The sequence below is a fragment of the Ponticoccus litoralis genome, from assembly GCF_039769985.1.
In the GTDB taxonomy this organism is placed as follows: Bacteria; Pseudomonadota; Alphaproteobacteria; order Rhodobacterales; family Rhodobacteraceae; genus Ponticoccus; species Ponticoccus litoralis.
In genome coordinates, this window is sequence record NZ_JBDNCH010000004.1 from 286,690 (window position 1) to 401,712 (window position 115,023).

A 115,023-nucleotide genomic window follows, 5' to 3' on the forward strand; every position below is an offset into this window, starting at 1 on the left:
AAGGGCGCCACCGATCACCGTATAGGCGATAAAGGCGTTCTGCGAGAACAGCAGGGGGCCGGGGCTGAGATTGTGGATGACCATCGCGCCCAGCAGCACGGCGGTGATCACGGACCCCGGAATCCCCAGGGTGATCAGCGGCACAAGAGAACCCACGGTGCCCGCGTTATTGGCGGATTCCGCCGCGATGATTCCCTCTTCGGCGCCGGTACCGAAGCGTTCGGGCTGCTTCGAGACGGCCTTTTCCACGGAATAGGCGGCGATAGAGGCGGTGGTCCCGCCGACGCCCGGCAGGATGCCGATCCACGTCCCGATCAGCGAGGACCGGACATAGGTCCAGCCATAGTGAAACACGTCACGCAGCCGGATCGAGACGGCGGTGCCCTCGACCGAGGTCTTGCGCACCGGTTTCGGGCTGCCGCTGTCCTCCAGCAGCTGGCTGAGCACCAGCGTGCCAAGGATGACCGGCAGCAGGGTCAGGCCGTTGTCGAGCGCGGGCCAGCCGAAGGTCATGCGCAGCGAGCCCGACACCGGGTCGATACCCGGCAACGAGACCAGCGCCCCGAACGCCGCCGCCAGCAGGCCGTTCAGCAGGCTGCCCCGGGACACGGCGGCAATCAGGCTGAGCGCCACGACCACCATGGCGAAAATCTCGTAGGGGCCGAACTTGACCGCCACATGCGACAGCGGCGGGGACAGCACGGCAAGCACGACCCAGGCGAACATGCCGCCGACAAATGAGGCCGAGATGCCCAGCCCCAGCGCGCGCGCCGGATGGCCGCCCGCCGCCATGGGATAGCCGTCCAGCGTGGTCATGATGGCCGCTTCGGTGCCCGGCATGCGCATCAGGGTTGCGCTGATCAGCCCGCCGGTGGTCGCGCCGATATACATCGCGACAAGCAGCAGAAGCGCGTCCGCCCCGTCCATGAAATAGGTCATCGGCAGGGCCAGCGCGATGATCATTGCCCCCGACAGGCCGGGGATCGACCCGATGAAGATGCCCACCATGGTCCCAAGCACGACCCAAGGCATCCCGGCTGTCAGGACATGCAGAAAAGCGTCAGTCATTGCCGCCCCGTATTAGAGATTGATGAAGAAGAAGCGCGTGAAGATGGCAAACACCGCGGCGGCATAGCCTGCCGACAACAGGGCGAGGCCCGTCACCGCCTTCATGTCGCGCACCGGCGCCAGCAGCAGGAAGAACAGGAAGCAGAAAAGCGCCGTCGAGGCGACGTAATGCACGCCCCCCGAGGCAAGGACCGCCACATAGCCCGCCATCAGCACAAAGGTGGCCGGGATCCGCCAGGACAGGCCCGGCGCGCCCGGCCCGGCCCCATCGCCCCGCAGCAGCATCTCGATGGTCTTGAGCGCACCGAGGCCAAGGGCAAGCCCCCCAACACTGTGGGGAAGGCGCCTTTGCCAATGGCTTCCCAGGGTGAGGAGGGCATGGCGAGGCCCGCTTTCAGACTGGCCGCTCCGGCCAGCAAAACAAGCAGAAGAAAGGTCAGTTCAAACCCGTTGTTCCGCAATGACGATCCCGCCATGTCAATCCCTCTCCGATCCTGGTTATTAAGGGCAGCCTCAGCCGCCGGAGGTTTCGCGAACCACGTCGGCCACATCAAGGAACGACTGGTATTCCCTGGCGACCGCATCCCGCAGCTCTTCGCCCCGCAGGATCGCGCGCTCTTCGCCCGAAGACTCGATATGCGCCTGCACCTCGTCAGAGTTCAATGCCGCCTCGATCGCGTCCGCCAGCACCGCGATCACATCCTCGGGCGTGCCCTTGGGGGCCCAGTAGCGGCGGATGAGGCAGGCCTCGACGTCATGCCCCAGCTCTTTCAGCGTGGGCACATCCGGCAGGCTCTCGTACCGGTCGGGACCGGCGACGGCCAGCGCGCGCAGATCCTCGGCGCCCCGCTCGACCCAGGGCGGCGACAGCAGTGCGAAATCGCTAAACCCACCCTTCAGTGCCGCGAAACGCTTGGAGGTGCCGCCCGTCGGGACAATCGTCCAGCGCGTATCGGTGGACTGCATCAGCTGGGCAGAGGGGAAATGCGTCGCGCTGCCGATGGCATCCGCCTGCTTCAGGCCGCGTCCGCGCTCTTCGGCGGCGGCAATCAGGTCTTCCATCGACTGGAATTCCGACTCTTTCGGCACGGCGACGAACATGCAGGCCCGCGTCGCCTGGATCACCGGCTCGAAGTCCTCCGGCGAATATTCCACCCGCCCGATGGCCGAGACAGAGAACATCTCCTGGTGGATTTGCAGAATCGTGTGGCCGTCCGGCTCTGCCGACAGCACCGAACGCGAGCCGACCGTTCCGGCCGCGCCATCGGCATTCACGACGGCCACGGGCACCGGCAACAGGTCGTTCTTCTCGATCGAGGCCTGCACCGCGCGCGCCAGGGCATCGGTGCCGCCGCCTGCGGAAAAGGGAACGATCAACTGGACAGGCTTCTCGGGGAACTCCGCGAGGGCCGGCGTTGCCGCGTCCGCAAGCGCCAGTGCGGCGGTCGCCAGTCGTGTTTTCATGAGCATGAACTTTCCTCCTCATAGTCGGCGGACACAGGTCCGCGCCTCCGTAAAATGAGCATGGTTAGAGACCTTCTTGATGTCAACGGTTTTATGTGCCACCAATTTGAGACCATCAGGAGACGACCATGAATCTGACCATTTCCGAGATCAACGCGTACCCCGCATACATCCCGACCACACTCGACATCGGCCCCGCGCAGGCCGCCGCCTCATTGTCCTGCTGCGTGATCGAGGTGAAGACCGCAGACGGGGTGACCGGGTACGGCTACACCGCCATCACCGACGAAGAAGTGATCGTCTCGATCATCGACAACCTGCTGGCCCCCGACCTCAAGGGCATGTCCGCGCTCGACCGCGAAGCCATCGCCGAGCGAGATCTACTGGATGGTCTCGCCGCGCGGACAGACCGGCTATGGCAGCCACGCGGCCTCGGGGATCGACCTGGCGCTCTGGGACATTCTGGGCAAGGTCACCGGGCAACCCTGCTGGCGGCTGCTGGGCGGGGCCCGGTCCGAAGTGCCGCTTTACGTGACCTTCGGCTTCGGCTCTTTCGACCGCGAACAGCTGGCCGATGCCGCCCGCCACCTGCGGTCCGACGGAGTGCGCCGCCTGAAGATGGTCGTGGGCCATCACGCCCTGAAACGGGTGGCGGCGGGCGCAAGCATGTCCGACATCCTGAAGGAAGACATCGAGCGGGTGCGGGTCGTGCGCGAGGCGGCGGGTGACGATGCCGAGATCTACATCGATGCCAATTGCAGCCTCGATCCCGCCTCGGCGCAATGGCTGGACGACCGCCTGAAGGACCTCGACATCGCCTTCTTCGAAGAGCCTCTGCGCGGCAACGACACCCGCCAGCTTGCCAATCTGCGGGCGCGGGGCACCCGCATTGCCGCCGGCCAGAACGAGGGGCAGCTGTTCCGCTTCCGGGATCTGCTGACGTCCGGCGCCGTGGACGTGATCCAGCCCAACGTCGTGATCTGCGGCGGCCTGACCGTCGGGCAGAAGGTGGCGGCCATGGCCGACGCGCATCAGGTTCAGCTTGCGAACGGCGGGGCCTTCCCCTTCCACAACATGCACCTGCATGGCGGTCTGGCCAATGGCGGGCTTGTCGAATGGCACCTGATCTCGGTCGAGATGGGCCGGTCGCTCTTCACCGATCTGCCGGATCGCGACGGCGACGTCCTGCGCCTGCCCGAAACGCCGGGCCTCGGGCTTCGGCGCGAATCTGGACGCGCTGCGCGAGTTTGCGGCGGGGCCGCTGTCCAAGGGCCGGGGCAAGGGCTGATGGCCCCGGTCGTATCCTACCGGGACCTGCGAAAGCAGGCCCGGCGCAAGCTTCCGCGATTCGCCTTCGACTTCGTCGATGGCGGGGCGGGGGACGAGGCCGGTCTCGATCGCAACGAGGCCGCCTACCGCGCCCGGTGCCTTCAACCGCGCGTGTTGATCAACAGCGACCGCGCCCTGCCCCTGAAACGGCGCTTTCTGGGCCGCGACTGGGCCCTGCCCTTCGGAATTCCCCCATCGGGTTGGCGGGCATCGCCTGGCCCGAGATCGACCTGCTGCTGGCCGAAGCCGCCGAGCAAGCGGGCATTCCCTACGTCGCCTCGACACCGGCCACCGTCGCGCTGGAACGCCTCCGGCAACGGGCGCCCGAGTCCGCATGGTTCCAGCTTTATGTCGGGAAATCCGAGGAGATCACCGCCGATCTGCTTGCCCGGGCCAAGGCCGCGGGCTACCGGACGCTTGTGGTGACGGCGGATGTGCCGCGCCCCGGTCGCAGGCTGCGCGATCTCAGGAACGGCTTTGCGCTGCCCCTGAAACCCGGACCGCGCCTTGCCTTCGACCTGATGCGCCATCCCGGCTGGGCCCTGCGGACCGCCCGCCACGGCGCCCCCCGGTTCGCCAACCTCGAACCCTATGCGGAACGCGGCAGCAGCACGCAGTCGCTGGCGCAGCTCATGGCCGGGCAAAGCTCTGGCCGTCTGGACTGGGCGCTTCTGCGCGAGATCCGCGACGGCTGGTCCGGTCAGGTCATTCTCAAGGGTGTCAGCGCGCCGCAGGATGCGGTGAAGGCCGCCGAGACCGGCGTCGATGCCGTCTGGGTGTCCAACCATGGCGGGCGGCAGCTTTCCTCGGCGCCCGCCCCGCTGGACGCGCTGCCTGAGATCAGGCGCGCCCTGCCCGCAGGCTTCCCGCTGGCGCTGGACGGAGGCATCCGCAGCGGCGAGGACATGATCAAGGCCCTGGCCGCAGGGGCGGATTTCGTCTTTGCCGGGCGTCCGTTCCTCTATGCCATAGCCGCGCTTGGCCCGCGCGGCGCGTCGCGGCTGATCGCGCAATTCGCCAGCGAGCTGGAAAACACCATGGCCCAAATCGGGTGGAGCGATCTCGACCTGCAGGATGGCGCAGGCTAGGACTGGACATGACTTTTGCGAAATCGGAATTTTCGACCATGACAACATCAGAGCAGACCGATCCGGCGCCCCGGAAGGCCCGCGAGGGCGACCGCGAGCTGAACTACGGCTTTCTCCAGAATTTTGTCGGTCATTACCTGCGGCTGGCCTACGAGGCATCCTACGACGATTTCGCAAAGCGGTTGGGCGAGGATCAGCTGAAACCCGGCTATTTCAGCATGCTTGTCATCATCCGCAACAATCGCGGCATCACCCAGCGCGAACTGGGCGAGAGCATCGGCAGGGACAAGTCCAGCGTCGCCAAGGCGCTGCGCACCCTGGAGGATCGCGGCCTGATCTACCGCGAGCGGGTCGAGAACGACCGACGGAACTACGCCAGCTTCCTGACCGACAAGGGGCTTGAGACCTACGAGCGCATGGAGGTCAAAGCGCAGGAACACACCAAGCATCTGGACGCGGTCATCGGGCCGGAACGCCGCGACGCGGTCTTCGGCGCCCTGCGCGACCTCATCGACCTGCGACACGGCTCCTCCGACAGCTAGGCCAGCGGGCCGGGTCACCGCCAGCCGGTGATCCCGGCGCCGTCATCGGGGCGCTGGTGATGCGGCTGGCCCGGGGATCGGAGATCGGCCCGGAAGCCGCCACTTGGCAAGGCGCTCTTGATGGTCGCGACAGCCGGGAAGGTGCCGCTCCGGACCCTTCCCCGGCCGATCACCCGGCGACCCTGTCGGTCACGGTGCCGGTCTGCGCCCACCCGATCCGGGCGACGGGCCGGACCGGGCGATGGGTTGCCCGCACGGATGATGATTGACCAGCGCGGCGCAGGAGCCACTCCCTGCGCCCGCCAACCCGGCCCCGCAAAAGACGGGGCCGGGTCTTGTTTCAAAGCCGGGTTCTTATTCGGCCTCGCCCAGCAGGTAGCGGTGGAAGGCCGGATTGACCCAGACGTCGATGGTCTCGACACCGAAATCCGAACCTGCGGACCGGATCTGCTCTGCCCGGGTCGCGGCATTTTCCGGCAGGGAGGCCAGATCCGCCTGATAGCCGTCGATCGTCACGACGTTCTCGCTGATCCGCACGTAATCGTCATTCTCGACATAGGACCGGTAGAAGGGCTGCCACCAGGAGGCGTGGATCAGCCCGGGCTCGTCCTGCGCGTCCTTCTTCGCGTATGTGGTGATCAGCTCCATGAAGGCGTCGCGGCGTTCGGCATTCCGGAACTCGAGGTCCAGATTGTACTCTTTCACGACCGAGACCATCTTGCCGCTGTCGAAGGTGACGACGCTGGGGCCGGGCTCACCCCATTCCGGCAGGAAGACAAAGGCCGAGGATTTCGGAATGAACTGGACCTTGGGGTCGAAGCCCTCGCTCTTCATCAGGTAGATCAGCTGAACTGCATGCTGGATGTCGCCATGCCCGTAGCGCAGCATCAGATCGGGGTCGAAATTGGACGCATCCCCGGTGCTGACGACGTTGTAGCCGGTGGTATAGCCCTTATCGATCAGGCCGTTCAGGAAGGTCAGGACTTCGTCGTTCTGGATGACGGTCGCCGCTTCCCAGCTGTGGACCAGCCGCTCTGCGATGTTCCGGTCCGAGACGTTTCCGATGTAGCTTTCGGACACGTCCTGCTGGTCGACGACAAAGGCGCCCAGCTTTTCCGAGACGGTCGCGGGATCGCCCAGGTCCGCCGCAGAGAGGACGCCCATGTCGATCAGCAGGGCATCGGCCTGCGACTGGCTGGCGCCCCCGGTCGCCCGTTCGACCTTTTCCGCGCTATAGGTGGCGGCCAGTTCGGCCAGCTTCAGGGCCTCGACCGCCTGCTCGGTGGACATATCGACCGCGAAGGCCCGGCCCGCGATGGGCAAAAGCGCGGCGGCCAGCGCCCTGCGGATGATGGTGGTGGTCATGTATCCTCTCCTTGCGTGGTGTCGTGTGTCAGTCGTCGCCGTCAAGCGCCGCGCGGCAGGCCCGGATCGCGGCGCCGACCTCTTCCCCTTCGCGCAGCAAACTTCCGCCCAGCAGGTAGACGCAGTCAGACCCGTATTGCGCCCGCATGTCGGGCAGGCGGTCGGGTGACATGCCGCCGCCGGGGCTGGGCAGGATCGCGCGACCGATACCCGCCCCGGACCGGCAGGCCGAGGCGATCTCGGCGCATTCCTCCGGCGAGAAGCCGAACCGCCCGCCGTGATTGGGGAAGACCGAGATATCGGCGCCCGCAAGCCGCATCATCTGACCGAAGAGCATCCCGTGCCCATAGCCCTGATCGGGCGACAGCACATAGGGGCCAAGGTGGCTGGGATGGGCCATGACCGGCAGATCGAAATCGGCATCCTGTGCCAGACGGTTCATCGCATCGAAACCGAAGAGGCCCGGCATCAGCAGGACACCCCCGGCCCCGGCATCGCGGGCGTAGCAGGCCAGATCGCGGACCTGATCGCCATGCCCCCCAATGCTGGCGAAATAGAGCGCCCGCGTGCTGTCGCCCGCATCGGCACGTTCGGCATTGGCGCGCGCCACCGCCGCGGCGGCAATCGCCACCCGCTCTCGGAAGGGCGCCGCGTCCTGATTGGCCAGCCCGTGGTCTTCCTTGACGATATCCGCGCCCGCGCGGGCGGTGAGATAACAGAAGCGGGCCAGCGTTTCCGAGGACGATCCCTGCGGTTTGACCACCGGGCAGAGGTAGCCGCCGGTCTTGCGGCCGGTCAGGGCGCGCAGGCCCTCTGCGCCGAAGCGAGCGCCGGGGAAGCGCGCCCGCAGCTCCGCATCCGGCGCAAGGTCAATGGCCCTGACCCCCCGAAGGATCGAGGCATTGCCGAGGATCACATTGACCAACTGCGGCAGTTCCCGGCCAACCGCGTCGACATGGTAGCCGATCCGGGCATGCCAAACGCCGTCACCCACCTGCTCCAGCCCCAGCACACGGCCCAGCACCACGTCCTCGACATAGCCTGTCGGGACCACATCCCGGGGGATCTCGACCGTGTCTTCCAGCGCGATGGCCGCGGCCAGTTCTTCGGCCTCGGCGGGCGCGCCCGCGGCCAGCCGGTAGGTGACGGCGAAGCAGTCCATCACAGCGCCTCGGCCTTCACCAGCGAATGCACCTCGTCGACCCGGGCGGCGGCCAGATCGTCTTCGGTGATGTCGAACTGCGCCCCCATCAGCGTTTCGATCCCGCCGACCAGCGCCAGCGCGTCCAGACCGTAGTGCCGCATCAGATACCCCCGCGAGCCGCCATGGGCGTAGGTGTCCTTCAGCCCCAGCCGGACAAGGCGCTTGCCCACGCCCGCATCGGCCATGGTTTCGGCCACCAGACTGCCGATGCCGCCCTCGGTCACGTGGTTTTCAAGGGTGACGACGCCGTGGCGGACACTGCCGATATGATCCAGAAGCGCCTGCGCGTCGAAGGGCTTGATCGTGTGCAGATGAAGGTGACGGAAGCTGACCCCGACGCGCGCCAGCGCCGCGCGCGCGCGCATGGCCTCTTCGGTACTGATGCCCGAGGTGACGATCAGCACATCCTCGCCGCTGGCAAGCTCGCGCATCTCGCCCACCTTAATCGGCGTGTCGAACAGGCGCGGCACCGATCCGCGCAGGACGCGGCACCAGACCGGCCCGTCGATGCTGTCTGCGGCCTCGCAGATGCTTTCCACCTCGGTCGCATCGCCGGTTTCCAGGATGGTCATGTTGGGGATCGACCGCATGACAGAGACATCCTCGATGGCCTGATGCGTCATCCCGCCCGGCGTGGTGACGCCGGGAAGAAAGCCCATCATCCGCACCTTGCGGCGGGGATAGGCGATCGAGGCCATCAGCTGGTCGTAGGGGCGCCGGTACATGAAGACGCCGAAGGTATGGATGAAGGGGCGGAACCCGGCCAGCGCAAGACCGCCGGCAAAGCTCATCATGTTCTGCTCGGCCATGCCCAGCGACAGGAACTGGTCCGGGTGGCGGTCGCGGAACCCGTCGATCTCGCAGGACGAGGTCAGATCGGCGCTCAGGCAGAGGATGTCGGGATTTCCGGCGGCAAAGGACTCGAAGGCCTTGGCGTAGGGGCGGCTCACCATCTCAATCATGGTCTGAACTCCTCAATGGCTGTAGTCGATGGGCTCGACGCCAAGGTCGGCCGCAATCGAGTGGTTGAAGCGGGCGCGCTCGTCCTCGGATTTGAACCGGACGTAGTGCAGCCTCGGAAACCGCTCTTCGAGCACAGGCATCGTGTGGAACGGGTTGGTATGGGCGAGGATGATCAGGGGTTTTCCGTCATGCGGCTCGCGGACGGCATCGCGGATCGCCCCAAGATCGTGGCCATCGACATCGACGCAGGCGGCGCCGAACTCGATGAATTTCCGGCGGATGTCGCCGACCTCCATCACGCTGGACATGGCCCCGTCGCATTGCTGGTTGTTGACGTCCATGATCGCGTAGACGTTGTCGATGCCGTGGTGGGCACAGGCCTGCACCGCTTCCCAGGTCTGACCTTCCTGCACCTCGCCATCGGACATGAACACCCAGGTCCGGTACGGTGTCGCCGCGCAGCCTGCGCCCGTAGGCAAGACCCGCCGCGGTGGACAGGCCGATGCCAAGCGTGCCGTTGTGCACTTCCATGCCGGGGCTGTGCTCGGCCCCGATCATCTCAACCGAAGAGCCGTCCTTGTTGAACATCTCCAGCCCCTCGGGCGCCATGCGGCCCACCTCGATCAGCGTGGCATAGGCGACCAGCGCGTAATGCGCCGGAGCGATGAACAGGCGGTCGAACTGCGGCTCGAACGGGCCGTTGTAGCCCGCGCCGGTGTGATACCCGGGATTGGAGGCCGAGGGCACGCCCGCAAAGGGCTTGGGGATCATCGGCAGGGTCGGCTCGCCCAGGTTCAGCTCTTCATTGTAAAGCCAGGCCAGCTGCTCGGCGGCGGAACAGGCCTGCGAGAGGTAGCCGCCATTGTTGCGCATGGCGTGTTCGAACACGCGACGGCGGATGCCAAGGGCCACGTCTTCGGTGGGTTTTCGATTGTTCACGACACTTTTCCTTCGGACTGGAATTTTCGGATACGGACCAGGCATGTGTGCGCCGAACAGCCCTGCGACAGCCGCGAGGTTCCCTTGTCACGGGTCAGGACGTTCGGATTGCCGTTCCTGCACAGGTCCGGCGCATGCGGGTCGGGCGCGTACCAGGCCCCGGTGCTGACCTGAACGACACCCCGGCGCAGCCGGTCGTCGAGGACCGCGGCACAAAGGCAGCGGCCCCGCGCGTTGTAGAGCTCTACGAGGGCGCCATCGACAATCCCGCGCTCTGCGGCATCATCCGGGCCGATCCGCACCGGCTCGTATCCGTTGACCTTGGCGGACTGGCTGAACACCCCCTGATCCAGCTGCGAGTGCAGCTTGGTCGTCGGCTGGTTCGAGATCAGGTGCAGCTCGTCCGGCTGGCACTTGCCCAGCCACTCGAAGGGCTCCAGCCACGACGGATGCGGCGGGCAATCCTCGTAGGCGAAGGACGCGATCCGGTCGGACCATATCTCGATCCGGCCACTGGGCGTGGGCAGCGGGTTGGCCTTCGGGTCTGCCCGGAAGGCCTGCAAGAGAACCTGCGGTTTCTCCGGCGGATCGACCCGGTGCCAGCCCTGTTCGCGCAAGGAGTCGTAGTCCGGCAGGTCGATGCCCCGTTGCCCGTGCCGCCTCGCGCCCGGCCTCGTACATCCAGCGCTGCCAGTCCCCGGCGCTGCGGCCCTCGGTGAAGGCGGCCTCAAGACCCATGGCCCGGGCCATCCCCGCGAAGATGTCATAGTCGTCGCGCGCGCCTTCGGGCGGCTGCGCCACCTGCTCCATGGCGATGACAAAGGGATCGCGTCCGCCCATGCAAAGGTCACGGCGTTCCAGCGGCGTGGTGCAGGGCAGCACGATATCGGCATGCTGCGCCGTGGCCGTCCAGCACCAGTCGTTCACGATGACGGTGTCGGGCCTGCGCCATGCCGCGCGCAACCGCCCGAGGTCCTGGTGGTGGTGGAAGGGGTTGCCCCCGGCCCACCACACCAGCCTTGCGTCGGGGTAAGTCCGCGTTTCGCCGTCGTAGTCATAGGTCTCGCCCGGGCGCTCCAGCATCTCGGCGACGCGCGCGACGGGAATGAAATCCGTGACCGGATTCCGGCCCTGCGGCAAGGGCGGGAAATGCAGCCCGGTGTTTTCCAGCCCCATCGAGTTCACCGCCGAATAGCCCAGCCCAAAGCCGCCGCCGGGCAGGCCGATCTGCCCCAGCATCGAGGCCAGCGCGATCACCGCCCAGAACGGCTGTTCGCCGTGGTCCTGCCGGGTCAGCGACCAGCTGGCCGAGATCATCGTCCGGGTCGTGGCCATGCGGCGCGCCAGTTCCACGATGCGCTCCGCCGCGATATCACAGATCCCCGAGGCCCAGTCTGCGGATTTCACGACACCGTCGGCCCTGCCCGTCAGATAGTCGGCGAACCTGTCGAACCCGACCGTGTAGCGGTCGAGGAAGGCGCCATCGTGCAGCCCGTCCTGCAAGAGCGTGTGGCAAAGCCCCAGAACCAGCGCCGTATCCGTCGAGGGCCGGATCGGTAGCCAGTCGGCGGAAAGCTCCGCCAGCATATCGTCCCGCAGCGGCGACACGTTCACGAAATTTACGCCCTGGGCACTGGGCCTGCTGCATGGCCTCGCGCTGGCGATGCCGGCCACATCCCCCTGCGATATCTGGCCGTTCGTGACGCGCATCCCGCCGAAGGCCACCAGCGTCTCGCAATGCGCCACCAGCGTGCGCCAGTCTGTGGTGCCCCCGGCGGCTACATCGAAACCGCCGACTGCGTATTTGGTGATCACCTCTCCGGCGGCCAGGCTGTAGGTGTTCTTCGATCCCACATGACCGCCCAGAAGGTTGAGGAAACGGCGCAGATGGCCCTGCGGATGGTGAAACCGCCCGGCGCTGGCCCAGCCGTAGGACCCGGCATAGATGGCCCCGCATCCATGGGCCTGCCTGACCCGCAACAGCTCTTGCGCGACCAGCCGCTCGGCCTCGTCCCACGAGACCGCCACGAAGCTGTCCGCCCCGCGCCGCTCCCGGTCCCGGCCCTGCGGATCCTGCAACCAGCCCTGCCGCACCATCGGCGTCGTGATCCGGCTGTCAGCGTCCAGCGCGCCGATAAACCCCCCGGCAATCGGCGAGGGGTCGACATCCATCTCGAAGGGATGCAGGGCACAGAGGCGCCCGTCCCGCGTTTCGGCGCGGTAGGTGCCCCAATGCATCGCCGTCAGCGGCATCCGGGACCGGGCGTCGGTCATACGGGCGCCTTGCCAATCTCAGACCTGAGCGCGGCCAGGCTTTCGCCAAAGGGCGCGCGGGCAATGCCGTACTCGGTGATGATGCCCGAAATCAGCCGGTTCGGCGTGACATCGAAGGCCGGGTTGAAGGCGGGGGCGCCGGGCGGTGCGATCTCGCAATCCCCGATGCGGGTGATTTCCCCGGCGTCGCGCTCTTCGATCTCGATGTCGTCCCCCGAGGGCGTGTCGAAATCGATCGTCGACATCGGCGCGGCGACGTAGAACGGCACGCCATTGTCCTGCGCGGCCAGGGCCAGGTTGTAGGTCCCGATCTTGTTCGCGGTATCGCCATTGGCCGCGACCCGGTCACAGCCGACAATGGCCATATCGACCTTGCGGGTCCGCATGACATGAGCCGAAGCGCCGTCCACGACGATGGCATGGGGCACGCCGTATTGCATCAGCTCGAAGGAGGACAGCTTGGCCCCCTGCAACCGGGGGCGCGTCTCGTCGAGATAGGCCATGACCTTGTGACCCGCCTCATGCGCGCTGCGGATCACCCCCGGGGCGGTGCCCAGATCGACCGTCGCAAGCGAGCCGGTATTGCAGTGGTGGAAGAAGGTCACCTCTTGCGGACAGAGCGTCAGAGCATGTTTCGAGATCGCGCGGTTCACCGCCACGTCCTCGGCCTCGATCGCAAGCACTTCGGCCTCGATCTCGGGGCCGGTGGCCTCCGGCCTGTTCCAGACCGCCTTCAGCCGGTCCAGCGCCCAGAACAGGTTGACCGCCGTCGGGCGCGAGGCGCGCAGCAGCGCATCGGCGCTTTGCAGCGCGCGGCGCCGGTCGTCCCCCTCCCGGCCCCGGCTGACCATGAGGATGCCAAAGGCCGCCGCAACGCCGATGGCCGGCGCACCGCGCACGGTCATGTCGCGGATGGCCTCGGCGACCTCTTCGACGCGGGTCAGCTCCTGGTAGCGGGTCTCGCCCGGCAGGACCTTCTGGTCGATCAGCCGCAGGATCCCGGCCTCGGACCGCCATTCGATTGCACGAAAACTCATTACAGTGATCCTTTCCCTATTTCGGCGGCAAGGCGCCGGACCTGTTCCGCCAGCCCCGCCACGGGCGCGACCAGCCCGCCGTCGCGAACGACAGCCCGGCCCCGCGCGAAGACATGGGCGACGTCCTCTCGCCCGGCGCTGTAGACCAGCGCGGAATAGGGGTCGTAGACCGGCACCATATGCGGCGCATCGGTGCGCAGGACGACGACATCGGCGTGCTTTCCGACCTCCAGCGACCCCTGCCGCGCGGACAGGCCAAGCGCCTTCGCGCCGCCGATGGTGGCCATCGCGACGATATCCCGCGCCGAGAGCGTATCCGGCGCGCCGGTCCGCAGCGCATGCAGGTAGGCCGTCAGGCGCATCGCCTTGAACATGTCCAGATCGTTGCCCGTCGACGGGCCATCGGTGCCCAGAGACAGGGTGACACCGGCCTCCATCAGCGCCTTCACCGGCGCCATGCCGGAGGCAAGCTTTGCGTTGGAGGCCGGGCAATGCGCCACCGCGCTGCCCGCCTCTGCCAGCATCGCGATCTCGTCGTCGTCCAGATGGACCGCATGGGCCAACAGCAGCGGCCCGTCCAGCAATCCGGCCTCGGCCAGTGCCCGAACCGGACGCTGCCCGTAGGCCTTGGCCACCAGATCCAGCTCCCAGTGCCGCTTCGGAGGCATGGATGTGCACCGGCAGGGACAGCTCTGCCGACAGGGCGCGGACATCGCGAAGCTTCTCGGCATCCAGCGTGTAACACCCGTGCGGCACCAGCAGGACATCGACCATCGGGTTCGCCGCATGGCGCCCGGCGAAGTCGCGCACCACGTCCAGCCTGTCGCCCCAGTCGCCGCCCTCGGGCCCCGGCACGCCGATCATCGCAGGCCCGGCAGAGAGGCCCAGACCGACATCGCCCGCCGCCGCCACCGTCGCGTCGACATGCCAATACATGTCCAGAAAATGCGTCACCCCGCCCAGGGCCATCTCTACGGCGCTGAGCTTGGCACCCAGATAGGCGGTGTCCGGCGTGACATGCGCGCGCTCCGCCGCCCAGACCGTGTTCAGGAACTGCCCCAGGTCCACGTTGTCCGCCAGACCCCGAAACAGCGACATGGCCGCGTGACAATGGGTGTTGATAAAGCCGGGCAGGATCAGCCCGCCCTGCGCATCCACGGTCGTCCCGGCGGTCACGCCCTCGGGCAGCGGGCCGACATGGCTGATCACGCCGTCGGTGATCGCGACACAGCCCCCCTCGACGACACGAAAGCCGTCGTCCATCGTCAGGACGGTGCCGTTGGTCAGAAGCGTGTCGACCTTCACGAGGCCTCTCCGACCGCGGGCACCCTTGGCAGCAGGCGCTCCATCAGGGCCAGCAGTTTCGGCTGGACGATCTTGACCGCCTCCCAGACCTCGTCCTCGTTGGTGATATGGGACGAGGCGATATCGCCGACCGCCAGGTTCGTGACCGCCGAGATCGCCAGCACCTTCATGCCCGCATGGCGCGCCACGATCACCTCGGGGACCGTCGACATCCCCACCAGGCTGCACCCGGCGGCCTGCAACAGCCGGATCAGCGCCGGCGGCTCGAAGCTGGGGCCGACCACATGCGCATAGACGCCCGCCCGCATCGACGGATCGAGCGACCGCGCAAGCGACAGAAGCGCCGGATCGTAAGCCTGGTTCATCGACACGAAGCGCGCGCCCAGACTGTCGTCGTTCGGCCCGCGCAAGGGATCGCCGCCGCAGACGACGGGCAGCGAAAGGTGATCCTCGATCACCGCGAGGTCGCCCACCTCGAACCCGCCCCCGATGCCCCCGGCCGCGTTGGTGAAGACCGCCGTCCGCGCCCCCAGCGCCGCCATCAGGCGGATCGGAAAAGTGACTTCGGCGGCGGAATAGCCTTCGTACATGTGCACGCGCCCGCGCATCGCGACGACGCGCCGCCCGAAGAGCGTCCCCAGCAGAAGCACACCGTCATGGCCCGGCGCGGTCGACACGGGAAAATGCGGAATGTCGCGATAGGGAATCTCGACCCCCTCGATCGCATCCGCCAGCGGCCCAAGCCCCGAGCCAAGGACCAGCGCGATCTCTGGCGTGAGGTCGGACAGGGCCCGGACGGCAGCGACCGCCTCTGACAGATGCTCTTTCAACATGTCACACTCCATCCATTTGCCAGCAGGGTTGAGCCACCGGATAGGTCGATAATACGCAAATGTCAATTCATTTGACAATTGATGAACTAAACAGTACCGCTTGTGTCGGAGAGGGCGCGACCCCTATGCGTGGCCGCGACGATCAGAACAGGGAGTATCCGAAATGAAACATCTTGCCGCCGCTGCCGCCGCCGCGACTTTGGGCATGGCAGGCTTTGCCGCCCCCGCCCTGGCCGAAGGTGAGCAGATCATTTACGTGACGCCGAACCCGATCGGGAACAACGCCTTCCTGCGCCTTGGCCGCGAGGGCAGCGAGGCCGCCGCCGCCGCCATGAACGGCAGCATCGCCAGCTACGAAAGCGACTCGCCCCCGGCGATGCTGGAAAACCTCTACGCCGCCGTCGGCAACGGCGCCGACATCGTCGTGGCGGTCAGCTTTTCGGCGGTCGACGGGGTGCTGGAGGTCGCGCCGACGGCGCCGGATACGGACTTCCTGATCGTCGACGCCTGCCCGCAGGGCGATCGCCCCGCGAATATCCACTGCGCCGTTTTCCGCGAACACGAGGCCTCTTTCCTGATGGGCTTCATGGCGGCCAAGGCATCCGAGACCGGCAAGCTGGGCGTGGTCGGGCCGATCGACATTCCCTTCATGCACCGCTTTACCGACAGCTTCGCCGATGGCGCGCATCACCTGAACCCCGACATTGACGTTCAGGTGCGCTGGGTCGGCGGGCAGAACCCGTTCTCGGACCCGGTGCGCGCCAAGGAACAGGCGCTGGCCCTCGGCGCGCAGGGCGCCGACGTGATCTATGCCGCCGCCGCCGGTGGCAGCTTTGGCGTCTTCGAGGCGGCGGCAGAGGCAGGCTTCAAGGTCTTCGGCGTCGACACCAACCTTTGCGAATTCGCCGAGGGCCGCATGATCGACAGCGCGCTGAAACGGGTTGACGAAGCCATCCTGCAATCCCTCGAGGCCATCGCCGCGGGCGAGGACGCGGTCTTCGCCAGCTTTGGCCTGGCAGAGAAAGGCATGGGCGCCATCGCCATGGACGAGGCCGATGCCATCGCCGAAAGCGGCTGCCTGATCGCCGAGATGCCCGCCGTCGCCGAGGAAACGCGCGCGCTGGCCGCCCGGATCATCTCGGGCGACGTGACCGTGAACGACCCCCTGATGGCCGAGTGACGGGGGCCAGCGTGCCGACACCCGTTCCCGCCGACCGCGCGGTTTGCAGCCTGCGCAACGTTTCCCGGTCCTTTGGGCCGGTCAAGGCCCTGTCGGATGTCAGCTTCGACATCCGACAGGGAGAGTTCCTGGCCCTGATCGGCGAAAACGGCGCCGGAAAGTCCACGGCGATGGGCGTTCTGTTCGGCCTTGTCGACCCCGACACCGGCCATGTCGAGGTCGGCGGGACGCCGCGCCGCTTCGCCTCGGCACGCGATGCGATCGACGCCGGTTTCGGCATGGTGCACCAGCATTTCAAGCTGTACCCGGAACTCACCGTCATCGAGAACGTGCTGGTGGGCAACGAGGGCGGCGGCCCCTTGGCCCGCATCCCCTTCCGCGCCGCCGAAGCCCGGCTGCGCCAGATCATCGAGACCTATGACTTCCGCCTCGACCTGCAGGCGACCGTCGCGGACCTCAGCGTCGGGGAAAAGCAGCGCGTCGAGATACTCAAACTGCTGTTCCGCGATGCCCGGGTGATCTTTCTGGACGAACCGACGGCGGTCCTGACGCCGCAGGAATGCCTGTCCCTCTTCGACATGCTGCGGCGCCTTCAGAAAGAAGGGGCCTCCATCGTCCTGATTTCCCACAAGCTGGACGAAGTGATCGCAAATGCCGAGCGTATCCTGGTGATGCGGCGCGGCGCGCTGGTAGCAGAGCGCGCGGCAGAGGCGACGGACCGCGCGGAGCTGGCCGGGCTGATGGTCGGCGCGCAGATCGAGGCCCCGGCCAAGGTCAACGCGGCAACGGACAGAACCGTGCTCAGCATCCGCGACCTCACCGTCGCCGGACCCTCGGGCAAGCCGCGCGTCGACGCGGTGTCCTTCGACGTGGCGGAAGGCGAGATCTTCGGGATCGCCGGTGTGTCGGGCAATGGCCAGAAGGCGCTTGTGGACGTGCTGATGGGGCTTGAAACGCCAACCGGCGGAACGGTCCTGTTCCGGGGCGAGGAGATCACCGGGAAAAGCGTCGCAGAGCGCCGCGCCGCAGGCATCGGGTACATGTCCGAGGACCGCATGTCGGTTGGCCTTGCGGCGCAGGGCAGCATCACCGAGAACGCCGCCGCCGGGCGCGAGCATACCGCCGCCTTCTCGCGCCGCGGCTGGCTGCGCAAGCGCGCCATGACCCGCCATGCAGAGACACTTATCGAGGCATTCGACATCCGCACGCCCTCTGCGCAACTGCATGTGGGGAAACTGTCGGGCGGCAACCAGCAAAAGGTCGTGGTGGCGCGCGAGGTTTCGGCACAGCCCCGGCTGCTGCTTGTCGAAAACCCCTGCTGGGGCGTCGACGTGGGCGCCATGGCAACCATCCACGGCCAGCTTCTCGACCTGGCGAAATCGGGCTGCGCCATCGTCCTTGTCAGCAGCGACCTTGAAGAGCTGTTCGCCCTCAGCGACCGGGTCGGGGTGATCTACGAGGGCGCGATAGGGCGCATATTCCCGCGCGACGCCCTTGACACCTTTGCCATAGGCGCCGCGATGGCCGGCGGCGGGCACATCGGGGACAAGCACGCATGACGCATCTGTTCACAAGCCGGAGGCTGGTGCCCATCGGCGCCGGGCTGCTCGCCCTCGTGCTGTTTCCGCTTCTTGTCCCGGGCAGCGGCGAGATCGCCGCCAGCTTCTTCAACGGCGCCTTTGGCGGGCGCAACTTCTTCAACCTATACGCAACCCTCAGTCGCTACACGATCCTGCTTGGGATGGCGCTGGCCGTGCTCATCTCGTTCCGCGCGGGGCTGCTGAACATCGGCGGCGAAGGCCAGCTGGTGCTGGGCGGGCTGGTCGCGGCACTGGTGGGGGTCTACCTGCCCGCGCCGCCCCTTGTCGTCGCGCTGGTCGCGCTGCTGGCGGCCATGACGGCAGGCGCCTGCTGGGCCGTTCTGGCGGGGCTGCTGGAGCGTGGCACCGGGGTGCCGCTGCTGATCGGCTCGCTCCTGCTGAACTACCCGGCCTCTTTCCTTGCCTCCTATGCCGTGTCGCATCCCTTCCGCGACGTGGCCAGCGGCGCGACCCAGACCTTCCGCATCCTGCGCGAGGCCGGCCTGCCGCGTTTTCAGGGCACGATCCTGGATTACGGCATCTTCCTGATCGGCGCCGCCGCGCTGGCCTACGTCATCCTGGAACGGTTCACCGTCTTCGGCTACCGCAGCCGCCTGCGCGGCTGCAGCGCAGGGTTTGCCCAGGCCTCGGGCTTTCCCAACAGGCGGCTCTATTACAGGACCCTGATGCTCAGCGGCGCGGCGGCGGGCATGACCGGCTTTGTCGCCGTCTTCGGCAGCAGCCAGCGCTTTGTCGACGGGATGCTGACCACGCCGCTTTATGCATGGACCGGCATCGCCGCGGTCCTGCTGGCGGCGGTCCGCCCCGGCCTTGTGCCGCTGACGGCCTTTTTCTTCGCCATGCTGGCCACAGGATCCATCGGCATGGAGCGGACGGCAGGCATCCCGCGCGAGTTCGGTCAGGTCATCCAGGCCCTGATCGTTTTGACGCTGGCCGGGTTTGCCGGGAAACTGACAGCCATCTCCGGCGGCACGAGGTAACGCGATGCTCTTTGACGCAGCCCTGATCGATTCCGTTCCGCGCCTTGTCACCCCGGTGCTGCTGGCCGCCATTGGCGGCGCCCTGTGCGAGCGTTCGGGCGTCTTCAACATCTCTCTCGAAGGCATGATGCTGGTCGGCGCCTTCGCCGCCGTCGCGGGCACGTTCTACACCGGCTCCCCCTTGGGGGCCTTGCCGCGGCCCTTGTCGCGGGCGCCGTCTTCGGGCTGTTGTTCGCATTCTTCAGCGTCTGGCGGAAAGGCGACGACATCATCGTCAGCATCGGCATCAATATCCTCGCCGTTGGCCTGACCGCCCTGCTGCTGCGCAGCCTCTTCGGCGTGTCCGGCCAGTTCGACGACCCCGCCATCGCCGCATTGCCCAATATCGACCTTGGCCCGGTCGGGGATATTCCCGTCCTGGGCAGCTTCCTGTCGGGCCAGTCGGTACTGGTCTGGCTTGCGGTGGCGCTGGCCTTCGCCGTGCACCGCTTCCTGCACCACAACAACCTCGGGCTGCGGCTGCGGGCCGCCGGGCAGAATGCCGAGGCGCTGCGCACGGTCGGCATCTCGCCCGAGCGGATCAAGACAACGGCGCTGCTCGCCTGCGGCGCGCTCTGCGCCCTTGGCGGCGCGCAACTGTCGATCTCGAACGTGACGCTCTTTACCGAGGGCATGAGCGCCGGGCGCGGGTGGATCGCGCTGGTCATCGTGATGATGTGCCGGGGGCGCCTGCTCTGGATCCTGCTGGGCGCCCTGCTCTTCGGCTTTATCGACGCGATGAGCGTGCGCCTGCAGGGGCTTGGCCTGCCGCAACAGGTCACCGACGCCCTGCCCTACGTGCTGGCGCTTTTCGTGCTGGCCCTCAGCTACCGGCGGCGGACAAGGCGTGCCCATGCCGCGTGATCCGATACAGCAGCGCCAGCAGATCGAAGACCAGATCATCGAAGCGGCCTGGGCCTATTACCACGACGACCTCAACCAGTCCGAGATCGCCGAGAAGCTGGGGCTGTCGCGGGCGACGGTGGTCAACTACCTCGGCGAGGCGCGCAGACGCGAATACGTGCGGATCTCTCTCAGCCCCGACGTGTTCCGCGAGCGCCAGATCTCCAGCGAGCTGCGGGAAAAATTCGGACTGAAGGAATGTCTGGTGGTCCCCACCGGCGAAACCGGGGACCAGACCCTGTCACGCGTGGCCCGCGCGGCCTCGGACTGGTTGCCGCAGCTGCTGGTGCGCGGGGACCGGCTGGGTGTGTCCTGGGGCGAGACGATCTTCAAGGTCTCGCAATATGCGGAACGCCGCCCCATCCCCGAAATCGAGATCGTCCAGCTGGTCGGCTCGATGACAACCCCGCTGGGCTTCGCCGCCGAGACATGCTCGGCCAATCTTGCGCAGAAGTTCGACGCCACCTGCATCAACCTTCACGCACCGCTGCTGGTCGAACAACCCGGCCTTGCCGAGATGCTGCGCGCCGAACCCGTGATCGCACGCCAGCTGGACGCGGTGCGCACCTGCAACAAGGTGCTGTTCGCCGCCGGGTCCTGCGAGCCTGACAGCCACGTGGTCCGATGCGGCCTCGTGTCTCTCGACCTGCTGGAGGCCTATAAGGCCCGAGGCGCGCAGGCCGTCATTTCCGGGCGGTTCATAGATGCCGAGGGCAATGCAATCCTTGGCGAAATGGACAACCGTATCATCGGCGCGGACATCGCGCAGATGAAAGGCAAGGATGTCGCGCTGCTGGTATCCGCCGGGCTAGACCGGGTCGATCCGATACTGGCCACCATGCGAGCCGGCATTACGACCCACCTTGCCACCTGTTCCGCCACGACCGCCGCGCTGCTGAATACGTGACCTCGATTTATTCGTTGCAATTCGACGGGCGAGCGAAGAAAACTCTCTGAGATTCCGCCGCCCGGTGATCTGCGCAACCGTGTCATGCCGGGACTCATATCAGAACATGGCGCCACGCGCGCCTGAAATTCCGTCGCAGAATTGTCGCAGAAAGAGCCCATGAAAAATGGACGTCCGCGCGGAATACAGGGAGAACAGGCGAAATCAGCGCCTGTCAGAAATTCGAGGACCGTTTCAATGCATACTGAATGGACACAAGACGCCGCCGAGCGCTATGACGCCTGCAATCGTGCAACGCTGAACTGGCTGATGGCGCGCGGAGATCTGGGTGGCGGTTTCCTGAATACCAAGGTGCATTCGATTACCGGGAACGATTACGATGCCGCCTCGGGTGCGCGCGGCCCTGACTACACCTATGGTTGGATACAGGGGCGCGGGCTGGAGGCATTGGCCAGTTTCACGATGCATTACAAGGACTTGGACTCGGCGTTCTCGGACCGGCTTCGCGAAACCGGTGCCGCGCTCTACAGGCGCCTGGCCGAGAAGCAGGCCGGGGACGGCCATGCCTATTTCCTCTATGGGCCAGACGGACAGCCCGTGATCGCCCAAGACGGCGCCTTCACACCTCAGGCGCCCGCCGGATCGGTATATACCTATTCCGACTCCTTTGTCTCCAAGGGGCTTTTTGCGGCCTCGCATCTATACGAGCCGGAGATGTCGGGCAATTACCTGATCTACCTCAAAGAGGTCATTGCCGCAGTCGAAGACGGGCGGTTTCAGATGGATGAAACAAAACCGCTGTCACAGGAAAATATTGCGGCGGAACCGGATGATTTCGGGCCACGCATGATTTTGCTTGCGGCATCCGGACTTCTGCATCGCCTTGGATATTCCGAAGAGACCGATTTTGCGGACCGATTTATCGCGCATGTGCTCGACCGGCATTTCGATCCCGACTCTGGCCTTTTGCTGACCATTCACGGCGAAGACACCTGCAATGTCGGGCACGCCATCGAATTCTGCGGCTTTGCCTTCGAACATCTCGCGGTGCGCCCGGATCAGGAACGGCTTGACCGGATTGTCGATATACTCCTCCGCTGCATGGAAATCGGGATGCAGGGACCGGGAATTGCGCTTTATCTCTCGGCCTCCAGCGGTGCGCTGAAATCGCCCTATTTCCCGTGGTGGCCAATGCCCGAAGCGATCCGCGCCTGTGCCCTTGGATACCAGTTGACCGGGGACAGCCGGCTGATCGCCCCGTGGAAGAAGGCCGATGCGGCCTTCTTCTCGCAGTACTGGCGGCAGAATCTGGGCTTTGCCTATCAAACCCGGACCGTCGACGGACCCGTCGACTTTGTGCCCGCGACCCCCGATCTCGATCCCGGCTATCACACCGGGCTCAGCCTTCTGGCGGCGATCCGGTCCGCCGGTCGCTAGTGCACGATCCGCATTCCGCTGGTGCGGTCGAAGAACTGCACCAGCTGTGGATCCACGGTGAAGCCATGGGTTTCCCCGGCGTGGCAATCGAACCGTTCACGCAGCAGCGCGGTGATCGACACCCCGGCCAGCTGCGCCTGTAGCAGGGTTTCCGAGCCCGTCTGTTCGTTGGATTCGATCACCGCACGCAGGCCCGCGTCGTCGGGGCTGTGGCGCATATGTTCCGGGCGGAACCCCAGATCGAACGCTCCGTCCAGATCCCGGTATTGCGGCAGGACAAGGGTCTGGCCATCGCTCAGCACGACGTCATCGCTGCCCCGGCGCGTCGAAACCGGAAGGAAGTTCATCGCAGGCGAACCGATGAACCCGGCAACGAAGCGGTTGACCGGGTGGTCATAGAGGTCGAGCGGCTTGCCGACCTGCTCGACGTGGCCATCGCGCATGACCACCACGATATCCGCCATGGTCATGGCCTCGATCTGATCGTGCGTGACGTAGATCGTCGTTGTCCGCAGCCTTTGGTGCATGGCCTTCAGCTCTGCCCGCATCTGCACGCGCAGCTTGGCGTCGAGGTTGGACAGCGGCTCATCGAACAGGAAGACCTGCGGCTGGCGCACGATGGCCCGGCCCATGGCGACGCGCTGCCGCTGCCCGCCGGACAGCTGTTTCGGATACCGGTCGAGCAGCCCGTCGATCCCCAGCATGACCGCGGCGTCCTTCACCGCCTTGGCGATCTCCTGCTTCGGCGTTTTCAGCAGCCGCAGCGAGAAGCCCATGTTCTGCGCCACGGTCATATGCGGGTAGAGCGCATAGTTCTGAAACACCATGGCGATATCGCGGTTCTTGGATTCCACGTCGTTGATCACCCGGTCGCCGACACGGATCTCGCCGCTGGTGATTTCCTCGAGGCCCGCAATCAGGCGCAGAATGGTCGATTTCCCGCAGCCCGAGGGCCCGACAAGCGCCACGAAGGCCCCATCGGGGATCTCGACGGACACCCCGTGCAGGGTTTCGACGGCGCCAAAGCTTTTTCTCAGGTCTTTGATTTCAACTTGGGTCATTACCAGTCTTTCAGAAGTCGCTGAACAGGGTTCAAGACGGGTTTCATTCCTTCATCCCGCTTGCCGCGATGCCTTCGACGAAGTTGCGGCGCAGCAGGACAAACGCGAGCACGGAGGGCACCATGACGGCGGCGGAGGCCGCGCTCAGCAGGGACAGTTCGACGGTGTAGGCGCTTTGGAAGTTCGCAAGGCCGACTTCGATGGTGAAGGCCGTCTTCCGGGTCAGCGTGATGATCGGCCAGGCAAAGGCGGTCCAGGCCTGGAAGAAGGCCAGCACGGCCAGCGCGGCCAGCGGCCCGCGCAGCAGCGGCAGTACGATATGGGTGAAGATCCAGAACTCCCCTGCCCCGTCTATCCGGGCCGCTTCGAGCAACTCGTCGGGGACCGAGGTCAGGACGTTCTGGCGGATCAGGAAGATCCCGAAGCTCATCACCAGGTAGCCGATCAGCAGGCCGGTGATCGAATTCAGCACCCCCAGCGCCTTCACCTGAAAATACAGCGGGATCATGTAGACCTCGAAGGGGATGATCGCCGTTGTCAGAAACAGGATGAAGATCACGTTGATCGTCCTGAAGGGGAACTTGGCCACGACATAGCCCGCCAGCGCAGAGGTCGCGACGATGGCGATCATCGACAGGAAGGCGAAGGCGAAGCTGTTGAACATCCAGCGCAGCAGCGGCGTCTCGGTGAAGACCGTGACGAAGTTCTCCAGCGTCGGATTGCGGGGCAGCAGGGTGGGCGGCCACTGAAGCATCTCTGCCGGGGTCTTGAAGCCGTTCGAGATCAGCATGATCAGGGGCAGCAGCAGCACCAGGCAGACCAGGAACAGCGCCACATCAATCAGGAAGTTCGAACGGCGGGTGCGGGCTTTGGCGGACATGGTCAGTTCCCCCCTTCTGACGCAGCAGGCCGAACTGGACCGTGGTCAGCACCAGAACGATAAGCAAGAGGATCACGGCCTCTGCGGCGGCATAGCCGACGCGGAAGTTCTGGAAGCTGTTCTCGAGCATGTCGAGCACCAGAACCCGGACCAGCCTGCCCGGCGCGCCCTGCGTGTCCGAGGCCAGCACATAGGCCTGCGCATAGACGTTGAACCCCGAGATCAGGGTGACGACGGAAACGTAAAGCGTGATCGGCTTCAGCAGCGGCACCGACATGTAAAGGAAGGACTGCACCCCGTTGGCGCCATCCAGCCGGGCCGCCTCGAAGACCGATTTCGGCAGGTTCCGGAACCCGACCAGATAGATCAGCACGGCGTAGCCCAGCGTTTGCCACGACACCAGCAGGATGATGCAGACAACCGAGAGCACGGGATCGAACAGCCAGGCCTGCGCCTCTCCGCCAAGCGACACGATGATCGCGTTCAGCGGCCCCAGCTTGGCGTCGAAGATCCATTTCCAGTGCCATGGCAGCCGGTACAAGCGACACGACATGCGGGATGAAGACGGCGGTTTCGTAGAATCCGGCAAAGCGGCTGCGGGTCCGGTGATAGATGACACCGGCCAGCGCCATTGACGTGGGGATCGTGATGACCATGGCGCCGAAGGCAATGATCGCGGTATTGGTCAGCGCATCGAGGAACTGATCGTCACCGAACAACTCTGCAAAGTTCGCCAGTCCGACGAAGATCTTGTCCTTCGACAGCAGGTTCCATTGGTACATGCTCAGCCGAAGCGTCTCGACGATCGGATACATACGCACCCATCCGAAAATCGCGAATGTCGGAATAATCGCAAGTATCGCGAACCAGAACTTCTTACGTTTCAACATGGTCTGCCTCATGCAATCGGCCTGCCCGCCGCCGTGGCGCGGCGGGCAGGTCTGGTGGTGCCTTACTCGGCGAGAATGCCCGCGCGATCCAGGATCGCATTGGTTTCCTCGGCGGCAGATTCGAGAAGGGCCATCATCGCGGCATCGTCACCGGCAAGCGACGGATCGGCAAAGGCTTCGGTCAGCGTGGCTGCAAAGCGCGTCAGGATCTCGTTGATCGGCTCGATCGACGGCAGGGTGAACAGATCGTAGTCTTCGGGCAGGTCGACAAAGGCCGAGAACTGGGGCTTGGCCGCGATGACCTCGCTGTAGTCGACGCCCACCCGGTTGGGCAGCCAGCCGACATTGTCCAGCATCCAGATCAGGTTCTCGGGCTTGTTCGCCTCGATGGCAAAGGCCCATGCCGCTTCCTGCGCCTCGTCCGAGCCACCGGAAACATAGAGGTTCACCGGCAGCGCAATCGAGCCGCGCGGCAGAAGCGCCGTGTCATAGTTGAGATCGGGCGCCTTTTTCCCGGTATCGCCGATCACCCAGCTTTCGCGGATGAACATCGCCGTCTGGCCCCGCTGGAACGCGGCGGCATCGGCGGGCATGTCGACGGTCACGGTCTTGTCGCCGCTGACGGCATTGACGTATTGGCGCAGGGTCGCAAGCCCGGCGTCGCTGGCATAGCCCGCGCGGTACTTGTCGCCGACGCGGTCCAGAACGGCGCCACCGTGCTGGTGCATGTTGATCCAGAACTTCTCGGCGATCCCGGCGCCGCCACCAGACAGGCGCAGCGACCAACCCGATACCGTGGGCGTGCCGTCCCCGTCGCGCTGCGTCAGCTTCGCGGCATAGGCGTCATACTCTTCCATGGTGCTGGGCGGGCCGTCCAGACCGGCCTCTGCCAGCATGTCGGTATTGTAGAACAACGCCCCCTGCCCCCGGAACAGCGGCAGGCCGTAGACCGCGCCATCGACCGTGGCGGTATCCCGGAAGAACGGCTCGAAGTTTGCGCCGTCGTTCACGAAATCCGCGATATGCGAGGGCGCGGGCGGCAGAAGGTCGTTCACGATGTAGCGGTTCGCGGTAGAGCCGATCAGCTCCAGGACCGTTGCGTCGTCCAGCCCCGACGACAGGCCAAGCGCAACGCGCTTTTCGTGGTCGCGCAGGCCGATGGGCTCGACGATGACGTTGAGATCGGGGTAGTCGTCGCGCATCCCTTCGGCAACGCGCTCGTAGTAGTCGGCCAGCTCGGGGAAGCCGCCCCAGACGACGACGTCCTGCGCCTGTGCCGCCATGGTCCCGGCAAGCATCAGGCCCGCCGACAATGTGATCGCGTTCCCCAGTGGCGCGCCTTTGTCATTCGATGGCATTGGATTTCCCTTTCATGTTGGACTTTTTTGATCGTGCAGTCTGCTGCGGTCGGTTTGGCCGCAATCTCGGCGGCGCGTTGTGCTGCACTGGACAACGCCTCCGCCACTCCGGGCGCGATCGACGCGCCCATTCCATAGAACCTGTGCGCCTCGTCCACCTCGTATCCGCCGACCGCATATTCATCCAGCGGCGGGATATAGCCGGGATTGTCGTCGGCATAGGCGATCACATGGTCTGGCCCGTCCCGACCAAGGGACCGGCGCAGCTCCAGTGCGGTCCGGGCAAAGATCTCTCCGGGCAGGCTGAGGATCAGCACCCCGCCCCAGCTGAGGGCGGTGCATCTGGCCTGCATCGGCTCCAGATCGCGGCCCATCTGCCGCCCGGCCCAATCCGCCCAGATGTGGTGAATGTCGCCCGGGCTGCGCGAGGCCGCGCGCCACGCGCGGGCCAGCTCATCCGCCGTGCCGCTTTCGCGGCTTTCGAACCGGAGATCCGCGAAGGCCTCGGCGCATCCGATGGGCCCCGACACGGCAACCATTTCCGCCGCAAGCGCCGATTGCGCCACACCCTCGCCGATGGTCATGGCCCGCGCATAGGTGCGGTCTGCCTGATACCCGGCGGAAAGCGAGGCCGCCGCGCTGTGCCCGGTGTTCACGTCCCCCGCACAGCCGGTGGCGAAGACCGCGACCGACCCCGGGCATGCCTCTTCAAGCGCCCTGCGCGCGAAATGCGGGTAATCCGCCGTCCACAGCAGGTTGTCCGCCCCCAGCACAACCGGGTGGCAGGCATAAGAGACCAGATGGGCGATGGTCGATCCATCCATCCGGTCAAAGCGCATCACCGGCACGCCCCGATCCACCGGGCCGTCCGCGTGCCGCCGATTGGCGGCAAAGCCCGGCTCTGCCCCGCACCCGGCGTACAGCCGGGCCGGTTCGCGGGCGCCTGCCGCCTGTTCGATGGCCAGAAGGACGCCGCGTTCCAGCGCCTGAAGATAGGCCGGATCTGCGGCAACCGACAGGCGCCCGGGCATCGAGACCGGGCCGCCATGCGTATGCGTGGCCGCAATCGTGACATTCCCGTCCGGCAGCGGGCAAAGCCTGCGTATGCGGGCGGAAAACGCCGCGTCGATCCCGATGACATCCACCGACACGAAGGCCGTATCGTCGACCACAAGCGCCCGCGCGCTCAGCGCATCATGCCCGCCCCGGGCAGCGTCCTGACGCGCCGCAAAACCCGCCATGGCCCCGCCCGGCGGCGGCGTGATATCGACAACGGCGGCACCGACCCGCGTCATGGCAGCATGCTCACGCCATTGTGCAGGATCTCGACCGGGCGGGCCGGGGCCTCGTCCCGGCTGGTGTCCAGCAGCAGGAAGGTGGCCGGTGCGCCGGGCACCAGCGCGGGTGTCTTGCCGATCACGCGCGCGGGGTTGCTGACCGCCATGGTCAGGGCCTCGGCGGTCGGAAAGCCGGTGAAGGCCCGATAACGGCAGACGATATCCAGCAGGCACGACCCGCTGCCCGCAAGATAGGCGGTCCCGGCGATCGAGACCTTGCCGTCGCCGCTGACCTCCACATCGCCGCCGATGGACGAAGAGTAGCGGCCCGGCGGCATGCCCGCGAAGGTCACGCTGTCAGAGACAAGCACCGTCCGCCCGACCCCTTTCGCCCGCAGCATGGCCCGGGCGGTCGACCGGGACAGGTGATGCCCGTCAAGGATCAGGCTGGCCATCAGGCGGTCTTCGGAGAGCTGCGCCCAGATCGCATTCGGATGCCGGGGCAGTGTCGCGGCGATGCCGTTGCCCAGATGGGTCGACAGGCTGGCGCCCGCCGCGACCGCCAAGGCGATCTCTTCCTCGGTGGCATCGCAATGGCCCGGGGCCACGCAGATGCCTTCGGCGGTCAGGGCCCGGATATAGGCGGCGGCGCCCGGGGTTTCCGGGGCCAGCGTCACCATGCGCACCAACCCCTGTGCGGCCCCCTGCCAACGGGCGAATTCTTCGAGACAGGGGGCCGGACATGTGCCAGCGGATGCGCGCCGCGCGGCCCGTCCTTGGCAGAGATCGACGGCCCCTCGACATGGACACCCGCGATCATGGCCTTCGAGAAGGGCAGGCTTTGTTGCGCCAGCCGGATCGCCGAAAGCCGCTGGCACAGCGCGGCTTCCGAGGCGGTGATAAGCGTCGGCAGATAGGCGGCGACCCCGACCCGGGCCAGCGCCTGGCTCAGGGCCTCCACAACCTCTGGCGTCAGATCCCCCTCGTTCAGGTCGAACCCGGCGAAACCGTTGACCTGAAGATCCACCAGCCCCGGTGACAACAGGGGCAGAGCCTCGGCCTCGCAGTCCGTGACCTCCTCGATCACGCCGCCCCGGACATGTACCGTCAGGCCCTTGCCGCTTGCGAAATCGCGGCTCGGAATAGCTGGCCACCCGGTTCAAAGCGCGCGCACCCTTCCCCGGAAGTTACCAAGGAACTTCCTGTTCGCCTCGTCACCGCCGGGGGCGTTGCCGCTGCGCCAGACCGGAGGCTCGATGCCCCGTTCGCGGATGTGCAGAACCGTTCGGATCACCAGCAGGTTCAGCGCCGTCGCATTGGCATAGGTCGACACCGCCGCGATGCGTTCGGTCATGCCCGGGATATCGACAATGGCATCGCCGATCTGCACCTTGCTGTCGATGGCCACATCCACCAGATCGTGCAGGTTCTGCTTGGTGGGGTGGCGCGCGGGATGGTCCGCAGCGGTGCCCTCTGCATGCTGTCGCGAGCTGATGCCGATGGTCCGCACGCCACGCTCGCGCGCGATCAGCGCCGCGTCGATCAGGGCGGCGTTGATGCCATAGGCGTTCACGAGGATCAGAATGTCGCCCTCGCCAAGGCCCTGGTTGTCGATCACGACGCGGCCATACCCGGGTGTCCGCTCGATCGCCATGGAGCGCAGGGCGCCGTTCGACAACAGCGTGCCCTCGTCGAGGATCGCGTTGACATGCATCAGACCGCCGGCGCGGAAGAACACTTCTTGCGTCGCAAGGTTGGAGTGCCCGCCGGGACCGAAGACATGCACAAGGCGGTCCTCGGCGATCTGGTCGGCCAGCAGCCGCGCCGCCCGGTCCAGCGGCTCTTTTTCCTCGGTGTGAATGCGCTGCATAAGCGCCGTGACATCGTCTAGATAGGCGTCGCAGAGGGCGTCGGCGGTGAGCGTGGTATCAGCCATGGGGGCCGCCTCGCGATCCAGGTAGATGGTGCAGTTCGGATGTGTCCGCAGGATGCTGGCCGGGCAATCGGTGGTGATCGGCCCCTCCAGCGCGGCTTTCACAGCCGCCTTCTTGCGCGCCCCGGGCACCGTGCAAAACAGGGCACCGGCCCCCATGAGGGTCGGAATGGTCAAGGTGATCGCCTGCTGCGGCACCGCTTCAAGCCGGTCGAAGCAATCGTCGTCGACCTGCTGCTGGCGGCAGACCTCGTCCAGCTCGACAACGCGCACGCTGAGCGGATCGTCGAAATCGGCAACCGGCGGGTCGTTGAAGGCTATATGCCCGTTCACCCCGATGCCCAGACAGACAATGTCGATCGGCGCCTCGCCCAGAAGCCCGGCATAGCCCTGGCAGATCTCATCCGCCGTGCCGGTCGCGGCGATGCGGTGCACCGTGGCGGCGGGTATCTTCGAGAACAGATGTTCCTGCAGCCAGTTGCCGAAGCGCTGCGGGGCCTCGGCCTCGAGCCCGAGATAGTCGTCCATGTGGAAGGCCGTGACCCTGTCCCAGGGCACGTTGGGCAGCGCGGTCAGGGCCTCGAGCACTTCGGACTGGCTGGGCGCGGCGGCAAAGATCATCCGCACGCTGCCCTTGTCCGCAGCGACCGCGCGCATCCGGTTCGCGACATCCATCGCCACGGCGCGCCCCATCTCTGCCCGCGTCTGGTAGATCTCGACAGTGTATCTTTCGCTGAGCCCGCTTCCGGCATGCGCCGGTGAACGTGCAACATGGTCTGACGTCATCATGAACTTTGTCCCTTCGTTACAAGGCAGCGTAATGTGCAATCGATTGCACGTCAACGCCGAGATCGCCCAAAGACACCAACGAAGGTTGCTTCAGCTGGGGGGCGGGGCGCTAACGGTTTGTCTTGAAACGAATTCCGTTTCCAGAACAATGCGCACATCATCCTCCGGCGGCGCGTTCAGAGAGCTAATCAGCAGGTCGACGGCCTTCTGCCCTGCAACCGCCGACGGACCCGAAACGGTGGTCAGCATGGGGTAGCCCAGGATATCGTCGCAGCCCACGACGCTGTAATCCTCGGGGTTCCGAAGCCCGTTCTCGGCCAGGCCGAAACAGATGCCCTGCGCCAGCACGTCGTCGAAGGCGATGCAGGCGGTCGCGCCGCGCGTCAAAAGCTCTGGCACAAGCTCGACCCCCTTCGCGAAAGAGGCAATCCCGGCAGGAAGCTCGCCCATCGAGACACCATGTTCGGCGGCGGCCCGCGTGACCGCATCCCGCCGCTGGCCGTTGGACCACGAATTCTCGGGGCCTCCGACATAGATGATCCGGCGATGCCCCAGTTCGGCAAGATGGGCCACGGCCCGCGCCATGCCCTGCCCGGAATTGATCAGCACGCGCGGCACGCCTTCGATATCCCGGTTGATCAGGACAAGCGGCATCTCGCGCGCCAGCGCGTGGATCTGCGCGCTTTCGGAGCGCGGCGAAGCCAGAACCGCCCCGGCCACCTGATCGGACAGCCGCCGCAACAGGTCCATTTCCTGGACTCGGGTCCTCGTCGGCATTGCCGATGAAGACCGAGTACCCATGCGCCGAGGCCTCCTTCTGCACCGCCAGCGCGATCGGCGGCATGAAGGGGTTGGTCAGGTCGGGCACCACCAGGGCAATGTTGCTGTTGCGCCCGGTGCGCAGCGCCCGCGCCGCCGCATTGGGCGAATAGCCCAGCTTTCGCGCCACCTCGCGCACGTTTCGGACGGTCTCTTCAAGTAGGATGTCGGGATTGTTGAAGACCCGCGACACGGTCGAGCGATTGACCCCCGCCGCCTCCGCGACCTGCTGGATCGTGACCCTTTTGGCCCTTGGCCGCTGCGTCGCCATAGTGCGTCTCTCCCTGACAGCCCCCGGAAACCGGAACGAATTGCCGGGCACGGGGCACGACGATCAAAGCGCGCATTGTGGCCCAACACCGATGGCGCGGGCAATGGGCTCTGAGGCAGGATCGACTGTCGGCAGGGTTCCCCCGGCCAGAGGAAGGGAAAATCGCGGGTGTTCGTGGTGGGTATAGCCGGTCAGGCTGACGGACCGCCGGGGCACTGTGACCGCCCGGACGGGACCGGATCCCGTCCCTGTCGGGCCTGTCGATGCCCTGCGGAAGCCGAGCGGGCAGCGGCGGGCGAACCCGCCGTCACGCACCAGGCCCCGGTGGCGCCTGACGCCCCGACACAGCGGCCCGCCCCGGGACGGCTAGCGAAGCCGCAGGTATCCGCCCTGCGTCTTCAGGCGATGTGTGACCGTATTCGACTGCGCCAGCGTCTGCTCGACAAAGCAGCCTTTCTTGGCGGCCTCGATCAGCGCGACCTGCTCTTCCAGGGGGTTCGGGCTGTCCAGCAGGATATCGATGTCGAAGGACTTGGGCGCCGTTTCATAGATCCGGCCGACCGGCGTCCATTGCCAGACGATCTTGCAGTTGACCGTCAGGTCGTTGATCTCGACGTCCATCCGCTTCGCGAAGGCCCGCAACTGGGTCATGATGCAGCCGGTCAGACCGCTGATGAAATGGGCCAGCGGCGGTGGCGCCGAGGCTTCGCCGCCATGGAACGGCCCTTCGTCGGTCGCCATGGCGAACTCTTCCAGCATGGGCTGGGTCATCTTGACATCGAGATCGTTGCGCATTTTCCCGGTGGCGCGACCGGAACAGGTAAAGACGACCTCAAGCGGGTCCTTGGGCTGATCGACGGACATGCTGTCCCCCTTCAATGGCGCGTCATGCGCCGCAACGCTGTCATGGCAGACCCCGCCCCCGGCGGGACGGGGCCAATGCGGCTGGCCGGTCAGAAGCTCACCTTGTCCGCACCCTTGAGCCCCAGCATGGCGCGGGCCTCGGCGGGGGTGGCGATCCGGTTGCCCTGCGCCTCGAGGATGGATTTGATCTTCTCGACCTGCTGGGCATTCGACTCCGCCAGCTTGCCACGCTCGATGAACAGCGAATCCTCAAGCCCGACCCGCACGTGGCCACCCATCTGCGCCGCCACCGCCGCCAGCTTCATCTGCTGGCCACCGGCACCAATCACCGACCACTGGTAATTGTCGCCAAAGAGCCGGTCGGCGGTGCGCTTCATGAAGACAAGGTTGTCGATCTCGGCGGCGATCCCCCCAGGATGCCCATCACGAACTGAAGGAAGATCGGGGCCTGGAACATGCCCTGCTTCATGCAGAACGCAAGGTTGTAGAGATGGCCGACCTCGTAGCATTCATGTTCGAACTTGGCGTTGTGCCGGTCGCCCCCCATGGTCGCCGCGACCTGCTTGATGTCGGCAAAGGTATTGCGAAAGATCCCGCCCTCGGAGGCCCGGATATGCGCCTCTTCCCAGTCGAATTTGAAACGCTCGTAGCGATCCGCCAGCGGGTGGCAGGAAAAGTTCAGCGATCCCATGTTGAGCGAGCACATTTCCGGGGAGGCCGCCGCCGCCGGGGCAAGCCGGTCCTCGATCCCCATGGTGATGCTGCCCCCGGTCGAGATATTGATGATCGCGTCGGTCTCGGCCTTGATGGCGGGCAGGAAGGCCATGAAATGCGCCGGATCGACCGAGGGCTTGCCGTTTTCCGGGTCGCGGGCGTGCAGGTGCAGGATCGCCGCCCCGGCCTTGGCCGCGTCAATGGCCTGCTGCGCGATGTCGTCGGGCCGGTAGGGCAGTGCGTCCGACATGGTCGGCGTGTGGATCGCCCCGGTGATGGCGCAGGTGATGATGGTCTTTTGCATGTCAGTCCTCGAATATGGCGACGGCACGGACGAACCCGGCGGACGCCGCCTTGATCTTGTAGGGGAAGCAGGACACGGTGAATCCGGTCCCGGGAAGCTGGTCGAGATTGGCCAGCTTCTCCATGTGGCAGTAGCCCGTCTCCATGCTGGCGCGGTGCCCCTCCCAGATGATGGCGGGGTCGCGGCTTTCGGCGAACTCGCTGGCGGTCAGCGGGAAGGGCGCGTCCCAGCTCCAGGCGTCGGTGCCGGTCACGCGGACACCCTGATCCAGCAGGTGCATCGTCGCGTCGCGCCCCATGCCGCAACCGCGCATCAAGTAATCCGGCGCGCCGTAGCGCGCCCCCGCCGATGTGTTGATCATCACGATATCCAGCGGCTGAAGCCTGTGGCCGATCCGCTCCAGCGCCTCGTCGACCTCTGCGGGCGTGACGATGTGCCCGTCCGGCAGGTGCCGGAAGTCAAGCTTCACGCCATTGCCGAAACACCACTCAAGCGGCACCTCGTCGATGGTGATCGCGCGCTTCCCGCCATCCATGGTGGAATGGTGGTGATAGGGCGCGTCCAGATGCGTGCCGTTGTGGGTGTAGATCGAAAGCCGCTCGATCGCCCAGCCGTCGCCGCCGGGCAGGTCTTCGGGCGCCAGCCCGGGGAAGAAACCGGCCATTTGCTCGGCGGTATCCTTGTGGTCGAAATACTCGATCCGGGGCAGCATCATCTCGGGGTCCGAGGGGATGTCCGCCTCGAGCGGCACCGACAGGTCGACAAATCTGCGGGTCATGGCAGCACCTTTCAAAGCAGGCCGGTGGCGATGGCGGGGAAGAGGATGATCAGGATCAGGCAAAGCAGCATCATCAGCGCAAAGGGTGCGGCGCCGTAGAAGATGTCGCCCAGGCTGATATCGGGGTCATCCAGCGTGGATTTGATGACATAGACCGAGATCCCGAAGGGTGGCGTCAGCAGCCCGATTTCCACCGCGATCACGGTGATGATCCCGAACCAGATCAGGTCGACCCCCATGGGGATCAGGATCGGCAGCATCAGCGGCACGAGGATCAGCATGATCGAGGAGCTGTCGAGGATCATGCCCAGAAAGATCACCACCAGCACGTAGAGCAGGATCAATCCCAGCACGCCAAGCTCTGCCGTGGCCGCCATTTCACCGAATGCCAGCGGCACCCCGGAAAAGGCCAGCATCCGGGAATACATCTGCGCGGCGATGATCAGGAAGCAGACCGACGCGGTGACAAGCCCGGTATCCACCAGGACGCGCCAGAGCGCGGCCCAGCTGAGGCGCCGTTTCAGCACCCCGATGACCAGCGCCCCGATGGCGCCGATGGCGCCGGCTTCGACCGGGGTGAAAAAGCCCGCGTAGATGCCGCCCAGAACGATGCCGATCAGCGCGGTGATCGGCACCCCCTTGGACAGCAGCTCCATCGGGCTCAGCGCCTCGCTGTCCTTGCTGAGGTTTTCCCCCACGAATTTCGGCGCGAAGATGGCCATCAGGACGGTGCCGACCCCGAAGAACAGGGCCAGCACGATGCCCGGCCCGATCCCGGCCACGAACAGGTCGCCGATGGACTGCTCTGCCAGCAACCCGAAGAGGATGAGCAGCAGGCTTGGCGGGATCAACATGCCCAGCACCGAACTGCCCGCCACCACGCCGACGGCAAAGCGGCTGCTGTAGCCGTGCCGACGCATCTCGGGCACCGCGATCTTGGTAAAGACCGCCGCCGAGGCAATCGAGATCCCGGTCACCGCGGCAAAGATCGCATTGGCCGCCACCGTGCCCACGCCCAGCCCGCCCTTGATCCGGCGGAACATCGCATTGGCCACGTCGAAGGCATCGCGCCCGATCCCGGATTCCGAGACGAGGAACCCCATCAGCACAAACAGCGGCACCACGCCGAAGAAGTAGCTGGCAATGGCATCGTTGGCGGCAAGGCCCAGCATCTTGGCGGCCAGGATCGGCGATCCCTTGATCGCCCAGACCCCGAGGAAGGAACAGAGGATCAGGGCGATGGGCACGAACATGCCGCCCATGACCATCAGCCCCATCCCTCCCAGGGCCATCAACCCGATTTCAAATGTCGTCATCGGCTTTCCTTCGCAGTCAGGAAGCGGCGCAGGATCCGGGCCAGGAACTGCAGCACCAGCAGGCAGCCCCCGACCAGGATCATCAGCTTCACAGGCCAGACCGGCGCGGTGAAATCACCCGCGGCGCCGACGAACTCCGACCGTGTCCAGGCACGCATGAAGATCGGCCAGGTCGCGTAGAGAATGGCCCCGACCACCACCATCCCCAGAAGGTCGTAGAGGGTCTCGAGACCCTGGACGACACGCGGCGCGCGGCGCTCCAGAAACCCGATCAGCGCATCCGAACGGGTCATGCGACCCACCTTGAGCGCCTGCGGCGCCTGCAGGAACACGATCGCGACGATGGACAGGGTCACCATCTCCGGCACGCCCGAGATCGGGGCATTGAACATATTGCGGCTGAAGACATCGGCGCCAATCAGCAGGACCAGACCCGAAATCAGGAGAGATCCGCAGACATTGGCCACCTGCGTCAGCACATCCAGCCAACGCAGGGGCCAGGGCTCGGCCCGGGCAAGCTCTGTCATGGATTATTCGGCGTCCCAGTCACGCAGCGGGGCCGCGCCTACCGCACGCATTTGCTCCATGTAGGTCCGCAGCGCCTCGGTGCCGGGCTGGCCCTGCGCATCCAGACCCTCGGCCCAGACCCTGGCCGCGTTGTCCATGGTCCCGGCCCAGTGCCGCGCGCAGCTCGTCCGAGGCGTCGGTGATCGTTGCGCCGTTTTCACCCATGACGGTGAAGGCGTTCTCGACAGCGGCTTCCAGCGAGCCGACATACCAGTCGGCGGTCGCATCCGCCGCCTCTGTCAGTGCCGCGCGCACCTCTTCGGGCAGGCTGTCGTACCAGTCGACGTTGGCACAGATCGACCCGGCGTATTGCGCGCCAAGACCGGCGCGGGTGATATAGGGCGCGACCTCGTACAGCTTGCTGGGCAGGGCGGCAGAGCCGAAGACGATCACGCCATCGAAGACGCCGGTCTTCAGTTCGTTGTAATAGGTGGTCAGGTTGCCAGAGACGCCGACCGCCCCGGTGCCCGAAAGCCAGTTCAGCGCCGCCCCCGGCGCGCCGATCTTCTTGCCGTCCAGATCGGCCAGCGACGTCACCGGGAAATTGGTCATCAGCAGGTAATCGTCAAGCACCATGGGCGCCCCGATATAGACCACGCCATTGTCCTCATAGCTTTTCTGCATCGCCGGATCTTCGACCTGCAACCGGTGCATCAGCGTTCCGATCTGGCGCACATCGGCGCTGACGAAGGGCGTGTAATAGGTCACGTTCTGCACCGCCAGCTTGGCCGGATCGAAGAGCGACTGACAGGTGCCAAGCTCGGCCAGCCCGGCCTCGACCGCCTCCAGCTCTTCGCCCACCCCGGCAATGGCGCCGCCGTACTGCCTAGAGAAGGAAATCGAGTATTCCGACCCTTCAAGCGCCGCCTCGACCGCCGGCACGAAAGCCTCGTCCAGCATCTGGACCCAGCGGAACACCGGCGGATGCCCGGCGGCAATCGTGGCGGAAAAGCTGTCGGCGACCGCTCCGGTCGGGCCCAGCAAGACGGCTGCCAGCAGCCCGCGCTTCATCATTGTGTTCATATTTCCCTCCCTGATATCATGGACTTGTCTTAACCTGTCGCCGTCAGCGCCAAAACGCCGCCCTTTGCGAACCGGACCAGCTGCGCGAGAACCGCCTCGAAGCTCTGAAGACCGTCGCGCCCCATCAGCCGCTCGACCCGGCCATCGCGACCGATCACCGCGATCAGGGCGCCAAGCGACAAGGTGTAGGCCATCCCGGCCATGGCCTGATCGGCCCCGGGCACCGCGCGTTCCAGCGCCGCCACGAATTTCTGCGCCGTCGGGTCGTAGAATTTCCGCACCAGCGCCTGCTCGCGTTCCTGCCCGACAACCAGTCCGCTGAAGATGCGCGCATAGGCGTTCTGCCCGCCCGACGGCCCAAGCGGCGACCGGAACAGGGCGTCGAGGATCTGGTCCAGCGCATCCGCCGCGTCCAGATCCACCCGGGACAGCAGCGCCATCCGCTCGGAGTTGATCTTCTCCGACCGCTGCGCAATCACCGCCTCGTAAAGCGTTTCCTTGTTGCCGAAGTGATAGTGCAACAGCGCCTGCGACACCCCCGACCGCGTGGAAATCGCCTTCATCCCCGCGCCATCGAAACCGCGGTCGGCGAACTCGACCTCTGCGGCAAGCAGGATCTTTTCAATCGCGCCCGATGCGCTTGAACCGCGTTTTGCAGGTGCCTTCGACATGGGGGCACCATATCCTGACTGATCAGTTAGTCAAGACGGTTGATGGCCAGCCTTTCCACCGCGCGCCCTCGCTTGGCGGCACCCGTAACACGTCGCTTTCAGATACGGTTTCGCCCCCGGGCCGTCGCCGCTCCGGCGGCGGTTCTATTCATCTGGCCGGCTTTCTCAAGCGTCAGGATCGGACAGAGAAACGCCGCCCGGAGTTTGGCACGCCCGTTGCCCGCCACGCCAATGCCCCGCCCCATTTGCAAGGACCGCATCCAAGACAAAGACCGCGCGGGCACAATGGGGCTATATCGACGTATACGGGCCAATAGGTAAATTACGGGCGTAGTCTACCCCGGAAAACAGATGACAATTTCAGTCAAGCTTCCGGTTAATTCGAGACAGGGACAGCTTGGGCTAAAACCGACTGCTCCCTGCGCGCCCTGGTCGGCCCCGAAAAGAACGGCGCGCCGGGCCACTTTGCATCCGGAATGGCGGATTGACCGGCGGTGGGGTGATTCTTCCATGCAGCCGGGACGCCCGGGCCACGGCAACACGACCTTAGTCCCCATGCAGGATCCCCCACCGAACCCGCGGGATCCGGCCCGCCATACACCGGAGTTTGCCCGGCTCCGGGGCCGCTGCGAATTTCTCAACATTTGCGTCAACTTATCCATTGCGGGCCGGACACAAGGGGCGCCCAGCCCCGTGCGATTGTTGACAATTCCAAAATTTTCCTTCCGGGATTGAATTTTACGTGCTAGCTTTTTTCCAGAGTAGAAGCGAACTTGGCCCTCTGGGACTTTGGTAATTGCTCAGTATTCGTGCAGTTCACCCGGGGCAGTCAGTTTAAAAGGGTAACGATCGCTACTGCTCGACAATCCCTCAGGGCGAACTGTTTCAAATCGGCTCAAAACGTTGCCGGTTCGTGTCCGCTGCGAACCACGACAGGGAGGAAAAATCATGAAGGGAATAATCTCAGCCACCGCGTTTCTACTGGGCAGTGCGGCGTCTGCTCAGGCGGTACGGACAAAGTCACGTTCCAGATGGACTGGCTGCCCGGTGGTGACAAGGCAGCTATCTTTGTCTGTCTCGAACGGGGGTTTTGCGAAGAGGCCGGATTGGACCTGAGGCTCGAATCCGGGCGCGGCTCCTCGGAATCGCTGACCAAGCTGGCCACCGGAAGCTCGGATATCGGCAATGCCGATATCGGCGCATTGATGGCCGCCCGGGTGACCGAAGACCTGCAAGTGACCGCCGTGATGTCCTATTACAGCGAGGGACCGCACGCATTCTTCACCCTCAAGGGCAACGGGATCGAAAGCTTTGCCGATGTGAAAGGCAAGAACCTGGTGACCTCGCCCTTCACCTCGTCGAACGTCTACCTGCCTCTGGTGCTGAACGACAACGGCCTGTCGATGGACGATGTCACCCTGACCAAATCCGACCCGGGCGCGCTGAACCCGATGCTGGTGACCGGGCAGACCGACGCGGTGATTTCCTGGATCACCGACGTGACCCGCTACACCCAGCAGGCCAAGGATGCCGGACGCGAGATGATCGTTCTGCCCTGGGCCGAAGCCGGGCTGGTGATGTATTCCGGCTCTATTGTCGCCTCGAACCAGTTCCTGGAAGAGCGCCCCGACGTGGCCCGCCGCTTCATCGCGGCACTGCTACAGTCGGTGGAATACATGCGCGAGAACCCCGAGGACGCGGCCAAGGCGGTGACCGACGCCGTCCCGGAAATGGATCACGCCACCGCCATGGGGTCGCTGAACGACGCGCTGGGGCTGATCTTCAACGAGGTCACGGAACGGGACGGGCTCGGCGCGCTGGAACCCGGGCGCCTGCAGGCCACATGGGAGCGCGTCGCCGCCGCCCAGGGCCTGGCACCGGATGCGCTGGATCCCGAAGACGTGGTTGACCGCAGCTTCATGCCGGAGAACGGATCATGATCCAGCCCGACACCGTGACACCCGCTGTCCAGTTCACCGATGTCGAAATGAAATTCGACACCCGCGCAGGCGAACTGGTCGCCCTGCAACATGTCAACCTGGCGATCAACGACCACGAGTTCCTTGCGGTGCTCGGGCCGTCGGGCTGCGGCAAGTCCACGCTGATGCGGATCGTCGCCGGCCTGCTGAAACCAAGCGCCGGCACGGTCTCGGTGCATGGCGAGAAGGTGGTCGAACCGCGTGACGATATCGGCATCGTGTTCCAGAAGCCGACCCTGCTGCCCTGGGCCACGCTCGAGGACAACGTGGTCTTCCCGATGAAGCACAAATACGGGCGCGTCACCCCGGAACAGCGGGAACGGGCACACGAACTGCTGAAGCTGGTCGGCCTTGCCAAGCTGGAAAAACGCCGCCCCGACAGGTTGTCGGGCGGGATGCAGCAGCGCGTCGGCATTGCCCGCGCGCTTCTGCACAACCCCGACATCCTGCTGATGGACGAACCGTTCTCGGCTCTCGACGCCCTGACCCGCGAGGAAATGGGATACGAGTTGCAGAACATCTGGCAGAAGCACCGGAAAACCGTGATGTTCATCACCCATTCCATCGTCGAGGCCGTTCTACTGGCCGACCGGATCATCGTGATGAGCCATGGCCCCGGAGCGCGGGTCGCGGAGGATCTCAGGGTTCCCGCGCCGCGCCCGCGGACCGGCGACTCCATGCGGCTGACCGAGATGCAGGATCTCGTGGCCCATCTGCGCGATACCTTGATGACCAGGAAGGCGGCCTGACATGACTGCAACATTGACGCGTGTGAACCGCATTCCCGGGCTGCTGCCCGGGCTGACCTTCCTGATCATCCTCGTACTGTGGGAAAGCTCGACCCGCTTCTTCACCATCCCCACCTTCCTGCTGCCGGCCCCCAGCCGGATCCTGGAAGGCTTCGACGCGGTGACGGTGTCGCGCTGGCTGGCCCATGCTCGGGCGACCCTGCGGGTGGCGATGCTCGGGTTCCTGACCGCCATCGTGGTCTCGCTGCCGCTGGCGATCCTGCTGACGCGGTTCAAGCTGGTCTCCAGCGGCATCTACCCGCTGCTGGTGGTGATCCAGTCGACCCCCATCGTCGCGGTCGCGCCGATCATCATCGTGACCATGGGATCGGGGGACATGTCGCGGGTTCTGATCACCTTCATGATCTCCTTCTTCCCGCTGGTCGTGTCGATGACCACCGGTATGAAGGCAACGCCGGAGGAGCTGATCGAGCTCAGCCATTCGCTGAAGGCGCCTGCCATCCGCGAATTCACCCAGATCCGCATCCCCTATGCGATCCCCTATATCTTCTCGGGGCTGAAGATCTCGGTGACCCTGTCGGTGATCGGGGCGGTCGTGGCCGAGTTCGTGGCTGCCGAGAAGGGGATCGGGTACTTCATCCAGTTCTCGACCTCCCTGTTCAAAATCCCGCAGGCCTGGGCCGGTCTGGCCATACTTGTCGTCATGTCCCTGACGCTGTTCCAGATCATCGCACAGACCCAGCGCCACTTCTTCCCGTGGAGCCTTCCGCGCGAAAGCAAGTGATACGGAACCGCACCGGTTCGCAAAGCAGTCCCGGCCGGCATATCCGACCGGGACTTTCCTTGTCCGCCCGGTGCCCGAGCTTACCGGACAACAGCAGATGCCCACCCTGACCCGCTTCATTCCCTTCGCCTTCGTTCTGATCTGGAGTACCGGCTTCATCGGCGCAAAGTTCGGCCTGCCCTACATGGAGCCCTTCTTCCTGCTGGTCCTGCGCTACGCTCTGGTGCTGGCCCTGTTCGGCCTCGGCCTGCTGCTCTGGCGCGGCCCCCTGCTGGCGGCGCGCGACATCCCAAGCCAGCTTCTGGTCGGCAGCCTGATCCACGGCGCCTATCTGGGCGGCGTTTTCTACAGCATCTCGCGCGGCGTCCCGGCCGGGCTGGTCGCGATCATCGTCGGCATGCAGCCGCTACTGACCGCGCTGCTGGGATGGCTCTGGCTGAACGAGCGGCTGACCCGCGCCACGGCCACCGGGTTGCTGGTGGGCTTCCTCGGCCTGCTGCTGGTCGTGGGCGGCGCCGGGGCGCTGTCGCAAGACGGCGCGCCGGATGGCGCGGGGCTGGTTGCGACCCTGATCGCGCTGATGGGCATATCGACGGGCACCGTGCTGCAAAAGCGCCACGGCGCCGGGGTGCCGCTGCTGGCGGGAACAACCGTGCAATATGCCGGGGCGCTGGCGGTCACCCTGCCGCTGGCCCTGCTGTTCGAAACCGGGCGGGTCGAGCCGACATGGCCGCTGATGCTGACCATGGCCTGGCTTGTGCTGGGGCTCTCGGTGCTGGCGATCAGCCTGCTGATGGTGATGATCCGCAGCGATCAGGTCGGGCGTGTGACCAGCTATTTCTACCTGGTGCCGCCCCTGACCATGCTGCAGGCATGGCTGTTCTTCGGAGAAACGATGTCCGCCCTCTCGGCAATCGGCACACTGCTGGTGATCGGCGGCATCTACCTGGTGATCCGCCGGACCCGCCGGGATGCCGGGCCCCAGCGCGCCCTGCCCGCACGCGGCTGAACCCGCGCCGCAAACGAAGGCCGCGCCGGGCAGGCCCCGGCGCATGGGTCATCCGTGGTTTCAGACGGGCTCGCCGCGCTGTCAGGCCCCCTCGGACCTGCCGCCGGTCCAGCGCTTCACCGTGCCGCTGTCCAGATCGAAGAGGTCGAGCACCCGGCCAACCGTGTGATCGACCATCTCCTCCAGGCTTTGCGGTCTGGTGTAGAAGGCCGGCACCGGGGGATAGATGATGGCGCCCATCTCTGTCACCGCCGCCATGTTGCGCAGATGCCCCAGATGCAGCGGCGTCTCGCGCAGCATCAGCACCAGCCGCCGCCGCTCTTTCAGCACCACATCCGCGGCCCGCGACAGCAGATTGGCGGTGGTGCCGGTGGCGATTTCCGCCATGGTCTTGACCGAGCAGGGCGCCACGATCATCCCCATGGTGCGGAAGGAACCCGAGGAACAGCCCGCCCCGATATCCTTGTTGGAATGGGTGTGATCGGCCAGCGCTTCCAGATCGGCTGCCGTGAAATCGCACTCATGCGCCATGGTGATGCGCGCGGCATTGGACATGACAAGATGGGTCTCGATGTCCAGCGCGCGCAGGACTTCAAGCATGCGCTTGCCGTAGATCACCCCCGAAGCCCCGGAAATCCCGACGATCATGCGCCTTGGCTGTGTCATGTCAGTTCCTTCCGTGCCACGGGCAGATTACCGGCCAATATCCTTCAGAAGCGCCGCCGCGCGCGCTTGCGCCTCGGCGCCGATCAGCGCGCGGGTGCCGTGGAAATCCGGCCCGCGCGTCGCGTCCAGCCCCATCCGCGACGTGGTGCCGATGCCGCTGGCCGAGGGGTCGAGCGCATTGCCCGGCAGCCCCTCGATGATCACCACGTCCCGATGCGGCTGGAAATGGCTGGACAGCGCCCAGAGCACCTCTTCGTCGCGGGTGATGTCCACATCCGCATCCACGACGATCACGGTCTTCAGGTACTGGTCCCATCCCAGCAGCCCCAGCATGACCTGCCGGGCCTCGCCTTCGCGGCTTTGGTTCATCGCCACATAGGCGTGGAAATGCGTGCCCGAGGACGGGTAATGCACCGCCGTCACCGACGGGAAGCGCGCCCGCAGCTTCTCGACCATCTCCGCCTCGCGCGGGATGCGGCCAAGGTTCAGGTGTTCGGCGGAATTGCCACCGGCCACGCTGACCGAGGATGGGCGCGTTGCGGCGCAGGATGGTTTCCACGGTGAACAGGTTGTTGGTCGACCGGTCAGAGGAATAGCCGGTGAACTCGCCGAACGGCCCTTCCTCGACCGAGGCCTCGTGGTCGATCACCCCCTCCAGCACGATCTCGGCATGGGCCGGGACGCGGATGCCGTATTTCGGCGTCTCGACCACTTCCAGCGGGGCGCCCATCAGCCCGCCGGCGATGTCGCGCTCATCCTCTTCGAAGGCAAGCCGCGCCGAGGCGGCAAGCATGAACAGGGGATGCCCACCGATGATCATGGCCACCGGCATCGGCCTGCCCAGTTCCTTGGACATGTTCAGCAGCCGCCACAGGTGGCCGCGCGAATGCAGCGAGGTCGCCAGCTGGTTCTTCGAATGGATCATCGCCCGGTGATAGGACAGGTTGCCGATCCCGGTGTCGGGATCCTCGCCCAGGATGATCCCCGAGGTGATGTATTTCTTCCGGTCGGTCTCGAAATGCTTCAGCATCGGCAGCAGGTTCAGGTCGACATCCGCGCCCGAAATCACCTGCTCCAGCACCGGCCCGTGGTCGACCACCTTGGACGGCATCGCGGCGCGCGAGCGTTTCTGGTAGGCCGCGTGCAACCCCGGCTCGTCGGTGTCGAACAGCCGCGCGATGCGCTGCCGCGATCCGAAGACGTTGCACAGCACCGGCGACTGAAGATGCGCCACCCTGTTGAGCCGCAAGAGCGGCTGTCGGCCCTGCGCCGCCAGCGCCCAGATCAGCGCCGTCGCGTCCTGATCGTCGGACACTTCGCTGTCGATCTCGATCACGTCCTCGGGGTGCGCGGCGGCATATCCGGCCAGAAAGTGACGCACATCCTGCGGGTGATGGCTGTCGGTTTTGGTCATGAGCATGTCAGGCGTCCCCCGGGGTCGGCAAGATCGTGGAATACAGTGGAAGGACCAGAGGCGGCGCCGGGGTCCGGCGCCGCCCCGGTCCGGGTCAGGCCGGTTCCAGCAGCTTCCCGGTGGCCCGGTCGACGCCGGCATAGGTATCGGTAAGCCGGGCCTGAGCGTCCTTCAGATCGCGGGGCGGCGGGGTCGTGTCGATGCCCACCAGCCGGGCGATGTTGTTCCCCAGGTAGCCTTCCAGATCCTCCTCCGACAGGTTCATGCCATGCGGCGGTTCGTGGCACAGTACCTCAAGCTCGCGCAGCCACATGCCCGGATCGTTGGGCGGGCTGTCCGTGCCGAAGACGATCTTGTCCTTCGGCAGCTGCTGGGCGAACTCGACGATCCGCGACTGAAAGCACCATCCGCTTTCGCAATAAACGTTGGGCGTGTCCATCGCCATCCAGAAGGCCTCGAAGCTATAGTTGCCGCCGGTCTGGATGCCGAAATGGCCGATGATGAAGTTGACCATCGGGAACTCGCGGATGATCGGATAGAACATCGTCGGGATGGTATAGGGCCCGTCGCCGGTATGGATCAGCACCACGATATTGTACTTGGCGCACATCTCCATCGCCGGGCGCAGCCATTCCAGCGCCCGGTCGGGCCGGTAGCCATGCATGTTGGCGTGCAACTTGATCATCTTGAAACCGTATTCCTTGTGGTGGAATTCGATCTCCTTGGCCCCGTTCTCGGGACCCCAGCGCGGGTTGTAGTTGAAGTTGCCGATGAAGCGGTCCGGGTACTTCTGGCACAGCTCGGACACATAGGCCATGTAGTCGCGAATGCCGTCGCGGCCCATGCGGTTGCCGTCGCGATAGCCGGTATTGCCCGGCGGCGGCTGGATGAAGCCCATGTCGATCCGGCGCGGCTTGCCGTTGATCATGTAGGGGCCGTCCATCATTTTCAGCATCCGCTCGCCGGTGAAAGGCTCGCCCGTGTGGCGCCAGGCCTCGTCCACCAGGTTGGTCGGATGAAGATGGGTGTCGATAATCATCTTGGTCTCCTTCGGAAGGTCTTTGGGCGGCTTATTCTGCCGGTTCCAGAACGACGCCTTTGTCCCGCAGATAGGCCTCTGCCTCGGCCACGGATTTCGGCGGGGCGGTGGGTTCCAGCCCGATCATCCGGGCGGTGTTGTTGCCCAGGTAATCCTCGAGCGTGTCCTCATCGAGGTTCAGGCCCTGCGGCGGCTCGTGGCACAGAACCTCAAGCAGGTTGATCCACATGCCCGGCTCGTTCGGCGGCGTGTCGGTGCCGAAGAGGATCTTGTGCTTGGGCAGTTCCTTCGCGAATTCGACGATCCGCGACTGCAGGCACCAGCCGCTTTCGGCGTAGACATTGGGTTCGTCCATCGCCATCTGGAACGGCTCGAAGGTGTAGACCCCGCCGGTCTGCACGCCGAAGTGCGCCAGGATGAAGTTCACCTCGGGGAACTCGCGGATGATCGGGATGAATTCCGTCGGGATCGAGTAGGGCCCGTCGCCGGTATGCACCTTCACCATGATCCCGAGGTCGGCGCAGACGCGCATGGCCGGACGCAGCCAGTCCAGCGCCCGGTCGGGACGGTAGGCGTGCATGTTGGCCTGCAACTGCACCATCTTGAAATCGAACTCTTTCACGTAGCGTTCTATTTCCTCGGCGCCGTTCTGGGTACCGTAGCGTGGGTTGTAGACGAAGCAGCCGATGAAGCGGTCCGGGTGCTCGCAGACCATCTTCTCGGTATAGCCCATGTACTCCCGGATCGCGGCCTTGCCTTCTTTTTCGTGGATGCCGTGGGTGTAGATCGTATTGCCCTGCGGCGGCTGGATGAACGCCTTGTCGACGCGACGGGGTTTGCCGTTCACGTAGAACGGGCCGTCCATCATCTTCAGCAGCCGCTCTCCGGTGAAGGGCTCGCCGTCATGGCGCCAGGCCAGATCGACGAGATCCGTCGGATAGCAACTCAGGTCGATAATCATGAGGAACCTCCTGGAATGAGGTGCCTGAATGCAATGCCGCCGCCGCCAGAAAGCGTCCCGAAGGACGTCGCGCGGGGACGGGCCCCGTCGGGGCCGATCCGGTTCGGGAAAGCGGGGAATGTCGACATCGCAGCCTCACCTCTCAATGGGTTGGTGAGCAATTGGCTGCGCTTCTACTCTGGCTCCAGCCTAGGGACAGAGTTAATGCAAGTCAATAAGAAAGTCTCAGAAGCTTTTGTTTTTGCTTAACAATAATCGACGACAGGCGGCCCGCGCGCGGATCGCGCGGGCCGCTTTTTCAGTCCGGGTCAGTGCGGAAGGGGCGTCAGTCCACCAGGCAGGAGGACAGCTTGCGCCCGATCTCGTCGCGATCCAGATCACTGGTAGATGAACACGATTTTCGAGCGGCGCGTTTCGTCCTGCCAGGGGTGATCCGGGCGCAGGTCGAACAGCTGGTGCACCGCCTGAAGGACATAAAAGCGGTCGTCGCCTGCTATCGCCAAGATCCCCTTGGTGCGGAAGATCGCCGGGCCCTTCTCGTCCAGATAGTCGGTGAGCACCCGGTGCAGCTTGTCCAGCACGAAGGGCCGATCGAAGGTCATGCTGACCGAGGACACGGTCTCGTCGTGCAGATGCCCATGATGATGGTGGTGATGATGATCGTGGTCATCCTCGCCATTCATGTCGATCTGCAGGATCTCGGCGCGCTCCTTGACATAGGAGGGCTGGAACCCGTTGACGTTGAGGATATTGTTCAAATCCACCACCCCGAACTCCGAGCGCAGGATCTCGGCGGTCTGGTTCAAGCCGCGCAGGTCGCCTTCCAGCTTGGCCAGACCGGCCTCGTTGGCAAGATCGACCTTGTTGACGATGATCCGGTCGGCGGCGACGATCTGGTCCACCGCCTGATTGTCGCGCCCGTCCAGCACCGGATCGTAGAGATGCTGGTCGATATGCTTGGCATCCACCAGCGTCACGATGGCGTCCAGATTGACCTCGTCCGCCACGCTGCGGTCGGCAAAGAACGCAGTCGCCACCGGCGTCGGATCGGCAAGGCCCGAGGTCTCGACGATGATGTGATCGAACTTGTCCTTCTGGGCCAGGAGCTTTTTCATCACGTCGATCAGGTCGTTGCGCACGTCGACGAAGCAGCAGATGCAGCCGTTCTGCATCTGGTAGATTTCCTCGTCCGAGGCCAGCACCAGATCGCTGTCCACGTCCACTTCGCCGAACTCGTTTTCGATCACCGCGATGCGATAGCCGTGCTTTTCGGTCAGGATGTAGTTCAGCAGCGTGGTTTTGCCCGACCCCAGGAACCCGGTCAGGATGGTGATCGGCAGCTTGTCCTTGGGGATCTCGTGAATGTTCATCATGATTGGCGCTCCTTCTCGGCCAAGGCGTTCAGAATGTCTTCGGGGGTGATCGGGTAGTGGCGGAAGCGCACCCCGATGGCGTCGAAGATGGCGTTGGAAATGGCGGGGCCGATGGCGATGATCGGGTCTTCGCCAACCCCCTTGGCGCCCCATGGGCCGCCGGGATCGGGCGCGGCTTCAAGGATCACCGTGTCGATATCGGGCATGTCCATCGACAGCGGCATCTTGTAGTCGACCAGCCCGGCATTCAGCGAGCGGTCGGTCCGGGTGTCGATGATGTAATCCTCGGTCAGGGTGTGGCCGATGCCCTGCTGGATACCGCCTTCGATCTGGCCCGCCGCGGCAATCGGGTGGATCACCTTGCCGACGTCATGCACCGGCACGACCCGGTCCACCGTCACCAGCCCGGTTTCCGTGTCCACGCTCACCTCGACGAAATGCGCGGCGAAGGAATAGGACTTCGTCGGCTCGTAGGTGCCCCGGCCAAGGATATTGGCCGACGGGATGCCCGGTTTCGGCCCCATCGCCTCGGCCACGGTCAGACCCTGATCGGGGTTGTCGCGCCGGTAGATCCGGCCCTCGACCATATCCAGCGCATCGGCGGTGGTCTCAAGCATCCCGGCGGCGCGTTTCAGGATACCGGCCCGGGCCTCGGCCGCCGCCATGCGGGTGGCGCTGCCCACAAGGTAGGTGGTGTGGCTGGCGAAGGCGCCGATATCCAGGGCACAGCGTCGGTATCGCCGTGCACCACGGACACGCTTTCGAAGGGCACGTTCAGCTCTTCGGCGGCGATCTGCGCCAGCGCGGTATGCGCCCCCGTACCCAGCCCCGCCGCGCCGGTCATCAGCGTGACCGAGCCGTCCTCGTTGACCTTGACGATGGCATTGCCCTGTTCCTTGATCCCGGGATAGGCCGAAGAGCCGTGCATCTCGCAGCCCAGCCCCCAGCCCTTGCGGACATGCGGCGCCGCCGGGTCGGGACAGCGCGTGCCCTGCCGCAGGGCCTGCCAGTCGAAGACCTTCGTGCCGTGGGCGATGCAGGCCTCCAGCCCGTGACCGACGATGGGATGGCCCGACGGCGCGATATCGCCCTCGCGCACGGCGTTCTTCAGCTTCAGCTCTGCCGGGTCCAGCCCCAGACGCTCTGCCGCCTCGTCCATCTGGATGTCGAGCGCGTAATAGGTCTGCACCACGCCGTAGCCGCGAAACGCCCCCGCAATCGGGGTGTTGGTATAGACCGCGCGCCCGTTCAGGCGCAGGTTCTCGCAGCGGTAGAGCGACGTGGCGGAATTGGTGCCGACCGTGGTGACGCCGGGGCTGTGCGACCCGTAGGCGCCCGAGTCGAAGACGATCCGCATGTCGCGCGCGGTGATCGTGCCGTCCTTGCGAAAGCCCTGCTTCAGCCACAGCTTGAACGGGTGGCGCGAGCGCCCGGCCAGGAAGGTTTCGCGCCGGGTGAATTCCATCCGCACCGGCTTGCGTGTCGCCCGGGCCAGCAGGGCACAGAGGAACTCGTGCTGAAAGCAGTCCTGCTTGGCGCCGAACCCGCCGCCCATGTGATCGACAAGCACCCGCACCTTGGTGCGCGGCAGGCCCAGAACCTCTGCCGGGATGCCACGCACCATGAAAGAGCTCTGCGTCGAGGTCCAGAAGGTCAGCTTGCCGGAGCCGTCCCAATCGGCAAGGCAGACATTGGGTTCCATGTAGCCGGGCACCGGACGGCCCCCGGAATACTCGCCTTCGAGGATGAAATCCGCCTCGGCAAAGCCCTTCTCGACATCGCCGCGTTCCACCTGCACCGGCGCCAGCACGAGGTTGCCGCCGGGGCCGTGATCGTGGATCCGGGGCGCATCCGGCGCCATCGCCGCTTCCGGGGTGAAGACCGCGGGCAGTTCCTCGTATTCGACCTCGATCAGGTCCAGCGCCTCGTCGGCGATCTCTTCGCTGATCGCGGCCACCGCGGCGACGCCCTCGCCCCAGTAGCGCACCCTGTCGTCGAGGATGTACTGGTCCTTCGTGCAGGAGATCGAGCGCGGATGCGGAGAGCCATGGTGCAGCACGCGCGGCACGTCCTTGTGGGTCAGCACCGCCTTGACGCCGGGATAGGCCAGCGCCTTGCTGACATCGATGCGCTTGATCCGGGCGTGGGCCACGTCCGAGCGCTTCATCTTGCCGTAGAGCATCCCCACCGGCTTCAGGTCGGCGACATAGACGCCTTCGCCGGTGACCTTCTCGATGACGTCTTCGCGCTTGACGCTCTTGCCGATGACGCTGAAATCGTTCTTCAGGGGTCCTGTGGGCTTGTTCATGCGGTTTCCTCCAGCGCGCGGGCGTTGCGGATATCCGCCGCGGCACTGCGCACGGCGTCGAAGATCTTGGTGTAGCCGGTGCAGCGGCAGATATTGCCGCTCAGTCCAAAGCGGATCTCTGCGTCGCTGGGATCGGGATTTTCGGCCAGCAGTTGCTGCGCCATCATCAGGATGCCCGGCGTGCAGAAGCCGCATTGCGAGGCGCCGTGGCGCATGAAGGCCTCCTGAAGCGGGTGCAGGATCTCCATGCTTCTCTGCATGCCCTCGACGGTTTCGACCGTGCGGCCCTGCGCCTCGACCGCCAGCATCAGGCAGGCGTTGACCGGGGCGCCGTCGACGATCACGGTGCAGGCACCGCAATCGCCCACGTCGCAGCCCTTCTTGGTGCCGGTCAGCCCGACTTCCTCGCGCAGCGTGTCCAGCAGCGACCGGTGCCCCTCGACCGCCAGGCTATGGGGGTCTCCGTTTATGGTCAGGTCCACGATCTGTTTCATTGGCTCGCCTCCATTGCTTGCCTGAGGGCACGGCGGGTCAGGACGCCCACCATGTTGCGGCGGTAATCGGCGCTGGCGCGCACGTTGCTGATCGGTGTGCACTCGGCCATGGCCTGCGCCCCCGCCTGCGCGATCAGCGCATCGGTGATCCCGGCGCCCTTCAGCAAGGCCTCGGCGCCCGGCGCGCGCAGCACCGTCGGCCCCACGGCGCCAAGCGCGATCCGGGCATCGGTGCAGAGATCGCCGTCGCGTTCGAGGCTGACCGCGACGCCGACCGTGGCCAGCTCCATCGCCTTCCGGCGCCCGTGCTTGAGGTAGCTGCGTCCGCTGCCGGGGACCGGGGCCGGAAGCACGATGCCGGTGACGATATCGCCACGCTCCAGCCGCGTGCGCCCGGGGCCGGTGAAGAACTCAGCCGAGGGCATCCGGCGCATGCCCTTGGGCGTGTAGATATGGATGATCGCGCCATCCGCGAGCAGCGGCGGAATGGTATCGGCAGAGGGTGAGGCGCGGCAGATATTGCCGACCACCGTGGCCCGGTTGCGCACCTGGATCGAGGCCAGCAGCCGAAGCGCCTCGGCGAAATTCGGATAGGTCTGCTGCACACCCGGCAGGATTTCCAGCTGCCGCGCGGTGATCAGCGCCCCGAAGGTCAGCCCGGTGTTCGGATCCCAGGTGATATCGGTCATGCCCGGGATCTTCTTGATGTTCACCACATCAGAGACGTCCCGCAGCCTTTCGCGGATCTCGACGAAGAGGTCGGTGCCGCCGGCAAGCACATGGGCCTTGTCGCCCAGCTCGACCAGCAGGCACGAGGCCTCTTCCAGCGTCGAGGGTTCATGATAAGCAAAGCGTCGCATCTGGCCTCCTTCAGATCGCAGCGGACTCGAACCGGGCCGCTGGCGCTTGAGTGATGGCCGCTTATCCTGAGCAGGGGCTTCGCCGGGGGTTGTCTAGCCGGGCCCGGGGGGCCCGTCCTGATCGTCCGCCGCCTTGATATCCAGCAGCATCTCCGATTTCAGCGCGGTCAGAAGCTGGTTGTTGTAATGCACCGCCTCGTCCCCTTCGCCGCGGGCCAATGCGCCCATGGTCTTGATATGCAGGTTGTGACCCGAGAACTCCGACGGTCGATCGTGACGATGGGACATCAGCAGCGGCTGGCAGTTGATCAGGTCGTACAAAAGCTGCGACAGGTGCTTGTTTCCGGCCAGGCGGCCCATCTCCATGTGAAAGCGGCGCGAGTGGTGCCGCGCCTGCACCACGTTGCCTTCGTCATAGGCCGCCCCTTCGGCGCGCAGGATGTCCTGCAGGGCCGCGCCGGCCTCGGCGGTGTAGTTGCGTGCCGAGGCTCTGCAGCAGCCCGGTTTCGACCACCATGCGGGCCTCGAAGACCTGCTCGGCCTCGGCGGCGCTGAGCCGCACGATGCGGGCGCCCTTGTTGCGGCTGATCTCCACCAGACCGGCATTGACGAGGCGCAGCAGCCCGTTGCGGATCGCCTGCCGGTTCGCGCCCGCCGCTTCCGCGAGTTCGCGCTCGACCAGCCGGTCGCCAGCCCTCAGGCGCTGATCCTGGACCGCCTCGACCACCAGCGAAAACACGCGCTCTTCCGCGTCGATTCCACTTTTGAGTTCGGCTTTCGCAGGTGCCTTTCTGCGGAACTGGGGCTTTGTCACGGCAACCTCGTCTTTCATGAAGTCAGGCTAGACCGCACCGGACATTATTGTCAACAATACATTATTTATCCTTATTTTCCATTCTATTAACATCCAACTTCCCGCGTGATCGACAGCCTTGAAACACGGCACCTCCAAGCGGCGCACATCAGAATCAACCTTGGGGACAGTTTTGCGGAAGACAGCGCCCGGCACCGGTATCTCCGGGGCCGGGGGACCGCTCCGCACCCGCGCAGACAGAGGGCGGGGCACGGCTGAGCATGCGGGACCGGGCGGCTTTCGTGCCAGTCGCCCAAGGCCAGATCCGATGGCCAGACCCGACGACCGGAACAGCGCCGGGCCATGCCCAACGCCACGAAGGTCAACGGATTGTCCGGCAGGAACCACACCCCGGGGCGCGCGCAGTCCCGCCCGGAAGCGGGGCGGGCCCGGTCGCGTCGGCTAGGGGGCTGAGGGGACGGTTTCGGGAAACGCCCCGAGGAGGATCTCTTTCAGGCGTTCGGCGGGCGGCGACAGGCTGCGCCACTTGTGCTGCATGACGCAGATATTGCGGGTGATCACCGGATCGGTCAGTGCAACGCTGCAGACCCCGGCGGCGGCGGTCAGCTCCATCGAGTTCTCCGGCAGCACCGTCACCCCAAGACCCGCCGCGACCATGCCGATGGCCGTGGTCGAAAACCGGACGTCGTAGGCGGGCAGAAACTCCGGCGCGACGCCGATCATGGTGCGCTCGACGATCTGGCGCAACGGATTGTCCTGCGCCAGCACGATCAGCGGCTGGTCCGCCAGATCCGCCCATCCAAGCGCCTGCCGCGCGGCCAGCGGGTGATCGGCGCGGCAGATCAGCGTCAGCCGGTCCTTGCTGACCGGCAGCGACGCGATCTCGGGGTCGTCGTCCAGCAGCGTCCCCAGCGCGATATCGGCCTCGTTGCGCAGCAGGGCCGGGCGGATTTCCTCTTCGGGCATGTCGCGCAGGCCGACCGAGATACCCGGGTGCTGCTCAAGGAACCGGTCGATCAGCGCGGGAATTGTCGTGGCGGAGAAGATGATCGAGCTGGCAACGGTCACCCTGCCCTTCTTCAACAAGGCGCGCTCCCGGACATTGCGCGTGGCAAGATCCAGATCTTCCATCGCCTTGCGGGCCTGCGGCAGAAAATCGATGCCGATGTCGGTCAGGTTCACCTTGCGGGTATGGCGGTCGAACAGGCGGACGCCCAGCTCCAGCTCCAGATCCTTGATCAGCAGGCTGACCGCGGCCTGCGTCAGCCCAAGCGCGCTGGCGGCCAGGTTGAACCGACCCAGTTCGGCCACGGCAAGGAAGGCGCGGATCTGGCGCAGCGTGACATTCATCCCCGGCGGCCCGGCCCCGCCACGGTCAGGCGGGTTCCGCCAGCGCCCGGGGCAGCACCGTCGCGGTTTCCGACACCAGCCGACCGCGCGCCAGCACCCGCGCCTGCATCGGCCCCCCGGCGACCAGCGTATCGGTATCCTCACAATCGGTCAGCACCAGGTCGGCCCAGGCCCCGGGGCGGATGCCGTAGTCCTCGCCCAGCCCCATCAGCCGGGCGGGGATGTCGGTGACCATCCGGTGCACGTCGCGCAGCTCGTCGGCCATCAGGTTGCCCGCCAGAAGCGTCCAGCGCGCGATTTCCAGCATGTCACCGGTGCCGGTCGGCACAAACGGATCCTGGATATTGTCCGAGGCGGTGGCGATCCCGGCGCCGCCACGCAGCAGCTCGGCCACCCGGGTCAGGCCGCGCGGCGGCAGCTTTGTGCGGTCGCGGGCCTGAAGATAGAGATTGGCAGCCGGAAGCGTCACGGCCCCCACGTCAAGCTCGATCATCCGCTCCATGATGGTGCGCGCCGCCTCGGGTTCGAGGGCGCTCAGGACAGAAACGTGGCTGAAGACCGTCCGGCCCTGCATCCCGAACCGTTCGACCCGGTCGAGCGCCGCATGCATGTTCAGGTTGCCGGGGTCCAGATGTTCGTCCAGATGCAGGTCGATCGGCTTTCCGGCCCGGACAGCGGCCTCGAACAGGATGTCCATGTAGCGCCCCGGATCCTCGCTGACCGCCGGGGTACCGCCCACCGCGTCGGCAAAGCCGACAGCCTGATCGACATTCGCTGTCAGCCAGTCCAGATCCTGACCCGGATGCGGGGTCATGAAGGCCACCAGCTGCAGCGTCATCCGGTCGGCCCAGGCCTCGCGCAGCCGGGCCAGCGCCTCGATCCCGTTGAACCCCGCGTCCTTGTCGACATTGACATGGCTGCGGATCGCGGTTGTACCGCGCGACAGGCAGCGCGCCATGGTCCGCGACGCGCGCAGGGTGATATCCTCGGGACCGGCTGTCCGGGCATATGCGGCAAAGGCCTCGCGCGCGCCCTGCAGCGTGCCCGATGGGTTGGGCGTGAAGCGCAGCACGCCCGTCTTGTCCAGATGCTGGTGCATATCGACGAAGCCCGGCGAGATCAGCATCCCGGAGACATCGACGCGCACCATATCCGGCTGCGGCGCCAGATCGGGGCCCACAGCCGCAATCCGGCCATCGGTGCCGATCAGGATATCGGCCTGTTCCGTCCCATCGCCCGCCCCCGTGATCCGGGCGCCCGCAAGCAGGACCGGTCGCTCGCGGTTCGCTGCCAGAAAGGAAAGCTGATCGCCGACGGTGCCCATGGTCCTGTCCTTTTGCTTGACTATCCCCGGAACCCTAGGCAAGAGCCACTATTTCTGCAAATTAAATAAACTTTCTGATTAATAAGGATACCGTAATAATATGAGGCGCGCGAATTCCTTTCCGGATGTGCCGCGCCCGTTCGGGCGGCCAAAACACGGAACCACCCCGCCTTGCGTTTCCGTGTCTTGCACTGGCAAGGCGATCTGGCGGCTTTCACCCCGACAAAGCCCTGCCTCTCGCCCCTGCGCTGCCCACGCCCCCGAGCACTTGCCAAGGTGAAGGATGGCCGGGAGACGCGGGGGAGCTCATCACAGGAAGGGCAACCAGCATCGCGCCCTCCCCACTGTGGCCCCCTGCGGTGGACCGTCAGGCTACCAGTCCCGGGAGGTTCCGAAGGCGCAGAGACCGGACAGCTCGTCGAAGGTCGCGGGCCCGGCGCCCATCACCGGGTGCGGCTGGGTGAACGCGGACCCCGTCGGAAAGGGCAGCACCCGGCCCCCGGCCTCGAGGATCATCGCATAGGCCGCCATGCAGTCCCAGGCCGACATGCGCGGCTCTGCATAGCCGACCAGCCTCCCCGCCGCGACCCAGGCCAGCATCAGCGCGCCGGACCCGTAGCGCGTCCAGCTCGATCCCGCCTCCATGAGGTCGGCAAGCATCTGCCCCACCCTGTCAGAGGCCACGCGGTCGTTGGCGCCCACCCCCAGCAGGCCGGACCGCAGGTCGCCTTCGGCCACCCGCATGGGCGCGCCGTTCATCCGCGCCCCCAGACCGCGCGCCGCGACAAAGACCTCGCCCAGCACCGGCGCGACGATCACCCCCAGCGCCGGCCCCTCGGCATCCATCCCGCCGATGGAGACGCACCAGCCCGGCAGGCCGTTCAGGTAGGGCGCCGTGCCGTCGATCGGGTCGATCACCCAGGTAAACCCCGAGCTGCCCTCGGACAGCCCGTGTTCCTCGCCCAGCTGGGCATCCTCGGGAAAGGCGCGGGACAGGGCCTCGCGGATCAGAGTTTCGACGTTGCGATCCGCTTCCGACACAAGGTCCGTCACGTGCCGCTTCTGCTCGATCACCAGCGCGTCGCGGCGATTGAAGTAATCCAGCGCCAGCGCGCCGGCCTCGCGGGCAATACGCTCTGCCGCGTCCAGACGATGTGCCAGCATCATGCCGCTCCGGGGATCAGGGCAAGACCGCGCGGGCGCAGGTCCAGCGAAACCGGCGTGCCCACCGGCAAGGGTGTATCGCTTGCGTCATCGACGACGAAGATCCGACCAAGCGGCCCGTCGATCTCGTATTCGACGTGATCGCCAAGATAGGCCGAAGAGGCCACCGTGCCCGGCACGCCCGGCATACCCAGCCCCGCCGCGCGCACCCGCGCCGCGTTCGAGCGCATCGCCAGCCGGGCCGGTCCCGGCGACAGATCGCGGGCGGGCAACCCGATCACCGCCCCGCCAAGGTCGACCCGCGCCTCATGGCCATCGACCGACAGGACCGTGCCGTCCACCACGTTCGCCTCGCCGATGAAATCCGCGATGAACTCCGAGGCCGGAGCCTCGTACAGCTCGCGCGGGGATCCCACCTGCGCCACCACGCCATCCTTCATCACGACGATCCGGTCAGAGACCGCCAGCGCCTCTTCCTGATCGTGAGTGACATAGACGGCGGTGAAGCCAAGCCGTTGCTGCAACTCGCGGATTTCCGTCCGCACGCGCCGCCGCAACCGCGCGTCAAGGTTCGACAGCGGCTCGTCCAGCAGCAGCACCTGCGGCTCCAGAACCAGCGCCCGGGCCACCGCGACCCGCTGTTGCTGGCCGCCGGACAGTTCGGCGGGCAGCCGCGCTCCCAGCCCGTCAAGGCCCACCTGCGACAGGCCCTCTGCGGCGCGGTCCTTCGCCTCGGCGGGTTTCATGCCGCCGGCCTCCAGCCCGTAGGCCACGTTCTGCGCGACGGTCATATGCGGGAACAGGGCATAGCTCTGGAACACCATCGAGACGTCGCGCCGATCCGCCGGCAGGCGGGTCACGTCCTGCCCGCCGATCAGGATGCTGCCCGCCGTGGGGCTTTCCAGCCCCGCCAGCATCCGCAGCGTCGTCGTCTTGCCACAGCCCGACGGCCCCAGCAGCGTCACCAGCTCGCCCGGCTGGATCGACAGCGACAGGTCCGGGATCGCCGTGAACTGTCCGAACCTCTTGACCACATTGCGGAACTCGACCGCGCCTCTCGTCTTCATGCGGATACTTCCCGTGTTGCGGCCTTGGCCTTCTGTTTCACTTCCCGCCGCCCGATCCGACGCTCTCCGACCAGCAGCTGGAAGCCGCCGATGACGCTGATCATCACCACGATCAGGACAGAGGAATAGGCGATGGCGATCCCGTATTCGCCGTTCTCGACAAGGCCCACGATATAGGCCGTCGCCATGTTGTATTTTGCGCTGACCAGGAAGATCACCGCGCTGATAGAGGTGATCGCCCGCACGAAGCTGTAGACCAGCGCCGCCAGGATCGCGGGCCGCATCAGCGGCAGGATCACCTTGCGCATGGTCCGCCCCGACCCCGCCCCCAGCGTCAGCGAGGCCTCGTCCAGCGAGCTGTCCAGCTGCGCCATGGCCGCCACGCCGCCGCGCACCCCCACCGGCATGTTGCGGAAGACGAAGCAGGCGATCAGGATCGCCGCCGTCCCCGTCATCTGCAGGGGTGGCAGGTTGAAGGCCATGATGTAGCTGATCCCGATCACCGTGCCGGGGATGGCAAAGCTCATCATCAGCGCGAACTCGAAGGCGCCGCGCCCCGGGAACCGCTGCCGCACGATCAGCCATGCGGTCAGCAGGCCGACGGCAGCGGTCAGCGGTGCTGCGATCAGCGCGATCTCCATCGTCGTCCAGAAGCTGTTCCAGGCGACGCCGGTCCAGTGCCAGCCGTCCGAGATCGTCACGCCGAAGGCGCGGATGTAGTGATCCAGCGTCAGCGAGTGATCCAGCCCCCATGTCTTCACGAAGCCGCCGAAGAGGATCATGGCGTAGACCGTGATCGTGAACAGCGCCCAGCCCAGGGCGACGGTGATGACCGGCCACGCAACCCGGCGCGGCAGGGATGCGTGCCGCCCGCCGTCGCCCTTGCCCGTCACCGTGGCGAAGTTGCGCCCCGACAGCCAGAACCGCTGCGCCAGAAAGGCGCTGAGGGTAAAGATCAGCAGCACCGAGGCAAGGACCGCCGCGCGCGCCGGATCGTTCTGCGCGCCGACCACCGCAAAGAAAATCTCTGTCGACAGCACGCCGCCCGACCCGCCCAGCACAAGCGGGTTGCCGAAATCGGCCATGGACTCGATGAAGCCGATCAGGAAGGCATTGGCCAGCCCCGGCGCCATCAACGGCAGCGTCACCTTGCGGAAGGTGCGCCAGCGGTCCGAGCGCAGCGTCTGCGAGGCTTCTTCCATCGAGGGCGAAATCCCCTCGACCACGCCGATCAGCACGAGAAAGGCGATGGGCGTGAAGGACAGCATCTGCGCGATCCAGATCCCCGTCAGCCCATACAGCCAGCGGCCCAGCTCGTAGCCCGTCGCCAGCTCGATCCATTGCGTCAGCGTGCCCTGCCGCCCCAGCAGCATGGTCAGGGCCAGCCCCACCACGAAGGGCGGGGTGATGATCGGCAGCACCGTCAGCAGGCGCAGGGATTTCTTGAACCGAAAGCCCGTGCGCGTCGCGACCAGCGCGAAGACCAGCCCCAGCAGGGTGGTGCCGGTGGCGGTGCAGAGGGCAAGAAAGAAGGTCCGCCACGCCACACCGCAATTGCCGCCCGCAAGGCAGGCCGGGGACCAGATCTTCGGGTCGAAGATATTGTTGCGCACGCCCTCGGTGGTGAAGGAACCGTCGAAATCCTGAAAGGCTCCGGTGAACATCGACGCCAGCGGGTAGAAGACAAAGACGCCGACCAGCAGCACCAGAAGCATGATCGCCGACAGGACAAAGGCGTCACCCTTGAGCGCGCCCCGTTCTGCCGCGCCGAAGGCCACCAGCAGGGCGAAGACCGTGCCCAGGGCCACGGCCCCGGCGCCGAAGGCCTGCTGCCCCGCGACATCGCCAAACGCCGCTTCCAGCAGGCCCCAGTTCCAGCCGCGCAGCCCGATGGACAGCCCCTCGATCAGCAGCCAGGCCAGCCCCGCGACACCCGTGACCACCAGCGCCCTGCCCCGCACCGGCCCCGGCGCCTGCCGGACACGCAGGGCAACCGCCACGACCAGCAGAGCCAGCAGTGGCCACAGTTGCCAGCGCCCCGTTGCGGCCTGCGCCAGCCCCGGCCACAGCTTGTCCGAGCTTGCGAAATCGCCCAGCCAGTCAAAGCTGAAGAAGCCACTGGCGCACGCGATACCACGGCAGGGCCACGATTGCGAAAAGCCCGGCCGCCAAGGCCATGTCGAGCCTGCGGTTGTCTGTGTTCATGTCGATGTCCGGCTGAAGTGGTCGGGATGCGCCCCGCTGCCGGGGCGCATCGCCTGATGTCATCGCGACAGGTTACTGCAGCGGCAGGCTGCCGACTTCGCTGTCCCAGCGGGCCAGCAGTTCCTTGCGACGCTCGGCACTGCCGTACTCGGCAAAGTCGTAGTCGATCAGGTTGATCTTCGACAGGTCCGGTGCCTCCTTGGGCGGCGTGGCCGAGGCGTTCGACGGCAGCTGGAAAGACCCGGCGTCCGGCATCATGTTCTGGACCTCGGCGGTCAGCACCCAGTCGTAGAAGGCCTTGGCCTCGTCTGGGTTCTGCGCGCCCTCGATCAGCGACATCGAGCCGATTTCATAGCCCGTTCCCTCGCAGGGAGAGCCGACCTCGATCGGGAAGCCCTCGACCGCACTGGGTCACCGCGTCATGCTGGAACACGATGCCAAGGCCGGTCTCGCCGCGTGCGGCGGCCTTGACCGGCGCGCTGCCGGACTTCGTGTATTGCGAAACATTGGCGTGCATCTTCTTGAGGAAATCGAAGGCTTCGTCCTCGCCCATGATCTGCACAAGGGTCGCCAGCGCGGTATAGGCGGTGCCGGACGAATTCGGGTCGGCGATCTGGATCTCGCCCTTCAGCGCGGGATCCAGAAGGTCGGACCAGCACTGCGGTGCCGCGATGCCCTTCTTCTCGAAGATCTCCTTGTTGAACCCCCAGCCCAGGGCGCCCGAGTAGACGCCGACGGTCTTGAAGCCAGAGGTCTCCGCCTGTCCCTGCGCCCAGTCCGCCAGCTGCTCCAGCATGGGGGATTTGTACTCTGCCGACAGCCCGTCCTGCGCGGCCTGAAGATGCGGATCGCCGGTGCCGCCCCACCACAGATCGGTCTGCGGGTTGCGCGCCTCGGCCCGCACCTTGGCATAGGCCTCGCCCGAGGACAGCCGCACCATGTTGACGTCGATGTCGGAGTGGCTGGCCTCGAATTCGGTGACCAGCTTCTCGCAGATCACCACATCCGCCGAGCAGATCAGGTTCAGTTCTTCCGCAGCTGCGCCCGTGGCAACCATCGCCGCCGCGCCGCCCAGCAGCGCGCCCTTCAAAGTAGTCATGTCATCCTCCCTTGTTCCCGGCCTCTCGCCCGGGTGCTGCTTTGCACAGCTGTGCAAAAGACTGCGTTTCAGAATCCCGAGTTGTCAACAAAACTTCTTACAAGTAGATTATCTTCAGGCAGGATCACCGTTGCACAGGAATGCAAGCACCATGACAAAACGGCAGGTGAGCGCCCGCGATGTGGCGGAACTGGCAGGCGTTTCCCGCACCGCCGTCTCGCGCGCCTTCACGCCCGGCGCCTCGGTCTCGCCGGAAACCCGCCAAAAGATCGAGACCGCCGCCGAGACGCTGGGCTATCAGGTCAATCACCTCGCGCGGGGGCTGATCACCGCGCGCACCGGGCTGGTGGCGCTGATCTGCGCAGAGCTGAACACGCCGCATCGTTCCGCCCTGCTGGCCGCCCTGTCGGATCGGCTTCAGGCGGCGGGCAAAGTCGGGCTTCTGATCAATACAGACCGCTCGGACGACAGCGTGGCGCGCGCGCTGCGGCAGGCCATCGCCTATCGCACCGACGCCGCGATAGTCCTGTCCGGCATGCCCGGCAGTTCGCTGGCCGAGACCTGCCTTCGAAACGGCATGCGGCTTGTGCTGATCAACCGCGACGAGGAAAGGCCCGGCTCGCTGCTGATCCGGGTCGACGATGCCGATGCCGGGCGGCAGGCCTTCGCCGCGCTGACGGCTGCCGGTTGCAGGCGGCTCGCCCTCGTCAACTCGCTTGCCGGAACCGCCAGCCTCGAAGACCGCGCCCGGGGGTTCAGCACGGCGGCGGCAGAAGCCGGTGTCGAGATCGTCGAAACCGCAGTCGGGCAGACCTCTTACCAGACCGGGCTGGATCTGGGCACCCGCCTGCTGACCCGCCCCGCCCCGCCCGATGGCATCTTCTGCACCACCGACCTGCTGGCCTGCGGGGTGATGGATGCGGCCCGGACCCGGCTGCGTCTGGATGTGCCCGGCGATGTCTCGGTGATCGGCTTCGACGACATTCCGCAGGCGGGCTGGGAATCCTACGCCCTGACGACCTTCCGGCAACCGATCGACGAGATCGCCGATGCGGCGGTGGCAAGCCTGGACACCGAGACCGACGGCACACCGCAACGCGTCGTCCTGCCGACGCGCCTGATCTGGCGCGCATCGATCCGGCGATAAGCGCCCTTCGCGGCCACAGCCCCCGGCATCGCCGATGGCCCCGTCTGTTCAGGAATTCGGCATCCGCAACACGCGCGGCGGAATTGAGCACCCCCGGCTTGTAAACCGCTTTACCTCTGCGTCCCAGCGTCTAGGCTGCCCCTGACAGTTGCAAGACGCCCATGACCGGAAGGCACGCAGAATGACCACAGCAGAATCCGTGACGGCCCTGACCCGGCATCTTCTGGCATTCGACACGGTGAACCCGCCGGGCCGAGGAAGCCGCCAGCATGCGGTTCTGCGCCGCCGCGCTGGAGAAGGCCGGTTTCGCCTGTCGGCTGATCGATCACGGCGCCGATCGCGCCGGCCTTGTCGCCACCCGCGGAGACCGGCCCGGCCTGTGCTTCAGCGGCCATCTCGACACCGTCCCCCTGGGCCAGGCGCGCTGGAGCCACCCTCCGCTTGGCGGCGAAATCGTCGGTGACCGGCTGTACGGGCGCGGCAGCAGCGACATGAAGGGAGGCGTCGCGGCCTTCATCGCCGCCGCGCAGCGAACGACGGCCCCCGCCAGCGTGATCCTGACAAGTGGCGAAGAGACCGGCTGCGAGGGCGCGCGATGGCTGGCAGAGGCAAAGGCCCTGCCGCCCGCGCGGGGCATGATCATCGGCAGATCCACGGACAACCAGCCGGTCGCCGGGCACAAGGGCGCGCTGTGGCTGGACCTGGTCACCGAGGGGGTCACCGCCCATGGCGCGACGCCGGAACTGGGGCGCAATGCCATTGCCGCCATGGCGCCGACACTGGCACGGCTGGCGCGCTGGCAACCGGACCATGCCCACCCGGACATGGGCAGGGCGACCTGCAACATCGGCACGATCCGCGCGGGGATCAACACCAACTCGGTGCCGGACCGCTGCCGTCTGGGGCTGGACCTGCGGTCGGTCACCGGGGTCGGCCATGACAGGCTGTGGCAAGAGGTGCGCGCGCAGTGCGATGCCGGGGTCGAAATCGAGACGCTTCTCGATCTGCCCGCGGTCTGGACCGACCCCTCGGACCCGTGGTTCGACAGCGCCTGCGCCACTGGTCCTGCAGCACACGGAGCACAGGGAACTGCGTCCTTCGGTGAATTACTTCACCGACGCCTCGGTGCTGCAACCGGCCATGCAGGTTCCCGTCATGATCCTTGGGCCGGGACAGGTGGACCAGCCGCATGTCACGGACGAATACGTCCGCGTCTCGCGGCTGGTGGAGGCGGTTGCGCTTTACGCCGCGCTGATCGAAGCCCCGGTATAGGCGGCGCTGTGAAAACCGATCTCCAGCCGCTGCACCTCGCCGAAGACCGCGACCGCGCGGTCGCGCTGCGCCTCGGTCATGGTGGCGCCCAGAGCGTCGAGCCTGTCGCGCAGCCAGCGCGCCTGCGCGGCAAAGCCGGGGGCAGCGTGCATCTCGACCCAATCCGCAAGCATCGGATCCGCCATCGGCGCGTCGCGCACCTGCGTGCACCGGGTCCAGTACATCCATTCCGCCGCGAACATCGCCGTGACAATCGCGGTGAAATCCCCGTCGCGGGCAATCGCCAGCATGCCGTCCCCGAAGGCCACCACGCGCGGATCGGCCTGCACCGCCGGATCGGGGCCGAGGCCCCGCGCCGCAAAGGCGGTTTCGAAATAGGACATCTGTTCATTGGCTAAGGCATCCAGCGTCCCGATCAGATGGCGCCGGTCGCCAAGGTCATCGGCCTTCGCCACCGCGTATCCGAAGATCGCGATGGCGGTCTCGACGAAGGCGCCCTCGATCAGCAGGTATCGGTCGAAGACCTCCGCCGGCAGCCTGCCCGCCGCGATGTCCTGCACGAAACGGTGGCCGACCATGGCGTCGAAATCCGCCCTGTTCTCGCGCAGGATGCGGTCGGTCAGCGCCTCAGCCATCAAGCCCCTCCTGCGCCACGGCGACGAAGCGGCGCACGCGCCCGGGATCGACCGGGTTCCACCACACTCCGCCCTCCTTCAGCGAGGAGGCGACGATCACCCCATTGGTCCGGCCAAGGATGGCGACAATATTGTCCTCGGTCACGCCCGAGCCCACCAACAGCGGCAGGTGGGTGGCCCCGGCGATCTCGTCGATTTCTTCCATCGTGGCGCTGTTGCCGGTGCGCTGCCCGGTGGCGATGACGCAATCCGCGTCGAAGAACGCAAGGTCGCGTGTCAGCTCGGGGATCGAGCGGTCGGCGGTGATGGAATGGCTGCCGTGCTTGACGTGGCTGTCGGCAAAGATCTTCACTCTCTCGGCCCGCAGCAGGCTGCGATACCGCATCGCCTCGGCGGCCCGGCCCTCCATGAAGCCCTCGTTGGCGACATAGGCATTGGCCCACTGGTTCACCCGGATGAAATCCGCGCCGCCCGCCACCGCCGTGGCCAGCGCCGGGATCGGCGCATTGGCCAGCACATTGATGCCCAAGGGCACCCCTACCGCGCGCCGCACCCGGTCCGTCACCACCGACAGGAAGGCCGCCGTCTCGTGGGTGATGTCCTCGGGCTTGGAAAACGGCACATCGCCGTGATTCTCGACGATCAGCCCGTGCAGGCCGCCCTCGATCAGCTGCTCGGCATCGCGCATGCAGGCATCGTAGATGCTGTCGAGGCTTTCGCCCCGGTAGCGCGGCGCACCGGGAAAGGCCGGGCAATGGATCATGCCGATCAGCGCCTTGTGCCGTCCGAAAATGTCGTGGATCGCGCCGGAGGTCCGGTCGGATATCTGCTGCATGAGAGTCCCTTTCAGGCAAGAAGGAAGAAGAGATGAAGGCCTATGTCGTCGGCAATGCCGCGCTGGACGAGACCCTCTCGATTGATGATTTCCCGCGCCCGGGCGCGTCGATCTTCGGCGCAAGCCTGTCGCGCGACCTGGGCGGGAAGGGGTTGAACCAGGCCGTTGCGATGGCCCGCACCGGCCTGCCCTGCGTGTTTGTCGCCGCCGTGGGGCAGGATGCCCGGGGCCGCGAAATCGCCGACCGGCTGGCCCGCGAGCCGCTGACCCCGCGCCTGACGCAACTGAGCGGCGTGGCCACCGATGCCTCGACGATCCTGATGGCCGCGGCGGGCGAGAACGCGGTCATCACCACGCGCGAGGCGGCCTCGGCCCTGTCGCCCGGGCAGGCCGTCGAGGGGCTGGCCGGCGCGGCGCCCGGCGACCTTCTGGTCCTGCAGGGCAACCTGAGCGCCGGGACCACCGGGGCGCTGCTGCGCGAAGCCCGCGCCCGGGGCATGACCACGGCCATGAACCCCTCGCCGCTGCAACCCTATTTTGCCCCGCTCTGGCCGCTGGTCGACCTGGCCTTTGTCAACGAGGGCGAGGCCGAGGCGCTTGGCGGCACCGGGCACCTGCTGGCGCAGGGCGTGCAAGGCGTAGTGCTGACGCTGGGCGCGGCGGGCGCCGCGCTGATCACCGCCGAGGGGCAAACGCGGGTCGCCGCCGTCCCCTGCACCGTGCGCGACACCACCGGCGCGGGCGATTGCTTCATGGCAACCGCGCTGGCATCGGCGGCGCTGCGCGGCGTGGCGCTGGATGCCAAGGCGCTGACCCATGCGACCCGGGCCGCGGCCCATACCGTGGCCCGCCCGGGAACCGTCGCCGCCTTCCCGACAGAGGCCGAATTTGCGGACATCCTGGGCCGGGCAGGTCAGCCCAGCTGACATCCGGGGCCACCCGCACCCGGCGGGCGGCCCCGAACTGCGCCATCGGGGATCCTCAGCGCGCGACAAGCCAGCCCAGAACGTTCTGCCACAGCCGGGCATAGCCCTCCCATTCGCAGAACGCCGGTGACAGCCAGTGCGGCCCGATATCCGAGGTCCAGGCCGCCGTGCGGCCCGCGCCATGGGTGCCCAGCACCAGCAGCGGATGGCCGCCCTGCTCTTCGGGGATGCGGGCGATCACCTCGGCGCCGTCGCGCAGCTCTACCTCGTTGACGCCAAGGATCGGCGGCCAGGCGCCCTCGATGCCCGCCATCACCACATGGCCCGGCTCCAGCACCTCGGCCACCGCGCCTTCGGGGATCTCGATGCGGTCGTCCCAGGGGAAACAGGTCACCGGCAGGGTGTCCTCGACCGGCGTCTTGCGCCAGCGCGCCTTGCCGTCGATCCCCTGGAACGAGAAATAGCCGCCCATCATGATCAGGTTGCCGCCCTCTTCGACCCATTGCTTCAGCAGGCGCAGGCGGTTCGGCACGCATTTCGAGCGCAGCCAGACGTCCGGCGGCAGCAGGAAGGTGTTCGCCCCGATGTCCGACAGGATGATGATGTCATAGGCCTTCAGCCCTTCCATTTCGAAGGGAAAGCCCTCGAGCCGCCTCGTGGGCCGTCATGTAGTCCACCTCGAAGGGCGAGCCTTTCAGCGCCTTCAGCAGCGGGTCGGCCCCGGTGTGGAAGCGCACCGAACCGAACTGGTCGAAGCCCTTGAAATGCGTTTCGGAGGTGGTCCAGCTTTCGCCGACCAGCAGAACCTTGGTCATAGTCGTGTCCTTTCAGAAGTCAGACGCCGGCGTCGAAGACGCGGCGGGGGTTTGTCACCATGAGTGTGTCCAGCGCCTCGGCGGGCAGGCCGTGGCGCGAAAGGCGGGGCAGAAAATGCTTCGTCACGAAGGCGTAGCCATTGCCGCCGTAGCGGGTCAGCATCATCTTCACGAAGACGTCGTGCGACAGCAGGATACGGTCGAGAAACCCGGCCTCAACCAGGGTCAGGATCGCTCGGGCGACCTCGTCGTCCGAGGGGCATTGCACCCCCTGATCGGCGTAGAAGTAATCCATGCCGATCATGTCGAATTCCACGAAGGCGCCGCGCTGCGCGAGGGTCGCCTGATAGACCGGATCGCTGTGCGAGGGGTTCATGTGGCACAGCACCGTGTGCCGCAGGTCCGCCCCCTCTTCCTCGACGATGTCCAGCACGCGATGCCCCAGCCGGAACCAGCCCGGCAGGTGCACCATCAGCGGCAGGCCGGTGCGGACCTGTGCCCGCGCCGCGCCGCGCAGGGATTTCTCTTCCTCGGCGGTGAAGTCCGAGGACACCCCGATCTCGCCGATCAGGCCGATCTTTGCATCGGTGCCGTCGACGCCCTCCAGCGCCTCTGCAACGATCTGGTCGGCGATGGCATCCACCGACAGCCGCCCGACCTCTTCCGGCATGGAAGAGGCAAGGTAGTAGCCCGCCCCCATCACCACCTGCACGCCGGTCTCTGCCGTGATGCGGCGCAGCTTGACCGGGTCGCGCCCGATGCCGCGGCAGGTGGGGTCGACGATGCTTTGCCCGCCCACCGCCGCGAAGCGGCGCACTTCCTCGATGGTCAGATCGAGGTCGTCAAGCGCGATATTGTGCTTGTTGACGAAGGGATCCTGACGCAGCTCGGACAGCAGCTCGATGCTGACCGGCGCGTCGACCAGATACTGCCGCGCCGGATCGGTCGGAGGGTTCCACCAGCAGCTGCAATCGTTCTGCAGGTGCTCGTGCATCAGCGTGTGTCCCAGCTGGGCCGCGGGGATCGGCCCGGTGACGGTCATCACCCGGCCAGAGTTCACATGGCAGGAGGACAGCTCGTTCATGCCGCCACCTTCTTCTTGCCGAAACGCCATTTCCGGTCGAACAGCCGCGCGTTCATCCAGATCGCGACAAGGATGATCGTGCCGGTGACGATCTGCGTGAAGAACGGCGAGATATGCATCAGGATCAACCCGTTGCCGATCACGGCAATGGTCATGGTGCCCAGCACCGTGCCCAGCATCGAGGCCTTGCCGCCCATCAGCGAGGTGCCGCCCAGAACGACCGCCGCGATGACCTGCAGCTCGAACCCCTGCGCCGCGTTCGACGACCCCGACCCAAGCCGCGACGCGATCAGGATGCCCGCAACGGCACAGGCCAGCCCCGACACCATGTAGACCGAGGCCAGCACCCGCTTGGCCGGCATGCCCACGCGCCGCGCCGCCTCGATGTTCGATCCCACCGCGATCACCTGGCGACCGTATTGCGTCCGCAGCATCACGACGAAGCCCAGCACCGCGACAAGGATGGCGATCAGCGCCGGCACCGGGAAGCCCGCGATCTCGCCGCGTCCCAGCCAGAAGAAGCCCTCGGCGTCGCGGATCGGGATCGAGTAGCCTTCGGTCATATACAGCGCCGCGCCGCGCAGGATCGACAGGCCCGCCAGCGTCACGATGAAGGCGGGGATGCCCTGGTAGGCCACGAACCAGCCCTGCACGCCGCCGATCACGGCCCCCAGCACCAGCATCAGCACGATGGCCAGCGGCCGGGGCAATCCGGCGGCGATGACGATGGCGGCGGCGGCATTGATCAGCGCCACCATGGACCCCACCGACAGGTCGATGCCCGCGGTGGTGATGACCAGCGTCATGGCCACGGCGACCACAAGGATCGGCGCCGCCTGCCGCAGGACGTTCAGCAGGTTGCCCGGCATCAGGAAGGTCGAGGTCATCGACCCGAAGAACACCATGCAGATCACGAAAAACAGCGCGATGGACAGCACCTGCGCGTGTTCGCCCACGAAATCGGCGAGCTTCGAGCCCGCCTGCCGTTCGGTATATGCCACCATCAGTGACCCCTTTGCCGACGATCAGGTCGACCAGTTCCTGCAGGTCTGTCTTGTCGATGTCGCGCTCGGCGACCTTCGTGCCCTCGTACATGACGGCGACGCGGTCGCAGACGCGGAACAGGTCCTGCATCCGGTGGGTGATCAGCACCACGGCGGCGCCGGTGGCCTTCACCCGGTTGATGAGTTCGAGAACCGCCTCGACCTCTGCCACGGCAAGCGCCGAGGTCGGCTCGTCCATGATCAGCACCTTGGGCCTGAAGCTGGCGGCGCGGGCGATGGCGATGGCCTGCCGCTGTCCGCCGGACAGCTTCTCGACCTTGGCGGTCAGGCGCGGGATGCGGATTTCCAGCGCCGCCAGCATCCGTTCCGCCTCTGCCAGCATGCGCGTCTGATCGAGGAAGGGACCCCGTTTCAGCTCGCGGCCAAGGAAGAGGTTGCCGACCACATCGACATGATCGCACAGCGACAGGTCCTGATAGACCATCTCGATCTGCAGGTCGCGGGCCTCTGACGGGGTGCCGAAGCGGACCGGCTTGCCGTCCATGGTGATCTGGCCCTCGTCCGGGATGTAGGTACCGGACATGACCTTCGACAGGGTGGATTTCCCGGCAGCGTTGTCCCCGATCAGGCCAAGGCATTCGCCGGGCCGGATATCCAGATCGACCCCCCGCAGCGCCTGATGAGAGCCGAAGGTCTTGTGGATGTTGCGCAGGGACAGAATGGCGGGGACAGAGGGGGAAGATCCCCCCTCGCCTCTTCGCGGATGTCGGCCAGCATCATTCGAACAGCGACCGGAAGTCGTCCACGTTCTCCGGGGTGACGATGGTCACCGGCACAGAGATTTCGCTGTCCACCGTCTCGCCCGCGTGCAGCGCGATCAGCGCCTCGACGGCGGCGGCGCCCATGCCCGCCGGATCCTGCTGGATCACCGCCTTCACGTAACCGTCGTCGATGCCGTCGATGGCCTGCGCCGTCAGATCCCAGCCAAAGACCGAAAGCGCGTCCTGCTTGCCCTGCGAGGAGACGGCGGCAATCGCGCCCATCAGGGCAGGTTCGCCGGTGGCATAGATCGCCGTCAGGTCGGGATTGGCGGTGATCAGGTTCTCTGCCGCCGCCAGGGCCACGTCCTGGACGTTCTGGCCATCGACCGTACCCGCGACGGTGACGCTCTCGCCGTCCAGCGCCTCTTCGAACCCATCCTTGCGGACGTTCTGGATGTAGGAATTCAGCGCCCCCACGATACCAAGCTTGGAGGCCTCGGTACCGTGTTCTCGTTGTAGAAGGCGGCAAGGTCCGCACCCGCCTTGGCATTGTCGACGCCGATCTGCGCCTTCTGCGGGCCGCCCTCGGGCAGGATCGCGTCGATGGCGACAACCGGAATGCCCGCGGCGTCGGCCTGTTCGACCGCCGGCATGATGCCGTTCACGTCGATGGCCACCACGGCCAGACCGGCCACGCCTTCCTGGATATAGGTCTCGATGGCGCTGTTCTGGGCGGCGGAATCGTTGTTGGCGTTGAAGATCACCAGGTTCACGCCCGCGGCCTCTGCCGCTTCCTGCGCGCCGCGGTTCATCTCGTTGAAGAACAGCGCCTGTTGGTTGATCTGCACAAGGGCAAAGGTGGGGGTTTCCTGCGCCAGCGCGGTGCTGGCGAGAAGACATGCGGCAACACCCGCGCCAAAGGCGCGCCGGGTCGGTTTCATCGTCATTTTCAGTACCTCTGTGTGTTGGAACTCGGTTTCAGTCAGAGAGCAGTCCTGGCAGGCGGCCCGACAGAGGCGCGTTCCACCAGGGTGACGGGCAAGAGCTCCTCTTGCGGAAGCTTCGTGCCTTCGGAGAGTGCGGGAGGATCGAGCAGCAGGCACAGCGCCCGCCTGCCCAGATCCCGCACCGGCTGACGCACCGCCGTGACGGCAGGCGCGAACAGATGCAGGGGGCCGACATCGTCGAACCCCACGACAGAGAGGTCTTCGGGGACCGAGACGCCGGTCGCCTGAAGGACCTCGTAGAGGCCGATGACCAGCTCGTCAGAGCTGGCGAAGATCGCGGTCGGGCGGTTGTCGCGCGGACGGGCGACAAATTCGCGCGCCGCCGCGCGCCCGGCGTCGAAGGTATAGGCACCGGTGGCCCGCTCTATCATGCAGTCGGGGCCGCCGACCTCGGCCATACCGGCGGCGAAACCGCCAAAGCGGCGCTGGCCGGAAATCATCTCGTCCACGCCGCCGATGAACAGCACATGCCGGTGACCCGCCTGCGCAAGGTGACGCCCCGCCAGCCGCCCGCCCTCGTAGTTGTCGCAGAACAGCTTGGGCACCTGCGCGCCGACCACGTCCTCGTCCACCACCACACAGGGGCCCGCGCCATTGATCCGCTCGGCCAGGGCCGGGTCGCCCTGGTGGTTGGTGATGAAGATCAGCCCATCCGCATGGCCCTGCCGAACGAGGTCGATATAGGAAAACTCGCGGTCGCGCCGGTTCAGCGTGGCGTGCAGCGCCAGCGCCTTGCCGCGCGCATCGGCCTCTTCCTCGACCGCCGCCACAAGGGTGGCAAAGAAGGGCGTCGCGATGTCGGGCACGATCAGGCCGATGGTATCGGTGCGCCCGAGGCTGAGCCGCCGCGCGTGGGGATTGGGCTTGTAGTTCAGCGCGCGGATCGCGCCGTTGATCTGCTCGGCGGTCTTCGCGGGCAGATCGAGCGACCCGTTCAGGAAGCGGGACACGGTTGTCTTCGAGACGCCTGCCGCCTTTGCAACATCCTGAAGGTTCGCCATACGCCCATCCCATCTGCGCGATCACAGGCGGCCAATCCGCCTGTAAATCGGTTTAGTAAACTGGTTTACATGAACCTTGGCCGCGAATCCGTGAGTCTGTAAAGAGGAAATTCTCGTTGCGGGCGGGTATTTTTGCGGGGCGCCGAAATTTGGTGCGAAGGATCGCGGACCCGCAACGCGCGATGCACTGCGGTCGCGCAAAGCCGTGACGCCCCGCGCAGGCGCCTTTTTCCACGGCTTATCTTATGCCGTCCGATCCCGGGTGCGGCGGCCAACAGGGCCGCGACACGCGGGCGGCCCGGATGTCAGGTATTCAGGTCGCCCCGGCGCGCAGCGGCAGGGAGGGGCTGCCCCGCCCTATTCCGCCATGTGGCAGGCCACCCGGGTCTGCCCGAGGCGGCGCATCTCGGGTCGGGTCGTCTTGCAGACCGCCTGCGCGATGGGGCAGCGCGGGTGAAAGGCGCAGCCCGGTGGCGGATTGATCGGGTCGGGGATCTCGCCCTCGGGCGGCTGCACCTCGCGACCAAAGCCATCCATGCGCGGCGCGGCCTCCAGCAGCATCTGCGTGTAGGGGTGCTTCGGATCGTCGAAAAGCGCCTCGGGCGCGGCCTCTTCCACCAGCCGGTAGAGGTAGAGCACGCCGATGCGATCCGCCATGTGGCGCACCACCGTCAGGTCGTGGCTGATGAAGACATAGGTCAGGCCGAACTGGTCCTTGAGGTCGCTCATCAGGTTCAGCACCTGCGCCTGCACCGAGACATCCAGCGCCGAGGTCGGCTCGTCGCAGACGATCAGCCGCGGGTCAGAGGCCAGCGCCCGCGCGATGCAGATGCGCTGACGCTGCCCGCCCGAGAACTCATGCGGGAACTTGCCCGCGTCCTTGACCGACAGGCCGACCTGTTCCAGCAGTTTCTCGGCCAGCCCCTCGGTCTTGCCGCCGCGCGCGGCGACCGGTTCGGCGATGATGTCGCGCACCCGCCAGCGCGGATTGAGCGAGGCATAGGGGTCCTGAAAGATCATCTGGATGTCGGCCCGGACCTTCGCGACCTTGGCCGCGTCGGTTTCGCGCGCAAGATCCACACCCTCGATCTGAACCGCACCGTCCGAGGGCCGCAGAAGACCCACCAGCATCTTGCCGATCGTGGATTTGCCCGATCCGCTTTCGCCGACCAGCGCATAGGTCGTGCGTTCCGGGACTTCGAAATCGACCTCTGACACGGCGGTCAGATAGGCCTTGGGGCGCCGTTCCAGCACGCGGTTCAGCCAGGGTTTCGAGACGTCGAAGACGCGGCTGAGAGTATCGACCTTGACCAGTGCCATTACAGGGCCTCTTCTTGGGCGTCTTGTGTCAGGGGGTGCCAGCAGGCGGCCTTGCCGTCCTGCACCTTCGGTGGGGGTGGCTGGCGGCAAAGGTCCGTGGCGCGGGGGCAGCGCGGGTGAAAGGCGCAGCCGTCCGGCACCGCGTCCAGCCGGGGCATGGCGCCGGGGATCTGGTGCAGCCGCGCCTTGCCCGCCGAGGCCAGCGGCGTCGATGCCATGAGCCCGTGGGTATAGGGGTGCTGTGGCCGGGTCAGCACATCGCGCACCGGCCCCAGCTCTGCCAGCCGCCCGGCGTACATCACCGCGACGCGGTCGGTGGCCTCGGCGATCACACCCATGTCGTGGGTGATCAGCATGACCGCCGTGCCGCGCTCGCGGCAAAGCCGCTTGAGCAGGGCGATGATCTGCGCCTGAACGCTGACGTCCAGCGCCGTGGTGGGCTCGTCGGCGATGATGAGGCTCGGCTCGGCGCATAGCGCGAGGGCGATCACCACGCGCTGGCGCATCCCGCCCGAGAACTCGTGCGGATAGCTGTCCACCCGTTCGGCGGCGCCGGGGATGCCCACCTCTTGCAGGGCGGTGACGGCGCGGGCGCGGGCCTCGCGTTCCGAGATCTTCAGGTGGGTCAGCATGGTCTCGACCAGCTGGTCGCCGATCCGCAACAGCGGGTTCAGAGAGGTCAGCGGGTCCTGAAAGACCATGCCGATCTCCTTGCCGCGCAGGCGGCGCATGGCCTCGCCCTTCAGCTGGTCGATGCGGCTGCCGTTCAGCCAGATCTCGCCGCCGGCGATATGGGCCGGCGGGTTCAGCAGATCGATGACGGCATTGCCGGCCATCGACTTGCCCGCGCCGCTTTCGCCCACGACACCAAGGATCTCGCCGCGCGCAATGTCATAGCTGACGTCTTCCACCGGGCGCAGGATGCCGTGCCGGGTCGGGATCTCGACGGTGAGATTGCGGATGGAAAGGACGGTGTCAGACATGCTGTTCCCTCCGGCTTGGACCCGCGCTCGGAGCGCGCAAGTGCCATGCCCGACCTCGGGACGGCAGCGCCACCGAGCGTGGTCGTTGGGGCGCAGAGACCCCGGCGCCGCGTGCGGGGCGGTCGTTGCTGAATGCCCTCCCGTCACGCCAAATGCGTGCCGCCGACAATCGGCGCCCCTCTGGGGCGACGGGGAGGTCGGGCATGGCGCATGCGCGCCGGGGCGGTACGGTTGCGGGGATCGTCATCAGCGCAGCCTCGGGTTCAGGGCATCGCGCAGCCAGTCGCCCAGCAGGTTCACCGACAGGGCCAGAGCCAGCAGCGTGCAGGCCGGAAAGAACAGGATCCACCACTCACCCGAGAACAGGAACCCCTGCCCGATGCGGATCAGCGTGCCCAGCGAGGGCTGCGTGGGCGGCGCGCCGACGCCGAGAAACGAAAGCGTCGCCTCGGCGATGATCGCCAGCGCCAGCGAGATGGTCGCGATAACCAGCACCGGCGACAACACGTTGGGCAGAATGTGCCGCAGCATGATCGCCCCCGACCTGCGCCCGATCAGGCGGGCGGCGGCGACATATTCCTTGTTCTTCTCGACCAGCGTGGCGCCCCTGACGACGCGGGCGAATTGCACCCAGTCGCTGAGGCCGATGGCGAGGATCAGCACCCAGATCGCCATCTGGTCGCGGTACTCGACCGGGGTCACCCCCTTGGCCACGCCGAAGATCAGCATCGCCACCAGGATCGAGGGAAAGGTCAGCTGCACGTCGGCGATGCGCATGATGATCGTTTCCAGCCAGCCGCCGACATAGCCCGAGATCAGCCCCAGCGTGATCCCCAGAACCATGGCGAAGGCCACCGCAGAGACCCCCACGAAAAGCGAGATCCGCATGCCGTAGAGGATCGTGGAGAAGACGTCGCGCCCCTGATCGTCGGTGCCCATCAGGAAGGTATCGCCGGTGAAGGCATTGGGCGCCCCCGGCGGCGTGAAGCCGTTCATCAGGTTCAGCGAGGCCGGATCGAAGGGGTTGCTGGGCGCGATCCACGGCGCCAGCAGCGCCGAGAGCAGCAGCAGCAGAACCACCAGCGCCGAGACGACGGCCACCGGAGAGCGGCGGAAGCTGTAGAAGACATCGCTTTCCAGCGCCAGGCGCAGGCGCGACTTGTTCACGGCGACGGGCATGTCAGAGGGGGTGTCCGGGCGGGTCTCGGTCATGTCAGTGCCCTCCCGAGCGGTCGGCGCGCAGGCGCGGGTCGATGAAGAAATACAGGATGTCCACCAAGAGGTTGATGGCCACGAACATCACCGAGATCAGCATCAGGTAGGCGGCCATCACCGGGATGTCGACGAACTGGATCGCGTTGATGAACAACAGGCCCACGCCGGGCCACTGGAACACCGTTTCGGTGATGATGGCGAAGGCGATGATCGCGCCCAGTTGCAGGCCGATGACGGTGATCACCGGCACCATGGTGTTCTTCAGCGCGTGGCGGAAATTCACCGCACGCTCGCGCAACCCGCGCGCGCGGGCAAAGCGGATGTAGTCCTGCCGCAGGACCTCCAGCATCTCGGAGCGCACCAGCCGCATGATCAGCGTCATCTGGTACAGCCCCAGCGTGATCGAGGGCAGGATCAGCGCCTTCAGCCCGCTGGTCGTGAGAAAGCCGGTGGTCCAGCCGCCAAGGTCCACCACCGCGCCCCGCCCGAAGCTTGGCAGCCAGCCCAGCTCGACCGAGAAGACGTAGATCAGCAGGATGCCGATCAGGAAGGTCGGCAGCGATACCCCGATCAAGGAGCCCGACATGATCACGCTGGCCAGCACGCCGTCGCGGCGGATCGCGGTGAAGACGCCAAGGGCGATGCCGAAGACGATGGCCAGAACGCTGGACACCAGCGCAAGCTCCAGCGTGGCGGGGGCGCGTTCCAGCAGGATCTCGGTCACCGGGCGGCCCTGCCGGTAGCTGACGCCAAAATTGCCCTGCGCCGCCTCTTGCAGGAACTTGAAGTACTGCACCACGAAGGGCTGATCCAGACCAAGGCGCTCGCGCAGGCGGGCGATGTCCTCGGCGGTGCGCTCCTGCCCCAGCATGTTGTCGATCGGATCGCCGACAAAGGTGAACATGGAAAAGGCGACGAGGCCCGTGACCAGCAGCACCAGGATCGACTGCCCCAGTCGCCGGATGATGAATGCGAGCATCCTGCCCCCGTTGTTTGGGTCGGGGCCGCAGCGGGGCGACCCCTGCCTGTCTTCAGTTAACCGTCACCCAGCGCAGGATGAAGAAATCGTCCGGGCGCTGCGTCAGGTCGATATTCGCGCGCGTGCCCCAGACCAGGGGCTGCACGTAAAGCGGCACATAGGCCTGTTCGTCGGCCATGATCTGCGCGACCTCGTCCAGCATCGCCTGCCGCGCGTCCGCGTCCAGTTCCGACTGGATCAACGGCAGCAATTCGTCGATGCGGGCGTTGGAGTAGCCGCCGAAATTCCAGCTGCCCAGCTTCTTCTCCTCGTTCTCGGTGGCGACGAGGAAGCGGATCGGGTGCTCGGCGTCGAAGGTGCCCGGCGACCAGCCCAGCAGGAACAGGTCGAAGTTGTCGGACCGCAGCTCCGGCCAGTAGTTATTGACCGGCATCGCGTCCAGCGTGGCGCGCATCCCGGCCTGGGCCAGCATGCCCGTCACCGCCTGGCAGACCGCCTCGTCGTTGAGGTAACGGTCATTCGGGCACTTCAGACCGAAGGTGAAGCCCTCGGGATATCCCGCCTCGGCCAGAAGCGCCCCGGCCTGTTCGGGATCGTAGGCGGGCGCCTCGGGCAGCGCCTCGGAATAGCCGTGCATCGCGGAAGAGACGAGCTGGTTCACCGGCTCGGCATTGCCGCGCATGGTGGTCTGCAGGATCGCCGGCACGTTGATCGCATGGGCCACGGCGCGGCGGACCCGCGGGTCGGCAAAGGGGTTTTCGCCCTGCACGTCAGAGGAATACTTCAGCGCCTCGGCGTCATGCGGAAAGCCCAGCATGATCACGCGCGCCTCGATCCCCTGCACGACCTTCACGTCGGGGTTTTGCGCCAGCCGCGCGACGTCCTGGATCGGCACCGGGTTGATGAAATCCACGTCGCCGGACAAAAGCGCCGCCAGCGCCGTCGCCGGGTTCTGGATCGGTGTCAGCTCGGCCCGGGTGATGTTGTGCCCGGCCTCGTCCCACCATGCCTCGAAGGGCTCAAGCACCGTGCGCAGGCCCGGCTCTCGCGCGGTGACGCGGAAGGCGCCGGTGCCGTTTGTGTTCAGCGTGGCGAAGTTGCCGCTCTCCTTGTCCGGGCGGGCGGCGTCGTTGGCCTCGGCCCAGCCGCTGTCCATGATCATCCAGTTGGCGATGGACGAGGGGAACAGCGGGTTCGGCGCCGCGGTCATGAAATCCACGGTGTAATCGTCCACCACGACCACGTCCGAGACCGGGGCGAACCAGCTTGCGGTATCCGCTTCGGGGCTGGAGGCGCGCTGGTAGGAAAACAGCACGTCTTCGGCGGTGAAGGCGGCGCCGTCGTGGAAGGTCACGCCTTCGCGCAGGGTGAACCGCCAGCCCTCGCCCGCGCCGATGGGCTCCCACGCGGTGGCCAGCGCGGGTTCGACGCTCATATCCTTGCCGCGCCGCACGAGACCCTCGTAGACGTTGTTCAGAAAGCCCAGCACCGGGGTCGAGTTGACCGCGTGCGGGTCCATCGACTGCGGGTCTGTGGTGACGGCCCAGCGGAACTCTTCCGCATGGGCGGCAGAGGCACAGGCGGCGGCCAGCGCGGCTGAAAGCAGGATGTGTCGCATGATGGTTCCTTCCCCGGGGGCCGCGCCGATCTGCAACGGCGCGGCGTTCACCGGTCGAGTAGAACACGAATCCCCGCGCGCCACCAAGACGCGCGGGGAAGCGCGATCAGTTCACGGTGAAGTATTTCACCTTGGGCTGATCCTCGGGGTCGACCTCGATCCCGAACTTCTCGGACATGCCCCAGTTCAGCACCTGGTGGTGGATCGGGATGTACAGCGCCTCGTCCTGAACGATCCGCCAGATCGCTGCGATCTCGGCGTCGCGGGCTTCGAGATCGGTGTTCGAGGCCAGCGCCTTGATGCGGGCATCGAGATCGTCGTTGTCGTAGCCGGTGGCGTTCCACGTGCCGATGTCGCTTTCACGGTACGGTGCACGAGGAAGTTGAAGATGTACTCAGAATCGTAGGTCGGCACACCCCAGCCCAGCATGTAGAAATCGGTTCCGCCGTCCGAAATCAGCGGGAAGTGCTGCGCCTTGGGCTTGGCGTCGAGGTTCACGGTGACGCCGATCTGGCCCAGCATCCCGACGGCGGCCTGACAGATCGCCTCGTCGTTGATGTAGCGGTCGTTCGGGCAGTCCAGCCGGATCGAGAAACCGTCCGCGTAGCCCGCCTCTTCCATCAGTGCCTTGGCGCCCGCGACGTCGGTCACGCTTTCGGCGTCCATCTCGGCGGTCCAGCCGTTGACGAAGGGCGGCGCGATCATGCCCGCCGGGATCGACTGGCCGCGCATCACGACCTGCTGGATCGCATCGCGGTTGATCGCCATGGACATGGCCTTGCGCACGCGCACATCCGCCAGCGGGTTCTTGCCCTCGACATTGTCGCCCTCGATGTCCTCGGGCCCCATGTGCAGGCCAAAGAAGATCACCCGGTTCTGCGGCGCCTGCTTGACGGTCAGCCCATCGCCGTTCTCGACCCGTTCGAGATCCTGCACCGGCATGTCCTGAAGGAAATCGATCTCACCCGACAGCATCGCGGCGACGCGGGTCGCGGGGTTCTGGATCGGGGTATAGACGATTTCGGTCACCTCCATCGGGAACTGGTCGCGGCCCCAGTATTCCTCGTTGATGGTCATGACGGTGCGCACGTCGGGCTCGCGGCTTTGCAGCTTGTAGGGGCCGGTGCCGTTGGTATTCGTGGTGGCATAGGTGATCTCGCCGCCCTCGAAATCCTGCACCTCGGCGGTGTCGTTGGCCTCGGCCCAGCCCTTGTCCATGATGAAGAGGTTGGTCAGGTTCGCCGGCAGGATCGGGTTCGGCCCGTTGGTGACCATCTCGACGGTGTAGTCGTCCACCGCGCGCACCTCGGTGATCGAGTTGATCAGCTCTTTCATGTCCGAGTTCGGCTGCATGGCGCGCTCGAAGCTGAAGACCACGTCCTCGGCGGTGAAATCCGCCCCGTCGTGGAATTTGACGCCCTCGCGGAGATTGAAGACCCAGACGGTCGGGTCGTCTTCCTTCGGCGCCCAGTCGGTGGCAAGCGCGGGCTCGAAGGCGCCGGTCACGTCACGGATGATCAGCGGCTCGTACATCTGGTGGCGGATGGTGTGGGTCGGGCCCTCGTTCTGGGCATGCGGGTCCAGCGTCAGCGCGTCCCCGGCGCGCGCCCAGCGAAGCGTTTCGGCACTCAGCGGCACCGTGGTCGCCATCAGCGCCCCGATCATGGAAAGGGCAAAGGTCTTTTTCATGGTGGTCTCCCTGTCGGACATTCTCCGTCTCTGCCTGCAAGTGTTCGTTTTTTTGGGTAGCCTTGACAAGAGCAAGCGGCCATGACGCCACGGCGCGCCGTGGCCCGGGCCGCCAACCGGAAGCGGCAGACTGCGCCAGAGGTCCATCCGCATCGTCGCGCTGGACGCCCCGGCACGGACCCTCGGCCTCGCCTTTCTCCCGGACACGACCATCGACGCGCCGCTTCTTCCCCGGACCGTCGCGGCATCCCCGCGCTCTCGCGCCGGGCCCGGGCACCACGGGTCGCAACAGCAGTCGCGATGAAAATGTTTCACATCCGGATGAGACTCTGCCTATACCTGTTGCATGAGCAAAGTCACCGCAAAGGACGTCGCCGAACGCGCCGGAGTTTCACCGTCGGCGGTGTCGCGCGCCTTTCGCGGAACCGGGCCGATCACCGAGGACAAGCGCCGCGCGATCTTTGCCGCAGCGTCCGATCTTGGCTACATCAGCCCCGTCGACCGGGTGCTTTCGGCGCAGGCCACGGATACCATCGCCATGGTCGTCAGCGAGATGCAGAACCCCTTCTACCCCGCCGCCGTCGATGAATTGACGCGGCTGCTGCCCGCGCGCGGGCTGAAGGCCATCGTGCATGTGGTCCCCGCTGCCGAGGATGCCGACGCGATCATCCGGCAGGTGCTCGACTACCGGACAGAGGGTGTCATCCTCACCAGCTCCACCATGACCTCTGGTCTTGCGCGGGCCTGCCGCAAGAACGGGCTTCCGGCTGTTCTGCTGAACAGGGTGCAGTCGGATAATCGCATGATGGCAGTGTGTTGCGACAACTATAGCGGCGCGCAGCGGATCGCGGAACGCTTCCTTGACGGCGGGCGGCAGCGCATCGCCTTCATGGGTGGCCGGCGCGACACCTCGACCCATCTGGAACGGATGCGCGGGTTCCGCGATAGGCTGGAGGACGCCGGGCGCGGCATGGAATTGCAGTTCGACGGCGCCTTCGACTACCGCAAGGCCTTTGCCGCCGCGCGCGAGATGCTGGCCCTGCGCCCGCTGCCCGACGCGGTCTTCTGCGCCAATGACATCATGGCCATCGCCACGCTGGACGCCGCCCGGATCGACGGCATCCGGGTGCCCGACGACCTCGCCGTGATCGGCTTCGACGACATCCCCATGGCGGCATGGGAATCCTATCGCCTGACCACCGTGCGCCAGCCGCTGCGCCGGATGCTGGGGCTGGCGGTCGATATCCTCGTGGCCTCGGACAGGACGGAGACAGAGGGCGACATTCGCATTCTGGCCGGAAAGATGATGGAGCGTGACAGCGGATAGTGAAATAATTTCACTATAATCGGAAACTCTTGCACCGCGCGCCCGACTCATGCTTCCCCTTTCGCCAGTCCCCCGATCCGTCGGGCGGTTGATATCCAAGGGAGGAAGATCATGAAATTCCGTTGCCTCGCGGCGACGGCGATCCTGTCGCTGTCCGCCATCGCCACCACCCTGCCCGCGCAGGCCGAGACCCGCCTTGCCTTCGGCGCGACCAACTCGCAAAGCGCCCATTACGCCTATTTCGCCGGGCTCGCGCAGATCGTGAACGGCGCCTTTCCCGACAGCTATCAGGCCTCGGTGGTGGAAACCGGCGCCACCGTCGACAACCTCAAGCGGATGGCGCGCGGCCAGCTGGATATCGGGCTGATCACCACCTCGACGCTCTATCAGGCCTATTCCGGCGTGAAGTCCTTTGACGGGCGCCCGGTCGAATCGAAGCTGCTCTGGGCCTATTCCCTGGCCCCGCAGAACGTCGTCGTGCGCCGCGATTCCGGCATCACCGAGCTCGCCGCCCTCGACGGGCAGAAGTTCGGCCCCGGGATGCGCGGCTCTTCGACCGAAGCGACCTCGCAGGAGGTCTTCGACCTGCTTCAGATCACGCCCGACTGGGTGCGCGGCACCAATGCCGAGCAGGCCAATGCGATCAAGGACGACCGCTCGGAAGGCTTCATCAAAAGCGCCGTGGGCACCAGCTTCGACGCGCTGACCACCGACATCGCCGCCTTCACGCCGCTTCAGGTGCTGGGCTTGTCGGACGCGCAAGAAGCCGGGATCCGCGCCGAACTGCCCGAGCTGTCGATCGTCGAGATGCCCGGCGGCGAGATGGAGAACTCCGGCCCCTACACCGCTTGGGGCTTCATGATCGGCGTCTCGGCGCGCCCCGATCTCGACGAGCAGACCGCCTATGACATCACCAAGGCGGCGATGGAAAACATGGCCCAGCAAGAGGCGGCCTTCCCGGCGGTCAAGGGCCTGAACCTGCCCGAGCTGACGCTGCAATACGCCACCAGCCCGCTGCACCCGGGCGCGATCCGCTACTACGAGGAAATCGGCCTGACCGTGCCGGACAACCTCCGCTGAACGCGGCCTGCCCGGTCCGGGATCCCCCGGGCCGGGCGCGAAGCCAAGGCAACCCGGGGCCCGCGCGGCCCCTCTTTCCCCTAAGGTGTCGCAATGCCCCCCTTCCTTGCCCCCGCCAACCTGCGGCAGACGGCGATAGCCGTGCTGGCCGTCCTGCTTGGCGCCTTCGTCTTCTACACCTCCTTCAGCGGGCCGTTCGAGTCGCTGGTGCAGCGCGCGCTCTTCGTCATGACGATCGCCGCGCTGGCCGTGCTGATGCACCCCCTCTTCGAAGGAACCCGCCTGCGCCCGCTCGGCATCGCGATCGACCTTGCCATCGTCGCAATCGTCACGACCTCGGGCTGCTACATCATCGGCCATTACGAAAGCATCATGACCGAACTGCCATGGGCCACGCCACTGGGACATGGCCATGGGCTTCGGCACCCTGCTCTGCGTGTTGGAGCTGGCGCGGCGCACCTCGAACTGGGTCTTCCCGCTGATCGTGCTGGCCGCCGTGGGCTATGCCTTCTTCGGCTACCTGATCCCCGGCCAGTTCGGGCACCGCGGCTTCGACTCCGCCTACCTGACCGAGATCATCTTCCTCTCGGACCGGGGTCTGTGGGGGATGCTGGTCAACGTCGCCTCGACAACGCTGGCGGCCTTCGTGCTGTTTGGCGCGATCCTGCTGCACACCGGCGCCGGAGAGACCTTCTTCGACCTCTCGGCCCGGCTGGGCGGCGCTCGCCCCGGCGGCGCGGCCAAGATCGCCACCTTCGCCTCGGGCTTTTTCGGGGCCATCAACGGTTCGACCGTGGCCAATGTGGCGACCACCGGCAACTTCACCATCCCGCTGATGAAGCGCCTGAAGTACCCGCCCGCCTATGCCGGCGCGGTCGAGGCCATCGCCTCGACCGGGGGACAGCTGGCGCCGCCGATCATGGGCACCGCCGCCTTCGTCATGGCGGAACTGGTGGGGATGAACTACTGGTCCATCGCGCTGGCCGCCGTGGTCCCGGCACTGCTCTTCTACCTCGGCGTCTACAGCACCGTGCATGTGATCGCCCGCCGTCAGGGCTTCAGCCCCGTCACCGACGACAGCCTGCCCGACTGGCGCGGCGCCATGAGCCTTGCCCGGCTTGCGCCCATCGCGGCGGGGCTTGGCGGGCTGGCCTTCGGCGTGGTCAACGGCAACTCGGTCGAACTGACCGCCTGCTACGGCATGATCGCCATGCTGGTCGCGGTCCTCGTCGCCCGCATCAGTCAGGGAGAGGACCCGCGCGCCGTCTTCGCCATCATCCTCCGCGCGCTCGAGGCGGGCGGCAAGGGCGTGGTGATCGTCGGCATCCTGCTGGTCGGGGCGCAGGTCTTCGTCGCCATGATCAACCTGACGGGCTTCGGTGTCGCCGTCACGGCGGCCGTGCTGGCTATCGGTCAGGGGCAGCTTTGGCTGATCGCGGGGCTTATGGCCGTGGTCTGCCTGATCGCGGGCATGGGGCTGCCGACCTCTGCGGCCTACGTCATGGTCGCGGCGGTCTTTGCCCCCGCGCTGATCCAGCAGGGCATCGACCCGCTGGTGGTGCATATGTTCGTGCTCTACTACGCCGCGCTGTCCGTCATCACGCCGCCGGTCTGCCTTGGCGTCTTCGTGGCCGCCACCATCGCAGAGGCGCCGTGGATCAAGGTCGCGGGCCAGACCCTGCGGCTGGGCGCCACCGCCTATGTGCTGCCGATGCTCTTCATCGCCTATCCCGGGATGCTGGGCGGCGGCGGGGCCGAGGGCATCGCCCGCGCGGTGCTGTCGGGTGCGGTTTTCGTGCTGGCCACGGCGCATCTGCTGGGCGGCGCGAAACTGCCCTGGAGCGGCGTTTCTCGCCTGCTCTGGGCGCTGCCCGCCGGGCTGGCGCTGATGGCGCCATGGCTGGCCACGCTGGGCGCGGCGGTGATCTTTGCGGGGCTCGTCATGGCCTCGCGCCGGGTCGCCCTGCCCACCCCCTCCGCCGACACGCAACCCGCCTGAGAAGGAGCGCCCCCGATGACCAACGCAGAGTTCAAGGCCCGCATGGCCGCCCGCGCGCCGCTGATCGGCGCCTTCCTCAAGACCCCGCATCCCATCGTGATCGAGGTCATGGCCCGCGCCGGGTTCGACTTCGTCGTGGTGGATGCGGAACACGCGCCCTTCGACCGGGGCAGCGCCGACGCCATGGTGATGATGGGCCGCGCCATCGGCCTGCCGGTGGTGGTGCGCGTGCCCATGGCGACACCCGACTGGGTGCTCGGCATGGCCGATTCCGGCGCCGCCGGGCTGATGGTGCCGCATGTGGAAACCCCCGCGCAGGCACAGGCACTGGCGAAATCGCTCGCCTACGTTCCCGGCGGGCGCGGCTTTGCCGGCACCACACGGGCGGCGGAATACGCGCGCCGGTCGCTGTCTGAACACCTTGGCCGCGCCCGCGACGAGATCGCGCTGATCTGCCAGATCGAGGACCCGGAGGGCGTGACGAACGCCGGGGCCATTGCCGCGGTCGAGGGCGTCGACGCGCTGTTCATCGGGCGCGCAGATCTTGCCGTCTCGCACGGGCTGGACGACTTCTTCGCCCCCGAAGTGGCCGAAATGACCCGCACCATCCTTGGTGCCGAGGGCTGCGCCACCGGGCTTTACTGCGCCCCGTCCGAGACGCTGGACGCGCACCGCGCCGCCGGTGGCTCGCTCTTCGTGGTCGGCTCGGACCACACGCTGTTGCAGGGCGGCGGGGGCGCGCTGACGCAGTCCTTCCGCTCCGCCTTCCCCGCCTGACCCTTCGCCAGAGAGGACACCCCATGACCATCACCCATCTCAAGCGCGGCAAGCCCGAGGACGCGCGCCAGCAGGACGACGCACAGACCCGCGCCACGGTCGAGGCCATCCTGGCCGACATCGAGACGCGCGGCGATGCCGCCGTCCGCGCGTTGTCCGAGAAATTCGACAGCTACAGCCCCGCCAGCTTTCGCCTATCGCAGGGTGAGATCGACGCCCTGATCGCCACGCTGTCCGAGCAGGAGGTTGCCGACATCCGTTTCGCGCAGGCGCAGGTCGTGCGCTTCGCCGAGGCGCAGCGCGCCTCGATGACCGACGTCGAGGTCGAGACGCTGCCCGGCGTGATCCTCGGCCACAAGACCATCCCGGTCCAGTCGGTCGGCTGCTACGTGCCGGGCGGCAAGTTCCCCATGGTCGCCTCGGCGCATATGTCGGTGGCCACGGCCAAGGTCGCGGGCGTGCCGCGCATCGTCGCCTGCACACCGCCGTTCAAGGGCCAGCCCAACGCGGCGGTGATCGCGGCCATGCACTTTGGCGGCGCCGACGAAATCTGGGTTCTGGGCGGCATTCAGGCGGTGGGCGCCATGGCGCTGGGGACCGAAAGCATGGAGCCGGTGCACATGCTGGTCGGCCCCGGCAACGCCTTCGTGGCAGAGGCCAAGCGCCAGCTTTACGGGCGCGTCGGCATCGACCTCTTCGCCGGCCCGACAGAGACCATGGTGATCGCCGACGACACCGTGGATGCAGAGCTTTGCGCCACCGACCTTCTGGGGCAGGCCGAACACGGCTACAACTCGCCCGCCGTGCTGGTCACCAACTCGCGCAGGCTGGCCGAGGGCACGCTGTCCGAGATCGACCGCCTTCTGACCATCCTGCCCACCGCCGACACCGCCCGCGCGTCGTGGCAGGATTACGGCGAGGTCATCCTCTGCGACACCCACGACGAGATGCTGGCGGTCGCCAATGACATCGCCTCCGAACATGTGCAGGTGATGACCGACCGCGACGACTGGTATCTGGACAACATGCACAGCTACGGCGCGCTCTTCCTCGGGCCCCGAACCAACGTGGCCAATGGCGACAAGGTGATCGGCACCAACCACACGCTACCGACCAAGAAGGCGGGGCGCTACACGGGTGGACTTTGGGTCGGCAAGTTCCTGAAGACGCACAGCTATCAGCGCATCACCACCGACGAGGCGGCAGCCGAGATCGGCGCCTATGGCTCGCGCCTCTGCCTGCTCGAAGGCTTCGCGGGCCATGCCGAGCAATGCAACATCCGCGTGCGCCGCTACGGGGGCGTGGCCCTGCCCTACGGCGGCGCCGCCGCGCCGAAGCAGGCGGCGGAATGAGGTGAGGGGCTGACGGTCCGAGCACTGATCGAGTCGACCCGAAAGGAAAAGGGCAGCGCCGTCCCGAGGGTGGCGCAGCCCGGCCTGCCGCCGGGCGGGACATACCTGCCCAGTCCCGCACGGGGTTCCGAAATCTCGAGCCTCCATCCCGCAACCGCAACAAGGACGCGCAGTGCACGCGGCCCGGGTGAAGAATGCAGCCGCCCCCACCCACAACCAAGGACGACCCCATGAAACTGCCCGCCACCCCGGCCTTCACCCTTCACGGCAAACGCGCGCTGGTGACCGGCGCGACCTCTGGCATCGGGCTTGGCGCGGCCACCGCACTGGCCCGGGCGGGCGCCCATGTGGTGGCCGTGGCCCGCCGCCCCGCCCCGCTGGCCGATCTGGCGCAGGCCATGGCCGACGAGGGCCTGTCCTGCGAAACACTGGCGCTGGATATCGGCGACGTCACGGCCACCCGCGCCGCGTTTGAGGCGATGGAGGCACCGGACATCGTCGTGAACTCTGCCGGACTGGCGCGCCACGGCCCCGCGCTCGACACCACGCCAGAGGATTTCGACGCGGTCATGCATGTGAACCTGCGCGCCGCCTATTTCCTTTCGACCGCCGCCGCCCGGCAGATGATCGCCGCCGGAAAGCGCGGCGCGATCCTGCATGTCAGCAGCCAGATGGGCCATGTCGGCGGCATCGACCGGGGCGTCTACTGCGCCTCGAAACACGCGATTGAAGGCATGGTAAAGGCGATGGCGCTGGAATGGGCCAAGGCGGGCGTGCGGATCAACACCCTGTGCCCCACCTTCATCCGCACCCCACTGGGAGAACAGACGCTGAAGGATCCCGCCCGCCGGGCCTGGATCGAGGACAAGATCAAACTGGGCCGGGTCGGAGAGATCGAGGACATCATGGGCGCCGTCGTCTACCTGTGCTCGGAGGCTTCGGCGCTGGTGACGGGCACCTCGCTTCTGGTCGACGGCGGCTGGACCGCCGACTGAGCCCCCGTCCGGGCGCGCCGCGGTTGTCTTCCTTCATGTCCGCGATGCGTTGCAGGCCGCTGGCAGGTTTGACCGCGCTCCTGCAAAGGCGGCTCTTTGTCCGTCTGAAGCGTTGTACCGGCCTGCGCCCGATGCGACATCGCGCAGCCCAAGGGGCAACCGGGCCAGACCAACGCCCCAAACCGCCGCAAACCGGACGGCTCTCTGCCCCTGCCAGCCCCATCCGAACAGGGCTGGCGCTCGGCCTGCTTTGAACCGGTGGCCGGATGCGCGCCGCCAGCCCGACAGTCCGCCCCCCGCGTGGAAGACCCCCATGGCGCGGCATCACGGGCAGCGCGGGCCCGTGGCCGCGCGGGCGGTCCTCAGGCCAGCATCTGGCCGTCGCCGCAGACCGATATGGCCTGTCCCGAGATCGTGCACCCGCGCGGGCTGGTCAGGAACAGGATCTGGTCGGCGATTTGCTCGGGCGTCACGTAGTCCTTGATCGAGGTGTAGGAAAAGGCCTCGGCCTCGACCTGCTCGAAGCTCAGGCCCCGGCGCTGCGCCTTGGCCTCCAGCACCCGGCGCTGGCGGTCCCCCGCGACGATGCCGGGCAGGATGGCGTTGCAGCGGATGCCGTCGCGGCCCAACTCGATCGACAGCGACTTGGTGAAGCCGATGACGCCCCATTTCGCCGCCGCGTAGGGGGTGCGCATGGCAAAACCCAGCCGCCCCGCCAGCGAGGACAGGTTGACGATCGAGGCATTGGCGCTGTCCCGCAGCGCCGGGACCGCGTGCCGCACGCAGTGGAACTGCGCGGTCAGGCAGATCGCCAGCGTCGAATCCCAGTCCGCCGGGTCCAGTTCCTCGACCGGGGCGGTCGGACCGGCGATGCCCGCATTGTTCACGAGGATGTCCAGCCCGCCCAGATGCGCCTGCGCCGCCGCCATGAAGCCCGCGATCTGACCGGCGTCACCCATGTCGGCGCGCTGGCGAAAGACCTCGGCGGGCAGCGTGTCGAGCGCCTCCTCGTCGATGTCGCAGGTCGCCACGCGGGCACCCTCGGCCAGATAGGCCTCTACGATGGCGCGGTCGATGCCCTGCGCGCCTGCGGTGACGATGACCCGCGCGCCCTCCAGCTCCAGTTTCATGTGATGATCCTCCTCCGGTTGTCGTCCGTCTCGACGCCGCCATGGGCGCGGATAAGCTCTGATGCGACGCGGATGTCTTCCGCGATGGCCCGGGCCGCGGTGTCGCCGTCGCGGGCGCGCAGCGCCTTGCAGAGCAGGCGGTGATGGGCGCGGGAATGGTGGCTGCGAGACCGCTCGGCGTCTTCGCTTTCGCTGGCGCCGGTGTCGACGCCGATGTCGAAGTTGATCACCGGCCCGGCCTTCAGCCAGAGCACGCCGATGACCTCCATCAGCGCGGGCGACCGCGCCGCGCGGTAGACGGCGAAATGCAGGTCCTTGTTGGCGGCCACCGCCGCCGCGCTGCCATAGGCCTGGTCCAGCACCTCTTCGAAGCGCTCGGCCAGCGCGGCGATCTGCGCGACCTCGGCCTTGCCCGCGCGTTCCGCCGCCAGCCGCGCCGCCTGCCCTTCGTTCAGCATGCGCACCATGGTCAGGTCGGCGAATTCCTCTGCCGTCATCAGGGGCACCATGACCGCGCGCTTGGGCGAAACCTGCAGCGCACCGCTGGCGGCAAGGCGACTCACCGCCTCGCGCACGGGCATCATCGAAACCTCCAGCCGTTCCGACAGATCGCGCAGGGACAGCCGGTCGCGGGGCCTGAGGGCGCCCGACAACAGCATCTCTGACAGCGTGTCAAACACCTGTTCCGAAAGGGTTTGTCGGCGGGCGGGTTCTATGCGGTCAAGCGGCTGGGTCATGATCTTTCTTAACGTCTGTTGACACCTTCACGGCCAATCTGCAACTGTGATCTCAGATCACAGTAGATCGGTCTCTACTGCAAGTCCTGATCCACCGGCGGAGGAGGAAAGTCAGCCGGAAAGGTCAGGGGACCGGTCGGGTGTGGTTCTCGGGCACATGTTCCAGGGAGGAATACCATGAAAACGACCATGACGAACCGCAGGGGATTCCTGCGGGCGGGGGCGGCTGGCCTTGCGCTGGGTGTCGCGGCCCCGGCCTACCTGCGCGCGCAGGGCGCGCCGCTGAAGATCGGCCACCTGACGCCGACCACCGGCTTCCTCGGGCCGCTTGGCGAATATGCCCAGATGGGCATCAAGCTGGCGGTCGACCACATCAACGCCAATGGCGGCGCCGGAGGCCGTCAGGTCGAGCTGATCATGGAGGACAGCGTCAACCCGCAGACCGCCTCGACCAAGGCCGAGCGCATGTTCGAGCGCGATCAGGTCGACATGATCATCGGCGAGATTTCCTCGGCCTCGTGCCTGACCATCAGCCAGGTCGCGGCGCGCTACGGCAAGGTCTTCGTCAACACCGGCGGCAACTCTGACAGCCTGCGCGGGCAGGACTGCAACCGCTACATGTTCCACGTCGAGACGCAGAACTCGATGTATGTCAACGCCGAGGGCCAGTACTTCAAGACGCAGGACATGGTCGAGGGCAAGAACTGGTACATGATGACGGCGGATTATGCCTTCGGGCATGACCTGCTGGCGGCGGCCAAGGCCTTCCTCGATACCAACGGCGGCCAGATCGCGGGCGAAGACCTTGTGCCCACCGATGCCACCGACTTCTCGTCCTACATGCTGAAGATCCGCCAGGCCCAGCCGGACGTGGTGGCGCTGAACCTCGCAGGCACACAGATCACCAACTTCTTCAAGCAATACGGCGAGTTCGGGCTGGACTTCACCCTTGGCGGCTTCGGCTTCGACACCGTGTCGGCCTGGGCTGCGGGCGCGCAGAACTTCCGCGGGACGTGGCCGAACGTCTGGAACCACCTGGTGCAGAACGACGCCAGCCAGGCCTTCGTGCAGGCCTTCACCGAGGCCTACGGCAAGCCGCCGGAGAACCAGGCCTGGGGCGACTACAACGCCGGTCTCATCATGGCCAGGGCCGTGGCAGAGGCGGGCGACGCGGGCGGCGATGCCCTTGTCGACTACCTCGAAAGCGAAGAGGCCCAGTTCGACCTGATGAAGAACCGCAAGGGCTATTTCCGCCCCTCGGATCACCAGCTGATCCAGGAGATCTACGCGATCACCGCCCTTCCGGCGGACGAGGTGCAGAACGAATACGACATCTTCACCACATCCGACCCGCTGCCGGGATCCGACGAGCCGCTTGAGACGCTGGCGCAAAGCGTCACCGGCGGGACCTGTTCCCTCTGAACCATCCGGGCGGGGCGTTCGCGCGCCCTGCCCGCCTATCCAAGAAACGAAATGGGGGGAGACGCACCGCCATGCTGGGGCTATTCATCGCGCAGGTTCTGAACGGGTTGCTGGACGGCACCTATTACCTGCTCATCGCGCTGGGACTGTCGCTGATCTTCTCGCTGGGCGGGATCATCAACCTTGCGCACGGGGCCTTCTTCGCCATCGGCGCCTATCTGGCGATCGTCATCACGCCCTACGTGGGCTTCTTCGGCGCGCTGGTGCTGGTGCCGCTGATCGTGGCGGGGCTGGGGATGCTGACCGAGCGGACGCTGTTTACCCGCTTCTACCGCATCGACCCGCTCTATTCGCTGCTGCTGACCTTCGGCCTTGCCATGGTGATCGAGCAGGGGCTGCGCTGGATCTTCGGCGCCTCTCCGCAGAACTACAACATGCCCGACATCCTGCGCGGTCAGGTCTTCATGGGCGACTTCATCTATTCGCGCTATCGCCTCTTCCTCATCGCCGTGGCGGTGACGGCGGTCGCCGCGCTCTGGGTGCTGCTGAACAAGACCTCTTTCGGGCGGATCGTGCGCGCGGGCGTGCAGAACCCCGAGATCGTGGGTTCCCCGGGCATCTCGCTGCGCCCCTACCTTTCGGCCATCGCGGGCATCGCCATCGGCCTTGCGGGGCTGGCGGGCGTGCTTCTGTCGCCCATTCACACCGTACACCCGGCCATGGGGGCCGAGATCATCGTGCTGGCCTTTGTCGTGGTGGTGATCGGCGGGCTGGGGTCCTTCTGGGGCGTCATCCTTGCCGCCGTGCTGGTCGGCCTGACCAAGGGCCTCTTCGTGGCGGTGGGCTGGTCGACATGGTCGACCGCCGCCATCTTCCTGCTGATGTTCGTGGTCCTGCTGGTGCGCCCGCGCGGGCTGCTGGGCGAACGCATCCTCCGGTTCGAGTGACGTCATGATCCGCATCCATCCGCTTCTGATCGCCGCAGCGGCGCTTGTCGCGCTGCCCTTCGTCATCATCGCCGCGGGCCTGACCTATACCTCGGCCACCGAGGTCGTGGTCTACGGCACGGCCTGCATGGGCCTGAACATCCTTGCGGGCCGCACAGGGCTGGTCAGCTTCGGCCACGGCGCGTGGTTCGGGCTGGGCGCCTACCTCGCGGGGCTGACCTCGCTGGCCATGGGCGGCGCCTTCTTTGTCCCACTGCTGGTGGCCGTGATCGCCACCGCCGTGATCGCCACCGGCTTCGGCGCGCTGATCCTGCGCCGCCGGGGGGTCTATTTCTCGCTGATGACGCTGGCGCTTTCGGCGCTCGGCTTTTCCATCGCCTTCCGCTGGACCGAGGTCACCGGCGGCGAGAACGGCCTTGGCGGGATCGAGCGCCCGGCCTTCGCGGGCCTCGATTTCAGCATGTCGCAGCCCTACTACTGGCTGGTGGCCCTGATCGCCTTCGCTGTCATGGTCCTGCTCTGGCGCTTCAACAACTCGCCCCTTGGCACCGTCCTTCTGGCCATCCGCGAGAACGAGCAGCGCGCGCGCTTCCTTGGCTACAAGGTCGACCGTTACAAGCTTGCGGCCTTCGTCCTGTCCGCCACGATCACGGCGCTGGCGGGGGTGCTGCTGCTTTACAAGAACCGCATGACCTCGGCAGAGCCGATGTCGGTGATCTTCTCGGGCGAGCTGCTGGCCATGGTCGTCATCGGCGGGATGCGCAGCTACCTTGGCCCGGCGCTCGGCGCGCTGTTCTACATCCTCTTCCGCGAGTATCTGTCGATCTACACCGACAACTGGCTGTTGTGGTTCGGCCTTGTCTTCATGGGCTTCGTGCTGTTCGCGCGCGAGGGGCTGATCGGCATTCCCGGCCAGATCCGCCGCTATCTGAACCCACCGGCAGAGACCGGCGCCGCCATGGCGGGCCGCAAGGCCGGGGTGCATCCCCTGCCCGACTTCCTGAAACCCGCGCAGCACAGCGACGGCCCCCTGCTCGAGGCCAAGGGCATCTCCAAGGCCTTCGGCGGGCTGAAAGCGGTGAACGCGGTGGACATTTCGGTCCGCGACCGGTCCCTGCACGCTCTGATCGGCCCGAACGGCGCAGGCAAAACGACTGCCTTCAACCTGATGTCCGGTCTCTACAAACCCGATGCGGGCAGCGTGACCCTGATGGGCCAGCCGCTGTCGGGCCGCACGCCAGAGGAGATCTCGGCGGCGGGCATCGGGCGCAGCTTCCAGATCACCAACCTGTTCCCCTCGTTGACCGTACAGGAGAACATCCGGCTCGCGGTGCAGGCGGGCGATGCGCAGCGCATGAACCCGCTGATCCGCGCCCGCACCCTTTCGGAGGTCAACGCCCATACCGCGCAGATCATGGAATACGCGGGCCTCTCGGGGATGGAGGACGCCGAGGCTGCCTCGCTCTCTTACGGCGGTCAGCGGCTCTTGGACCTCGGCCTTGCGCTGGGGAACCACCCGCGCATCCTGCTGGCGGACGAGCCGCTTGCGGGCCTTTCGGTGGCAGAGCGCGAGCGCATCGGCCACCTGCTCAAGGCGCTCTCGGCGGATATCCCGGTGCTGCTGGTGGAACACGACATCGACCGCGTCTTTGAACTGGCCGACCACGTCACCGTGATGAACGAGGGCGAGGTGCTGCTGGACGGCACCGTGGCCGACGCGCGCGGCGACAAGCGCGTGCAAGAGGTCTACATCGGCTCGGGCACCTCTGCGGTGGCGGGAAAGGAGCGCACCAGCGCCGTACAGGACAAGGTGCTGCTGTCGCTGGACAAGGTCAACGTCAGCTATGGCAAGAGCCACATCATCCACGACGTCAGCTTCGACCTGCGGCAGGGCGAGATCCTCGCGCTTCTGGGCCGCAACGGCGCAGGCAAATCGACGTTGCTCAAGGCGCTGATCGGCATCGCCCCGGTCAGCAGCGGCGCGATCACGCTGGACGGCACGCCCATTCACGGCCTCAGCTCGGCGGCCATGGCCCGGGCGGGCATCTCTTACGTGCCGCAGGGGCGCGGCCTTTTCGCGGGCATGTCGGTGCGCGACAACCTCGAACTGGGCCGCATCCGCCGCCAGACAGGCGCGGGCATCCACTGGGACGAAGAGCGCATCCTGTCCTACTTCCCCCGCCTGAAGGAACGCATCGACACGCCCGCCGACTACCTTTCGGGCGGCGAGCAGCAGATGGCCGCCGTGGCCCGCGCGCTGTCCGGCGACACCCGCGTGCTGCTGCTGGACGAACCCTTCGAGGGGCTGTCCCCCGCCATCGTCGAGCAGCTGTTCGAGACCTTCGACCGCTTGCGCGAAGAGGTGTCCATCATCATCGTGGACCACAACCTCGACCTCGCGCTGACGCTGTCGGACCGCACCGTCGCGCTGGAACGCGGCAGCATCATCCATGACGGGCCATCCGCCGCGCTGGCCCATGACATCGACCTGCGCCGCCAGGTCCTGTGGCTGTAACGAAAGGGCCCTGACATGACCGAGACAGTCGCCATCATCGGCGCGGGCCTGATCGAGCCGCGCATGGAGCGCGCTTTTCGCCCGCGCCGGGCATTCCGTGCAGGTCTGGGACGCCGATGCCGCCGTTCTGGACCGCTTCGCCGCGGACATGGCCGTGCTCTGCGACACCCTGCTGGCCGAGGGCCTCTTGCAGGACCGCGACGGGACGCTGGCCCGCATCCGCACCTGTCCCACGCTGGAAGAGGCGGTCGCGGGCGTCAGCTTCGTGCAGGAGAACGGGCCCGAGAAGATCGAGGTCAAGACCGACCTCTTCGCCCGGCTCGATGCGGCCACCCCGCCCGGGGCCATCATCGCCTCCTCGACCTCCGCCATCGTCGCCTCGCGCTTCACCGAGGGGCTTGAACACCGGCACCGCTGCCTTGTCGGGCACCCGGTCAACCCGCCGCATCTTGTCCCGGTGGTCGAGCTTTGCCCCGCGCCATGGACCGCGACAGAGACCATGGACCGCGCCGAAGCGCTCTACCGCGATATCGGGCAGGTGCCGGTGCGCATGACCCGCGAGCGCGACGGCTTTGTCCTGAACCGCCTGCAGGGCGCCCTTCTGGGCGAGGCGCTGCGGCTTCTGGGCGAGGGCGTCGTCAGCGTCGAGGGGCTGGACGCCACCATCAAGGACGGGCTGGGCCTGCGGTGGGCGCTGATGGGGCCGATCGAGACCATCGACCTGAACGCCCCCGGCGGCATCATCGACTACGCCACCCGCTACGGCGGCTTCTACGCGCGTCTGGCAGAGGAACCGGCGGGACCGGAGGTCTTTTCCGTCGAGAACGCCGAGAAGATCGCCGCGACTTGGACGCAGGACCGCAGCCCCGAGACCATCCGCGCCCGGCAGGACAGGCGCGACGCGCGGCTGGCCGCCCTGCGTCGCCACCTTGCATCCGAACAATCCTGAAGGAGCCCCAGACCATGGCGAAACCCCGCAAGGTCATCATCACCTGCGCCGTGACCGGCGCGATCCACACGCCCTCGATGTCGGAATACCTGCCCGTCACGGCTTCGGAAATCGCCGAAGCCGCCATCGGCGCGGCAGAGGCGGGCGCGGCCATCGTGCACCTGCACGCCCGCAACCCCGAGGACGGCAGCCCCGACCAGTCGCCCGAGGCCTTCGCGCCCTTCCTCGGCGTGATCAAGCAGGCCTCGGACTGCGTGGTGAACATCACCACCGGCGGCGCGCCCACCATGAGCATCGAGGAACGCGTCCGCCCGGCGGAAACGCACCGCCCCGAGGTCGCCTCGCTCAACATGGGGTCGATGAACTTCGGCCTCTTCCCGATGCTCAAGCGCTTTCCGAACCCCAAACACCAGTGGGAACGCGACTACCTCGGCAACAAGAACATCATCTTCAACAACAGCTTCGGCCAAATCGAGTACATCCTGACGACGCTCGGGCCGCTCGGCACCCGGTTCGAGTTCGAATGCTACGACACGGCGCATCTCTATAACCTCAAGCACTTCCTCGACGCCGGACTGGTCAAGGCGCCGCTCTTCATCCAGACGGTCTTTGGCCTGATGGGCGGCATTGGCGCGCATCCCGACGACGTCATGCACATGAAGCGCACGGCGGACCGGCTGTTCGGCGACCAGTACCAGTGGTCGGTTCTGGGCGCGGGCAAGAACCAGCTGCCCATCGCGGCGATGGCGGCGGCCATGGGCGGCAATATCCGCGTCGGGCTGGAGGATTCGCTCTGGGCCGGACCGGGGCAACTGGCGCGCAGCAACGCCGAGCAGGTGACGAAGGCCCGCCAGATCATCGAGGGGCTGGGGCTGGAACTAGCAACCCCGGACGAGGCGCGCGAGATCCTGCACCTGAAGGGGGCGGATCAGGTCGGCTTCTGACCGGCCCTGACGGACGGGGGCGCGGCGCACTCGATCCGGTTCACCGGAGGCCGGGGCGCTGCTTTCGCCCGTCGACCTTACCCCCGGATACGGGCTGTTGATCGCCGGGTTGCGCGGCACCGTCGGCGTCGCGTCCGGGCAGGCACGGCAAGCGACGGTCGCGGTGCCGGATCCATCCGGTGACCGTCCTCTGTCGCCGGACCCCGAAGCGCCCGGGCATCGCCAACGCGCTTCTACGGTCCGGCCCCCCGCGCCGGAAGACGAACCTGCGGGCACGGGCATCGCGAACGAAGGCGGCACAGGCGCCCGCCTTCCAGTTCGCATCAGGGGGCAGGTCGCCGACCCAAGGCATGTCCGGCAGCGGAGCCTCCGGCGCATCCCCCGGGCGGGCAAGGCGCGGTCTGGCCTGGGGGCTGACAGGGGAAACACCCCGCTGGACGGCAAGCGCCGTATTGGCCGCCATTGGCAATTCCACTCGACTTTTGCCCGGAATTCTGCAATTCAGAAGGCGATGGTGACCGGCCTGAAAGGGCCGGTTTAAAAGGGAATGCGGTGAGGGCCTTGACCCAACTCCGCAACTGCCCCCGCAACTGTGAGCGGCGAGCGACCCCGAAGAACACCACTGAACCGAAGCGGTTCGGGAAGGTTCGGGAAAGCGGCGACCCGCAAGTCAGGAGACCTGCCATCTCCGGTGCGTGCTGTTGCGCACCGCAGTCACCTTAACCCGGGCGGGGCGCTCTGGGACTGGAGAGACGACATATGGACCTGACGGCCCTGTGGACATCGCCGCCTCCGTTCATGCCCCCTCCCCTGCGCGGAGGGCGCAATGACACTGGAACGCACGATCCTTCAACTCGACACCGGAGCGATGCCAGCCGACGAGGCGCGGCAAATGGGGCAGCTTGGCTATATGCAATGGATCGCGGGCTTGCCGGGCAATGCGGATTATCTGCAGGCCGCGCGGGACGCCTTTGACAAGGCCGCTCCGTTCATGGCCCACTCGCCGACCGTGGCGGAATTCTGCAGGCTTCTGACACGCTCGCTGGAAGCGCCGCTGACGCCATTGCCCCTTGCGATGCCAAAGCGGCAGAGGCGCGGCGGCGCGCAGGCCCGACGGTCCTACCGCCTGCCGCATTGAACCCTCACGCAGGGGCCGCCGCCGCAGGAAAGCCCTAGCCCTGAAGGCCTCCTCTGCCTGAGCGAACAGGGGGCGCCTTGCGGAAGCATTTGCCAAGGACGACCGACCGGCCCTCGCTTGTCAAGCGCGCGCCGTGACCCGCGACCCGTGAACCGGCGGCACCCCGCTTGGCGCCCCGGGCGGTCGGTTCACGCCGGTGGACCATGTCCGGGCCGCTGAAGGCCCATCCCGGCACGGGCGGACAAGCAGGCCGCGCCGCACGGTCCCGGCCCCGCGCAACAGCCGCGCATCTGCTCGCCGCCGACCTTGACATCGAGGTCCCGGCCAACCTCGGCGGGCCCGGCCCTGTCGGCCACCAGAGCAGCAATCCCGGCGCCCGGGCCAATCCGGGGACCAGCCACTTTGCACCCCGGCGGGCCGAAAGGTCAAAGACCGATATCCCGCGCCCCGACCAGAGCCCGCACGACCCGGGGGATCCGCGCCGACATCCGCAACACCCGCCGTGCTTGGGAAAGGCCGCGAAACCGGCCCGACGGTCGCTCTGCACCCATGCCTCAATGCCCCGACACGGGACTATCGAAATAATCGATAGCGGTAAAAAAACGTTTCGTTTCCCTCACTAGACGGCCCGTGACACTTAACCGTCAAGGCAAACGGAGTGCAGTTCCCATGACCCACGCAAAGACCAAGACACGTCTGGCAGCTGATATCGGCGGCACCTTCACCGATGTGGTGCTGGAAACGCCCAAGGGCATGTTCACGGCCAAGGTGCCGACCGATCTGGAGCAGCCCGAACGTGGCATCATGGCGGGTGTGACCATCGTCCGCGAGCAGTCGGGGCTGGCCCCCAGCGATATCGATATCTTCGTCCATGGCACCACCCGGCCACAAATGCGCTGATCGAGCGCAAGGGCGCCGAGGACCGCGCTGATCACGACCGAGGGCTTCCGCGACAGCCTCGAAATCGCATATGAATCCCGCTACGATCAGTTCGATCTGCAGCTGGAAAAGCCGGCGCCGCTGATGCCGCGCGATCTGCGCTTCACGGTGACCGAGCGGATGGATGTGCGCGGCAATGTCCTGCTGCCGCTCGACCGCGCCCGCGTCACCGAACTGGCCGCCGAACTGAACCGCCTGGGCATCGAGGCGGTCGCCGTGGGCCTGCTGCATTCCTATGCCAATCCGGCCCACGAGCAGGCCGTGCGCGCTCTGCTGATCGACGCCGGCTGCACGGCAGAGATCACGCTGTCGTCGGACGTCTGCCCCGAGGTGCGCGAATACGAGCGCTTCATGACCACGGTCTGCAATTCCTACGTGCAGCCGATCATGGCCCGCTACCTGCGGGCGCTGGAAAAGACGCTGGCCGACAACGGCTTTGTCTGCCCGCTGTTCCTGATGACCTCGGGCGGGGGCATGACCACGCTGGAGGCTGCCATCCGCTATCCGATCCGCCTTGTCGAATCCGGCCCCAGCGGCGGCGCGGTGCTTGCCAGCCGCATTGCCGCCAGCCTGGAAGAAGACCGGGTTGTGTCCTTCGACATGGGAGGCACCACCGCGAAGATCTGCCTGATCGACGACTACCTTCCCCAGACCGCACGCAACTTCGAGATCGCGCGCGCGGCCCGGTTCCAGAAGGGCAGCGGCATGCCGGTGCGGATCCCGGTGGTCGAGATGATCGAGATTGGGGCCGGTGGCGGGTCCATCGCCGATGTTGACACCATGCGCCGTCTGGCGATCGGGCCGGAGAGCGCCGGCTCGGTGCCCGGGGCTGCCTGCTATGGCAAGGGCGGCGTCAAGCCGACCGTGACGGATGCCAATGTGGTGCTGGGCCGGATCGACCCTGAAACCTTCGCCGAAGGGCGGATGCATCTGGATGTCGACGCCGCCGGGACCGCCATCAAGGGCGATGTCGGCGACCCGCTGGATGTCAGCACCTCCGAAGCGGCGCTCGGCATAACCGAGATGGTCGAAGAGAACATGGCGAATGCCGCGCGCATCCATTCGGTCGAACATGGTGCGGACCTGTCGCGCTACACCATGATCGCCTTTGGCGGCGGCGGCCCCCTGCATGCGGTCCGCATGGCCGAAAAGCTGGGCGTGGGGCGCGTCATCGTGCCGGCCAACTGCAGCGTCGGCTCTGCCGTCGGCTTCCTGCGCGCCCCCATCGCCTACGAGGTGGTGCGCAGCCGCTACATGACGCTGGACCAGTTCGACCTGAACGGCGCGAACGCGGTTCTGGACGAGATTTCCTCCGAGGCCCGCGGCATCGTCCGCAGCGGCGAGCCCGAAGCCGACCTGGTCGAGACCCGCACCGCCTATATGCGCTACGTCGGTCAGGGCCACGAAATCCAGGTGCCGGTGCCGGCGGGCACGCTGACCGAAAAGGACGTTGCGCAGATCAGGGCCGATTACGAGGCCGGCTATACGCGACTGTTCAGCCGTACCATCCCGGAACGCGACATCGAGATCCTGTCCTGGTCCATCGTCGTCTCGACCGCGCAGGAGCCGGCTCGAACCGCGACAGGCCGACGGGACCGCCTTCGACGCCGCCGCGATCGGCGACCGCTCGGTCTTCCTTCCTGCGGACCACGACTACCGGGACGTGCCGATCTACTGGCGCCCCGACCTGGCTGCCGGCGCAAGCTTCCAGGGCCCGGCCCTGGTCGCCGAACCGCAGACCACGACCTTCGTCACCGCCGCCTTCACAGGCCGGATCGACAGCAAATCCAACCTCGTGCTTGAAAAGGTTTGAACATGGCCCGCGAACTGAACGAAATCGAACGCCAGATCCTGTGGAACCGGCTGATCGCCATCGTCGAAGAGCAGGCACAGACGCTCATGCGGACCGCCTTCAACCCCATCGTGCGGGAATCGGGCGACCTTTCCGCCGGGATATTCGACATCCGGGGCCGGATGATCGCGCAGGCGGTTACCGGCACCCCCGGCCATGTAAACACGATGGCGGAATCGGTCAGTTTCTTCCTCGAGGAATTCCCGCTGGAAGACATGCACCCCGACGACATCTATCTGACCAACGACCCTTGGAAGGCAGCCGGCCACCTCAACGACTTCATGCTGGTGCGTCCCTGCTTCCACGAGGGCAAACTGATCGGGTTCACCTCCTGCACCAGCCACCTTGCCGATCTCGGCGGCCCGGGCTTCGGCCCTGACGGCACCGACGTGCTGGACGAAGGCCTGTTCGTGCCGATCTTCAAGCTGGTCGATGCCGGGCGGCTGGACACCAATTTCATCCGCATCCTGAAAGCCAACAGCCGGGTGCCGATCGAGGTCGAAGGCGACCTTTACGCGCTGATGGCCTGCGTTGAATGCGGCAGCCGTCGCCTGTCGGAATGCATGGGCGATGTCGGCATCACCACGCTGGAAGATATCTCGGACTACATCGTCGACACCTCGCGCCAGCGCACCAACGACCTGATCCGCGCCCTGCCGGAGGGTGTCTATCACAACACCATGCGCGTCGACGGCTACGACAAGCCGCTGGATCTCGAAGCCACGATGACCATCCGCAGCGGCGAGATCACCGTCGATTTCACCGGCACGTCGGGTCTTTCGAGCAAGGGCATCAACTGCCCGCTGAACTATGCCAGCGCCTATTCCTGCTTCGCGCTGAAATGCGCCATCGCGCCGGACATCCCCAACAACGCCGGCTCGCTGGAGCCGCTGAAGATCACCGCGCCGGAAAACACCATCGTCAATGCGCAGTACCCGGTGCCGGTCGCCATGCGCCACGTCGTCGGCCAGTTGCTGCCCGATGTGGTGTTCGGCTGTCTGCACAAGGCCCGCCCGGGTCTGGCCCCCGCCGAAGGCGCCTGCTGCCTGTGGGACCTGCCGCTACGCGGCGGCTACGCGGTCAGTGCAACGCCCGGCAAGACCCGCTTTGCGACCGAACTGGTCCACAACGGCGGCACCGGCGCGCGTCCGACCAAGGACGGCCTGTCGGCCACGGCCTTCCCAAGCGGCGTGATGGGGTCGCTGGTCGAGATCACCGAAAGCGTGTCGCCGCTGATCATCTGGAAACGCGAATACCGCCAGGACTCGAGCGGGCCAGGGCGCTATCGCGGCGGCCTGGGCCAGGTGCTGGAACTGTCCAGCAGCGAGGAGGCGCCGATTTCCCTGTTCGCCGCGCTTGACCGCATCAACCATCCGGCGCGCGGCCGGGAGGGCGGAATGAACGGCGCGCCCGGCGTGCTGACCCTGTCGGACGGAACACGGCTCAACCCGAAGGGCGAACAGGTCATTCCGGGCGATCAGCGCCTGGTCATGCTGACCCCCGGCGGCGCCGGGTATGGCAACCCCGTCGACCGCGACCCTGAACACGTGGTGCGCGACGTGCTGACCGGACTGGTCAGCCAGGAAAGCGCCGAAGCCGATTACGGCCTGCGTGTCGCGGCCGATGGCAGCTATGCGCTCTGCGGTCCTCGCGCGGAAGACGGGGTGATGGCATGACGCGGCTTCCCCACCCCGACACCCTGGCCGCGACCGCCCTGGGCTGGATCGACCGCGAGACAGATGCGATGGCCGCGCCCCTGCGGCCCTCGACATCCTTCCTGCGCGACCCCGCGCACCTGGATCGCGCCGGTCGCATGTTCACGCGCGACGACAACCCCAGCTATCAGCAGACCGAAGCCGTGATCAACGCGCTGGAAGGCGGCGCGGGCTGCTTGCTGTTTTCCTCCGGCATGGCGGCGATCACCGCGGTGTTCCAGCGGCTCGCCCCGGGCGATCACGTCATTCTGCCGGTCCGGGTCTATTCTGGCCTGCGCGACTGGCTGAACCTGCACGGCAGGCGCTGGGGTCTAGAGGTCAGCTATCTGCAGGACTACACCCCCGCCGCGATCGAGGCGGCGATCATCCCCGGCAAGACCCGGATCGTCTGGATGGAAACACCCAGCAATCCGACCTGGGTGGTCACCGACATCGCCGCGATTTCGAAGGTCGCTCACGAGGCCGGTGCCCTCGTCGGCATCGACAATACCGTCTCGACCCCGATCCTGACCCAGCCAATCCGCCATGGCGCCGATATCGTCGTCCATTCCGGCAGCAAGTACCTGAACGGCCATGGCGACCTGATCGCCGGTGCCGCGGTTGTGGCGCCGGGGCGCGAGGATCTGCTGTCGGACCTGCAGGTGCAGCGCAACCACTATGGCGCCATCCTGGGCAGCTTCGAGGCCTGGCTCTTGCTGCGCGGCATGCGGACGTTGGCCCTGCGCGTGCGGGCCCAGTCTGCCGCGGCAATGAAGCTGGCCGCGTTCCTCGAAGGCCATGCCGCGGTGGCCGAGGTGCTCTATCCCGGCCTGCCCTCGCATCCCGGGCACGACATCGCCCGGCGGCAGATGGCTGGCGGGTTCGGGGGCATGTTGTCGTTCCGCGTCGCCGGTGGCGAGGCGGCGGCCAAGGCCGTGGCTTCCCGGGTCGGTGTCATCCGGCAAGCGATCTCTTTCGGCAGCACCGAAACCGTGATCGAACACCGCGCCGGCATGGAAGGCCCCGACAGCCCCACACCGCGCGATCTGTTGCGCATTTCGGTCGGGCTGGAAAACATCGACGAGCTGATCGGCGATCTTGGCCAGGCGCTCGAAGCGGCGACCATCCAGAAGGAGACTGGCGCATGACCCGGCAACCCGCCGCCATCGACTTTGCCCCGCGCTCTCTCCGTGTCGGCCTGATCGTTCCGTCCTCGAACACCAATTTCGAACCGGACTGCGCCATGCTGGCGCCCGAGGGCCTGACCCTGCACGCCGTGCGCAGCGGAGGCTACGACGTGAACGCGATCCCGGATTCGGCGCTCATGCGTCGGTTCGCACGCGAAGCGCTGGACCAATGCGTCACGCTATTGACCGACGCGCGCGTGGATATGGTCATCTACGGGTGCACCTCGGCCACCCTGTCGGAAGGACCGGCTTTCGACCGCAAGTTCTGTGAGGAGTTGCAGGAAAAGTCGGGAGTCCCGGCGATCACAGCCGCCGGGGCGCTTGTCGAGGCCATTCGCAGCGTCGGGGCGCGGCGGGTGGCCTTCACCTCGCCCTACGTGGCGGCGCTCAGCGCAGAATCCGTGGCCTTCATCCGCGAAAGCGGGATCGAGGTGGTCCGCAAAGTGGCCTTCGAAGAGGAACTCACCAGCCTGGGCCAGAATGCGCTGACCCCCCAGGACGCCTATGACATGGCGCTGCGTGCCGATCACCCCGATGCCGAGGCCATCGTGATTTCCTGCACCGATTATCGGGCGCTGGAAGCCGCGCCGGCGATCGAGGCGGCACTGAACAAGCCGGTCGTCACCAGCAACCAGGCGCAGATGTTTGCCTGCCTGACCCGCCTGGGCCTGCCGACCACGGACATCACCCGAGGAGGGCGTCTCTTCACGCGCCGGGGACTGGTGACATGAGCCGCGCGGAACGGATTCTGAGCGAACTGGGCCTGACCCTGCCGCCGCCCCCCAGCCGGCGGCGGATTACCTGCCCTGGACGGTGACCGGGGATCTGGTGCACATCGCGGGCCAGACGCCCCGGATCGAGCACGGGCCCTGCAATTCACCGGCCAGATCGGCGGCACCCTGACCTTGGATCAGGGTCGGCAGGCAGCGCAGATCTGTGCGCTGCGGCTGCTCAGCGCGCTACAGGCAGCGGTCGGCGATCTGGATGGCGTCCTGCGCATCGCCAAGCTGACGGTCTACGTCAACGGCGCACCCGGTTTCACCGATCATTCCGCCGTCGCGGACGGGGCATCGCAGCTGCTGTCCCGAGCGCTCGGCGACTGTGGTCGGCACGCACGCTCGGCCGTCGGAGTGGCCGGTCTTCCGGGCAATGCCCCCGTCGAAATTGACATGGTGGCTCAGATCGTGACGTGAACCGGGCGACCCGGCCGCTGGCGGCTGGAAGGACATAAACACAAGGGAGGGGACAAGTTGACAGGAACGACCACCAACACAGGCCGGAAAGGTCATGCGCCGATCGGGCGCCGCGATTTGTTGAGATCCGGACTGGCATTCGCCGGTGCCGGATCTTTGCTGCATAGCATGACCGCGACCCCCGGTCTTGCCCAGACCTCCGGTCCTGCGCAGAGGCCGGTCAAGGGGGGCAGGCTCATGCTGGGCATAACCGGCAGCGTCACCGACCGCCTGGACCCTGCCACCTGGACGGGCCACGCCATGCCGACCTTCGGCAAGTCATGGGGCGAGACGCTGGTCGAACCGCATCCGGTCGACAAATCCCCCGTGCCGGTTCTGGCTGTATCGTGGGAAACGGATGAAACCGCGAAGATCTGGACCTTCACCCTGCGCCAGGGCGTGACCTTCCACAACGGCCAGCCGATGACCTCCGACGACGTGGTCAAGACCCTGCGCCGGCATTCCGACGAGAAAAGCCAGTCGGCTGCCCTGGGCGCTCTGGGCGATATCGCAAGCGTCGACGCCGACGGCCCGGGCAAGGTGGTCGTCACGCTCAAGTCCGGCAACCTCGACCTGCCGTTGCTGCTGTCGGACTACCACCTGATCATCCAGCCCGGCGGCGGCATCGACGATCCCGATGCCGGGATCGGAACCGGGCCCTACCGCGTCGTCTCGGTCGAGGCCGGCATCAAGTACGACTGCGAGAAGGTTGACGGCCACTGGCGCGAGGACGTGGGCCATGTCGACCGGATCGAGATGCTGATCATCAACGATGACACGGCGCGCTTGTCGGCCCTGCGATCCGGTCGCGTGCACATGATCAACCAGGTCGACCCCAAGACCGCCAAGCTGCTCGAACGCGTCGGCAAGGTGTCGGTCGAGAACACCCAGGGCGGCGGCCATTACACCTTTTCGATGCGGACCGATATTGCTCCCTTCGACAACCCGGACCTGCGGCTGGCGATGAAATACGCCATCGACCGCGGCGCGCTGGTCGACAGGATCCTGCAGGGCTACGGCACGGTCGGAAACGACTATCCGGTCAATGCGACCTATCCGATGGCGCCCGAAGGGATCGCACAGCGCCAGTACGATCCGGACCTTGCCCGCAGCCATTTCGAGAAATCCGGGCACCAGGGTCCGGTGACCCTGCATGTTTCGGATTCGGCCTTCGCCGGCGCCGTCGATGCTGCGGTGCTGTACAAGGCCTCGGCCGCGCGCGCGGGCATAGACCTAGAGGTCAAGCGCGTGCCCTCGGATGGCTATTGGAGCGATGTCTGGGCCAAGGTGCCCTTCTTCGCGTCCTACTGGACCTCGCGCCCCTTGCAGGACCACATCTATTCCACCGCCTACATGAGCGGCCTGCCCTGGAACGAGACCCACTGGGCGCGCCCCGCGTTCGACCGGTTGGTGCTGGCTGCCCGTGTCGAGCTGGACGCGCAGAAGCGGCTTCGGCTGTTCGAGGAAATGGCGCTGATGGTCCGCGACGATGGCGGCGAGATCATCCCGATGTTCAACGACTTCATCGACGCCGTTTCCACCGGGGTCGGAGGCTTCACCAAGGACACCTCGGGGCCGCTGTCGAACTATTTCGCACCGATCCGCTGCTGGTTGAGGGCATGACGATGAGCACCGTTTCCATGGGCCGGAACCACGGCAACCCGATGATCCGCCTGATCCTGCAACGCGTGGCGATCAGCCTTGGCCTGCTGGTGGCCATGTCGCTGCTGATCTTCATCGGCGTCGAGATGCTGCCCGGCGATGTGGCGCAGAGTATTCTGGGGCAATCCGCGACGCCCGAGGCGCTGGCCAACATGCGCGCGGAGCTCGGTCTCGACCGGCCCGCGCCCCAGCGATACCTTGAGTGGCTGGGGGGCATCCTGCAAGGCGATCTGGGCACGTCGCTGTCCGGCGGACAGGATATCGCCGGCATGATTTCGGGCCGGTTTGCGAACACGATGCTGCTGGCCGGGCTGGCGGCGCTTGTCTCGATTCCGACCGCCATCGGCCTTGGTCTTCTGGCGGTTCTTTATCGCGACAGCTGGATCGACCGGACGATCTCGCTCAGCACCCTGACCACGATTTCCCTGCCGGAGTACTTCATCGGCTATATTCTGATCATGGTCTTCTCGGTCTGGCTGGGTCTCCTTCCGTCCGACGCCATCGTCTACCGGGGCATGGGGCTTGGCGAGCGGCTGATCTCGCTGGTCCTGCCCTGCGTCACGCTGGCGCTGGTGGTGATCGCGCACATGATGCGGATGACCCGCGCCGCGCTCATCAGCGTGATCTCCAGCCCCTATGTCGAGACCGCAGAGCTCAAGGGGCTCAGGCGCAGCCGTATCCTGACGCGCCACGTCCTGCCCAACGCCATCTCGCCGATCATCACCGTGGTGATCCTGAACCTGGCCTATCTGGTCGTCGGCGTCGTCGTGGTCGAGGTCGTCTTCGTCTATCCCGGCATGGGACAGCTGCTGGTCGATCACGTGGCCAAGCGCGACGTGCCGGTCGTGCAGGCGGTCGGGCTGATCTTCGCCGCGACCTACATCCTTCTGAACCTGGTCGCCGATATCCTGGCGGTCGCCGCAAACCCGCGCCTGCGTCACCCCCGGTGACCGGGTCCGGCCAAATCTGAAAGGAGTTCTCATGAACAGTTTGAGAAAATCCGGTCGCGGCGCCCGGATCGGTGCGGCCATCCTGACGCTGATGCTGCTGGGCGCCGTCTTCGCTCCATGGATCGCGCCCTATGGCGAGAACGAGATCGTCGGCGAGACATGGGCGCCGATCTCGTCCGAGTTCTGGCTTGGCACCGATCAGCTGGGACGCGACTTCCTGTCCCGCATGCTCTACGGCGCACGGGCAACCTTCTTCGTGGCGGGCCTGGCGACGCTGCTGTCGTTCTCTTTCGGATCGCTGCTCGGTTTTGCCGCCGCGACCCTGAAGGGGTGGACGGATCAGGCGCTCAGCCGCTTCAACGACCTGATGATGTCGATCCCGACGCTGATCTTTGCGCTGGTGGTCCTGTCCACGCTCGATGTGACGGTCATGAACCTCATCCTCGTGATGGCTTTGCTGGACAGCACGCGGGTGTTCCGCCTGTCGCGCGCCGTTGCCGTCGATATCGCCGTGAACGACTATGTCGAGGCCGCCCGGCTGCGCGGCGAGGGCACGCCCTGGATTATCTTCGCCGAGGTGCTTCCGAATGCGCTGTCGCCGCTGATGGCGGAGCTGGGTCTGCGCTTTGCCTTCGCAGTCCTGTTCCTCAGCAGCCTCAGCTTTCTCGGCCTGGGGATCCAGCCGCCGCATGCGGACTGGGGCAGCATGGTGCGCGAAAACAGCCTTGGCATCGGTTTCGGCATTCCCGCCGCCCTGCTGCCCGCCGGCGCCATCGCGCTGCTGACGATCAGCGTCAACCTTGTTGTGGACAGCTTGCTGAACCGAACATCCAGCCTCAAGGGGGGCGTGACTGATGATCCAGAACCCGATCGACATCACCGAAATTCATCCGGTGCTGGACGTCCGCAACCTGCAGATCGCGGTCCGGTCCGCGGGCCCGAATGGCGAGCCGGTCGACACGCCCATCGTGCACGGTGTCGACTTCACGCTGCACCGGGGCAAGGTTCTCGGCCTGATCGGCGAGTCCGGCGCCGGCAAATCGACCATCGGCCTTGCCAGCATGGGCTATGGGCGCGGCGCCTGCCGGATCATCGGCGGCGAGGTGCGGCTGAATGGCCGCAATATCCTGACCTATGGCGCCGAGGACATGCGCAAGCTGCGCGGACACCGCGTCACCTATGTCGCGCAATCCGCCGCGGCGGCGTTCAACCCCGGCATCCGCCTGGAGGATCAGGTGATCGAGGCCGCGCTGAACCACGGCCTGATGCGCCGCGCCGAGGCGCTGCGATACGCGGTGCAGCTGTTCGCGGACCTGCAGCTGCCCGACCCCGAGACCTTTGGCAGGCGCTTTCCCCATCAGGTGTCAGGCGGGCAATTGCAGCGCGCCATGACCGCGATGGCGCTGTGTCCGAAGCCCGACCTGATCGTCTTTGACGAACCGACAACCGCTCTGGACGTGACCACGCAGCTTGAGGTTCTGGCCTCGATGAAGCGCGCGATCAGCCATGCGGGTGCGGCGGCTTTGTACATCACCCACGACCTGGCGGTGGTCGCGCAGATGGCCGATGACATCCTGGTCCTGCGCCATGGCCGGGCCGTGGAACATGGCAGCGCGGACCAGATCATCAATGCCCCGCGCGAGGATTACACCAAGGCCCTGGTGTCGGTCCGGGCCGGGGTCAGCCCTGACCGGCCCATGCCCGACGATGCGCCGGTCCTGCAGATCGATCACGTCGACGCCGGCTATGGCGGCGGGGCGATGAAGGTCCTGCGCGACGTGTCGATGACGCTGAAAAAGGGCCGCACGCTGGCCATTGTCGGCGAATCCGGCTCTGGCAAGTCGACGCTGGCGCGGGTGGTGACGGGGCTGCTGCCGCCGAACCGGGGCAAGGTGCTGTTCCGAGGGCAGACTCTGCCGCTCGATCTGGCCAGCCGCAACAAGGACATTCATCGACGCCTGCAGATGATCTACCAGATGGCCGACACGGCCATCAATCCGCGCCACACGGTCCGGCGCATCATCGGTCTACCGCTGACCTTCTACTTCGGACTGCGCGGCACGGCACTGGAGGACCGCGTCCGGGAATTGCTGCGCCTCATCGAATTGGACGACAGCTATCTCGACCGCTATCCCGCCGAGTTGTCGGGTGGACAAAAGCAGCGGATCTGCATCGCTCGGGCGCTGGCCGCCCAGCCCGATCTGATGATCTGCGACGAGGTCACCTCGGCGCTCGATCCGCTGGTGGCCGAGGATATCCTTCGCCTGCTGAGGCGCCTGCAGGACGAGACCGGCGTTGCCCTCTTCTTCATCACCCATGACATCGAGACGGTGCGCGCCATCGCCGACGACGTTGCGGTGATGCATCGCGGGCGCGTGGTTCGCTTCGGCCCCAAGGAACAGGTGCTGGCACCGCCGATGGATGACTACACGCGCAGGCTGCTGGCCTCGGTTCCGAAGATGGAAATCGGCTGGCTGGAGGCCGCGATGCAGCGTAAACTGGAGGTCGATACCACTTTGAGCGAGCCGGCTGCAGCTTCATGAACATCGACGCCGTCCGGACCTTTCTGGAATTGTCCCGCATCGGCAATTTCAGCCGGGTCGCGGAACAGATGCACGTCACCCAATCGACGGTCAGCGCGCGCATAAAGGTTCTGGAGGACAGCCTGGACTGCCGGCTGTTCGAACGCGGGCCAACCGGCGTGACGCTGACCGCAGCGGGGCTGCAATTCCACCGCTATGCCGCCTCGATGCTGCAGCTGTGGCAACAGGGCCGCTCTGAAGTCAGGCAAAGCAGCGTGCATGACGGGTCCATCGGGATCGGCGTCCACATCACGATCTGGCGGAACTTCATGCCGGGCTGGCTGGTCTCGATGCGGCAGGCCAATCCCGGCTTCACGCTGCGGGTCGAGGCCGATTACTCCGAGCGGCTGACCGAATATGTCCGCCAGGGGGCGCTGGACCTGGCGATCACCCATATGCCCCGGGCGCTGCCCGGACTGAGGATCGACGAACTCTCGGTAGACCCGCTGGTCCTTGTCTCCTCCATCCCACGCAACCTGTCGGACTGCGACAACCAGAATTACCTGCATGTCGACTGGAGCTATGGCTATCGTGAGGAACATCTGGACAAGCTGCCGCAATTGCAGATGTCTCGGTTCAACATCGGCTATGGAGAGATTGCCCTGCAGTATCTGCTGGAAGGCGATGGCTGCGCTTATCTGCCCTCGCTGATGGTGGCAGAGCATCTGACCGAGGGCCGGCTGCACAGGGTCGCAGATGCCCCCGAGCTTTCCCGGCCCTGCTACCTGGTCCGCCAAATCGAGGCGGTCCACCCCGAGCGGGTGGATATGGCGGTGCAGGCGCTGAAGCGGATGAACCCGAAGCTGGGGATCTAGACCGGGCGAAAGGCGAGGCGGCCGGGGCGGGCCCGTGACCCAGCCCAAGCCCGTCATGGGCCGGTTGTCGTCGGTTTCGCCGCCATGTCCCGGGGCACCGGCGCCGCGCGTCGGTCGCCGCTGACAGGCTGGTCCCGATGGGCGCGCAGATGCGGCAGATCTTCGGCGGCAGCGGCGGCGCGGTCGAGGCCTGACCGCGTCGGTCTTGCCGTGTGACGGCCGGCATTCCGAAATGGAACATGATTCCGCCCGGCTGGCAGTCCCCCGCGCCGGTCGTGTCAGGGGCAGCCATTGCTTTACCCGCGACACCCGCAAGGCGGTTTCTAAGGCAAGCACCCGGCCAGCGGCCAAGGGTCTTCGCGGCGACACAGCCTGCTGCCGCATTGCCCAAGGAGAAAACCCAATCAACACGATCAATATCCTGGCTCCGACCTGCCGCGCCCGGGATGACGGCGGTACTGACCCGGGCAATCTGCAAGACAGATGGAAACCCTGCCCATGCATGACCGATCGCCGTGGCAAAATCGGACTGTCGCGCCCGGTGACCGGCGGCGGGGGCGAACCTGCCAAGCCGCCGGTTTGTTTCGCGGTTCGCAAGCGGGCGTCAAGCCACCTCGATCCAGTTCGTCATCCCCGAGGCCGCATGACCGAGCATGTGGCAATGCAGAAGCCATTTTCCGGGGTTGTCGGCGACAAAGGCGATCTCCGCGCTGTCCTGCGGCATGATCAGCAGCGTGTCGTGCATCGGCCCCTGGCGACCATTGGCCAGGACCTTGCGGAAATGCATGCCGTGCAGATGCATGGCATGCGGGAAGGCCGTGTCGTTGGCCAGCCGGATCCGCGCCGTCTCGCCACGCGCATAGCGGGCAAAGGGCGCGTCGCCGCGCCCCACCTGCCCCGCCAGCGCCCAGAACTGTCCGCGCTGCACCAGCTGCTGGAAGTCCATGTCCTGCCCCTCGAACCGGCCCGAGGCCATGCCGCGCATCGCGCCCCCTTCCATCCGCATCGCGCGCACCTGCGCCCCGGTCACGCCGGGCACCTCCATGCGCGGGTTCGGCGGCAGCGGCGCGGGGGCCCCGCGCGCCGCGCGGCTGTTCCGGCCCGTCACCGTCACCTCGGCCAGCGCCTGCCAGCTGTCATCCTCGGCATGGCTCAGCAGGGCCGCAGGGGCGCCCTGCTCGGCGGTGACATCTACGATCAGGTCGACCCGCTGCGCCGGGGCGAGGACGATCTCGGCAGTCACCGGTTCGGGCCGGGCCAGCGGCATGCCGTCGAGCGCCACGGTCCAGCCCGTCATCCCCTCGAGCCGCAGCACGAAGATCCGGGCATTGGCGGAATTGATCAGCCGAAGCCGCAGCCGCTCGTTCTGCTGCGCCGTGAGAGAGAAATCATACCGGCCGTTGATCCCCGTCAGATTGCCCATGCGCCCCGCGTGGCTGCGCATCATCGGAGACTCGAAATCCCCGGCAAAGCGGCCCGTCTCGGGGTCCAGCAGCCAGTCGTCGAGCATCAGAACCTCGTCCCGGTCGACGTCGGGCGGCGTGCTTTCCTCGACGATCAGCGCACCGGAGAGGCCGCGCGCGACCTGCTCCATCGAGTTGGTATGTGCGTGATACCAGAAGGTTCCGGCATCCGGCAGGTCGAAGGCATAGTCAAAGCGCCCGCCCGGCGGCACGGCATCCTGCGTCAGCCCGGCCACGCCATCCATGGCATTGTCGATGCGGATGCCGTGCCAATGCACCGTCGTCGGCACCTCCAGCGCGTTGACCAGACGCCGCGAGAGGCGGCTGCCCTGCGGTGCGCGGATCTGCGGCCCCGGAATCTGGCCGTCGTAGCTCCAGACCTCGGTTGCCGGATAGCCCTCCGGTGCAAGCTGGACGGTGGCCGCCCGTGCCGTCAGGCGGGGTGCTTCCTCCTGTGCCCATGCGGCCCGTGCAAGCGGCACCCCGGCAAGTCCGGCGCAGAAGGCGCGTCGTGTAAAGCTCATGTCAGTTGATCCCGTTGGCACGCTGCAACTCTCGGATATAGGCAATGATCGCCTTCATTTCGCCCTGCGTTACCCCGGGTTGCGGCGGCATGTTCCCGAATGTCCAGTGGTGTGCCCGTACCCCCTGCTGCGCGGCGACCAAAAAGGCCATGTCGCCATGATGCGACGGCTCGTAGATTTCATGCACCAGCGGCGGGCCGAAACCCATCTTGCCGGCGGCGTTCTCACCGTGGCAGGCGGCGCAGACCGCGTCAAAGCCGCGCTTGCCGAGTTCGGCCTGCGCGGACAGCCTGTCCGGCGGCGTCACCGTCACCATTGCGGCCCCGCGCTGCGGCGCGGCGGCTTCAGCCGGTTCGGACGGTTCCGGCCAGATGGCGTAGCCGATGGCCCCGACGCAGAGGGCACCGAGGGCGGTAATGAGGTATGTTTTCATGATGGAATCCTGACGTGAGGCCGTTCTGACCGGCCATTGCAGCTGGAATGCCGGAGGTGCCCGGCAGTTTCAGGCGTGTCAGGCGCGCGGGGGCGGTGGCTCTGTCGATGTGCAGAGCGAGCGACCGCAGGTCGCCCCTGGGAGCCCCATGGCCAGGGCTATGGCCGGTAGACGGCAGCGGTCACGCAGCAACGGGGCCTCGGCCTGGGTACAGCAGGCAGCGGCATGCGCGCAGACCCCTTCGGAATGCGACAGCTCCCCGGGCTGGGTCTCGCAGCAGGCGCTGTCATGTGTCAGGGGCGAAGGGCTTCCCGCCAGGGCCAGAAGCGGCCCGGCAAAAATCGCCGCAAGCAGAATGATGAGCCAGGCGAAACGCAAGCGACCTCCTTCATTGCGCCCATATCGCCGGGGTTCGCCAGGACAGTCAAGCCTGCACCCCCGATGCCCGGCTCGGTCGCCCTGAAGGCCTGCAGGGCGACGCAATACGCGCCGATGACCCCGTCCGCCGAAGGATTTGCAGGCGCGCCAGTCCGGTCGTGCCGCCACGGAAAGCGGCAGCAAGGCGCGCAGATGGCGGCGCTTTCCAGCCGCCCCGTGGCCCAGCGGTGCGCAAATATCCCGAGGGATGCCCCGCATCCCCGATGGCGCCCCCTGTGCGGCAGTCTCCGGCCATGACGGGCAGAACCACATCGCCTGCGGCCCGACCGCCGATTTCCCTCGCAGACCCGGCCCTGTTCATCAGGCCGGGTCTCTACAGTCGTCGAGGAAACCCGCGAACCGGGCCGCGCCGTCGTCAGACCGGCAGGACCAGCGCGTTCGGCACCAGCAGCGTGTCGTAGACGGCAATCCGTGATGCCAAGAGCAGGCTGCCGTCCTCCTGCGGACGGAAGCGGTCGATCATGCGCCCGGCCTGATGCAACCGGCCCTCGGGAAGCTCCGACAGGGTCTCGATAAGCTGGTAATTGCATCCGGCCAAAACCGTACCGTCCTCTTCGATCCCAGTGACGCGCTCGTTGGTGATGTAATGGCGCAGGTAGCGCGGCCCGAACATCGAGGTCTCGCTGATTGCCAGCGCGCGATCCGAGATCATGCCGCGCCCTTCGCAATAGACCAGGCCCACCGGTCGGTCGTCATCGAAGTTCTCGCGACTGGTGATGTTGTAGAACGCGTCCTGGGTGAAGAAGCGCGGCCAGTCCTTCAGGTCGCCGTCGTCCAGCACCGCGCAATAGGCGGCGTTGAATTCGGACACCGCCAGGCGCGCCGCGCGGCGCGCGGCGAGCGTATCGCGCTCTGACACGGCTTCGAATACATTGGCCATCACAGTCACAGACCCATCTCCTTGCGCCAGTATTGATACATCGAGCGGATCGCGGATTCCGAGATCAGCGTATCCGAGGTGCCGGTCGGCACCGCCGGATTCAGCGCCACCAGGTGTGCGCCCTCTTCCGTGTCCAGCATCCCGTCCTGGACGAATTTGATCGCCTCGTTGTCTTCCAGCCCAAGAAAGCCCGCGGGGCCCATCAGGTTGCCCTGGCGCAGGCGGTGCCGGGTCATTTCCTCGTCATCGTCGGCATAGCCGAACATCGTCCAGATCATGGTGAACTCATTCGGGCCGGTCGGCACGATCTGCCGCACCCCCAGCGTGTTCATCTCGCGCTGCACGATCAGGCCGGGCCAGATCACCTGCATGGTCACCGACCAGGGGCTGTCGAACTCGGGGTGGAAGTCCATCAGCCGGGTGTCTTCCAGCGTCATGCCGTCGCGATAGGCGCGCATCTGCGATTTGTTGTCCTCGGATACCGCGCCGTCGCTCTTGGCCGAGGCCATGGTCGAGTGGCAGCCCTTGGGGTCGACGATCATCGCAGACTTGTTGCCCGCAACCAGCAGGCCGAAGGTGACAAGGAACGTGTGCAGCAGAGTGGCGTGATAGGGATCCTTCAGGTTTTCGGGGTAAAGCTTCCAGTTGCCGTTCAGCGTGTGGCGATAGTGGCCCAGCACCTTCAGCTCGCGCCCGGAAAAGACCACGTCGAAATCGGTCAGCATCTCTTCGCCGAGGTAGTCCTCGAAGCTTTCCACATCCTGGCGGAACGAGGCGAAGATCGCACCGTTGCGGGTGGTCACGTTCAGCTTGCGCAGCCCGTGGTTCTCGGGACGGAAGTCCGGGCCCATACCCCCCTTGCCGTCGGCACCGCGGCGGAAGGGCACGCCGGCCAGGTTGCCTTTCAGATCGTAGCTCCATTCGTGGTAGGGGCAGACGAATTCCTCGGCATTGCCGCGCAGCTTGCGGCAGAACTCGGCGGCGCGATGGGCGCAGCGGTTCTCGAAAACGTTGACGCCGCCCTCGGCGTCGCGCGCCACCACCACCGAGGTCGGCCCGACATAGGAGCGGATGAAATCGCCGGTTTCGGGGATCTCGGCTTCGAGCCCCACATAGTTCCACGTCTTGCCGCGGAAAATCCGCTCGACTTCGCGGTCATAGATTTCCTGGCTGGTGTAGACCCAGTCGGGAATACGGTCCAGGCCGGAAGCGGGCCAGACGAACCGCTTCTCGATCGGCAACATTTTCATTTCATCCTCCTCGAGCGTGGCAAGATCAACGTTGGTATCGGAAAGCTGCGCGGGATCGACCGGCATCGCGCCGGCGATCAGCCCGCGCGCGGCGCGCAGCAGGGCCGCGTCACCGAAGTCGATACAGGCGACGACGCGGTTTTCGTCGTCGAGACAGAAGAAGGCCGGGGCCTCGCCGTCGCGGCGAACCGTGCGAAGATCGGGCGCGGGGGCGCCGACGATCTGGAGGGTGCCGCCGAACAGATCCGACCAGAACCAGGGCAGGTCGTCAGCGCCCGGCACCTGGCCAGAGATGGCGCGCGCCGCGCGATCGGCGGAAAGCTGGGCATTCTGCCAGCTTTCGACCCGGGCTTCGCTGCCAGAGATCTCATGGCGCGCCACCGCCACGTCGCCGACCGCGTAGATCGCGAAGTCCGAGGTCTGGTTGCGCGCGTTGACGACAATGCCCCCGGCCTCTGCCGTGGCAAGGCCGGCCTTGGCGGCCAGGTCGTCATTGGGCACGGCGCCGACGCCGACGATGATACAATCGGCCTCGACCAGCGTGCCGTCGCTCAGCGTCACACCCCGGTCCGAGACCGAGCCGACCCCGGTGCCGAGATGCAGCGCCACGTCGTTCTGTTCGGCCACCCAGGACAGGAAGCGTCCGGCCTCTTCCGGCAGAAGCCGCTTGAGCAGCCGGTCCTGCGCCTCGATCACCGTGGCCTGCTTGCCCAGAGACCGCGCCGCCGAGGCCAGTTCAAGCCCGATGAAGCCGCCGCCGATCACGGCCACCCTTTCCGCCCTCTGCAACGCCGCGCCCAGCCGTTCGCTGTCTCCGGCATCGCGCAGGTAGTGCAAGGCGACCCTGTCGGCCCCCTCGAAGGGAATGCGCCGGGCCGACGCGCCGG

The 115,023-nt window shown here is 66.4% G+C and carries 97 protein-coding genes, 13 pseudogenes and 1 riboswitch (2 of these 111 cut by a window edge); of the genes and pseudogenes, 40 read left to right on the plus strand and 70 right to left on the minus strand.

What is annotated here, in order from left to right; genetic code table 11:
- The 3 genes from ABFB10_RS21990 to ABFB10_RS22000 all read right to left on the minus strand — a co-directional run.
- Window positions 1–1,068 carry the 5' end (the start) of an arylmalonate decarboxylase gene (locus ABFB10_RS21990; RefSeq protein ID WP_347168357.1) on the minus strand. 1,125 nt of this gene lie to the left of the window's left edge, so only the first 1,068 of its 2,193 coding nucleotides appear in the window; the start codon lies at window positions 1,066–1,068; its stop codon lies beyond the left edge, outside the window.
- 12 nt (window positions 1,069–1,080) lie between these two features.
- Window positions 1,081–1,353 (minus strand): hypothetical protein, encoded by a 273-nt coding sequence (locus ABFB10_RS21995; RefSeq protein ID WP_430523066.1) that lies wholly within the window; start codon window positions 1,351–1,353, stop codon window positions 1,081–1,083.
- A gap of 228 nt (window positions 1,354–1,581) precedes the next feature.
- The gene (locus tag ABFB10_RS22000; protein WP_347168358.1) at window positions 1,582–2,538 is read right to left on the minus strand and encodes a tripartite tricarboxylate transporter substrate binding protein; all 957 of its coding nucleotides are present in this window, start codon (window positions 2,536–2,538) and stop codon (window positions 1,582–1,584) included.
- 381 nt (window positions 2,539–2,919) lie between these two features.
- Here ABFB10_RS22000 and ABFB10_RS22005 point away from each other — a divergent pair.
- Window positions 2,920–4,949, plus strand: a pseudogene (locus ABFB10_RS22005) (alpha-hydroxy-acid oxidizing protein).
- A 38-nt stretch (window positions 4,950–4,987) separates the two neighbouring features.
- Entirely contained in the window at window positions 4,988–5,491 is a 504-nt protein-coding gene (locus tag ABFB10_RS22010) for a MarR family winged helix-turn-helix transcriptional regulator (RefSeq protein WP_347168359.1), read from the plus strand.
- 354 nt (window positions 5,492–5,845) lie between these two features.
- Here the strand turns inward: ABFB10_RS22010 and ABFB10_RS22015 are convergent, their stop codons facing one another.
- From ABFB10_RS22015 to ABFB10_RS22060, 11 genes and pseudogenes are all read right to left on the minus strand, one after another.
- On the minus strand, window positions 5,846–6,856 hold the full coding sequence (locus ABFB10_RS22015; protein ID WP_347168360.1) for a hypothetical protein: 1,011 nt from the start codon (window positions 6,854–6,856) through the stop codon (window positions 5,846–5,848).
- A 28-nt stretch (window positions 6,857–6,884) separates the two neighbouring features.
- On the minus strand, window positions 6,885–8,018 hold the full coding sequence (locus ABFB10_RS22020; RefSeq protein ID WP_347168361.1) for a RuBisCO large subunit C-terminal-like domain-containing protein: 1,134 nt from the start codon (window positions 8,016–8,018) through the stop codon (window positions 6,885–6,887).
- Window positions 8,018–9,022, minus strand: a complete 1,005-nt coding sequence (locus ABFB10_RS22025; protein ID WP_347168362.1) for a transketolase family protein — start codon at window positions 9,020–9,022, stop codon at window positions 8,018–8,020. Before ABFB10_RS22025 ends, ABFB10_RS22020 begins: the two co-directional genes overlap by 1 nt.
- Before the next feature lie 12 nt (window positions 9,023–9,034).
- A complete protein-coding gene (locus ABFB10_RS22030; RefSeq protein ID WP_347168632.1) occupies window positions 9,035–9,163 on the minus strand; it encodes a hypothetical protein in 129 nt (42 codons plus the stop codon).
- Between the two features lie 75 nt (window positions 9,164–9,238).
- Window positions 9,239–9,451, minus strand: a pseudogene (locus tag ABFB10_RS22035) (transketolase); the annotation flags it as partial.
- 507 nt (window positions 9,452–9,958) lie between these two features.
- Window positions 9,959–10,303, minus strand: coding sequence for a molybdopterin dinucleotide binding domain-containing protein (locus ABFB10_RS22040; protein ID WP_347168363.1), 345 nt, complete (start codon window positions 10,301–10,303; stop codon window positions 9,959–9,961).
- Complete coding sequence (locus ABFB10_RS22045; protein ID WP_347168364.1) at window positions 10,245–12,236, minus strand: molybdopterin-dependent oxidoreductase; 1,992 nt, start codon at window positions 12,234–12,236, stop codon at window positions 10,245–10,247. Before ABFB10_RS22045 ends, ABFB10_RS22040 begins: the two co-directional genes overlap by 59 nt.
- On the minus strand, window positions 12,233–13,273 hold the full coding sequence (mtnA, locus tag ABFB10_RS22050) for an S-methyl-5-thioribose-1-phosphate isomerase (RefSeq protein ID WP_347168365.1): 1,041 nt from the start codon (window positions 13,271–13,273) through the stop codon (window positions 12,233–12,235). Before mtnA ends, ABFB10_RS22045 begins: the two co-directional genes overlap by 4 nt.
- Window positions 13,273–13,941, minus strand: coding sequence for an amidohydrolase family protein (locus ABFB10_RS22055; RefSeq protein ID WP_347168366.1), 669 nt, complete (start codon window positions 13,939–13,941; stop codon window positions 13,273–13,275). Before ABFB10_RS22055 ends, mtnA begins: the two co-directional genes overlap by 1 nt.
- A 49-nt stretch (window positions 13,942–13,990) precedes the next feature.
- A pseudogene (locus tag ABFB10_RS24405) lies at window positions 13,991–14,536 on the minus strand (amidohydrolase family protein); the annotation flags it as partial.
- A gap of 38 nt (window positions 14,537–14,574) precedes the next feature.
- Window positions 14,575–15,411: a purine-nucleoside phosphorylase gene (locus ABFB10_RS22060; protein WP_347168367.1), complete on the minus strand. Its 837-nt coding sequence runs from the start codon at window positions 15,409–15,411 to the stop codon at window positions 14,575–14,577.
- Between the two features lie 163 nt (window positions 15,412–15,574).
- Between ABFB10_RS22060 and ABFB10_RS22065 the strand changes: the two genes are divergently transcribed.
- The 7 genes from ABFB10_RS22065 (at window position 15,575) to ABFB10_RS22095 (ending at window position 22,458) form a co-directional block, all read left to right on the plus strand.
- A complete protein-coding gene (locus tag ABFB10_RS22065; protein WP_347168368.1) occupies window positions 15,575–16,591 on the plus strand; it encodes a BMP family ABC transporter substrate-binding protein in 1,017 nt (338 codons plus the stop codon).
- An 11-nt stretch (window positions 16,592–16,602) separates the two neighbouring features.
- The gene (locus ABFB10_RS22070; RefSeq protein WP_347168369.1) at window positions 16,603–18,150 is read left to right on the plus strand and encodes an ABC transporter ATP-binding protein; all 1,548 of its coding nucleotides are present in this window, start codon (window positions 16,603–16,605) and stop codon (window positions 18,148–18,150) included.
- Complete coding sequence (locus ABFB10_RS22075) at window positions 18,147–19,172, plus strand: ABC transporter permease (protein ID WP_347168370.1); 1,026 nt, start codon at window positions 18,147–18,149, stop codon at window positions 19,170–19,172. The genes ABFB10_RS22070 and ABFB10_RS22075 overlap by 4 nt, the downstream gene beginning before the upstream one ends.
- 4 nt (window positions 19,173–19,176) lie before the next feature.
- Complete coding sequence (locus ABFB10_RS22080) at window positions 19,177–19,482, plus strand: ABC transporter permease subunit (protein WP_347168371.1); 306 nt, start codon at window positions 19,177–19,179, stop codon at window positions 19,480–19,482.
- A complete protein-coding gene (locus ABFB10_RS22085; RefSeq protein WP_347168372.1) occupies window positions 19,401–20,075 on the plus strand; it encodes an ABC transporter permease in 675 nt (224 codons plus the stop codon). The genes ABFB10_RS22080 and ABFB10_RS22085 overlap by 82 nt, the downstream gene beginning before the upstream one ends.
- Window positions 20,065–21,021, plus strand: a complete 957-nt coding sequence (locus ABFB10_RS22090; RefSeq protein ID WP_347168373.1) for a sugar-binding transcriptional regulator — start codon at window positions 20,065–20,067, stop codon at window positions 21,019–21,021. Before ABFB10_RS22085 ends, ABFB10_RS22090 begins: the two co-directional genes overlap by 11 nt.
- A 159-nt stretch (window positions 21,022–21,180) precedes the next feature.
- Entirely contained in the window at window positions 21,181–22,458 is a 1,278-nt protein-coding gene (locus ABFB10_RS22095; protein ID WP_347168374.1) for an AGE family epimerase/isomerase, read from the plus strand.
- Here the strand turns inward: ABFB10_RS22095 and ABFB10_RS22100 are convergent.
- From ABFB10_RS22100 to ABFB10_RS22175, 17 genes and pseudogenes are all read right to left on the minus strand, one after another.
- Window positions 22,455–23,519 (minus strand): ABC transporter ATP-binding protein, encoded by a 1,065-nt coding sequence (locus tag ABFB10_RS22100; protein WP_347168375.1) that lies wholly within the window; start codon window positions 23,517–23,519, stop codon window positions 22,455–22,457. The two genes, ABFB10_RS22095 and ABFB10_RS22100, sit on opposite strands and share 4 nt — an antisense overlap.
- A gap of 43 nt (window positions 23,520–23,562) precedes the next feature.
- On the minus strand, window positions 23,563–24,399 hold the full coding sequence (locus tag ABFB10_RS22105) for an ABC transporter permease subunit (RefSeq protein WP_206563464.1): 837 nt from the start codon (window positions 24,397–24,399) through the stop codon (window positions 23,563–23,565).
- Window positions 24,356–24,940 (minus strand): carbohydrate ABC transporter permease, encoded by a 585-nt coding sequence (locus tag ABFB10_RS22110; RefSeq protein WP_347168376.1) that lies wholly within the window; start codon window positions 24,938–24,940, stop codon window positions 24,356–24,358. Before ABFB10_RS22110 ends, ABFB10_RS22105 begins: the two co-directional genes overlap by 44 nt.
- A 411-nt stretch (window positions 24,941–25,351) precedes the next feature.
- Window positions 25,352–26,587 (minus strand): extracellular solute-binding protein, encoded by a 1,236-nt coding sequence (locus ABFB10_RS22115; protein ID WP_347168377.1) that lies wholly within the window; start codon window positions 26,585–26,587, stop codon window positions 25,352–25,354.
- On the minus strand, window positions 26,587–27,942 hold the full coding sequence (locus tag ABFB10_RS22120) for a neutral/alkaline non-lysosomal ceramidase N-terminal domain-containing protein (protein ID WP_347168378.1): 1,356 nt from the start codon (window positions 27,940–27,942) through the stop codon (window positions 26,587–26,589). Before ABFB10_RS22120 ends, ABFB10_RS22115 begins: the two co-directional genes overlap by 1 nt.
- A complete protein-coding gene (locus ABFB10_RS22125) occupies window positions 27,939–28,604 on the minus strand; it encodes a hypothetical protein (protein WP_347168379.1) in 666 nt (221 codons plus the stop codon). Before ABFB10_RS22125 ends, ABFB10_RS22120 begins: the two co-directional genes overlap by 4 nt.
- A complete protein-coding gene (locus ABFB10_RS22130; protein ID WP_347168380.1) occupies window positions 28,598–29,011 on the minus strand; it encodes a hypothetical protein in 414 nt (137 codons plus the stop codon). Before ABFB10_RS22130 ends, ABFB10_RS22125 begins: the two co-directional genes overlap by 7 nt.
- Window positions 29,012–29,083: 72 nt before the next feature.
- Window positions 29,084–30,646, minus strand: coding sequence for a sugar isomerase domain-containing protein (locus tag ABFB10_RS22135; RefSeq protein WP_347168381.1), 1,563 nt, complete (start codon window positions 30,644–30,646; stop codon window positions 29,084–29,086).
- Between the two features lie 90 nt (window positions 30,647–30,736).
- Window positions 30,737–31,447, minus strand: a complete 711-nt coding sequence (locus ABFB10_RS22140) for a LacI family DNA-binding transcriptional regulator (RefSeq protein WP_347168382.1) — start codon at window positions 31,445–31,447, stop codon at window positions 30,737–30,739.
- A 130-nt stretch (window positions 31,448–31,577) separates the two neighbouring features.
- Window positions 31,578–31,736 (minus strand): annotated as a pseudogene (locus ABFB10_RS24410) (LacI family DNA-binding transcriptional regulator); the annotation flags it as partial.
- 366 nt (window positions 31,737–32,102) lie between these two features.
- Window positions 32,103–32,600 (minus strand): OsmC-related (seleno)protein, encoded by a 498-nt coding sequence (locus ABFB10_RS22145; RefSeq protein ID WP_347168383.1) that lies wholly within the window; start codon window positions 32,598–32,600, stop codon window positions 32,103–32,105.
- Between the two features lie 89 nt (window positions 32,601–32,689).
- Window positions 32,690–33,618, minus strand: a pseudogene (gene kce / locus ABFB10_RS22150) (3,5-dioxohexanoate:acetyl-CoA acetone transferase).
- A gap of 1 nt (window position 33,619) precedes the next feature.
- On the minus strand, window positions 33,620–34,396 hold the full coding sequence (locus ABFB10_RS22155) for a cyclase family protein (protein WP_347168384.1): 777 nt from the start codon (window positions 34,394–34,396) through the stop codon (window positions 33,620–33,622).
- Window positions 34,397–34,407: 11 nt separating this feature from the next.
- Window positions 34,408–35,712, minus strand: coding sequence for a TRAP transporter large permease (locus ABFB10_RS22160; RefSeq protein ID WP_347168385.1), 1,305 nt, complete (start codon window positions 35,710–35,712; stop codon window positions 34,408–34,410).
- Window positions 35,709–36,239, minus strand: coding sequence for a TRAP transporter small permease subunit (locus ABFB10_RS22165; RefSeq protein WP_206563680.1), 531 nt, complete (start codon window positions 36,237–36,239; stop codon window positions 35,709–35,711). The genes ABFB10_RS22160 and ABFB10_RS22165 overlap by 4 nt, the downstream gene beginning before the upstream one ends.
- 19 nt (window positions 36,240–36,258) lie before the next feature.
- Window positions 36,259–37,302, minus strand: coding sequence for a C4-dicarboxylate TRAP transporter substrate-binding protein (locus tag ABFB10_RS22170; RefSeq protein WP_347168386.1), 1,044 nt, complete (start codon window positions 37,300–37,302; stop codon window positions 36,259–36,261).
- A gap of 29 nt (window positions 37,303–37,331) precedes the next feature.
- Window positions 37,332–37,973 carry a TetR/AcrR family transcriptional regulator gene (locus ABFB10_RS22175; RefSeq protein ID WP_347168387.1) on the minus strand — a complete coding sequence of 214 codons (642 nt, stop codon included), beginning with the start codon at window positions 37,971–37,973 and terminating at the stop codon, window positions 37,332–37,334.
- Between the two features lie 809 nt (window positions 37,974–38,782).
- On the opposite strand from ABFB10_RS22175, the gene ABFB10_RS22180 reads away from it, so the two are divergent.
- The 4 genes from ABFB10_RS22180 to ABFB10_RS22195 all read left to right on the plus strand — a co-directional run bounded on the left by ABFB10_RS22180 (window position 38,783) and on the right by ABFB10_RS22195 (window position 42,494).
- Window positions 38,783–39,913, plus strand: coding sequence for an ABC transporter substrate-binding protein (locus ABFB10_RS22180; RefSeq protein ID WP_347168616.1), 1,131 nt, complete (start codon window positions 38,783–38,785; stop codon window positions 39,911–39,913).
- On the plus strand, window positions 39,910–40,701 hold the full coding sequence (locus ABFB10_RS22185) for an ABC transporter ATP-binding protein (protein WP_347168388.1): 792 nt from the start codon (window positions 39,910–39,912) through the stop codon (window positions 40,699–40,701). Before ABFB10_RS22180 ends, ABFB10_RS22185 begins: the two co-directional genes overlap by 4 nt.
- Before the next feature lies 1 nt (window position 40,702).
- Window positions 40,703–41,485: an ABC transporter permease gene (locus ABFB10_RS22190; RefSeq protein WP_347168389.1), complete on the plus strand. Its 783-nt coding sequence runs from the start codon at window positions 40,703–40,705 to the stop codon at window positions 41,483–41,485.
- Between the two features lie 97 nt (window positions 41,486–41,582).
- The gene (locus tag ABFB10_RS22195) at window positions 41,583–42,494 is read left to right on the plus strand and encodes a DMT family transporter (protein WP_347168390.1); all 912 of its coding nucleotides are present in this window, start codon (window positions 41,583–41,585) and stop codon (window positions 42,492–42,494) included.
- Between the two features lie 81 nt (window positions 42,495–42,575).
- On the opposite strand, the gene ABFB10_RS22200 is transcribed toward ABFB10_RS22195, so the two are convergent.
- The 17 genes and pseudogenes from ABFB10_RS22200 to ABFB10_RS22285 all read right to left on the minus strand — a co-directional run bounded on the left by ABFB10_RS22200 (window position 42,576) and on the right by ABFB10_RS22285 (window position 60,632).
- Window positions 42,576–43,160: a UbiX family flavin prenyltransferase gene (locus ABFB10_RS22200; protein ID WP_347168391.1), complete on the minus strand. Its 585-nt coding sequence runs from the start codon at window positions 43,158–43,160 to the stop codon at window positions 42,576–42,578.
- A 27-nt stretch (window positions 43,161–43,187) separates the two neighbouring features.
- Window positions 43,188–43,616 carry a hypothetical protein gene (locus ABFB10_RS24415; protein WP_430523073.1) on the minus strand — a complete coding sequence of 143 codons (429 nt, stop codon included), beginning with the start codon at window positions 43,614–43,616 and terminating at the stop codon, window positions 43,188–43,190.
- A gap of 127 nt (window positions 43,617–43,743) precedes the next feature.
- Window positions 43,744–44,715, minus strand: a pseudogene (locus ABFB10_RS24420) (UbiD family decarboxylase domain-containing protein); the annotation flags it as partial.
- A complete protein-coding gene (locus ABFB10_RS22210) occupies window positions 44,669–45,613 on the minus strand; it encodes an amidohydrolase family protein (protein ID WP_347168393.1) in 945 nt (314 codons plus the stop codon). The gene ABFB10_RS22210 and the pseudogene ABFB10_RS24420, both read right to left, overlap by 47 nt.
- A 31-nt stretch (window positions 45,614–45,644) precedes the next feature.
- Window positions 45,645–46,574: an amidohydrolase family protein gene (locus tag ABFB10_RS22215; protein WP_347168394.1), complete on the minus strand. Its 930-nt coding sequence runs from the start codon at window positions 46,572–46,574 to the stop codon at window positions 45,645–45,647.
- 377 nt (window positions 46,575–46,951) lie between these two features.
- On the minus strand, window positions 46,952–47,947 hold the full coding sequence (locus tag ABFB10_RS22220; protein WP_347168395.1) for a CobW family GTP-binding protein: 996 nt from the start codon (window positions 47,945–47,947) through the stop codon (window positions 46,952–46,954).
- Window positions 47,944–50,255 (minus strand): annotated as a pseudogene (locus ABFB10_RS22230) (xanthine dehydrogenase family protein molybdopterin-binding subunit). The gene ABFB10_RS22220 and the pseudogene ABFB10_RS22230 overlap by 4 nt, the downstream one beginning before the upstream one ends.
- Window positions 50,252–50,749, minus strand: a complete 498-nt coding sequence (locus tag ABFB10_RS22235) for a (2Fe-2S)-binding protein (RefSeq protein ID WP_347168398.1) — start codon at window positions 50,747–50,749, stop codon at window positions 50,252–50,254. The pseudogene ABFB10_RS22230 and the gene ABFB10_RS22235 overlap by 4 nt, the downstream one beginning before the upstream one ends.
- Window positions 50,746–51,609 (minus strand): FAD binding domain-containing protein, encoded by an 864-nt coding sequence (locus ABFB10_RS22240; RefSeq protein WP_347168399.1) that lies wholly within the window; start codon window positions 51,607–51,609, stop codon window positions 50,746–50,748. The genes ABFB10_RS22235 and ABFB10_RS22240 overlap by 4 nt, the downstream gene beginning before the upstream one ends.
- Before the next feature lie 93 nt (window positions 51,610–51,702).
- Window positions 51,703–52,059, minus strand: a complete 357-nt coding sequence (locus tag ABFB10_RS22245; protein ID WP_347168617.1) for an FCD domain-containing protein — start codon at window positions 52,057–52,059, stop codon at window positions 51,703–51,705.
- Entirely contained in the window at window positions 52,022–52,348 is a 327-nt protein-coding gene (locus ABFB10_RS22250) for a GntR family transcriptional regulator (RefSeq protein WP_347168618.1), read from the minus strand. The genes ABFB10_RS22245 and ABFB10_RS22250 overlap by 38 nt, the downstream gene beginning before the upstream one ends.
- 516 nt (window positions 52,349–52,864) lie before the next feature.
- Window positions 52,865–53,773 carry a LysR family transcriptional regulator gene (locus tag ABFB10_RS22255; protein WP_347168400.1) on the minus strand — a complete coding sequence of 303 codons (909 nt, stop codon included), beginning with the start codon at window positions 53,771–53,773 and terminating at the stop codon, window positions 52,865–52,867.
- 25 nt (window positions 53,774–53,798) lie between these two features.
- Window positions 53,799–55,097, minus strand: coding sequence for an amidohydrolase family protein (locus ABFB10_RS22260; protein WP_347168401.1), 1,299 nt, complete (start codon window positions 55,095–55,097; stop codon window positions 53,799–53,801).
- A 372-nt stretch (window positions 55,098–55,469) separates the two neighbouring features.
- Window positions 55,470–56,264, minus strand: coding sequence for an inositol monophosphatase family protein (locus tag ABFB10_RS22265; protein WP_347168402.1), 795 nt, complete (start codon window positions 56,262–56,264; stop codon window positions 55,470–55,472).
- Window positions 56,261–57,328, minus strand: a complete 1,068-nt coding sequence (locus ABFB10_RS22270; RefSeq protein WP_347168403.1) for an ABC transporter ATP-binding protein — start codon at window positions 57,326–57,328, stop codon at window positions 56,261–56,263. Before ABFB10_RS22270 ends, ABFB10_RS22265 begins: the two co-directional genes overlap by 4 nt.
- Complete coding sequence (locus ABFB10_RS22275; protein ID WP_347168404.1) at window positions 57,325–59,328, minus strand: ABC transporter permease; 2,004 nt, start codon at window positions 59,326–59,328, stop codon at window positions 57,325–57,327. Before ABFB10_RS22275 ends, ABFB10_RS22270 begins: the two co-directional genes overlap by 4 nt.
- Before the next feature lie 277 nt (window positions 59,329–59,605).
- Window positions 59,606–60,632: pseudogene (locus ABFB10_RS22285) on the minus strand (ABC transporter substrate-binding protein).
- Window positions 60,633–60,783: 151 nt separating this feature from the next.
- Between ABFB10_RS22285 and ABFB10_RS22290 the strand changes: the two are divergent.
- The 3 genes and pseudogenes from ABFB10_RS22290 (at window position 60,784) to ABFB10_RS22300 (ending at window position 63,051) form a co-directional block, all read left to right on the plus strand.
- A complete protein-coding gene (locus tag ABFB10_RS22290; protein ID WP_347168407.1) occupies window positions 60,784–61,779 on the plus strand; it encodes a LacI family DNA-binding transcriptional regulator in 996 nt (331 codons plus the stop codon).
- A gap of 269 nt (window positions 61,780–62,048) precedes the next feature.
- A pseudogene (locus ABFB10_RS22295) lies at window positions 62,049–62,780 on the plus strand (M20 family metallopeptidase); the annotation flags it as partial.
- 100 nt (window positions 62,781–62,880) lie between these two features.
- A complete protein-coding gene (locus ABFB10_RS22300; protein WP_347168408.1) occupies window positions 62,881–63,051 on the plus strand; it encodes a M20/M25/M40 family metallo-hydrolase in 171 nt (56 codons plus the stop codon).
- Here ABFB10_RS22300 and ABFB10_RS22305 read toward each other — a convergent pair.
- A complete protein-coding gene (locus tag ABFB10_RS22305) occupies window positions 63,021–63,686 on the minus strand; it encodes a TenA family protein (RefSeq protein ID WP_347168409.1) in 666 nt (221 codons plus the stop codon). The two genes, ABFB10_RS22300 and ABFB10_RS22305, sit on opposite strands and share 31 nt — an antisense overlap.
- Complete coding sequence (locus ABFB10_RS22310) at window positions 63,679–64,521, minus strand: BtpA/SgcQ family protein (RefSeq protein ID WP_206563656.1); 843 nt, start codon at window positions 64,519–64,521, stop codon at window positions 63,679–63,681. Before ABFB10_RS22310 ends, ABFB10_RS22305 begins: the two co-directional genes overlap by 8 nt.
- Before the next feature lie 32 nt (window positions 64,522–64,553).
- Between ABFB10_RS22310 and ABFB10_RS22315 the strand changes: the two genes are divergently transcribed.
- Complete coding sequence (locus ABFB10_RS22315; protein WP_347168410.1) at window positions 64,554–65,447, plus strand: ribokinase; 894 nt, start codon at window positions 64,554–64,556, stop codon at window positions 65,445–65,447.
- Window positions 65,448–65,502: 55 nt separating this feature from the next.
- Here the strand turns inward: ABFB10_RS22315 and ABFB10_RS22320 are convergent, their stop codons facing one another.
- From ABFB10_RS22320 to ABFB10_RS22385, 14 genes and pseudogenes are all read right to left on the minus strand, one after another.
- Window positions 65,503–66,075, minus strand: coding sequence for a glutamine amidotransferase (locus ABFB10_RS22320; RefSeq protein WP_347168411.1), 573 nt, complete (start codon window positions 66,073–66,075; stop codon window positions 65,503–65,505).
- Window positions 66,053–66,262 (minus strand): glutamine amidotransferase, encoded by a 210-nt coding sequence (locus ABFB10_RS22325; RefSeq protein WP_347168412.1) that lies wholly within the window; start codon window positions 66,260–66,262, stop codon window positions 66,053–66,055. Before ABFB10_RS22325 ends, ABFB10_RS22320 begins: the two co-directional genes overlap by 23 nt.
- Window positions 66,263–66,281: 19 nt before the next feature.
- Complete coding sequence (locus ABFB10_RS22330) at window positions 66,282–67,346, minus strand: phosphotriesterase family protein (protein ID WP_347168413.1); 1,065 nt, start codon at window positions 67,344–67,346, stop codon at window positions 66,282–66,284.
- The gene (locus tag ABFB10_RS22335; protein WP_347168414.1) at window positions 67,343–68,350 is read right to left on the minus strand and encodes an ABC transporter permease; all 1,008 of its coding nucleotides are present in this window, start codon (window positions 68,348–68,350) and stop codon (window positions 67,343–67,345) included. The genes ABFB10_RS22330 and ABFB10_RS22335 overlap by 4 nt, the downstream gene beginning before the upstream one ends.
- Before the next feature lie 280 nt (window positions 68,351–68,630).
- Window positions 68,631–69,071 (minus strand): annotated as a pseudogene (locus ABFB10_RS22340) (ATP-binding cassette domain-containing protein); the annotation flags it as partial.
- 55 nt (window positions 69,072–69,126) lie between these two features.
- The gene (locus ABFB10_RS22345; protein WP_347168415.1) at window positions 69,127–69,588 is read right to left on the minus strand and encodes a substrate-binding domain-containing protein; all 462 of its coding nucleotides are present in this window, start codon (window positions 69,586–69,588) and stop codon (window positions 69,127–69,129) included.
- Window positions 69,576–70,058 carry a substrate-binding domain-containing protein gene (locus ABFB10_RS22350; protein WP_347168416.1) on the minus strand — a complete coding sequence of 161 codons (483 nt, stop codon included), beginning with the start codon at window positions 70,056–70,058 and terminating at the stop codon, window positions 69,576–69,578. Before ABFB10_RS22350 ends, ABFB10_RS22345 begins: the two co-directional genes overlap by 13 nt.
- A 35-nt stretch (window positions 70,059–70,093) precedes the next feature.
- On the minus strand, window positions 70,094–71,119 hold the full coding sequence (locus ABFB10_RS22355) for a LacI family DNA-binding transcriptional regulator (RefSeq protein WP_347168417.1): 1,026 nt from the start codon (window positions 71,117–71,119) through the stop codon (window positions 70,094–70,096).
- Window positions 71,120–71,476: 357 nt separating this feature from the next.
- Entirely contained in the window at window positions 71,477–72,439 is a 963-nt protein-coding gene (locus ABFB10_RS22360; protein ID WP_347168418.1) for an ABC transporter ATP-binding protein, read from the minus strand.
- Entirely contained in the window at window positions 72,439–73,422 is a 984-nt protein-coding gene (locus tag ABFB10_RS22365; protein WP_347168419.1) for an ABC transporter ATP-binding protein, read from the minus strand. The genes ABFB10_RS22360 and ABFB10_RS22365 overlap by 1 nt, the downstream gene beginning before the upstream one ends.
- A gap of 246 nt (window positions 73,423–73,668) precedes the next feature.
- Window positions 73,669–74,634, minus strand: coding sequence for an ABC transporter permease (locus ABFB10_RS22370; RefSeq protein WP_347168420.1), 966 nt, complete (start codon window positions 74,632–74,634; stop codon window positions 73,669–73,671).
- Between the two features lies 1 nt (window position 74,635).
- Window positions 74,636–75,616, minus strand: coding sequence for an ABC transporter permease (locus tag ABFB10_RS22375; protein ID WP_347168421.1), 981 nt, complete (start codon window positions 75,614–75,616; stop codon window positions 74,636–74,638).
- Window positions 75,617–75,668: 52 nt separating this feature from the next.
- A complete protein-coding gene (locus tag ABFB10_RS22380; RefSeq protein ID WP_347168422.1) occupies window positions 75,669–77,234 on the minus strand; it encodes an ABC transporter substrate-binding protein in 1,566 nt (521 codons plus the stop codon).
- A gap of 106 nt (window positions 77,235–77,340) precedes the next feature.
- Window positions 77,341–78,923 (minus strand): annotated as a pseudogene (locus ABFB10_RS22385) (ABC transporter substrate-binding protein).
- Window positions 78,924–79,269: 346 nt separating this feature from the next.
- Between ABFB10_RS22385 and ABFB10_RS22390 the strand changes: the two are divergent.
- The 6 genes from ABFB10_RS22390 (at window position 79,270) to ABFB10_RS22415 (ending at window position 86,453) form a co-directional block, all read left to right on the plus strand.
- Entirely contained in the window at window positions 79,270–80,250 is a 981-nt protein-coding gene (locus tag ABFB10_RS22390; protein ID WP_347168423.1) for a LacI family DNA-binding transcriptional regulator, read from the plus strand.
- Between the two features lie 111 nt (window positions 80,251–80,361).
- The gene (locus ABFB10_RS22395) at window positions 80,362–81,330 is read left to right on the plus strand and encodes a TAXI family TRAP transporter solute-binding subunit (RefSeq protein WP_347168424.1); all 969 of its coding nucleotides are present in this window, start codon (window positions 80,362–80,364) and stop codon (window positions 81,328–81,330) included.
- A gap of 412 nt (window positions 81,331–81,742) precedes the next feature.
- On the plus strand, window positions 81,743–83,329 hold the full coding sequence (locus ABFB10_RS22400) for a TRAP transporter permease (RefSeq protein ID WP_347168425.1): 1,587 nt from the start codon (window positions 81,743–81,745) through the stop codon (window positions 83,327–83,329).
- Between the two features lie 15 nt (window positions 83,330–83,344).
- Window positions 83,345–84,106 (plus strand): HpcH/HpaI aldolase family protein, encoded by a 762-nt coding sequence (locus ABFB10_RS22405; RefSeq protein WP_347168426.1) that lies wholly within the window; start codon window positions 83,345–83,347, stop codon window positions 84,104–84,106.
- Between the two features lie 23 nt (window positions 84,107–84,129).
- Complete coding sequence (gene hisD, locus ABFB10_RS22410; RefSeq protein WP_347168427.1) at window positions 84,130–85,458, plus strand: histidinol dehydrogenase; 1,329 nt, start codon at window positions 84,130–84,132, stop codon at window positions 85,456–85,458.
- 230 nt (window positions 85,459–85,688) lie between these two features.
- Window positions 85,689–86,453 (plus strand): SDR family NAD(P)-dependent oxidoreductase, encoded by a 765-nt coding sequence (locus ABFB10_RS22415; protein WP_347168428.1) that lies wholly within the window; start codon window positions 85,689–85,691, stop codon window positions 86,451–86,453.
- Window positions 86,454–86,815: 362 nt separating this feature from the next.
- On the opposite strand, the gene ABFB10_RS22420 is transcribed toward ABFB10_RS22415, so the two are convergent.
- Window positions 86,816–87,583 (minus strand): SDR family oxidoreductase, encoded by a 768-nt coding sequence (locus ABFB10_RS22420; protein ID WP_347168429.1) that lies wholly within the window; start codon window positions 87,581–87,583, stop codon window positions 86,816–86,818.
- The gene (locus ABFB10_RS22425; RefSeq protein ID WP_347168430.1) at window positions 87,580–88,320 is read right to left on the minus strand and encodes a GntR family transcriptional regulator; all 741 of its coding nucleotides are present in this window, start codon (window positions 88,318–88,320) and stop codon (window positions 87,580–87,582) included. The genes ABFB10_RS22420 and ABFB10_RS22425 overlap by 4 nt, the downstream gene beginning before the upstream one ends.
- A gap of 177 nt (window positions 88,321–88,497) precedes the next feature.
- Between ABFB10_RS22425 and ABFB10_RS22430 the strand changes: the two genes are divergently transcribed.
- The 17 genes and pseudogenes from ABFB10_RS22430 (at window position 88,498) to ABFB10_RS22510 (ending at window position 109,148) form a co-directional block, all read left to right on the plus strand.
- Window positions 88,498–89,742 carry an ABC transporter substrate-binding protein gene (locus tag ABFB10_RS22430; protein WP_347168431.1) on the plus strand — a complete coding sequence of 415 codons (1,245 nt, stop codon included), beginning with the start codon at window positions 88,498–88,500 and terminating at the stop codon, window positions 89,740–89,742.
- Window positions 89,743–89,813: 71 nt separating this feature from the next.
- Window positions 89,814–90,689 carry a branched-chain amino acid ABC transporter permease gene (locus ABFB10_RS22435; protein WP_347168432.1) on the plus strand — a complete coding sequence of 292 codons (876 nt, stop codon included), beginning with the start codon at window positions 89,814–89,816 and terminating at the stop codon, window positions 90,687–90,689.
- Between the two features lie 4 nt (window positions 90,690–90,693).
- Window positions 90,694–93,204 (plus strand): branched-chain amino acid ABC transporter ATP-binding protein/permease, encoded by a 2,511-nt coding sequence (locus ABFB10_RS22440; protein WP_347168433.1) that lies wholly within the window; start codon window positions 90,694–90,696, stop codon window positions 93,202–93,204.
- Window positions 93,205–93,301: 97 nt separating this feature from the next.
- Window positions 93,302–94,153: a 3-hydroxyacyl-CoA dehydrogenase NAD-binding domain-containing protein gene (locus tag ABFB10_RS22445; protein WP_347168434.1), complete on the plus strand. Its 852-nt coding sequence runs from the start codon at window positions 93,302–93,304 to the stop codon at window positions 94,151–94,153.
- 14 nt (window positions 94,154–94,167) lie between these two features.
- The gene (kce, locus tag ABFB10_RS22450; protein ID WP_347168435.1) at window positions 94,168–95,097 is read left to right on the plus strand and encodes a 3,5-dioxohexanoate:acetyl-CoA acetone transferase; all 930 of its coding nucleotides are present in this window, start codon (window positions 94,168–94,170) and stop codon (window positions 95,095–95,097) included.
- Window positions 95,098–95,592: 495 nt separating this feature from the next.
- Window positions 95,593–95,798, plus strand: a riboswitch (cobalamin riboswitch).
- A gap of 125 nt (window positions 95,799–95,923) precedes the next feature.
- The gene (locus tag ABFB10_RS22455; protein ID WP_347168436.1) at window positions 95,924–96,235 is read left to right on the plus strand and encodes a hypothetical protein; all 312 of its coding nucleotides are present in this window, start codon (window positions 95,924–95,926) and stop codon (window positions 96,233–96,235) included.
- Between the two features lie 753 nt (window positions 96,236–96,988).
- Window positions 96,989–98,347 (plus strand): annotated as a pseudogene (locus tag ABFB10_RS22460) (hydantoinase/oxoprolinase family protein); the annotation flags it as partial.
- A gap of 277 nt (window positions 98,348–98,624) precedes the next feature.
- On the plus strand, window positions 98,625–98,987 hold the full coding sequence (locus ABFB10_RS22465; protein ID WP_347168619.1) for a hypothetical protein: 363 nt from the start codon (window positions 98,625–98,627) through the stop codon (window positions 98,985–98,987).
- 2 nt (window positions 98,988–98,989) lie between these two features.
- On the plus strand, window positions 98,990–100,702 hold the full coding sequence (locus ABFB10_RS22470) for a hydantoinase B/oxoprolinase family protein (protein ID WP_347168437.1): 1,713 nt from the start codon (window positions 98,990–98,992) through the stop codon (window positions 100,700–100,702).
- A complete protein-coding gene (locus ABFB10_RS22475) occupies window positions 100,699–101,868 on the plus strand; it encodes a trans-sulfuration enzyme family protein (protein ID WP_347168438.1) in 1,170 nt (389 codons plus the stop codon). The genes ABFB10_RS22470 and ABFB10_RS22475 overlap by 4 nt, the downstream gene beginning before the upstream one ends.
- A complete protein-coding gene (locus tag ABFB10_RS22480) occupies window positions 101,865–102,638 on the plus strand; it encodes a maleate cis-trans isomerase family protein (RefSeq protein WP_347168439.1) in 774 nt (257 codons plus the stop codon). The genes ABFB10_RS22475 and ABFB10_RS22480 overlap by 4 nt, the downstream gene beginning before the upstream one ends.
- Before the next feature lie 174 nt (window positions 102,639–102,812).
- A complete protein-coding gene (locus ABFB10_RS22485; protein WP_347168440.1) occupies window positions 102,813–103,100 on the plus strand; it encodes a RidA family protein in 288 nt (95 codons plus the stop codon).
- 237 nt (window positions 103,101–103,337) lie between these two features.
- Window positions 103,338–104,762 (plus strand): ABC transporter substrate-binding protein, encoded by a 1,425-nt coding sequence (locus ABFB10_RS22490; protein WP_347168441.1) that lies wholly within the window; start codon window positions 103,338–103,340, stop codon window positions 104,760–104,762.
- Between the two features lie 2 nt (window positions 104,763–104,764).
- Complete coding sequence (locus ABFB10_RS22495) at window positions 104,765–105,751, plus strand: ABC transporter permease (RefSeq protein ID WP_347168442.1); 987 nt, start codon at window positions 104,765–104,767, stop codon at window positions 105,749–105,751.
- A 31-nt stretch (window positions 105,752–105,782) separates the two neighbouring features.
- Window positions 105,783–106,598: pseudogene (locus ABFB10_RS22500) on the plus strand (ABC transporter permease); the annotation flags it as partial.
- Window positions 106,599–106,605: 7 nt separating this feature from the next.
- Window positions 106,606–108,294 (plus strand): ABC transporter ATP-binding protein, encoded by a 1,689-nt coding sequence (locus tag ABFB10_RS22505; protein WP_347168443.1) that lies wholly within the window; start codon window positions 106,606–106,608, stop codon window positions 108,292–108,294.
- Complete coding sequence (locus ABFB10_RS22510; RefSeq protein ID WP_347168444.1) at window positions 108,291–109,148, plus strand: LysR family transcriptional regulator; 858 nt, start codon at window positions 108,291–108,293, stop codon at window positions 109,146–109,148. Before ABFB10_RS22505 ends, ABFB10_RS22510 begins: the two co-directional genes overlap by 4 nt.
- 604 nt (window positions 109,149–109,752) lie before the next feature.
- Here ABFB10_RS22510 and ABFB10_RS22515 read toward each other — a convergent pair.
- The 4 genes from ABFB10_RS22515 to ABFB10_RS22530 all read right to left on the minus strand — a co-directional run.
- Complete coding sequence (locus ABFB10_RS22515) at window positions 109,753–111,135, minus strand: multicopper oxidase family protein (protein ID WP_347168445.1); 1,383 nt, start codon at window positions 111,133–111,135, stop codon at window positions 109,753–109,755.
- A gap of 1 nt (window position 111,136) precedes the next feature.
- Window positions 111,137–111,568 carry a c-type cytochrome gene (locus tag ABFB10_RS22520; RefSeq protein WP_347168446.1) on the minus strand — a complete coding sequence of 144 codons (432 nt, stop codon included), beginning with the start codon at window positions 111,566–111,568 and terminating at the stop codon, window positions 111,137–111,139.
- Window positions 111,569–112,361: 793 nt separating this feature from the next.
- Window positions 112,362–112,886 (minus strand): aromatic-ring-hydroxylating dioxygenase subunit beta, encoded by a 525-nt coding sequence (locus ABFB10_RS22525; RefSeq protein ID WP_347168620.1) that lies wholly within the window; start codon window positions 112,884–112,886, stop codon window positions 112,362–112,364.
- Between the two features lie 5 nt (window positions 112,887–112,891).
- A protein-coding gene (locus tag ABFB10_RS22530; RefSeq protein ID WP_347168447.1) for an FAD-dependent oxidoreductase crosses the window boundary here: on the minus strand, window positions 112,892–115,023 show its 3' portion. 688 nt of this gene lie beyond the right edge of the window; only the last 2,132 of its 2,820 coding nucleotides appear in the window; its start codon lies beyond the right edge, outside the window — the gene reads right to left on this strand; the stop codon is at window positions 112,892–112,894.

Excerpts from the sequence above, each read along its gene's own strand:
- ABFB10_RS21995 (WP_430523066.1), bottom strand. The coding sequence starts at position 1,353 with ATGCTGCTGCGGGGCGATGGGGCCGGGCCGGGCGCGCCGGGCCTGTCC.
- ABFB10_RS22000 (WP_347168358.1), bottom strand. The coding sequence starts at position 2,538 with ATGCTCATGAAAACACGACTGGCGACCGCCGCACTGGCGCTTGCGGAC.
- ABFB10_RS22010 (WP_347168359.1), top strand. The coding sequence starts at position 4,988 with ATGACAACATCAGAGCAGACCGATCCGGCGCCCCGGAAGGCCCGCGAG.
- ABFB10_RS22015 (WP_347168360.1), bottom strand. The coding sequence starts at position 6,856 with ATGACCACCACCATCATCCGCAGGGCGCTGGCCGCCGCGCTTTTGCCC.
- ABFB10_RS22020 (WP_347168361.1), bottom strand. The coding sequence starts at position 8,018 with ATGGACTGCTTCGCCGTCACCTACCGGCTGGCCGCGGGCGCGCCCGCC.
- ABFB10_RS22025 (WP_347168362.1), bottom strand. The coding sequence starts at position 9,022 with ATGATTGAGATGGTGAGCCGCCCCTACGCCAAGGCCTTCGAGTCCTTT.
- ABFB10_RS22030 (WP_347168632.1), bottom strand. The coding sequence starts at position 9,163 with ATGCCTGTGCTCGAAGAGCGGTTTCCGAGGCTGCACTACGTCCGGTTC.
- ABFB10_RS22045 (WP_347168364.1), bottom strand. The coding sequence starts at position 12,236 with ATGACCGACGCCCGGTCCCGGATGCCGCTGACGGCGATGCATTGGGGC.
- mtnA (WP_347168365.1), bottom strand. The coding sequence starts at position 13,273 with ATGAGTTTTCGTGCAATCGAATGGCGGTCCGAGGCCGGGATCCTGCGG.
- ABFB10_RS22055 (WP_347168366.1), bottom strand. The coding sequence starts at position 13,941 with ATGCCTCCGAAGCGGCACTGGGAGCTGGATCTGGTGGCCAAGGCCTAC.
- ABFB10_RS22060 (WP_347168367.1), bottom strand. The coding sequence starts at position 15,411 with ATGTTGAAAGAGCATCTGTCAGAGGCGGTCGCTGCCGTCCGGGCCCTG.
- ABFB10_RS22065 (WP_347168368.1), top strand. The coding sequence starts at position 15,575 with ATGAAACATCTTGCCGCCGCTGCCGCCGCCGCGACTTTGGGCATGGCA.
- ABFB10_RS22075 (WP_347168370.1), top strand. The coding sequence starts at position 18,147 with ATGACGCATCTGTTCACAAGCCGGAGGCTGGTGCCCATCGGCGCCGGG.
- ABFB10_RS22080 (WP_347168371.1), top strand. The coding sequence starts at position 19,177 with ATGCTCTTTGACGCAGCCCTGATCGATTCCGTTCCGCGCCTTGTCACC.
- ABFB10_RS22090 (WP_347168373.1), top strand. The coding sequence starts at position 20,065 with ATGCCGCGTGATCCGATACAGCAGCGCCAGCAGATCGAAGACCAGATC.
- ABFB10_RS22095 (WP_347168374.1), top strand. The coding sequence starts at position 21,181 with ATGAAAAATGGACGTCCGCGCGGAATACAGGGAGAACAGGCGAAATCA.
- ABFB10_RS22100 (WP_347168375.1), bottom strand. The coding sequence starts at position 23,519 with ATGACCCAAGTTGAAATCAAAGACCTGAGAAAAAGCTTTGGCGCCGTC.
- ABFB10_RS22105 (WP_206563464.1), bottom strand. The coding sequence starts at position 24,399 with ATGTCCGCCAAAGCCCGCACCCGCCGTTCGAACTTCCTGATTGATGTG.
- ABFB10_RS22115 (WP_347168377.1), bottom strand. The coding sequence starts at position 26,587 with ATGCTTGCCGGGACCATGGCGGCACAGGCGCAGGACGTCGTCGTCTGG.
- ABFB10_RS22120 (WP_347168378.1), bottom strand. The coding sequence starts at position 27,942 with ATGACGCGGGTCGGTGCCGCCGTTGTCGATATCACGCCGCCGCCGGGC.
- ABFB10_RS22125 (WP_347168379.1), bottom strand. The coding sequence starts at position 28,604 with ATGGTGACGCTGGCCCCGGAAACCCCGGGCGCCGCCGCCTATATCCGG.
- ABFB10_RS22135 (WP_347168381.1), bottom strand. The coding sequence starts at position 30,646 with ATGATGACGTCAGACCATGTTGCACGTTCACCGGCGCATGCCGGAAGC.
- ABFB10_RS22140 (WP_347168382.1), bottom strand. The coding sequence starts at position 31,447 with ATGGGTACTCGGTCTTCATCGGCAATGCCGACGAGGACCCGAGTCCAG.
- ABFB10_RS22145 (WP_347168383.1), bottom strand. The coding sequence starts at position 32,600 with ATGTCCGTCGATCAGCCCAAGGACCCGCTTGAGGTCGTCTTTACCTGT.
- ABFB10_RS22155 (WP_347168384.1), bottom strand. The coding sequence starts at position 34,396 with ATGACCCGCAGATTTGTCGACCTGTCGGTGCCGCTCGAGGCGGACATC.
- ABFB10_RS22160 (WP_347168385.1), bottom strand. The coding sequence starts at position 35,712 with ATGACGACATTTGAAATCGGGTTGATGGCCCTGGGAGGGATGGGGCTG.
- ABFB10_RS22165 (WP_206563680.1), bottom strand. The coding sequence starts at position 36,239 with ATGACAGAGCTTGCCCGGGCCGAGCCCTGGCCCCTGCGTTGGCTGGAT.
- ABFB10_RS22170 (WP_347168386.1), bottom strand. The coding sequence starts at position 37,302 with ATGAACACAATGATGAAGCGCGGGCTGCTGGCAGCCGTCTTGCTGGGC.
- ABFB10_RS22175 (WP_347168387.1), bottom strand. The coding sequence starts at position 37,973 with ATGTCGAAGGCACCTGCAAAACGCGGTTCAAGCGCATCGGGCGCGATT.
- ABFB10_RS22185 (WP_347168388.1), top strand. The coding sequence starts at position 39,910 with ATGATCCAGCCCGACACCGTGACACCCGCTGTCCAGTTCACCGATGTC.
- ABFB10_RS22190 (WP_347168389.1), top strand. The coding sequence starts at position 40,703 with ATGACTGCAACATTGACGCGTGTGAACCGCATTCCCGGGCTGCTGCCC.
- ABFB10_RS22195 (WP_347168390.1), top strand. The coding sequence starts at position 41,583 with ATGCCCACCCTGACCCGCTTCATTCCCTTCGCCTTCGTTCTGATCTGG.
- ABFB10_RS22200 (WP_347168391.1), bottom strand. The coding sequence starts at position 43,160 with ATGACACAGCCAAGGCGCATGATCGTCGGGATTTCCGGGGCTTCGGGG.
- ABFB10_RS24415 (WP_430523073.1), bottom strand. The coding sequence starts at position 43,616 with ATGGTCGAGAAGCTGCGGGCGCGCTTCCCGTCGGTGACGGCGGTGCAT.
- ABFB10_RS22210 (WP_347168393.1), bottom strand. The coding sequence starts at position 45,613 with ATGATTATCGACACCCATCTTCATCCGACCAACCTGGTGGACGAGGCC.
- ABFB10_RS22215 (WP_347168394.1), bottom strand. The coding sequence starts at position 46,574 with ATGATTATCGACCTGAGTTGCTATCCGACGGATCTCGTCGATCTGGCC.
- ABFB10_RS22220 (WP_347168395.1), bottom strand. The coding sequence starts at position 47,947 with ATGATGAACATTCACGAGATCCCCAAGGACAAGCTGCCGATCACCATC.
- ABFB10_RS22235 (WP_347168398.1), bottom strand. The coding sequence starts at position 50,749 with ATGAAACAGATCGTGGACCTGACCATAAACGGAGACCCCCATAGCCTG.
- ABFB10_RS22240 (WP_347168399.1), bottom strand. The coding sequence starts at position 51,609 with ATGCGACGCTTTGCTTATCATGAACCCTCGACGCTGGAAGAGGCCTCG.
- ABFB10_RS22255 (WP_347168400.1), bottom strand. The coding sequence starts at position 53,773 with ATGAATGTCACGCTGCGCCAGATCCGCGCCTTCCTTGCCGTGGCCGAA.
- ABFB10_RS22260 (WP_347168401.1), bottom strand. The coding sequence starts at position 55,097 with ATGGGCACCGTCGGCGATCAGCTTTCCTTTCTGGCAGCGAACCGCGAG.
- ABFB10_RS22265 (WP_347168402.1), bottom strand. The coding sequence starts at position 56,264 with ATGATGCTGGCACATCGTCTGGACGCGGCAGAGCGTATTGCCCGCGAG.
- ABFB10_RS22270 (WP_347168403.1), bottom strand. The coding sequence starts at position 57,328 with ATGAAGACGAGAGGCGCGGTCGAGTTCCGCAATGTGGTCAAGAGGTTC.
- ABFB10_RS22290 (WP_347168407.1), top strand. The coding sequence starts at position 60,784 with ATGACAAAACGGCAGGTGAGCGCCCGCGATGTGGCGGAACTGGCAGGC.
- ABFB10_RS22305 (WP_347168409.1), bottom strand. The coding sequence starts at position 63,686 with ATGGCTGAGGCGCTGACCGACCGCATCCTGCGCGAGAACAGGGCGGAT.
- ABFB10_RS22310 (WP_206563656.1), bottom strand. The coding sequence starts at position 64,521 with ATGCAGCAGATATCCGACCGGACCTCCGGCGCGATCCACGACATTTTC.
- ABFB10_RS22315 (WP_347168410.1), top strand. The coding sequence starts at position 64,554 with ATGAAGGCCTATGTCGTCGGCAATGCCGCGCTGGACGAGACCCTCTCG.
- ABFB10_RS22320 (WP_347168411.1), bottom strand. The coding sequence starts at position 66,075 with ATGGAAGGGCTGAAGGCCTATGACATCATCATCCTGTCGGACATCGGG.
- ABFB10_RS22325 (WP_347168412.1), bottom strand. The coding sequence starts at position 66,262 with ATGACCAAGGTTCTGCTGGTCGGCGAAAGCTGGACCACCTCCGAAACG.
- ABFB10_RS22330 (WP_347168413.1), bottom strand. The coding sequence starts at position 67,346 with ATGAACGAGCTGTCCTCCTGCCATGTGAACTCTGGCCGGGTGATGACC.
- ABFB10_RS22335 (WP_347168414.1), bottom strand. The coding sequence starts at position 68,350 with ATGGTGGCATATACCGAACGGCAGGCGGGCTCGAAGCTCGCCGATTTC.
- ABFB10_RS22350 (WP_347168416.1), bottom strand. The coding sequence starts at position 70,058 with ATGACGATGAAACCGACCCGGCGCGCCTTTGGCGCGGGTGTTGCCGCA.
- ABFB10_RS22355 (WP_347168417.1), bottom strand. The coding sequence starts at position 71,119 with ATGGCGAACCTTCAGGATGTTGCAAAGGCGGCAGGCGTCTCGAAGACA.
- ABFB10_RS22360 (WP_347168418.1), bottom strand. The coding sequence starts at position 72,439 with ATGGCACTGGTCAAGGTCGATACTCTCAGCCGCGTCTTCGACGTCTCG.
- ABFB10_RS22365 (WP_347168419.1), bottom strand. The coding sequence starts at position 73,422 with ATGTCTGACACCGTCCTTTCCATCCGCAATCTCACCGTCGAGATCCCG.
- ABFB10_RS22370 (WP_347168420.1), bottom strand. The coding sequence starts at position 74,634 with ATGACCGAGACCCGCCCGGACACCCCCTCTGACATGCCCGTCGCCGTG.
- ABFB10_RS22375 (WP_347168421.1), bottom strand. The coding sequence starts at position 75,616 with ATGCTCGCATTCATCATCCGGCGACTGGGGCAGTCGATCCTGGTGCTG.
- ABFB10_RS22380 (WP_347168422.1), bottom strand. The coding sequence starts at position 77,234 with ATGCGACACATCCTGCTTTCAGCCGCGCTGGCCGCCGCCTGTGCCTCT.
- ABFB10_RS22390 (WP_347168423.1), top strand. The coding sequence starts at position 79,270 with ATGAGCAAAGTCACCGCAAAGGACGTCGCCGAACGCGCCGGAGTTTCA.
- ABFB10_RS22395 (WP_347168424.1), top strand. The coding sequence starts at position 80,362 with ATGAAATTCCGTTGCCTCGCGGCGACGGCGATCCTGTCGCTGTCCGCC.
- ABFB10_RS22400 (WP_347168425.1), top strand. The coding sequence starts at position 81,743 with ATGGGCTTCGGCACCCTGCTCTGCGTGTTGGAGCTGGCGCGGCGCACC.
- ABFB10_RS22405 (WP_347168426.1), top strand. The coding sequence starts at position 83,345 with ATGACCAACGCAGAGTTCAAGGCCCGCATGGCCGCCCGCGCGCCGCTG.
- hisD (WP_347168427.1), top strand. The coding sequence starts at position 84,130 with ATGACCATCACCCATCTCAAGCGCGGCAAGCCCGAGGACGCGCGCCAG.
- ABFB10_RS22415 (WP_347168428.1), top strand. The coding sequence starts at position 85,689 with ATGAAACTGCCCGCCACCCCGGCCTTCACCCTTCACGGCAAACGCGCG.
- ABFB10_RS22420 (WP_347168429.1), bottom strand. The coding sequence starts at position 87,583 with ATGAAACTGGAGCTGGAGGGCGCGCGGGTCATCGTCACCGCAGGCGCG.
- ABFB10_RS22425 (WP_347168430.1), bottom strand. The coding sequence starts at position 88,320 with ATGACCCAGCCGCTTGACCGCATAGAACCCGCCCGCCGACAAACCCTT.
- ABFB10_RS22430 (WP_347168431.1), top strand. The coding sequence starts at position 88,498 with ATGAAAACGACCATGACGAACCGCAGGGGATTCCTGCGGGCGGGGGCG.
- ABFB10_RS22435 (WP_347168432.1), top strand. The coding sequence starts at position 89,814 with ATGCTGGGGCTATTCATCGCGCAGGTTCTGAACGGGTTGCTGGACGGC.
- ABFB10_RS22440 (WP_347168433.1), top strand. The coding sequence starts at position 90,694 with ATGATCCGCATCCATCCGCTTCTGATCGCCGCAGCGGCGCTTGTCGCG.
- kce (WP_347168435.1), top strand. The coding sequence starts at position 94,168 with ATGGCGAAACCCCGCAAGGTCATCATCACCTGCGCCGTGACCGGCGCG.
- ABFB10_RS22455 (WP_347168436.1), top strand. The coding sequence starts at position 95,924 with ATGACACTGGAACGCACGATCCTTCAACTCGACACCGGAGCGATGCCA.
- ABFB10_RS22470 (WP_347168437.1), top strand. The coding sequence starts at position 98,990 with ATGGCCCGCGAACTGAACGAAATCGAACGCCAGATCCTGTGGAACCGG.
- ABFB10_RS22475 (WP_347168438.1), top strand. The coding sequence starts at position 100,699 with ATGACGCGGCTTCCCCACCCCGACACCCTGGCCGCGACCGCCCTGGGC.
- ABFB10_RS22480 (WP_347168439.1), top strand. The coding sequence starts at position 101,865 with ATGACCCGGCAACCCGCCGCCATCGACTTTGCCCCGCGCTCTCTCCGT.
- ABFB10_RS22490 (WP_347168441.1), top strand. The coding sequence starts at position 103,338 with ATGCTGGGCATAACCGGCAGCGTCACCGACCGCCTGGACCCTGCCACC.
- ABFB10_RS22495 (WP_347168442.1), top strand. The coding sequence starts at position 104,765 with ATGAGCACCGTTTCCATGGGCCGGAACCACGGCAACCCGATGATCCGC.
- ABFB10_RS22505 (WP_347168443.1), top strand. The coding sequence starts at position 106,606 with ATGATCCAGAACCCGATCGACATCACCGAAATTCATCCGGTGCTGGAC.
- ABFB10_RS22510 (WP_347168444.1), top strand. The coding sequence starts at position 108,291 with ATGAACATCGACGCCGTCCGGACCTTTCTGGAATTGTCCCGCATCGGC.
- ABFB10_RS22515 (WP_347168445.1), bottom strand. The coding sequence starts at position 111,135 with ATGAGCTTTACACGACGCGCCTTCTGCGCCGGACTTGCCGGGGTGCCG.
- ABFB10_RS22520 (WP_347168446.1), bottom strand. The coding sequence starts at position 111,568 with ATGAAAACATACCTCATTACCGCCCTCGGTGCCCTCTGCGTCGGGGCC.
- ABFB10_RS22525 (WP_347168620.1), bottom strand. The coding sequence starts at position 112,886 with ATGGCCAATGTATTCGAAGCCGTGTCAGAGCGCGATACGCTCGCCGCG.